Origin of the sequence: Dyella silvae, from assembly GCF_026421305.1 — a bacterium.
GTDB lineage: Bacteria > Pseudomonadota > Gammaproteobacteria > Xanthomonadales > Rhodanobacteraceae > Dyella > Dyella silvae.
This window is the reverse complement of sequence record NZ_JAPJBQ010000002.1, coordinates 113739-224616: the sequence shown is the minus strand read 5'-3', so window position 1 is coordinate 224616 and position 110878 is coordinate 113739. Positions and strand designations below refer to the sequence as shown.

116 protein-coding genes and 1 tRNA gene (2 of these 117 only partly in view) are annotated in these 110878 nt (G+C 61.7%); 41 read left to right on the top strand and 76 right to left on the bottom strand.

The annotated features are described in order from the left end of the window. The 6 genes in view from OQE56_RS05285 to OQE56_RS05260 are tightly spaced (at most 54 nt apart) and all read right to left on the bottom strand, a layout consistent with a single transcriptional unit that may run on beyond the window. Nucleotides 1–757, bottom strand: the 5' portion of a protein-coding gene (locus OQE56_RS05285) for a GDP-mannose 4,6-dehydratase (RefSeq protein WP_267222274.1). The gene continues 191 nt to the left of window position 1, outside the view; 757 of the gene's 948 nt are visible here — the first part of the coding sequence; it begins with the start codon at nt 755–757; its stop codon lies beyond the left edge, outside the window. After that, the gene (locus tag OQE56_RS05280) at nt 754–2379 is read right to left on the bottom strand and encodes a methyltransferase domain-containing protein (RefSeq protein ID WP_267222272.1); all 1626 of its coding nucleotides are present in this window, start codon (nt 2377–2379) and stop codon (nt 754–756) included. The genes OQE56_RS05285 and OQE56_RS05280 overlap by 4 nt, the downstream gene beginning before the upstream one ends. A 43-nt stretch (nt 2380–2422) precedes the next feature. Continuing rightward, nucleotides 2423–3715 (bottom strand): ABC transporter ATP-binding protein, encoded by a 1293-nt coding sequence (locus OQE56_RS05275; RefSeq protein ID WP_267222271.1) that lies wholly within the window; start codon nt 3713–3715, stop codon nt 2423–2425. Further along, nucleotides 3712–4506 carry an ABC transporter permease gene (locus OQE56_RS05270; RefSeq protein WP_267222270.1) on the bottom strand — a complete coding sequence of 265 codons (795 nt, stop codon included), beginning with the start codon at nt 4504–4506 and terminating at the stop codon, nt 3712–3714. The genes OQE56_RS05275 and OQE56_RS05270 overlap by 4 nt, the downstream gene beginning before the upstream one ends. 29 nt (nt 4507–4535) lie before the next feature. Beyond that, nucleotides 4536–5918, bottom strand: a complete 1383-nt coding sequence (locus OQE56_RS05265; protein ID WP_267222269.1) for a glycosyltransferase family 4 protein — start codon at nt 5916–5918, stop codon at nt 4536–4538. Nucleotides 5919–5972: 54 nt separating this feature from the next. Further along, complete coding sequence (locus tag OQE56_RS05260; protein WP_267222268.1) at nt 5973–7139, bottom strand: trans-sulfuration enzyme family protein; 1167 nt, start codon at nt 7137–7139, stop codon at nt 5973–5975. A gap of 250 nt (nt 7140–7389) precedes the next feature. Between OQE56_RS05260 and rfbB the strand changes: the two genes are divergently transcribed. The 6 genes from rfbB (at nt 7390) to OQE56_RS05230 (ending at nt 14220) form a co-directional block, all read left to right on the top strand. Further along, on the top strand, nt 7390–8460 hold the full coding sequence (gene rfbB, locus OQE56_RS05255) for a dTDP-glucose 4,6-dehydratase (protein ID WP_267222267.1): 1071 nt from the start codon (nt 7390–7392) through the stop codon (nt 8458–8460). After that, nucleotides 8457–9344 (top strand): glucose-1-phosphate thymidylyltransferase RfbA, encoded by an 888-nt coding sequence (gene rfbA, locus OQE56_RS05250; RefSeq protein WP_267222265.1) that lies wholly within the window; start codon nt 8457–8459, stop codon nt 9342–9344. The genes rfbB and rfbA overlap by 4 nt, the downstream gene beginning before the upstream one ends. Continuing rightward, entirely contained in the window at nt 9341–9898 is a 558-nt protein-coding gene (gene rfbC, locus OQE56_RS05245; RefSeq protein ID WP_267222263.1) for a dTDP-4-dehydrorhamnose 3,5-epimerase, read from the top strand. The genes rfbA and rfbC overlap by 4 nt, the downstream gene beginning before the upstream one ends. Further along, entirely contained in the window at nt 9895–10830 is a 936-nt protein-coding gene (rfbD, locus tag OQE56_RS05240; RefSeq protein WP_267222261.1) for a dTDP-4-dehydrorhamnose reductase, read from the top strand. The genes rfbC and rfbD overlap by 4 nt, the downstream gene beginning before the upstream one ends. A 5-nt stretch (nt 10831–10835) precedes the next feature. After that, the gene (locus tag OQE56_RS05235) at nt 10836–12248 is read left to right on the top strand and encodes a mannose-1-phosphate guanylyltransferase/mannose-6-phosphate isomerase (protein ID WP_267222259.1); all 1413 of its coding nucleotides are present in this window, start codon (nt 10836–10838) and stop codon (nt 12246–12248) included. Nucleotides 12249–12498: 250 nt separating this feature from the next. Then, the gene (locus OQE56_RS05230) at nt 12499–14220 is read left to right on the top strand and encodes a Wzt carbohydrate-binding domain-containing protein (protein ID WP_267222257.1); all 1722 of its coding nucleotides are present in this window, start codon (nt 12499–12501) and stop codon (nt 14218–14220) included. A gap of 84 nt (nt 14221–14304) precedes the next feature. Here OQE56_RS05230 and glmS read toward each other — a convergent pair whose 3' ends face one another. The 5 genes from glmS to OQE56_RS05205 form a co-directional block, all read right to left on the bottom strand. Next, the gene (gene glmS, locus OQE56_RS05225; RefSeq protein ID WP_267222255.1) at nt 14305–16134 is read right to left on the bottom strand and encodes a glutamine--fructose-6-phosphate transaminase (isomerizing); all 1830 of its coding nucleotides are present in this window, start codon (nt 16132–16134) and stop codon (nt 14305–14307) included. Nucleotides 16135–16271: 137 nt separating this feature from the next. Continuing rightward, a complete protein-coding gene (locus OQE56_RS05220) occupies nt 16272–17642 on the bottom strand; it encodes a pyridoxal-phosphate dependent enzyme (protein WP_267222253.1) in 1371 nt (456 codons plus the stop codon). A gap of 185 nt (nt 17643–17827) precedes the next feature. Next, nucleotides 17828–18055 (bottom strand): HP1242/YdcH family protein, encoded by a 228-nt coding sequence (locus OQE56_RS05215; protein ID WP_074548679.1) that lies wholly within the window; start codon nt 18053–18055, stop codon nt 17828–17830. Nucleotides 18056–18471: 416 nt separating this feature from the next. Beyond that, nucleotides 18472–19098 (bottom strand): DUF4398 domain-containing protein, encoded by a 627-nt coding sequence (locus OQE56_RS05210; protein ID WP_267222249.1) that lies wholly within the window; start codon nt 19096–19098, stop codon nt 18472–18474. Beyond that, complete coding sequence (locus OQE56_RS05205) at nt 19095–19691, bottom strand: DUF4398 domain-containing protein (protein ID WP_267222248.1); 597 nt, start codon at nt 19689–19691, stop codon at nt 19095–19097. The genes OQE56_RS05210 and OQE56_RS05205 overlap by 4 nt, the downstream gene beginning before the upstream one ends. 83 nt (nt 19692–19774) lie before the next feature. Here OQE56_RS05205 and OQE56_RS05200 point away from each other — a divergent pair, with 83 nt between their 5' ends. Beyond that, on the top strand, nt 19775–20890 hold the full coding sequence (locus OQE56_RS05200; RefSeq protein WP_267222247.1) for a PilT/PilU family type 4a pilus ATPase: 1116 nt from the start codon (nt 19775–19777) through the stop codon (nt 20888–20890). A gap of 46 nt (nt 20891–20936) precedes the next feature. On the opposite strand, the gene maiA is transcribed toward OQE56_RS05200, so the two are convergent. Next, on the bottom strand, nt 20937–21602 hold the full coding sequence (gene maiA / locus OQE56_RS05195) for a maleylacetoacetate isomerase (RefSeq protein ID WP_267222245.1): 666 nt from the start codon (nt 21600–21602) through the stop codon (nt 20937–20939). Between the two features lie 138 nt (nt 21603–21740). Between maiA and OQE56_RS05190 the strand changes: the two genes are divergently transcribed. Continuing rightward, on the top strand, nt 21741–22919 hold the full coding sequence (locus OQE56_RS05190) for a phosphoglycerate kinase (protein WP_267222243.1): 1179 nt from the start codon (nt 21741–21743) through the stop codon (nt 22917–22919). After that, nucleotides 22919–23551, top strand: coding sequence for an HAD hydrolase-like protein (locus OQE56_RS05185; RefSeq protein WP_267222242.1), 633 nt, complete (start codon nt 22919–22921; stop codon nt 23549–23551). Before OQE56_RS05190 ends, OQE56_RS05185 begins: the two co-directional genes overlap by 1 nt. Before the next feature lie 45 nt (nt 23552–23596). Here the strand turns inward: OQE56_RS05185 and OQE56_RS05180 are convergent, their stop codons facing one another. Both OQE56_RS05180 and tkt read right to left on the bottom strand, forming a co-directional pair. Continuing rightward, nucleotides 23597–24145, bottom strand: coding sequence for a DinB family protein (locus tag OQE56_RS05180; RefSeq protein ID WP_267222241.1), 549 nt, complete (start codon nt 24143–24145; stop codon nt 23597–23599). A 131-nt stretch (nt 24146–24276) separates the two neighbouring features. After that, the gene (gene tkt / locus OQE56_RS05175; RefSeq protein ID WP_267222240.1) at nt 24277–26280 is read right to left on the bottom strand and encodes a transketolase; all 2004 of its coding nucleotides are present in this window, start codon (nt 26278–26280) and stop codon (nt 24277–24279) included. Nucleotides 26281–26535: 255 nt separating this feature from the next. Here tkt and OQE56_RS05170 point away from each other — a divergent pair, with 255 nt between their 5' ends. Next, the gene (locus OQE56_RS05170) at nt 26536–27153 is read left to right on the top strand and encodes an outer membrane beta-barrel protein (RefSeq protein WP_267222239.1); all 618 of its coding nucleotides are present in this window, start codon (nt 26536–26538) and stop codon (nt 27151–27153) included. Nucleotides 27154–27228: 75 nt separating this feature from the next. On the opposite strand, the gene OQE56_RS05165 is transcribed toward OQE56_RS05170, so the two are convergent. The 6 genes from OQE56_RS05165 to OQE56_RS05140 form a co-directional block, all read right to left on the bottom strand. Beyond that, nucleotides 27229–28236 carry a class I fructose-bisphosphate aldolase gene (locus OQE56_RS05165; protein WP_267222238.1) on the bottom strand — a complete coding sequence of 336 codons (1008 nt, stop codon included), beginning with the start codon at nt 28234–28236 and terminating at the stop codon, nt 27229–27231. A gap of 136 nt (nt 28237–28372) precedes the next feature. After that, nucleotides 28373–28819: an energy transducer TonB gene (locus tag OQE56_RS05160; RefSeq protein WP_267222237.1), complete on the bottom strand. Its 447-nt coding sequence runs from the start codon at nt 28817–28819 to the stop codon at nt 28373–28375. 39 nt (nt 28820–28858) lie between these two features. Then, complete coding sequence (locus tag OQE56_RS05155) at nt 28859–29413, bottom strand: hypothetical protein (protein WP_267222235.1); 555 nt, start codon at nt 29411–29413, stop codon at nt 28859–28861. 26 nt (nt 29414–29439) lie between these two features. Further along, nucleotides 29440–30912: a pyruvate kinase gene (gene pyk, locus OQE56_RS05150; protein WP_267222234.1), complete on the bottom strand. Its 1473-nt coding sequence runs from the start codon at nt 30910–30912 to the stop codon at nt 29440–29442. A 411-nt stretch (nt 30913–31323) separates the two neighbouring features. Then, the gene (locus OQE56_RS05145; protein ID WP_267222233.1) at nt 31324–32133 is read right to left on the bottom strand and encodes a S1/P1 nuclease; all 810 of its coding nucleotides are present in this window, start codon (nt 32131–32133) and stop codon (nt 31324–31326) included. 73 nt (nt 32134–32206) lie between these two features. Further along, complete coding sequence (locus OQE56_RS05140; protein WP_267222232.1) at nt 32207–32677, bottom strand: OsmC family protein; 471 nt, start codon at nt 32675–32677, stop codon at nt 32207–32209. Between the two features lie 192 nt (nt 32678–32869). Here OQE56_RS05140 and gap point away from each other — a divergent pair, with 192 nt between their 5' ends. Together gap and azu are read left to right on the top strand one after the other, a co-directional pair. After that, nucleotides 32870–33883, top strand: a complete 1014-nt coding sequence (gene gap, locus OQE56_RS05135; protein ID WP_267222230.1) for a type I glyceraldehyde-3-phosphate dehydrogenase — start codon at nt 32870–32872, stop codon at nt 33881–33883. Nucleotides 33884–34068: 185 nt separating this feature from the next. After that, entirely contained in the window at nt 34069–34518 is a 450-nt protein-coding gene (gene azu / locus OQE56_RS05130; RefSeq protein WP_267222228.1) for an azurin, read from the top strand. Between the two features lie 73 nt (nt 34519–34591). Here the strand turns inward: azu and tpx are convergent, their stop codons facing one another. After that, entirely contained in the window at nt 34592–35092 is a 501-nt protein-coding gene (tpx, locus tag OQE56_RS05125; RefSeq protein ID WP_267222226.1) for a thiol peroxidase, read from the bottom strand. Between the two features lie 479 nt (nt 35093–35571). On the opposite strand from tpx, the gene OQE56_RS20135 reads away from it, so the two are divergent. Further along, nucleotides 35572–35889: a DUF2946 family protein gene (locus tag OQE56_RS20135; RefSeq protein ID WP_425601595.1), complete on the top strand. Its 318-nt coding sequence runs from the start codon at nt 35572–35574 to the stop codon at nt 35887–35889. A 78-nt stretch (nt 35890–35967) separates the two neighbouring features. Beyond that, complete coding sequence (locus tag OQE56_RS05120) at nt 35968–38076, top strand: TonB-dependent copper receptor (protein WP_267222224.1); 2109 nt, start codon at nt 35968–35970, stop codon at nt 38074–38076. Between the two features lie 39 nt (nt 38077–38115). Here the strand turns inward: OQE56_RS05120 and OQE56_RS05115 are convergent, their stop codons facing one another. Genes OQE56_RS05115 through fabA form a run of 3 tightly spaced genes read right to left on the bottom strand, consistent with a single transcriptional unit; the run spans nt 38116 to nt 40398 of the window. Beyond that, nucleotides 38116–38661: a DnrO protein gene (locus OQE56_RS05115; protein WP_267222223.1), complete on the bottom strand. Its 546-nt coding sequence runs from the start codon at nt 38659–38661 to the stop codon at nt 38116–38118. Between the two features lie 13 nt (nt 38662–38674). Next, entirely contained in the window at nt 38675–39883 is a 1209-nt protein-coding gene (fabB, locus tag OQE56_RS05110; RefSeq protein ID WP_267222221.1) for a beta-ketoacyl-ACP synthase I, read from the bottom strand. Beyond that, on the bottom strand, nt 39883–40398 hold the full coding sequence (gene fabA, locus OQE56_RS05105; protein WP_267222219.1) for a 3-hydroxyacyl-[acyl-carrier-protein] dehydratase FabA: 516 nt from the start codon (nt 40396–40398) through the stop codon (nt 39883–39885). The genes fabB and fabA overlap by 1 nt, the downstream gene beginning before the upstream one ends. 126 nt (nt 40399–40524) lie before the next feature. Here fabA and OQE56_RS05100 point away from each other — a divergent pair, with 126 nt between their 5' ends. After that, nucleotides 40525–40665, top strand: coding sequence for a hypothetical protein (locus OQE56_RS05100; protein WP_267222217.1), 141 nt, complete (start codon nt 40525–40527; stop codon nt 40663–40665). A 15-nt stretch (nt 40666–40680) separates the two neighbouring features. Here OQE56_RS05100 and OQE56_RS05095 read toward each other — a convergent pair whose 3' ends face one another. The 8 genes from OQE56_RS05095 to hmgA form a co-directional block, all read right to left on the bottom strand. After that, nucleotides 40681–41916, bottom strand: a complete 1236-nt coding sequence (locus OQE56_RS05095; protein WP_267222215.1) for an alginate export family protein — start codon at nt 41914–41916, stop codon at nt 40681–40683. A 269-nt stretch (nt 41917–42185) separates the two neighbouring features. After that, the gene (locus tag OQE56_RS05090) at nt 42186–42752 is read right to left on the bottom strand and encodes an SCO family protein (protein WP_267222213.1); all 567 of its coding nucleotides are present in this window, start codon (nt 42750–42752) and stop codon (nt 42186–42188) included. A 10-nt stretch (nt 42753–42762) separates the two neighbouring features. Then, entirely contained in the window at nt 42763–43524 is a 762-nt protein-coding gene (locus OQE56_RS05085; RefSeq protein ID WP_267222211.1) for a formylglycine-generating enzyme family protein, read from the bottom strand. Between the two features lie 10 nt (nt 43525–43534). After that, the gene (gene nirK / locus OQE56_RS05080) at nt 43535–45052 is read right to left on the bottom strand and encodes a copper-containing nitrite reductase (RefSeq protein ID WP_267222209.1); all 1518 of its coding nucleotides are present in this window, start codon (nt 45050–45052) and stop codon (nt 43535–43537) included. A gap of 115 nt (nt 45053–45167) precedes the next feature. Further along, the gene (locus tag OQE56_RS05075) at nt 45168–45929 is read right to left on the bottom strand and encodes a helix-turn-helix domain-containing protein (RefSeq protein ID WP_267223365.1); all 762 of its coding nucleotides are present in this window, start codon (nt 45927–45929) and stop codon (nt 45168–45170) included. A 28-nt stretch (nt 45930–45957) separates the two neighbouring features. Beyond that, nucleotides 45958–47358, bottom strand: a complete 1401-nt coding sequence (gene hemN / locus OQE56_RS05070) for an oxygen-independent coproporphyrinogen III oxidase (RefSeq protein WP_267222207.1) — start codon at nt 47356–47358, stop codon at nt 45958–45960. Nucleotides 47359–47485: 127 nt separating this feature from the next. Further along, nucleotides 47486–48472, bottom strand: coding sequence for a fumarylacetoacetate hydrolase family protein (locus OQE56_RS05065; RefSeq protein WP_267222205.1), 987 nt, complete (start codon nt 48470–48472; stop codon nt 47486–47488). A gap of 67 nt (nt 48473–48539) precedes the next feature. After that, on the bottom strand, nt 48540–49838 hold the full coding sequence (hmgA, locus tag OQE56_RS05060) for a homogentisate 1,2-dioxygenase (RefSeq protein WP_267222203.1): 1299 nt from the start codon (nt 49836–49838) through the stop codon (nt 48540–48542). A 143-nt stretch (nt 49839–49981) separates the two neighbouring features. On the opposite strand from hmgA, the gene OQE56_RS05055 reads away from it, so the two are divergent. Beyond that, nucleotides 49982–50377, top strand: a complete 396-nt coding sequence (locus OQE56_RS05055; RefSeq protein WP_267222201.1) for a DUF5362 domain-containing protein — start codon at nt 49982–49984, stop codon at nt 50375–50377. A 50-nt stretch (nt 50378–50427) separates the two neighbouring features. On the opposite strand, the gene hppD is transcribed toward OQE56_RS05055, so the two are convergent. After that, the gene (gene hppD / locus OQE56_RS05050; protein ID WP_267222199.1) at nt 50428–51525 is read right to left on the bottom strand and encodes a 4-hydroxyphenylpyruvate dioxygenase; all 1098 of its coding nucleotides are present in this window, start codon (nt 51523–51525) and stop codon (nt 50428–50430) included. Nucleotides 51526–51606: 81 nt separating this feature from the next. Between hppD and OQE56_RS05045 the strand changes: the two genes are divergently transcribed. Next, on the top strand, nt 51607–52092 hold the full coding sequence (locus tag OQE56_RS05045) for a MarR family winged helix-turn-helix transcriptional regulator (RefSeq protein ID WP_267222197.1): 486 nt from the start codon (nt 51607–51609) through the stop codon (nt 52090–52092). 50 nt (nt 52093–52142) lie between these two features. Here OQE56_RS05045 and OQE56_RS05040 read toward each other — a convergent pair whose 3' ends face one another. The 3 genes from OQE56_RS05040 to OQE56_RS05030 all read right to left on the bottom strand — a co-directional run bounded on the left by OQE56_RS05040 (nt 52143) and on the right by OQE56_RS05030 (nt 56928). Next, nucleotides 52143–54326 (bottom strand): choice-of-anchor tandem repeat GloVer-containing protein, encoded by a 2184-nt coding sequence (locus tag OQE56_RS05040; RefSeq protein ID WP_267222195.1) that lies wholly within the window; start codon nt 54324–54326, stop codon nt 52143–52145. Between the two features lie 133 nt (nt 54327–54459). After that, the gene (locus OQE56_RS05035) at nt 54460–55956 is read right to left on the bottom strand and encodes a peptide MFS transporter (protein WP_267222193.1); all 1497 of its coding nucleotides are present in this window, start codon (nt 55954–55956) and stop codon (nt 54460–54462) included. Nucleotides 55957–56079: 123 nt separating this feature from the next. Continuing rightward, nucleotides 56080–56928, bottom strand: coding sequence for a tryptophan 2,3-dioxygenase (locus OQE56_RS05030; protein ID WP_267222192.1), 849 nt, complete (start codon nt 56926–56928; stop codon nt 56080–56082). A gap of 480 nt (nt 56929–57408) precedes the next feature. On the opposite strand from OQE56_RS05030, the gene pdhA reads away from it, so the two are divergent. The 4 genes from pdhA to OQE56_RS05010 all read left to right on the top strand — a co-directional run bounded on the left by pdhA (nt 57409) and on the right by OQE56_RS05010 (nt 61600). Then, a complete protein-coding gene (gene pdhA, locus OQE56_RS05025) occupies nt 57409–58494 on the top strand; it encodes a pyruvate dehydrogenase (acetyl-transferring) E1 component subunit alpha (protein WP_109125237.1) in 1086 nt (361 codons plus the stop codon). Between the two features lie 3 nt (nt 58495–58497). Further along, the gene (locus OQE56_RS05020) at nt 58498–59478 is read left to right on the top strand and encodes an alpha-ketoacid dehydrogenase subunit beta (protein ID WP_109125236.1); all 981 of its coding nucleotides are present in this window, start codon (nt 58498–58500) and stop codon (nt 59476–59478) included. Nucleotides 59479–59552: 74 nt separating this feature from the next. Further along, the gene (locus OQE56_RS05015) at nt 59553–60938 is read left to right on the top strand and encodes a dihydrolipoamide acetyltransferase family protein (protein WP_267222188.1); all 1386 of its coding nucleotides are present in this window, start codon (nt 59553–59555) and stop codon (nt 60936–60938) included. Between the two features lie 278 nt (nt 60939–61216). Next, entirely contained in the window at nt 61217–61600 is a 384-nt protein-coding gene (locus OQE56_RS05010; protein WP_267222186.1) for a VOC family protein, read from the top strand. Nucleotides 61601–61729: 129 nt separating this feature from the next. Here OQE56_RS05010 and OQE56_RS05005 read toward each other — a convergent pair whose 3' ends face one another. The 9 genes from OQE56_RS05005 to OQE56_RS04965 form a co-directional block, all read right to left on the bottom strand. Then, entirely contained in the window at nt 61730–62371 is a 642-nt protein-coding gene (locus OQE56_RS05005) for a DUF6348 family protein (RefSeq protein WP_267222184.1), read from the bottom strand. Between the two features lie 18 nt (nt 62372–62389). Further along, nucleotides 62390–62716: a hypothetical protein gene (locus OQE56_RS05000; protein ID WP_267222182.1), complete on the bottom strand. Its 327-nt coding sequence runs from the start codon at nt 62714–62716 to the stop codon at nt 62390–62392. Nucleotides 62717–62724: 8 nt separating this feature from the next. Next, nucleotides 62725–64086: a tryptophan--tRNA ligase gene (locus OQE56_RS04995; protein WP_267222180.1), complete on the bottom strand. Its 1362-nt coding sequence runs from the start codon at nt 64084–64086 to the stop codon at nt 62725–62727. 35 nt (nt 64087–64121) lie between these two features. Further along, the gene (gene rocF / locus OQE56_RS04990; RefSeq protein WP_267222178.1) at nt 64122–65036 is read right to left on the bottom strand and encodes an arginase; all 915 of its coding nucleotides are present in this window, start codon (nt 65034–65036) and stop codon (nt 64122–64124) included. 39 nt (nt 65037–65075) lie between these two features. Continuing rightward, nucleotides 65076–65456 (bottom strand): rhodanese-like domain-containing protein, encoded by a 381-nt coding sequence (locus OQE56_RS04985; RefSeq protein ID WP_267222175.1) that lies wholly within the window; start codon nt 65454–65456, stop codon nt 65076–65078. A gap of 275 nt (nt 65457–65731) precedes the next feature. Continuing rightward, complete coding sequence (locus OQE56_RS04980; protein ID WP_267222174.1) at nt 65732–66199, bottom strand: nuclear transport factor 2 family protein; 468 nt, start codon at nt 66197–66199, stop codon at nt 65732–65734. Nucleotides 66200–66438: 239 nt separating this feature from the next. Continuing rightward, nucleotides 66439–66849: a VOC family protein gene (locus OQE56_RS04975; RefSeq protein WP_267222172.1), complete on the bottom strand. Its 411-nt coding sequence runs from the start codon at nt 66847–66849 to the stop codon at nt 66439–66441. A 251-nt stretch (nt 66850–67100) separates the two neighbouring features. Further along, on the bottom strand, nt 67101–67796 hold the full coding sequence (locus OQE56_RS04970) for an isochorismatase family protein (RefSeq protein ID WP_267222170.1): 696 nt from the start codon (nt 67794–67796) through the stop codon (nt 67101–67103). Next, nucleotides 67796–68725 carry a DMT family transporter gene (locus OQE56_RS04965; protein ID WP_267222168.1) on the bottom strand — a complete coding sequence of 310 codons (930 nt, stop codon included), beginning with the start codon at nt 68723–68725 and terminating at the stop codon, nt 67796–67798. Before OQE56_RS04965 ends, OQE56_RS04970 begins: the two co-directional genes overlap by 1 nt. An 86-nt stretch (nt 68726–68811) precedes the next feature. Here OQE56_RS04965 and OQE56_RS04960 point away from each other — a divergent pair, with 86 nt between their 5' ends. Then, complete coding sequence (locus OQE56_RS04960) at nt 68812–69783, top strand: LysR family transcriptional regulator (protein WP_267222166.1); 972 nt, start codon at nt 68812–68814, stop codon at nt 69781–69783. 21 nt (nt 69784–69804) lie between these two features. On the opposite strand, the gene lldD is transcribed toward OQE56_RS04960, so the two are convergent. The 4 genes from lldD to OQE56_RS04940 all read right to left on the bottom strand — a co-directional run bounded on the left by lldD (nt 69805) and on the right by OQE56_RS04940 (nt 72779). Then, nucleotides 69805–70971, bottom strand: a complete 1167-nt coding sequence (gene lldD / locus OQE56_RS04955) for an FMN-dependent L-lactate dehydrogenase LldD (protein ID WP_267222164.1) — start codon at nt 70969–70971, stop codon at nt 69805–69807. Nucleotides 70972–71021: 50 nt separating this feature from the next. Further along, the gene (locus OQE56_RS04950) at nt 71022–71519 is read right to left on the bottom strand and encodes a nuclear transport factor 2 family protein (protein WP_267222162.1); all 498 of its coding nucleotides are present in this window, start codon (nt 71517–71519) and stop codon (nt 71022–71024) included. A gap of 271 nt (nt 71520–71790) precedes the next feature. Beyond that, the gene (locus tag OQE56_RS04945) at nt 71791–72195 is read right to left on the bottom strand and encodes a VOC family protein (RefSeq protein ID WP_267222160.1); all 405 of its coding nucleotides are present in this window, start codon (nt 72193–72195) and stop codon (nt 71791–71793) included. A 107-nt stretch (nt 72196–72302) separates the two neighbouring features. After that, the gene (locus OQE56_RS04940; protein WP_267222159.1) at nt 72303–72779 is read right to left on the bottom strand and encodes an Lrp/AsnC family transcriptional regulator; all 477 of its coding nucleotides are present in this window, start codon (nt 72777–72779) and stop codon (nt 72303–72305) included. Nucleotides 72780–72846: 67 nt separating this feature from the next. Between OQE56_RS04940 and OQE56_RS04935 the strand changes: the two genes are divergently transcribed. Beyond that, nucleotides 72847–73371 (top strand): nuclear transport factor 2 family protein, encoded by a 525-nt coding sequence (locus OQE56_RS04935; protein ID WP_267222158.1) that lies wholly within the window; start codon nt 72847–72849, stop codon nt 73369–73371. A gap of 269 nt (nt 73372–73640) precedes the next feature. Next, nucleotides 73641–74102 carry a YybH family protein gene (locus OQE56_RS04930; RefSeq protein WP_267222157.1) on the top strand — a complete coding sequence of 154 codons (462 nt, stop codon included), beginning with the start codon at nt 73641–73643 and terminating at the stop codon, nt 74100–74102. Nucleotides 74103–74234: 132 nt separating this feature from the next. Here the strand turns inward: OQE56_RS04930 and OQE56_RS04925 are convergent, their stop codons facing one another. The 4 genes from OQE56_RS04925 to OQE56_RS04910 all read right to left on the bottom strand — a co-directional run bounded on the left by OQE56_RS04925 (nt 74235) and on the right by OQE56_RS04910 (nt 77248). After that, on the bottom strand, nt 74235–75167 hold the full coding sequence (locus tag OQE56_RS04925) for an MBL fold metallo-hydrolase (RefSeq protein WP_267222155.1): 933 nt from the start codon (nt 75165–75167) through the stop codon (nt 74235–74237). Nucleotides 75168–75410: 243 nt separating this feature from the next. Further along, on the bottom strand, nt 75411–75719 hold the full coding sequence (locus OQE56_RS04920) for a HigA family addiction module antitoxin (RefSeq protein WP_267222153.1): 309 nt from the start codon (nt 75717–75719) through the stop codon (nt 75411–75413). Between the two features lie 148 nt (nt 75720–75867). Next, the gene (locus OQE56_RS04915; RefSeq protein ID WP_267222151.1) at nt 75868–76197 is read right to left on the bottom strand and encodes a hypothetical protein; all 330 of its coding nucleotides are present in this window, start codon (nt 76195–76197) and stop codon (nt 75868–75870) included. A gap of 364 nt (nt 76198–76561) precedes the next feature. Continuing rightward, nucleotides 76562–77248 (bottom strand): hypothetical protein, encoded by a 687-nt coding sequence (locus tag OQE56_RS04910; RefSeq protein WP_267222150.1) that lies wholly within the window; start codon nt 77246–77248, stop codon nt 76562–76564. A 734-nt stretch (nt 77249–77982) separates the two neighbouring features. Between OQE56_RS04910 and OQE56_RS04905 the strand changes: the two genes are divergently transcribed. Beyond that, complete coding sequence (locus tag OQE56_RS04905; RefSeq protein WP_267222148.1) at nt 77983–78759, top strand: hypothetical protein; 777 nt, start codon at nt 77983–77985, stop codon at nt 78757–78759. A gap of 125 nt (nt 78760–78884) precedes the next feature. Here the strand turns inward: OQE56_RS04905 and OQE56_RS04900 are convergent. From OQE56_RS04900 to OQE56_RS04885, 4 genes are all read right to left on the bottom strand, one after another. Further along, a tRNA-Thr gene (locus tag OQE56_RS04900) sits at nt 78885–78960 on the bottom strand. 52 nt (nt 78961–79012) lie between these two features. Then, entirely contained in the window at nt 79013–79744 is a 732-nt protein-coding gene (locus OQE56_RS04895; RefSeq protein ID WP_267222146.1) for an SPOR domain-containing protein, read from the bottom strand. 38 nt (nt 79745–79782) lie between these two features. Beyond that, nucleotides 79783–80541, bottom strand: coding sequence for a type III pantothenate kinase (locus tag OQE56_RS04890; RefSeq protein ID WP_267222144.1), 759 nt, complete (start codon nt 80539–80541; stop codon nt 79783–79785). Beyond that, on the bottom strand, nt 80538–81509 hold the full coding sequence (locus tag OQE56_RS04885; RefSeq protein WP_267223363.1) for a biotin--[acetyl-CoA-carboxylase] ligase: 972 nt from the start codon (nt 81507–81509) through the stop codon (nt 80538–80540). Before OQE56_RS04885 ends, OQE56_RS04890 begins: the two co-directional genes overlap by 4 nt. A gap of 247 nt (nt 81510–81756) precedes the next feature. On the opposite strand from OQE56_RS04885, the gene OQE56_RS04880 reads away from it, so the two are divergent. After that, on the top strand, nt 81757–82068 hold the full coding sequence (locus tag OQE56_RS04880) for a hypothetical protein (RefSeq protein ID WP_267222141.1): 312 nt from the start codon (nt 81757–81759) through the stop codon (nt 82066–82068). A 12-nt stretch (nt 82069–82080) separates the two neighbouring features. Then, nucleotides 82081–82848: a M90 family metallopeptidase gene (locus OQE56_RS04875; RefSeq protein WP_267222139.1), complete on the top strand. Its 768-nt coding sequence runs from the start codon at nt 82081–82083 to the stop codon at nt 82846–82848. A 108-nt stretch (nt 82849–82956) separates the two neighbouring features. On the opposite strand, the gene OQE56_RS04870 is transcribed toward OQE56_RS04875, so the two are convergent. From OQE56_RS04870 to dusA, 4 genes are all read right to left on the bottom strand, one after another. After that, the gene (locus OQE56_RS04870) at nt 82957–84375 is read right to left on the bottom strand and encodes an ATP-binding protein (RefSeq protein ID WP_267222137.1); all 1419 of its coding nucleotides are present in this window, start codon (nt 84373–84375) and stop codon (nt 82957–82959) included. Beyond that, the gene (locus OQE56_RS04865) at nt 84341–85033 is read right to left on the bottom strand and encodes a response regulator transcription factor (protein WP_267222135.1); all 693 of its coding nucleotides are present in this window, start codon (nt 85031–85033) and stop codon (nt 84341–84343) included. The genes OQE56_RS04870 and OQE56_RS04865 overlap by 35 nt, the downstream gene beginning before the upstream one ends. Continuing rightward, nucleotides 85033–85353 carry a hypothetical protein gene (locus tag OQE56_RS04860; protein WP_267222134.1) on the bottom strand — a complete coding sequence of 107 codons (321 nt, stop codon included), beginning with the start codon at nt 85351–85353 and terminating at the stop codon, nt 85033–85035. The genes OQE56_RS04865 and OQE56_RS04860 overlap by 1 nt, the downstream gene beginning before the upstream one ends. Before the next feature lie 96 nt (nt 85354–85449). Further along, on the bottom strand, nt 85450–86454 hold the full coding sequence (gene dusA / locus OQE56_RS04855; RefSeq protein WP_267222132.1) for a tRNA dihydrouridine(20/20a) synthase DusA: 1005 nt from the start codon (nt 86452–86454) through the stop codon (nt 85450–85452). A gap of 239 nt (nt 86455–86693) precedes the next feature. Here dusA and OQE56_RS04850 point away from each other — a divergent pair, with 239 nt between their 5' ends. Beyond that, a complete protein-coding gene (locus tag OQE56_RS04850; RefSeq protein ID WP_267222130.1) occupies nt 86694–87470 on the top strand; it encodes a ferredoxin--NADP reductase in 777 nt (258 codons plus the stop codon). A gap of 64 nt (nt 87471–87534) precedes the next feature. Here the strand turns inward: OQE56_RS04850 and OQE56_RS04845 are convergent, their stop codons facing one another. Next, entirely contained in the window at nt 87535–88137 is a 603-nt protein-coding gene (locus tag OQE56_RS04845) for a short chain dehydrogenase (protein WP_267222128.1), read from the bottom strand. A 123-nt stretch (nt 88138–88260) separates the two neighbouring features. Here OQE56_RS04845 and OQE56_RS04840 point away from each other — a divergent pair, with 123 nt between their 5' ends. Beyond that, nucleotides 88261–89160, top strand: a complete 900-nt coding sequence (locus OQE56_RS04840) for a LysR family transcriptional regulator (protein ID WP_267222126.1) — start codon at nt 88261–88263, stop codon at nt 89158–89160. A gap of 71 nt (nt 89161–89231) precedes the next feature. On the opposite strand, the gene OQE56_RS04835 is transcribed toward OQE56_RS04840, so the two are convergent. After that, a complete protein-coding gene (locus tag OQE56_RS04835) occupies nt 89232–89939 on the bottom strand; it encodes a protein kinase family protein (protein WP_267222124.1) in 708 nt (235 codons plus the stop codon). Nucleotides 89940–90004: 65 nt separating this feature from the next. Between OQE56_RS04835 and OQE56_RS04830 the strand changes: the two genes are divergently transcribed. Then, nucleotides 90005–90487: a DUF456 domain-containing protein gene (locus OQE56_RS04830; RefSeq protein WP_267222123.1), complete on the top strand. Its 483-nt coding sequence runs from the start codon at nt 90005–90007 to the stop codon at nt 90485–90487. Between the two features lie 80 nt (nt 90488–90567). Further along, a complete protein-coding gene (locus OQE56_RS04825; RefSeq protein WP_267222122.1) occupies nt 90568–92334 on the top strand; it encodes a DUF885 domain-containing protein in 1767 nt (588 codons plus the stop codon). Nucleotides 92335–92362: 28 nt separating this feature from the next. Here the strand turns inward: OQE56_RS04825 and OQE56_RS04820 are convergent, their stop codons facing one another. The 3 genes from OQE56_RS04820 to OQE56_RS04810 all read right to left on the bottom strand — a co-directional run bounded on the left by OQE56_RS04820 (nt 92363) and on the right by OQE56_RS04810 (nt 93977). Further along, nucleotides 92363–92734 (bottom strand): TfoX/Sxy family protein, encoded by a 372-nt coding sequence (locus OQE56_RS04820; RefSeq protein WP_267222120.1) that lies wholly within the window; start codon nt 92732–92734, stop codon nt 92363–92365. After that, on the bottom strand, nt 92731–93399 hold the full coding sequence (gene trhA / locus OQE56_RS04815; RefSeq protein ID WP_267222118.1) for a PAQR family membrane homeostasis protein TrhA: 669 nt from the start codon (nt 93397–93399) through the stop codon (nt 92731–92733). Before trhA ends, OQE56_RS04820 begins: the two co-directional genes overlap by 4 nt. 143 nt (nt 93400–93542) lie before the next feature. Further along, the gene (locus OQE56_RS04810; RefSeq protein WP_425601594.1) at nt 93543–93977 is read right to left on the bottom strand and encodes a hypothetical protein; all 435 of its coding nucleotides are present in this window, start codon (nt 93975–93977) and stop codon (nt 93543–93545) included. A gap of 311 nt (nt 93978–94288) precedes the next feature. Between OQE56_RS04810 and OQE56_RS04805 the strand changes: the two genes are divergently transcribed. Beyond that, a complete protein-coding gene (locus tag OQE56_RS04805) occupies nt 94289–95116 on the top strand; it encodes a universal stress protein (RefSeq protein ID WP_267222116.1) in 828 nt (275 codons plus the stop codon). Nucleotides 95117–95348: 232 nt separating this feature from the next. Beyond that, nucleotides 95349–96002: an energy transducer TonB gene (locus OQE56_RS04800; protein WP_267222115.1), complete on the top strand. Its 654-nt coding sequence runs from the start codon at nt 95349–95351 to the stop codon at nt 96000–96002. 92 nt (nt 96003–96094) lie between these two features. Here OQE56_RS04800 and OQE56_RS04795 read toward each other — a convergent pair whose 3' ends face one another. Continuing rightward, nucleotides 96095–96385, bottom strand: coding sequence for a hypothetical protein (locus OQE56_RS04795; RefSeq protein ID WP_267222114.1), 291 nt, complete (start codon nt 96383–96385; stop codon nt 96095–96097). A 227-nt stretch (nt 96386–96612) separates the two neighbouring features. Between OQE56_RS04795 and OQE56_RS04790 the strand changes: the two genes are divergently transcribed. Both OQE56_RS04790 and OQE56_RS04785 read left to right on the top strand, forming a co-directional pair. Then, nucleotides 96613–97194, top strand: coding sequence for a cysteine dioxygenase (locus tag OQE56_RS04790; RefSeq protein WP_267222113.1), 582 nt, complete (start codon nt 96613–96615; stop codon nt 97192–97194). A 35-nt stretch (nt 97195–97229) separates the two neighbouring features. Then, nucleotides 97230–98603 carry an FAD/NAD(P)-binding protein gene (locus OQE56_RS04785; protein WP_267222111.1) on the top strand — a complete coding sequence of 458 codons (1374 nt, stop codon included), beginning with the start codon at nt 97230–97232 and terminating at the stop codon, nt 98601–98603. 105 nt (nt 98604–98708) lie between these two features. Here the strand turns inward: OQE56_RS04785 and OQE56_RS04780 are convergent, their stop codons facing one another. Genes OQE56_RS04780 through OQE56_RS04770 form a run of 3 tightly spaced genes read right to left on the bottom strand, consistent with a single transcriptional unit; the run spans nt 98709 to nt 102065 of the window. Then, nucleotides 98709–99722, bottom strand: coding sequence for a zinc-binding alcohol dehydrogenase family protein (locus OQE56_RS04780; RefSeq protein ID WP_267222110.1), 1014 nt, complete (start codon nt 99720–99722; stop codon nt 98709–98711). 26 nt (nt 99723–99748) lie between these two features. Further along, a complete protein-coding gene (locus OQE56_RS04775; RefSeq protein WP_267222108.1) occupies nt 99749–100813 on the bottom strand; it encodes an SDR family oxidoreductase in 1065 nt (354 codons plus the stop codon). Nucleotides 100814–100841: 28 nt separating this feature from the next. Beyond that, the gene (locus tag OQE56_RS04770) at nt 100842–102065 is read right to left on the bottom strand and encodes an MFS transporter (RefSeq protein WP_267222106.1); all 1224 of its coding nucleotides are present in this window, start codon (nt 102063–102065) and stop codon (nt 100842–100844) included. 98 nt (nt 102066–102163) lie between these two features. Between OQE56_RS04770 and OQE56_RS04765 the strand changes: the two genes are divergently transcribed. Then, nucleotides 102164–103093, top strand: a complete 930-nt coding sequence (locus OQE56_RS04765) for a LysR family transcriptional regulator (protein ID WP_267222105.1) — start codon at nt 102164–102166, stop codon at nt 103091–103093. Between the two features lie 63 nt (nt 103094–103156). Beyond that, nucleotides 103157–104560, top strand: a complete 1404-nt coding sequence (gene cls, locus OQE56_RS04760; protein WP_267222103.1) for a cardiolipin synthase — start codon at nt 103157–103159, stop codon at nt 104558–104560. A 77-nt stretch (nt 104561–104637) separates the two neighbouring features. Here the strand turns inward: cls and OQE56_RS04755 are convergent, their stop codons facing one another. Continuing rightward, nucleotides 104638–105834 (bottom strand): MFS transporter, encoded by a 1197-nt coding sequence (locus tag OQE56_RS04755; RefSeq protein ID WP_267222101.1) that lies wholly within the window; start codon nt 105832–105834, stop codon nt 104638–104640. A gap of 74 nt (nt 105835–105908) precedes the next feature. Then, nucleotides 105909–106280 carry a hypothetical protein gene (locus OQE56_RS04750; RefSeq protein WP_267222099.1) on the bottom strand — a complete coding sequence of 124 codons (372 nt, stop codon included), beginning with the start codon at nt 106278–106280 and terminating at the stop codon, nt 105909–105911. 203 nt (nt 106281–106483) lie between these two features. On the opposite strand from OQE56_RS04750, the gene pncA reads away from it, so the two are divergent. Next, nucleotides 106484–107131: a bifunctional nicotinamidase/pyrazinamidase gene (gene pncA, locus OQE56_RS04745; RefSeq protein WP_267222098.1), complete on the top strand. Its 648-nt coding sequence runs from the start codon at nt 106484–106486 to the stop codon at nt 107129–107131. 9 nt (nt 107132–107140) lie between these two features. Here the strand turns inward: pncA and OQE56_RS04740 are convergent, their stop codons facing one another. From OQE56_RS04740 to OQE56_RS04730, 3 genes are all read right to left on the bottom strand, one after another. Further along, nucleotides 107141–107329, bottom strand: coding sequence for a CPXCG motif-containing cysteine-rich protein (locus tag OQE56_RS04740; protein ID WP_267222097.1), 189 nt, complete (start codon nt 107327–107329; stop codon nt 107141–107143). Between the two features lie 54 nt (nt 107330–107383). Continuing rightward, on the bottom strand, nt 107384–107803 hold the full coding sequence (locus OQE56_RS04735; RefSeq protein WP_267222095.1) for a hypothetical protein: 420 nt from the start codon (nt 107801–107803) through the stop codon (nt 107384–107386). A 73-nt stretch (nt 107804–107876) separates the two neighbouring features. Further along, nucleotides 107877–108335 carry a PIN domain-containing protein gene (locus tag OQE56_RS04730; protein ID WP_267222094.1) on the bottom strand — a complete coding sequence of 153 codons (459 nt, stop codon included), beginning with the start codon at nt 108333–108335 and terminating at the stop codon, nt 107877–107879. A gap of 53 nt (nt 108336–108388) precedes the next feature. Here OQE56_RS04730 and OQE56_RS04725 point away from each other — a divergent pair, with 53 nt between their 5' ends. The 3 genes from OQE56_RS04725 to OQE56_RS04715 are packed head-to-tail and all read left to right on the top strand — an operon-like array spanning nt 108389 to nt 110129. Further along, complete coding sequence (locus OQE56_RS04725) at nt 108389–108661, top strand: hypothetical protein (protein WP_267222092.1); 273 nt, start codon at nt 108389–108391, stop codon at nt 108659–108661. Further along, nucleotides 108658–109164, top strand: coding sequence for a YgjP-like metallopeptidase domain-containing protein (locus tag OQE56_RS04720; RefSeq protein WP_267222091.1), 507 nt, complete (start codon nt 108658–108660; stop codon nt 109162–109164). Before OQE56_RS04725 ends, OQE56_RS04720 begins: the two co-directional genes overlap by 4 nt. Nucleotides 109165–109220: 56 nt before the next feature. Then, nucleotides 109221–110129 carry an ion channel gene (locus OQE56_RS04715; RefSeq protein ID WP_267222089.1) on the top strand — a complete coding sequence of 303 codons (909 nt, stop codon included), beginning with the start codon at nt 109221–109223 and terminating at the stop codon, nt 110127–110129. A gap of 17 nt (nt 110130–110146) precedes the next feature. Here the strand turns inward: OQE56_RS04715 and OQE56_RS04710 are convergent, their stop codons facing one another. After that, nucleotides 110147–110878, bottom strand: partial view of a quinone oxidoreductase family protein gene (locus tag OQE56_RS04710; RefSeq protein ID WP_267222088.1) — the 3' portion only. The gene runs 231 nt beyond the window's last position; the window shows 732 of its 963 coding nt (coding positions 232–963); its start codon lies beyond the right edge, outside the window — the gene reads right to left on this strand; it ends in the stop codon at nt 110147–110149.

Genomic DNA, 110878 nt, shown 5'->3' with positions numbered 1-110878 from the left:
TTTCTAAAATGTCGCGAACAGTTGTCTCGTTTCCGGATGCAACGTTGTACAACTCTCCTGCACGGCCCGAACGCAAAAGCATGGCGTACGCGCGAACCACATCCCTCACATCGCAGAAATCCCGGGTAACGTCGATATCGCCAACCTCGATGATGGGAGGCTGCAAGCCTTGGGCAATACGCGCCACCTGCTTGGCGAATCCCGGCACGACAAACTGCTCATGCTGACCCGGACCGATGTGGTTGAAGGGGCGAACGACAATAACGTCCAGGCCTGCGCTCAAATGATACTGTTTGCACAACAGCTCGGCCGAAACTTTGCTTACTGCGTAAGGGCTTCTCGGGGCCGGAGGACGAGACTCATCAACGGGCAAGGCTTCTTCAGGTACGGCGCCATAAACATCACCTGAGCTGATATAGAGCATCCGACCGCTGAACTTGAGCTCTTTCAGGGCCTCAAGAATATTCAGGGTGCCGAACAGGTTCACCTCAAAGGTATCTTGAGGCTCAACGAATGATGCCGGCACAAAACTACGCGCGGCCAAATGAATGACCTGATCGGGCTTTACTTCTGAAAGTTCTTCTTTGACGGCCTTGGCGTCGCGAATATCCAGCCCATGCGAAGCTGCGATTAGCTCACAGGACCCAAATACTCCTTCAGCAACCAACTTGGCAACGTGACCCCCAACGAAGCCCGTCCCGCCCGTTACGTAGAGCCGTGTTGCCTTATCCGAAAGCTGAGAGATGGGCGAATTCATGCTTTTCGCGCCACGATGGCGTAATCCGGCGCAGCGGTGAACCATCCGATCATTTCATTCATCTGCGACGCATTTGGCTGATCTGCCGGCACAGTTTCCAACTGCGATACGCCACGATGCTCCTTGAGGCGGTGAATCGTTGCATCGACGTAACCACGATTGGTAACGGTCCACTGCAATAGCGGGGGCGGAATAGGGTTGCGGTGCGTCGGATCCATATAGAACCAGCAGGCGCCTACCGTGATGTTCTCCGGATTAGGCGTTTCGAGCGCCAAGAGCCCACCGTCCTTAAGAACACGCATAGCCTCGTCAAGCAACTGGATCAATACTGCCTGAGGCAAGTGCTCAACGAGGTGCATGGACGTAATAGCCGCCACCGAGGCATCCGACAGACCACGCAGGTATGTCAGCGCATCTGCCTCTACCACATCGAGACCATGTGCGATCGAGTCATCCAGCATCACCGGATTCATATCAACGCCGCGAGCTTGATATCCCCGCTCACGAAGCAGCTCCAACCATTCGCCGCGACCGCATCCCAAATCAATCACCAAACCAGAAGATGGCGTCACTCCTGCAGCTGCGAGGTGATCGAGATAATGTTCAGCACGCTTCTTGATGTCGTCCCTGGTGCCACGGAACGTGTCCTCAAACGAGGTGTACTCCGCATCAAGAATGGAAGTGGCTGCCTCTGACGTGCCCTGCACTCCAGCAGAACCTGACACCGGGTTCGACGATGCCAAGGTCATCAACTTCCTCTGCAGATCGATTAGGCCGCGGCGGCTCTCATTAACTGCCGAGACCAACGAATTGGGAGAAACGTCGCGCCAGCTCCCCTGATGAGCTTCGTACTTCGCTTTTACGTGGGCGAGCTCAGCGCGCAAAGCGCGAATGTCTTCTCGTATCTCAGACAAATCGCGCGCTAGCGTGGCCTGTCTCGCCTCAATGACGCGTTGCATTGTGGCATTGGCGCGCTCATCGAGATCTTCATGGATAACCTTGAAATGCTGCTCAAGGGTCTCTTCGATTCGCCCAACCAGACCAACCATCGCCTGGGACGTCCGTCCGGAATGCGTGGCCAACGACTGCAGCTGATTCGGCAGACGAACGAGCGTCAGGCCAAATGAAGCCAATCGACCGATGAGAGGAATGCGGCGGAGGTTTTGCAGTCTATAGGGGATGAGCAGACCGTCGATATGGACGCCCAGGCGCTGGCCCTCCTCGGAAAACCGGATGCTGCCGAGCACTTGCACACGACTCCGCTGCCCAGATCGCAGGGCATCAAGATGATGCTTGTAGCCTTGTTGATCCGCTGGGCGACGCAGGACAACCCGGTAAACGGTCGAGACGAATTCTTCGTCCCACAGCTGCAAGAATTCGGCGAGGCGGTAGCTGTCCTTTACCGGCAGTCTGGAGCCAAAACCATTCCAACGAGGCAAGCGCTGCTGGCCATCATTTTCAACAGAACGTCCGGCATCCTCTTCTCTCGAGAGGAGACGGCGGCGCTCAACTTCTGCACGTACGCGCCGCATTAGCTCGTCGATAGATAGTGATGCGCTAACCGGAAATAACGAAGCCGGTTCTGCAACGCGATCTTGTTTCGACTGCTCGTCATCTTTCATGCTTATTACCTCGAATTCCGTTGAAATGCTGCCTTCCAATCCATTATCGGCCAGTGACCAGTCGTGGCCCGCCCTGCGCATCAGAGGCAGACTCCAACGACATATTTTGGCCATTGCAGTCGATAGTCACCTGAGGAGGGACCCAGGTAGATCCAACGAACGGGGCGCGTTGCGTATTGGCCACGGTAAAGATGAGCGCCAGATCGCGCCACTCGAAATTGTCGACCAAATGCGTTTCCGTACTGGACAAGGCCACGGATACCGAATAGCTGCCCACGCCCAGGTTCATGGCGAAACGCGCATGCAATTCAAACTCGTCCCCCGGATTGGCATTTTCGATCACCTGCTCGGCATACGACGTATTCGTGCCAAACATGGCCTGACCAAGCCGATCGCGGATCATGTAACCAATGACCAGCTGCTCGATCGGTGCATTCACGCGCACGCGAATGACCAGGTCAACAGGATCTCCGACGCCCACGTACTCCAGCGAACGCCCTTGGTCATCTTGTAGCCAGATGCGCTCTACGGTGGCCTCTCCGGTGCCCGACGTAGTGGCCGTCTGCCCATCGGCAGCACTGACCTGGCGGATGGAGCCGTTCTCCTTTTCCGCGATCAGTGCGTTGTAGAGGTCCATCACCTCTTGCGGCGACGCATCGGCAATCAGCTGTCCCTTTTCGAGCATCACAGCCCGATCACAAAGTGCCTGTATCGCCCCTTTGTCGTGGGACACGATAAGCAGCGTGGTCCCCTCTTCACGAAACTGCCGGATCCGCTTGAAACATTTATGGACGAAGTAGGCGTCGCCTACCGACAAGGCCTCGTCGACGATAAGCACATCCGGGCGCATGGCTGTGGCCAGACTAAAGGCCACACGCATTTGCATACCACTGGAATAGGTCCGCATGGGCTCGTCGAAGTACGCGCCAATCTCCGCGAACGCCTCAATCTCAGGTAGCAGCATCTGAATCTGACTACGCGAGAAACCCATAAGCCCCGCGCTGTGCTCTACATTTTGGCGACCCGTCAGATCGGGATTGAAGCCCATGCCGAGTTCAAGGATGGCTGCAATCCTGCCGCTCGCTGTAACGCCACCTTCCGTCGCACCCAGCGTACCGGTGACGATCTTCAATAGCGTACTTTTGCCAGCGCCGTTCTGCCCGACAATGCCCACCGCCTCGCCACGGCGAACAACGAAATTGATATTCCGAAGAACCCAGTGCTCCTTAATGCGAGAGGAGCGCAAGCCAAACCACATGCCAAAACGGCGCCATTCGCTACCATATTCGCGATACGACTTGCCGACATTCGTTACGGTGAGCGCTGCATCCGTCATAGCACGTCCACCATGTCCGGAGCTGCTTTGCGGAACAAGAACAGCGAGATGACAAGCAGTACCAGTGATGCAATCACTACCGGAACGAAGTTCATGGCGTCCAGGCCGTGCCCGTAAACCAGTGTTTGCTGGTATCCATCGATAATCCAGTACATCGGGTTGAGCTGCATGAGCGAGTGCAGGCTAGGCGGAACAATCGACGCCATGTACACCACCGGGGTGAGCCAGAACCAAAGCTGCAGCACCACCATCATGAACTGTGCAATGTCACGCACAAACACGTTCAGCACGCCCAGCAAAAGCCCCAACCCGAGCGAGAAAGCAGCGGTAATCACCATGAGCACCGGCATCCACAACAGCGCGATGACAGGGAAATGGCCGAGCATGGCAAAGACGACGATCATGACCAGGAACAACATGACGTTGTTCACAAGAGCCGAACCCACCGTAATGAGGGGAAGGCAGACTCTTGGGAAGACGATCTTCTTCAGCAGGCGGCCATTGTCCACGAACACCGTCAGCGACCGGCTGACGATCTCATTGAATAACGACCAGCCCTGCATGCCAGCCAGCAGATAGATTGAGTATGCGTAGGGATTGCTAATACCTGGCAATTTCGCCGACATGATGCGGGAAAGCACAAGCGAGTAGATCGCCACCTGCGCCAAAGGCTGCAGGATCATCCATAGAGCACCCAGCTTGCTTCGCGCAAAGCGCGAACGCAGATCATTCTTGATCGACGATACGATGAAATGGCGATAGCGCCAGACTGCCTCAAGCATCTCGTTCATAAATGCTCTTCCGCGTAACTAAACGTCATTCACTGCTCCCCAATTTTTTCGGCGACCGCGACCTCCAGACCAAGCTTTCGCTGGATCTGCTGAAGCCGCCGAATAGCCACATCACTGCTTTGCTTGTGCGAATGGTGCAGGCGCATGTATTCAGCGGCCCTATGCCCCAAAGCGCTTCCGAACTCGGGTTCGTCTGCGAGCTTCCGCATGTATCGTGCAGCGTCCTCGATATTGGGATTTGCCCAATACTGACCCTCGCCATAAACGTAATCACCCTGCCTCAGGCGCGTCATGGAGAAATCCACAAGGCAGCTGTTATCGGACTTCATGAATTCAAGGTTGCCGGAGTAACCCGTGCCAATGACGGCTTTACCGAGATACATGGACTCGGCGAGACCCAGGCCAAAACCTTCTGATCGATGGAGAGATACGTAGGCATCCACCCCATTCACCAGCTCGAGCATCTGGTGACGCGATACAAAACCATCACTGACCACAATGCGGCGATCCTCCGCGGCACGTGACAAAAGCTGGTAGTACTGCCTCCGGAACAACTCACCATTGATCGACTTGATGATCAGACGCACATCGCTTCTTTCAGCCGGAAAGGCCAAGCGAAAAGCATCGATCAAAGCGCAAGGGTTTTTCCGCTCGACGTACGAATGAAAGTCGAAGTTGAAAAGAAACGTGAACGGCCCTGCTTCGGACTCCCCCCGTTTCACCCCCGACAACTGACTTGTATCGACTTCGACCGCCATCGGAATCAGCGTGATTGGCTTGTCCGTGACTTTCGCGAAAGCAGCTTTGACGAACTCGGAAGAGACCCAAATCTCGTCGACAAGATCAATGGAAGGCAGCCACTGTTCCGGAATCTCTTCCAGCTCCCAAAACCAATAGCCGATTCGATAGTGCGCATCGCTGCCGCGAACGGCCTGGATGGCATCACGCAACTGATCTGGATTGACGAAGAAGACGTCAATCTCATGCTGTGCGTCGCGCTCGGTATCGGGCGCGAGCGAGTCGTCGGTGTTGCGACTCTCTTCGAGCACGTTGGCGTCGATCAGCGCCATAGGAAAGCGCCTGGCGCGCAAGGCCCTCGCGAAGGAACGAACGTTCTCCGCCAGCCCCAATCCGCCACGCACGTACCCGATCAGATTGACGCCGTGCCCCTGCAGGACTTCCTGAGGGACTGCCACCGCTTGTGGCATGGGCGTCGAAGCGGGTTCGCCCTGGCTATCACGAGCGCCTGCAGGAAAAACCAGCGTTGTTTGTGGACCGGCCGCAGCGCTTAGCAGGGACCGGTGCACGCGTGCCTTGAGTGCCTTGGGTAAACAGGCAGAAATCCTGGAATACAACGACGTCGAACCCATGCGACCTATCGCCCGCAAAAGCGCGAGCGCCATACGACGCATGCCACTTGCCGATGTCATTCCTGCCTTTTCCATACTCACTGCCCCGGCGACGGCTTAGGCAAGAGCTGCTTGCAGTTCTTCACGAAGATCTGCCAAGTCTTCAACGCCCACGGACAGTCGAATCAAGCTGTCGCTGATGCCAAGACGCTTCCGATTGGCTGCCGGAACCGATGCGTGAGTCATGATGGCCGGATGCTCGATCAGACTCTCAACACCGCCCAGCGACTCCGCAAGCGCAAACAGGCGGCAACGCTCAAGCATGCGCTTTGCCTTGCGCAAGCCGCCTTTTACTTCGATGGAAATGATGCCGCCGAAGCCATCCATCTGGCGCTTGGCAAGGGCATGCTGAGGATGGCTCTTGAGCCCGGGATAGATAACCCGGTCCACCTGGGGATGGGCTTCAAGCCAGCGGGCCAGTTCCAGCGCGCTCTCGCAGTGCGCCTTCATTCGAAGATGGAGCGTCTTTAAGCCACGCATGGCGAGGAACGAGTCGAATGGCCCACCCACAGCGCCAACTGAGTTCTGCAGGAACCCCATCTGCTCTGCCAGGTGCTCGCTGCCTGCCACCACAACGCCACCCACCATGTCGGAATGGCCGTTGAGATACTTGGTGGCCGAATGCAGGACCAAGTCCGCGCCAAGCTCCAGCGGGCGCTGCAGCATGGGTGAGCAGAACGTGTTGTCCACCACAAGGATCAGGCCATGCTTCTTGGCGAACTTCGCGACCTTGCTCAGGTCGACCAGTTTCAGCATGGGGTTGGTCGGGGTTTCCGCCCAGATCATCCGCGTATTGGGCTTAAGTGCCGCCTTGAGCGCTGCTTCGTCATTCAGATCGACAAAACTGAAGTCGAGCCCCGCGGAGCGGCGGCGTACCCGCTCGAAAAGCCGATAGGTGCCGCCGTACAGGTCATCCATGGCGATCACATGGCTGCCGCTATCCAGCAAGTCCAGGGTGGTCGCCGCAGCGGCCAGACCGGAGCCGAAAGCGAAGCCGGCCTCCCCGCCTTCCAGGGCTGCCACACAGCGCTCGTACGCCATGCGCGTAGGATTTTGCGTCCTGGAGTATTCGTAGCCCTTATGCTTGCCGGGGCTCTCCTGGACATAGGTCGAGGTGGCGTAGATGGGCGTCATAATCGCGCCGGTGCTCGGATCGGGACTCTGGCCAGCGTGAATCGCCAATGTTCCCAGGCCCATCTTTGGTCGCTTGTCACCGGTTTTCATAACGTCCACGCCCCTATAAGGCTACTCAGGTAGGTAAAGGGACATATCTTACCCTCTGCCCTTCCCCGCCGATACGCCGACCTCAAACGACGGCTTAACGCACGGCACCCGGTGGCTCGGCCATCTCCTGGGAACTTGCTTGGTCGGGCGGGTGATAACAGGCATCATTATGCGATGTTTGCGGCAGCATCTCGTTGTCGGCCCCGCCCATTTGGGATGCCACCAATGTGGCTGCATAGATAGGGACTAAATGAATATTCAACAAAGTGAGCCGAAGACCATACTCGTGACCGGCGGGGCAGGATTTATCGGCGCGAACTTCGTGTTGCAGGCCATTGGCAATGGATTTTGCGTCGTCAATCTGGACAAGCTGACTTACGCCGGCAATTTAGACACCCTGTCTTCCCTGACCGGAAACGATCAGCATGTTTTCACGCAGGGCGATATTGGCGATCGCTCGTTGGTGGCGCAGCTGCTGAAGCGGCATCGCCCCTGCGCCGTTGTGAATTTCGCGGCGGAATCGCATGTCGACCGCTCCATCGATGGGCCCGCTGCGTTTATAGAGACCAACGTTGTAGGCACCCTTGCCCTGCTTGAGTGCGTCCGCGACTACTGGCAACAGCTCGGCGAGCCGTCACGCGACGCCTTCCGCTTTCTGCACGTATCGACCGACGAGGTTTACGGATCACTCGGATCGGAGGGCAAGTTCACAGAAACCACGCCCTTTGCCCCGAATTCACCCTATTCGGCCTCCAAGGCAGCGTCTGACCACCTGGTCCGTGCGTTCCATCACACTTATGGCCTGCCGACACTGACGACGAATTGCTCGAACAATTACGGGCCTTATCAGTTTCCGGAAAAGCTGATCCCACTGATTATCCAGAAGGCGCTGCAAGGCGCGCCGCTGCCTGTCTATGGGGACGGCCTGAATGTGCGCGACTGGTTGTTCGTCAGCGATCACTGCACGGCTATCCAGCGTGTGCTTGAGGCCGGGCGTGTAGGTGAAACGTACAATATCGGTGGCAACGCCGAGCGGGAAAATATTTCCGTGGTGAAGAGCATCTGCGCTCTGCTGGATCAGCGGGAGCCATTGGCTGATGGCGCCCGCCGCGAGTCGCTCATCACTTTCGTGAAAGACCGCCCGGGCCATGATCGCCGCTATGCGATCGATTCGAGCAAGCTTCAGCGCGAGCTAGGTTGGCGCCCCTCCAGGACTTTCGAAACCGGCATTACCGAAACGGTTGACTGGTATCTCGCCAACCAGGCCTGGACCCGGCGTGTACTGGATGGCAGTTATCGCCTGGAGAGGATGGGTGCATGAGTATCAGAAAGGGCATCATCCTCGCTGGTGGCTCCGGCACACGGCTCTACCCGATCACGCAGGCCGTCAGCAAACAGTTGCTGCCGGTTTACGACAAGCCAATGATTTACTACCCATTGGCAACGCTCATGCTGGCCGGCATCCGCGAAATTCTGGTGATCAATACGCCCCATGAGCAAGTGCTTTTTCAGCGTCTGCTGGGCGATGGATCGCAATGGGGTATCAATATTCAGTACGCCGTGCAGCCCTCACCCGACGGGCTTGCGCAGGCTTTTCTGATTGGTCGCGAGTTCATCGCCGGAGCACCGAGCTGCCTGGTGCTGGGCGACAACATTTTCTATGGCGTCGGCCTCACCGATCGCATCAAGCGCGCATCGGCACGTGATAAAGGCGCCACGGTGTTTGGTTACTGGGTAAAGGACCCAGAGCGTTATGGCGTCGCAGAGTTCGACGGCCAGGGTCGGGTCATCGGCCTGGAGGAGAAGCCGGCGAAACCCAAGTCCCATTACGCCGTTACCGGACTGTATTTCTACGACAACATGGTTTGCGATTACGCCGCAGAACTAAAGCCATCGGCACGTGGCGAACTGGAGATCACGGATCTCAATCGTCACTACCTCAAGGATGGTCAGCTGCACCTGGAGCAACTGGGTCGCGGGTATGCATGGCTGGACACCGGCACGTATGAGTCGCTGATGGAAGCGGGCAACTACGTGGAGACCATCGAGAAGCGGCAGGGTCTGAAGGTGTGTTGCCCTGAGGAAGTGGCATTCATCAATGGATGGATCGACCGCGAACAGCTGCAACGTCTGGCGGCACCGCTGATCAAAAACAGCTACGGGCAATACCTGAATGATTTGGCGACGCAGGACTGGGCACCATGAAAGCAAGTCTGACATCCCTGCCTGGCGTACAGGTCATCGAACCCAGGGTCTTTGGTGATCCTCGCGGTTACTTTTACGAGAGTTACCACCAGGCGAAATATCACGAATTGGGCATCGATGCCCGTTTCGTGCAAACCAACGTTTCGAGTTCCGCGCGAGGCGTGTTGCGCGGATTGCATTACCAATGGCCCAACCCGCAGGGCAAACTGGTCAGCGTCTTGCAGGGCGAGGTGTATGACGTCGCAGTAGACATACGCCGGGGATCACCCACGTTTGGTCAGTGGACTGCAGTGATGCTCACGGGTGAAAACCACAAGCATTTCTGGATTCCCGAGGGCTATGCGCACGGATTCTGCGTGCTGTCCGAGATGGCCGTGTTTACCTATCAATGCACGGCGCTCTACGAGCCCTCAGCCGACCGCGCCATTTGCTGGAACGACGCCGCTATCGGCATTGATTGGCCCATCGCCGAGCCCCTGTTGTCGGACAAGGACAGCAAGGCGCCACTGTTGACCGATATCGCGCCCCAGCATCTTCCCGAGTATGTGGCATGAACATTCTGTTGCTCGGCGCGAACGGGCAGCTTGGCCGCAGCTTCATCGAACACGGCGGATTGGCTGCCATGGGCAGCCTGACCGTTGCCAGTCGTGATGGCCAATGCTTCGACGGTAGTGCCATCGAAGCAGTCGACCTGGCGGTGCCGGGCACCCTGACAAAGGCATTGGACAAGCTGCAGCCAACAGTGATCGTCAACGCAGCGGCTTATACCGCCGTAGATCGGGCGGAGGACGAGGAAGGGCTCGCCACCCTCATTAATGGTGAAGCTGTGGGTGTGCTCGGTGACTGGGCGCAACGGCATCATGCGCTGGTTGTGCACTACTCGACTGACTATGTCTTTGACGGGTCGAGCACCAGCCCCTATGCGATCAATGCGCCCACAGCCCCCCTGGGAGCCTATGGGCGAAGCAAGCTCGCCGGGGAGAAAGCTTTGCGAGCCAGCGGCGCGCGACACTTCATATTTCGCACGTCCTGGGTTTACTCAGCACATGGCCATAACTTTCTCCGCACCATGCTTCGCCTCGGCGCCGAGCGAGACCAGTTGGGCGTGGTTGCTGACCAGGTTGGCAGCCCCACACCGACCAGCCTTCTCGTCACCGGAAGTCTTGCTGCACTACAACAATGGCATGCCGCACGCGACGATGAGCGCCGGGAATCGGAAGGCACGCACCATCTGGTCGCCAATGGCGAGACCTCGTGGCATGGTTTTGCCTCGGCGATCTTCGATACCGCGCTTGACGTCGGCCTTATGGAACGCCGCCCCGTAGTTCAGGCCATTGCGACGGCCGATTTCCCCACTCGGGCCAGGCGCCCCGCTTATTCCGTGCTAGATAATTCGGATTTTGAACAGCGTTTCGCCTTTACACTTCCCACCTGGCAGCAGGGCCTATTCATGGCTCTGCACCAACTGGCACTCAACGGATCGTGACTAACATGCTGATTCCACTCATCCTCAGCGGCGGTAGCGGCACTCGCCTGTGGCCCGTGTCACGCAAGAATCTTCCCAAGCAGTTCCTGTCTCTGACTGGGCAAGGCACCTTGTTCCAGCAGACAGTGGAGCGCACACGATTGCTGCCGGACGTGGCCGCCCCCATCGTGGTGGCGAGTGAGGACCATCGCTTTCTGGCAGCCGAGCAGCTACTTGAGACCGGCGTCAAGAACGCCACCATCGTACTTGAGCCAGTGGCGCGCAATACGGCACCTGCCATCGCGTTGGGCGCGCTGCAAGCAGTCAAACGCGACCCCGATGCGATCCTCCTGGTGCTGCCGGCCGACCACCTGATCGGTGATGCTGATAGCTTTTCGGAAGGGGTTCATCTCGCGCTCCCCGCTGCAAACGCTGGCTGGCTGGTTACTTTCGGTATTCGCCCCGATCGTCCTGAAACCGGCTTTGGCTACATCCGTCGAGCCGAGGTGATCGACGATGGTGCATACCAAGTCGCACAGTTCGTCGAGAAGCCAGCACTCGCTACAGCCGAGGCTTACCTTGCCGATGGCGGTTACGACTGGAACTCGGGCATGTTTATGTTCAAAGCCTCTCGTTACCTTGAGGAACTCGAGCAATACGCCCCGGACATGCTCGAGGCCGTGCGAATCGCCTATGAATCGGCAAAGGCGGACCTCGATTTCGTTCGTATCGACGCCGAAGCGTTCGCCAGGGTTCCCGACAACTCCATCGACTATGCAGTCATGGAGAAAACGCTTCGGGCCGCCGTCATTCCTGTCTCCTGCGATTGGAGCGACATTGGTTCATGGTCAGCACTGTGGCTCGCCGGGGCGCGTGACGCGCAAGGTAATCTGCGTGAAGGCGATACCATCACGGTAAATACGAGCAACTCTCTGCTTCGCTCACATGAGCGCCACTTGCTGGCGACGGTCGGTGTGGACAACCTGATTGTCGTCACCACGCCTGATGCCACGCTCGTCGCGCATCGCGATGCCGCGCAGGACGTCAAGCGCGTCGTGGACGAGTTGAAGGCAGCGGGCCGAAGCGAGCACTCGTTCCATCGCATTGTTCGCCGTCCGTGGGGTAGCTACGACTCCATCGAATCCGGGGAGCGCTTCCAGGTTAAACGTATTGTCGTAAAGCCAGGGGCGGCACTCAGCCTGCAAAAACATCACCATCGCGCTGAGCACTGGATCGTCGTTTCAGGCACTGCTGAAGTCACGTGTGACGAACGGGTATTCCTCCTTGGCGAAAACCAGAGCACCTATATTCCGCTCGGCAGCGTGCATCGCCTCCGGAACCCCGGAAAGGTGCCGCTTGAACTGATTGAGGTTCAATCAGGCAGCTACCTTGGTGAGGATGACATCGTTCGCATCGAGGATGTCTACGGTCGATCCTGACCCTTACGTAGCGTGACCAAAAAAAGCCGTGCACGCGCCGCACGGCTTTTTTTTGCCCCTTGTACAGACCGCTCATAGAAATATGCGAAAGCTCTCGCAAAAATTTGATGCTTACGCCATCCTTACGTCAACCATTGATGCATGTCAGGCGTTCGTATCGCGAGGTGAGCAGCGGCTAGCTTTGCCGCGGCTGCCCCGGTACCAACCAAAACGACAAAAACAAGCATTTACAATAACTTGCACTAAATAAATGGCCGACAAAAAGATAAAGCTTCTGCATCTGCACCTGCCTAAGACCGGGGGAACGGCGCTCCGCCGCTTCTTTGTCGATCAATTGGGTGAGGAATCGGTGAGCCCGCCCTTGCAAGGCATGATGCTGGAAGAGGCATTACTGCAATGGCGCGATACTGCGGTCATCAGCGGCCATTTCATTGCGCGGCAAGCCGACATCATTCCCCCTGAGCGATTGGCCGTCACGGTGTTGAGAGATCCCGTTGACCGCTTTCTCTCGGAGTACTTCTACAACAAATTTGATGTAGACAACTTGCTTGTCGACGCATGCCAACGTGCCGGAGATCTGGAGACCTATATCGAGCACCTCTCGCAGGTGCCGGCAAACGCTCCCATGACACAAATGGAGATGCTCTATCCGCTCGGCACAACGGCACAAACACGCCTGAGCACGGATGAGAAATTCTCAGCATCGAAAATAGCCATCGATCAGTTCGCGCTCGTTGGCGTTCAAGAGGAGATGGAAGATTTCTGCAGCATGCTCTGCGCCAAGTTCCGGTGGCCGCTAGCGTGGGCCGAGCAGCTCAATGTCACCTCCCGTCGTTTGCAGCCAAGCGACCTGACGACCGGCCAGCGCCGCGCCATCGAGAATCTGCTTGAGCCGGAGATCGCCCTTTATTCCTATGCGCATTCCCGCTTCAAGCGTGATCGCCGTGGATTCATTTCGTCGGCTGGCCTGGCAGCAGAGGGCCATCCCGATCTATCAAGCGCCGCCAACGAGGACAGCAACGAAACCGAGCACTGCCCAGAGCCAGTCAAACAAGACTTCGGGGACCTTCGCTGCCAGATCAATGCAGTCGAGATCATCGGCAGGGTCTCCGGGCCAGGCCAGGTCATGACTGGCGAAATGATGGATGTACTGTTTCATGTCACCGCGCGAGAGGCACTCGATCAGGTCAGCGCCGGTATCGCCATCAAGGATGAGCACGGATCACTTGCCTTCGGCACCAACTCGCTACTGCTTGGCGACATCTATTCCTTGGCCCCGGGCAGCTACACCATTCGATTCAGCACGCTAAATCGCCTGGGCCCCGGCGCTTATTCTGTCGATGCCGCGCTCACACCCACATCCTCCCACTACGACGGCTGCTTCCATTGGCGGCATGCCGCCGCAAGCTTCAACGCACTGGCTTATGCCACCCAACATTTCGAGGGGAAGGTTCTGCTCGATATAGATCTCGGCATTGAAAGCACGTCAGAAGGTGCTGCCTGGTGCCGCAAGCTCCCCAACGAGGAAACCATTTCTGCACGTGCTTTTAGCGCGACCGGCAAGGCGCTGACGACATTTCGCTCGTCTCTGGACGTGATGTCCTCCGTTGACTTGGCGCCGCTAGGCACAGACCTGCTACTGCAGGTCAAGCTCACCAACCAAAGTACGGAAACCTGGCACTCCCGGGGCCGCTATCCGGTCAAACTTTCCTATCGCTGGCTCACAGAAACGGGGAGAGTCGTGGTGGCGGACGGCGCACGCACGGATCTGCCTGGCGACCTCGCACCGGGCGCCTACGCACTGACCTGCATGCACGTGCGGCTACCAGACGTACCAGGCAGATACTGTCTTGCGGCCTCACTGGTACAGGAACACATTGCGTGGTTCATTGATCAGGACCACACCAACGGCCGTATCTTGCCCATCACCGTGCTTAGCGCGAACGTGCTCACGGCTCTTGGCGAGACCTAAGATAACCGCCAGGGACGCCACATTCGGGCGTCCCTGTTGGGAACACTTGTAGATTGCACCAACCCAGCAGTGCAATGGTGACGGTTACTCCACCGTCACCGACTTGGCCAGATTGCGCGGCTGGTCCACATCGGTGCCACGCAGTACCGCCACGTGATACGCAAGCAACTGCATGGGCACAGTGAATACGGCCGGCGCGATGAATTCCCCGCCACCATCCATGCGCAAGATGGCACCGCGGGATGCATTGCCGTCCATGCTGGCCTCGCCGTCGGCAAATACCAGCAGTTCGCCGCCGCGCGCACGCACTTCCTGCAGGTTCGACTTGAGCTTGTCCAGCAGTGGGCCGTTCGGTGCGACGGCGATGACGGGCATATCTTCGTCCACGAGCGCCAACGGGCCGTGTTTGAGCTCGCCGGCAGCATAGGCCTCGGCGTGGATGTAGGAGATTTCCTTGAGCTTGAGTGCACCTTCCATCGCCACCGGATACTGCACGCCGCGCCCGAGGAAGAGCGCATGCTGGCGATGAATCAGGTGCTCTGCCAGCTCGATGATTTGCGGCTCGAGTTCGAGTGCCTTTTCGATCATCGAAGGCATGCGTTGCAGCTGAGAGGCAAGGTCGGCGTGGCGTTCGCCATCCAGGCCTCGCTGATGAGCCAGTTGCAAGGTCAGCAAACCGAGGGCCGCCAGCTGCGTGGTGAACGCCTTGGTGGAAGCGACTCCGATTTCCGGACCTGCGCGCGTCATCAGCTTGAGATCGGCTTCGCGAACCACCGAGGACTCAGGTACGTTGCAGATCGCCAGCGTGCCGAGATAGCCACGGCGACGCGACTCGCGCATTGCTGCCAAGGTGTCCGCCGTTTCGCCTGACTGGGAGATCGCCACGAACAGCGTGCCCTCGGGCACCACGGCTTCGCGATAGCGATATTCGCTGGCCACCTCCACGTTGACCGGCAGGCGTGCGTACTCCTCAATCCAGTACTTGGCGACAAGGCCGGCGTGATAGCTGGTACCGCAAGCAATGATGTGCAGACCCTTCACCTTGGCCAGCAGTTCATCGCCGCCGACGCCAAAGATATTCGGCAACACGCCATTGGGGCCAATGCGCGCCTCCAGCGTATCGGCCACCGCGCGCGGCTGTTCGAAGATTTCTTTCTGCATGTAGTGGCGGTATTCGCCACGTTCCACGGCATCGGTAGAGAGTTCACTTTCGTGCACGGCGCGTTCGACCGGCTTGCCGTCGCGGCCGTAGATCTGCACGTGGTCGCGCGTGATCTCGACGACGTCATGCTCTTCGAGATAGATGATCTTGTTGGTGACCTGAATAAGCGCCTGCGCATCCGAGCCCAGGAAGTGCTCACCAATGCCCACGCCCACCAATAGCGGTGCGCCGTGGCGTGCACCCACCACATGGCCGGGCTCCTTGCTGCTGACCACAGCGATGGCATAGGCGCCTTCCAGCCCGCGCACGGTCGCCGTCACTGCTTCACGCAAGCTCATGCCCGATTCCACGCGCTCGCTGATCAGCGCGGCCATGACCTCGGTGTCGGTTTCCGACGTAAACACGTGGCCACCTGCTTGCAGTTCCGCCCTCAGGCTTGCGTAGTTCTCGATGATGCCGTTGTGCACCAGCGCCACGTTGCCAGCGGTATGAGGATGCGCATTGGCTTCATTGGGCACGCCGTGTGTAGCCCAACGCGTATGCGCGATGCCGGTACCACCGGGGAACGGGTTGGCGAGATACAGCGACTCCATCTCACGAACCTTGCCCTTGGCACGAACGCGATGAACATCACCATGGTCAAGCACGGCAATGCCCGCTGAATCGTATCCGCGATATTCAAGCGCCTTCAGGCCGGCTATCAGCAGCGGCGCCACATCACGTTGGGCAACGGCGGCAACAATTCCACACATGAGCTATTACTCCTGGAAAACGGGTGCGATCCATCGCATCGCAAACCGCGACTTTGCGGGTACCCGATTTCAACAAACTTTCATGGCAATGGACGGGCGGCCGGATGCTTCATCCTGACCGCGCGTCCAGGCTTGGTTCAATGCACCTTGCGGCGTAGATAGTTCAGCAGATCAATCCGGGTAATCAGGCCCAGGAACTGCTCGCCATCGACCACAATGGCCACGTGGCCGCGCTCGAACACGGGCAGCAGCGACTCGATCGGCGATCGCACGTCCAGCATCTGCAGGTTGGTAATCATGGCCGTAGACACCGGATCGCGGAACCTGGTTTCGTCCGCGTGCACGTGCATCAGCACGTCGGACTCGTCCAGGATGCCCACCAGGCGGCTGCCATCCATCACCGGCAGCTGCGACACGTCATAAAGCTTCATGCGCGTGTACGCCGTCATCAGCAGCTCGCCCGGCCCCACCACCACGGTGTCGCGCTGGGCGAACGGGCGCAGCAGCAGATCGCGCAGATCGCCGTGCTGCTCACGGGCGATAAACCCGTTATCGAGCATCCAGTAGTCGTTGTACATCTTCGACAGGTACTTGTTACCGGTATCGCACACCAGCGTCACGACGCGCTTGGGCGTGGTCTGCTCGCGGCAATAGCGCAACGCGGCTGCCAGAAGTGTGCCGGTGGACGATCCGCCGAGAATGCCTTCCTTCGCCAGCAATTCGCGCGCGGTCAGGAAGCTTTCCTTGTCGGGGATCGCATAGGCCTTCTTCACGCGCGTGAAATCGCTGATGCTGGGCAAGAAATCCTCACCGATGCCTTCGACCATCCAGCTACCGGACTTCGTCGAAAGCGTGCCCTCGTTGATGTACTGGGCCAGGATGGATCCGACCGGATCGGCCAGCACGAAGTCGGTGTTCGGCGAGTGCTGCGCAAAGAACTTCGACAGGCCGCTCAGCGTGCCCGACGAGCCGCAGCCGACCACGATGGCGTCGACCTTGCCGTCCAGTTGCTCGAGGATCTCCGGGCCCGTGGTGGCGATATGCGCCGCCGGGTTGTCCGGGTTGCCGAACTGGTTGATGAAGTAGGCGCCTGGCGTTTCGCGGGCGATACGCTCGGCCATGTCCTGGTAGTACTCAGGATGGCCCTTGGCCACGTCCGACCGGGTGAGCACGACCTCGGCGCCCATCGCCTTGAGATTGAAGATCTTCTCGCGGCTCATCTTGTCGGGCACCACCAGAATCAGGCGATAGCCCTTCTGCTGTGCCACCAGAGCCAGGCCCAGACCGGTGTTGCCGGCAGTGCCTTCCACCAGCGTATCGCCCGGGCGAATCTTTCCGGCCTTCTCCGCGCCTTCGATCATCGACAGGCCAATGCGGTCTTTGACCGAACCGCCGGGGTTGGCGCTTTCCAGCTTGAGGAACAGTTCACACGGTCCGACGTCCAGGCGCTGCGCGCGTACCATCGGGGTACGTCCGATCAGTTCAAGGACACTTTGGTTGACCGTCATGGGGACTCCTGGCTGTAAATCTCAGCCGCCCTCAAGCGACCGAATGAGGCGCTGATAATAACCGAGCCACCCTGTCCCCTTCCCTTCTCCAAATGTACTGCGGCTTCCCCAAATGCACTGCGGCCCCGGAAGCCGTTCCCTTTCGGGAGGGCGCCGGGGCCGCGTTCATGCGAAACCTCGCAGATTCAGTTGATGCGGTGCGCTCGGGTGTCCCACATGCGCTGGAGTCGCTCCTTCGCGTGGAGCTTCTCCTTCTTCATGCCCGATAACGTCATGTCATCGATGGGAAGCACGCCGATTTCGGCATCGTGCACCTTACTGTCGAGCTCCTGGTGATGTTGGTAAAGCCGGCGGAATTCCGCATCGGCCTTCATCAAAGCTTCGACATCATCACGCTGCTGGTTTTCAAACATGATTCAACCTCCTCTGGAGAGAACAGCGGGTGCCTGGGAGTGGCGCCCGCAGACGATGAATCACACGCACACACCCGCGATCCATGCCGGTCAACCGGTCCATGGAGAACGATGGAGGGGAGGGATGAGTGCATGATTCAGGTCAGTGACCCAGGGCGCGAAGGTGCCCCCTGGGAACTTGACCCTACTCCCGGTCCTCGGGTCATGCAAGCGTCACAAACGGACTAGGGACCCGCAGAAGAATTGTTAAAAAAGGCTGCCAGAACAGTCTTTTACGCAACAACAACGAGAGACTTAGGGGGCGGGGCAAAAGAGACGCGACAAGCTGTCCCTTCTCACGCTTCGACCGGGAACACGAAGGCCGGCGGTGCTACCCGGCCGGCCTTCGCAAGTTCCGCTCTGGAAACCGGGCGAATTTACTTGCCCGAGTCCTTGGACGAACTGTCGGATGACCTGCTATCGCCCTGCATCTGCGAGCGCATGGCGCGTGCGGCCTGAGCAGCCAGGTCGGCCTGCTTCTTGGCAGCATTGGCCACCTTGGCCTGTGCAGCCGCCAGTTTCTTGGCCTGCGCGGCTTCAGCCTGGGCCTGGGCGGTCGCCTCGGCACCGGCAGCCGCCTGGCGCGCAGCCTCTTCCTGCGCCGCCTGGTACTGCAGACGCTGGCGTTCGAGCTCGCGACGAGCCATCTCGGTCTCGCGACGGCTGCCATCGAGCTGGATCTGGTCGTGTTCGCGATCCAGCTTGCCCATTTGCAGCTGGGCGTCCTGCAGCTGGGCGGTGGCGCGGGCCAGATCCACGCGGCGCTCGGCGATGTAGAGCGCATGCGCGCGATCACGCGAACGCGCCTGGGCAAGCTGATTGATGGCGTCGCGCGCGCGGGCCTGTTCGGCCTGGGCGTAGCCGCCCAGCGCCGGATCACTGGCAAGCTGATCCAGGCTGCCGGTCAGGCGGGAGACGTCCATGTCGTCCTTCGACGCATGGGCCATGCCTGCGGCCGCGAACGCCAAGAGCAGCGCGGAGAGTCGGAGGGTCAAGGATTTCATAGGTGACCTCCCTGGTCAGTGTTCGACTGGGGCACCGGCTGAGCGGGATTCGGGCTCTGCGGAATGGTCTCGAAGCCCTGCCCCTGGGGAATGGGCTCGCCTAGCGCCGAACTCGGCGGTGCCGGCATGTCCATGGTCTGCTGCTGGGCCGGCAGGCCCGCGGCCTGGCTCTGGCTCTGCTGTTGCTGGTCCGACAGCGTTTGCTCGATCTGCTCGCGCAGCTGCTCGTTGGCAGACGTTTTTTTCTGGATCTGCGCACGCGCAGCGGCCAGGCGGGCCTTGGCACGCGCCAGCTCGGCGTCCGCACGCGCTTCGTCAGCCAGCAGGGCCGCCTGGTCGTAGTCGCGCTTGGCCATAGCACCCTGCGCCTGCTGGAACTTGTTCTGGGCAAAGCCCAGGTCCACCGGGGCGTAATCGGCCGCGTCGGCGTCGCGGGCAGCCTGCAGCTGCACCTGGGCCAGATTCATGGCCCCGTCCGGCGGCGGCGTGGTCGCGCAACCGGCCAGTGCCAGGGTCATAGCCAGCGTCAACGTCGAAACCGCCGTACGAACGCCCTTGGGGCGCCCCGACGGCGGGGAAAAGATGTGCACCATCACTCAGTCCTCTCGGAGTGTCACAGCGTATTGTGGGCGGGCATAATCGACTTTAGCAATGCACGCGGGATTAGGGGATTCGAGTGGACATTGGTTATTTCCTCAAGCTTATGGTTGACAAGGGCGCGTCGGATATGTTCCTGACGACGGGTGCCCCTGTGAACATTAAGGTCGAGGGCAAGCTTTACCCGCTGGGCAATACCGGCCTGCCCAGCGGCATGGTCAAGAAAATCGCCTACTCGTTGATGGACGAGGGCCAGGTACCGCAGTTCGAGCGCGACCTGGAACTGAACATGGCGCTGGCGGTGAAAGAAGCCGGCCGTTTCCGCATCAACGTGTTCAAGCAGCGCGGCGAAGTGGGCATGGTTATCCGTGCCATCAAGAGCGAAATTCCCAGCATCGACCAGCTGCAGCTGCCGAGCATCTTCCGCGAGCTGATCATGGAGCCGCGCGGACTGATCCTGGTGGTGGGTGCCACCGGCTCGGGCAAGTCGACCACGCTGGCCGCCATGCTCGACCACCGCAACCAGAATTCGTCGGGCCACATCCTCACCATTGAGGATCCGATCGAGTATCTGCACCGCCACAAGAAGTCGATCGTCAACCAGCGCGAAGTCGGCCTGGATACGCACAGCTACCACGAAGCCCTGCGTAACGCGATGCGTGAAGCGCCGGACGTGATCATGATCGGTGAGATCCGCGACACCGACACCATGGAGGCAGCCATCGCCTTCTCGGAAACCGGTCACCTGTGTCTGGCCACGCTGCACTCGAACAACGCCGACCAGACGCTGGAACGCATCCTCAACTTCTTCCCGGAATCGGCCCACAAGAACGTGCTGATGAATCTGGCGCTCAACCTGCGCGCCGTGATCAGCCAACGTCTGGTGGTGGGCAAAGACGGTCGCCGCCTGCCCGCTACCGAAGTGCTGCTCAACACGCCGCTGATCCGCGACATGATCCGCCGCGGCCAGGTGCACGACGTCAAGGAAGCGATGGACCGCAGCCTGCAGGAAGGCATGCAGACGTTCGACCAGTCGCTGTACCGCCTCTACAAGGAAGGCCGCATCGAACTCGACGAGGCCCTGAACAAGGCCGACTCGCGTGACGGCCTGGCGCTCAAGATTCGCCTGTCCGACAGCGGCAATTCGGAAAGCACCGAACTGGTCGGCAACGACCCCTACGGGCTCGGTTTCTGACCCTTCAGGCCGCGGGGCGCGTGCCGCCCCGCGCGTCATGCCGCCATCAACCCGGCGCAGGTGCGTCGGACTGCGCTTCAGGGGCCGCTTGTTGGAAGGCCTCCATCGCCTGGCAAGCGTCGTAGATGCGCCGGATCGTCGGATAGTCATCCATCGGCAGCTTCCAGCGCACGGCGTTGTAGACCTGCGGCACCAGGCAGGCGTCGGCGAGCGTCGGCGTATCGCCGTGGCTGAAACGCCCCGTGGCCACATCCCCAGCCAGCATGGTCTCCAGCGCCCGGAAACCTTCGCCGATCCAGTGCCGTGACCACACACCCTTGGCGCTGTCGTCCGCCCCGAACTGGGTGACCAGGTGCTGCAGTACGCGAAGATTGCCCAGCGGGTGGACATCGCAACCCACGACCTGCGCCAAGGCCCTTACGCGGGCACGTCCGGCCGCATCAGCCGGGAGCAACGGCGGCTGGGGCCGGGTTTCGTCGAGGTATTCGATGATCGCCATGGACTGGGTGAACACCTGCCCCTGGTCTACCAGGCACGGCACCAGCTCCTGCGGATTGAGCGCCCGATAGTCCGGGCCATGCTGCTCACCGCCGTTGTTGACCAGATGGATGGGCCGCGACTCGAAAGCCAACCCCTTCAGGTTCAGGGCGATACGCACCCGATAGGCCGCGCTGGAGCGCCAATAGCCATACAACACCAGGTCCTGGCCCATCGCTTTGTCCTCTTGGGGATATAACCGCCGCCTAGGATACCTGCCATGCGGTTTGCATCACCGGAGACCGGGCGGGACAATACGCGATTCGCGCCCACGGGCGTCCGCATCCATGAATCCAAGTAAGGGAGTTCCGCCGTGTCCGTCACCCGCATGAGCGATCTTGATCTGCGCGGTAAGCGCGTGTTGATCCGCGAAGACCTGAACGTGCCGATCGAGAACGGCCACATCTCCTCCACCCAGCGCCTGGACGCTGCCCTGCCGACCATCAAGGCCGCCCGTGATGCCGGTGCCAAGGTGATGGTGCTGTCGCATCTGGGCCGCCCGAAGGAAGGCCAGTTCGACGCCGAGTCCTCGCTTGCCCCGGTCGCCAAATGGCTGAGCGACAAGCTCGGCCAGCCGGTGCGCCTGGTGGCTGACTACCTCGACGGCGTCAACGTCGCCGACGGCGAAGTGGTGGTGCTTGAGAATTGCCGCATGAACGTCGGTGAGGGCAAGGACGACGAAGCCCTGTCGAAGAAGTATGCCGCGCTGTGCGACATCTTTGTCATGGACGCTTTTGGCACCGCACATCGCGCCCAGGCCTCAACGCACGGCGTGATCAAGTTTGCTCCCATCGCCGCTGCCGGTCCGCTGCTGTCGGCCGAGCTGGACGCACTGGGCAAGGCACTGGAACACCCTGCCCGTCCGTTGCTGGCCATCGTGGCCGGCTCCAAGGTGTCCACCAAGCTCACGCTGCTGGAGAACCTGATTGGCAAGGTGGATCAGCTGATCGTCGGTGGCGGCATCGCCAACACGTTCATCGCCGCCATGGGCTACTCCGTCGGCAACTCGCTGTACGAGCCGGATCTCATTCCGGCTGCCAAGAAGGTCATCGCCGAAGCCAAGCGCCGCAATGCGGATGTGCCCGTGCCGGTGGACGTGGTGGTGGCGCCGGAGTTCTCCGCCCACGCACCGGCCACGGTGAAGGCGGTGGATGAGGTCAAGGACGGCGAAATGATCCTGGACATCGGCCCCGAAACCGCTCGCCGTTACGCCGAGATGATCGCCAAGGCCGGCACCGTCGTATGGAACGGCCCGGTCGGCGTGTTTGAGTTCGACGCCTTCGGTCACGGTACCGAGACGCTGGCCCGCGCGGTGGCTGCATCGCCGGCGTTCTCCATTGCCGGCGGCGGCGACACGCTCGCGGCGGTCGACAAGTACGGCATCGAGAAGGATGTGTCGTACATCTCCACCGGCGGCGGCGCCTTCCTCGAATTCCTCGAAGGCAAGGAACTGCCGGCCGTGGCGGCACTGAAGGCTCGCGCAGGCAAGTAATGCTCTGTCTGTTCGATCTTGATGGCACGCTGATCGATTCGGAGATCGGCATCCTGGGCTGCGTCCGCTATGCGCTGACGCAGCTGGGTGTGGCGCACCCTGCTCATTTGCGGCATTGGATCGGCCCGCCGCTGCGTCACAGCTTCGCGCCGCTGCTGGACCATGACCACGATCGCATTGAGCAAGCCGTGGATTACTACCATGAACGCTTCCACGCCATCGGCTGGCGCGAGCACACGGTGTATCCGGGCATTGCGCCGATGATCGAGCGCCTCCAGGCCGCTGGCCACACGTTGGCCGTGGTGACGAGCAAGCCGGAGCGGCATGCTCGTCCGATCATTGAACACCTGCCGTTTGGCAGCGCATTCAGCCGATTGTACGGTCCGGACCCTTCCAGCGCGCACAGCGAGAAGGCGACCATGATCGCCGCCGCGCTGGAGGACTTCGGTGCGGAACCGCAACAGACGGTGATGATCGGCGACCGCCACTTCGACATCGACGGCGCGGTAGCCAATCGTGTGCAGGGCATCGGCGTGTTGTGGGGTTTTGGTTCCCGCGCCGAACTTGAAAAGGCCGGAGCGCATGCGCTGGCGCGTGATCCGGAACATCTCGCCACGCTCCTCGCGGCGTAAGCGGCTGTCATTTGCAGGAGCGCACTTGTGCGCATCGCTGGTGGATCAGACCTCGGCGATAAGCATCGACAGATCCGTCGGCCCCACGTCCACGCCGGCCTGCGTCAGCAGCGTCGTCACCTGCCCGCGATGATGGGTCTGGTGGTTGAAGAAATGCATGACGAGGAAAAAGAACGGCTTTCGGAAGCTGTCCCCTCGGGTATTCACGTAATCCAGCGCGTGGTCCAGATCCGCTTCTGTCACCGTGTCCGCCCACGCTTCAATCACGCCATCGAGAAAGCGCCGATGTTCCGTGAGCGCGGCAAGATCGCCAAACGGCCTGGCGGCGAGGTCACGCGGAATCGGCAGCCCTCGCACGGGGTCAAGCGCCGCATAACCGGCGGGATGACGCGCGAAGCGCTGCAACCAGATCATGTCGGCCACGGCGATGTGGCTGAGCGTCCCGTGGATCGAGCCAAAGAACGCGCCGCGATCGGCCATGACTTCTTCGGACGAAAGGCTTGCGGCCGCGGCGTAGACCTTGTCGTTCATCCAGCGGTTGTAAACAGCCATTTGACGCACGTGGTCGCGTCGCAAAGGGGTATGGGGCGTCATGAGGCCAGCCTGCTCATCGAAAGCACCAAGCCTAACGCCGACCGCCAGCGACGTCGCCTGCCCCATGGTTTGTCATGCAAAGAAAAAGCCGCGGTACGCCGCGGCTTTTTCTCGTCAACATGTGAAACGGCTTAGTCGATCACGCGCTTCACCGCATCGACCACATGGGCCACGGTGAAACCGAAGTGCTCGAACAACTGCGGCGCCGGCGCCGAGGCACCGAAGGTCGTCATGCCGACCACGTCACCATCCAGGCCCACGTACTTGCGCCAGAAGTCGGAAGTCGCGGCTTCCACCGCCACGCGCGCACGACACCAACCCGGCAGGATCGCTTCACGATACTCCAGCGGCTGCGCATCGAACACTTCCGTGCACGGCATCGATACCACGCGCACGGGCACGTTCTGCTGCGCCAGCGTGCGGGCTGCTTCCATCGCCAGTTCCACTTCGGAACCGGTGGCGATCAGAATGGCCTTGAACTTGGTGTCCTGCGGATCAGACAGCACATAAGCACCGCGAGCAATGTCAGCCACCTGCTGCGCCGTACGCTGCTGGGGCTTGAGGTTCTGGCGCGAGAACACCAGACACGACGGGTTGCCCTTGCGCTCGATGGCGAGCTTCCACGACATTGCCGACTCCGTCGCATCGCACGGACGCCACACCTGGTTGTTCGGGATGTAGCGCAGCGAGGCCAGATGCTCGACCGGCTGATGGGTCGGGCCGTCTTCGCCAAGGCCGATGGAGTCGTGCGTGTACACGTGGATCGCATGCGCAGGAATCAGCGCACTCATGCGCACCGCGTTGCGCGCGTAGTCGGAGAACACCAGGAAGGTGGCGTCGTATGGAATGAAGCCGCCATGCAGCGCGAGGCCGTTGGCGATCGCACTCATGCCGAACTCGCGCACGCCGTAGTAGACATAGTTGCCGTTCGCCTGATGACCGTTGCCGGCATCGACGCTGCCCTTCCACTTGGTGAGGTTGGAACCGGCCAGGTCGGCGGAACCGCCGATCAGTTCCGGCAGCATCGGCGCAAAGGCTTCAATGGCCATCTGCGAGGCCTTGCGCGAAGCGACGTCCGGACCGTCGGCCTGCATCTTCTCGACGTATGCCTGCGACTTCGCGGCCCAGTCGGAGGGCAGTTCGCCAGACACGCGACGATTGAATTCAGCCGCCATCTCGGGGAACGCAGCCGAGTACTTGGCGACTGCGTCATGCCATGTCTGCTCACGTTCGGCGCCGGCCTTCTTGTGATCCCAACCGGCGTAGATGTCCGCCGGAATCTCGAACGGCGCATAGCGCCAGTCCAGCGCATCGCGCGTGGCGGCAACTTCATCCTTGCCCAGCGCCGCGCCGTGGCTCTCTTCCTTGCCCTGCTTGTGCGGTGCGCCGAAACCGATGATGGTGCGCGCGCAGATCAGCGTGGGCTTTTCGTTCTGGCTGGTGGCGGCCGTGATGGCCTTCTTGATGGCGTCGGCGTCGTGGCCGTCCACGCCACGAATCACGTTCCAGCCATAGGCTTCGAAACGCTCCGGCGTGTTGTCGGTGAACCAGCCGTGCACTTCGCCGTCAATCGAGATGCCGTTGTCGTCATAGATCGCCACCAGCTTGCCAAGCTTCCAGGTACCGGCCAGCGAAGCGACTTCGTGGGAAATGCCTTCCATCAGGCAGCCGTCGCCAAGGAACACATAGGTGTGGTGATTGACGATTTCGTGGCCCGGACGGTTGAAGTGATCCGCCAGCACCTTCTCGGCAAGCGCAAAACCCACCGCGTTCGCCAGACCCTGGCCCAGCGGACCGGTGGTGGTCTCCACGCCTGGGGTTTCGCTGGCTTCCGGATGGCCGGCCGTCCTGGAATGCAGCTGGCGGAACTTCTTCAGCTGATCCATGGGCAGGTCGTAACCCGTCAGGTGCAGCAGTGCGTACTGCAGCATCGAACCATGACCATTGGAGAGCACAAAGCGATCGCGGTTGAACCACTTAGGATTGGTCGGGTTGTGCTTGAGGAAGTCGTTCCACAGCACCTCGGCGATATCCGCCATGCCCATGGGCATGCCCGGGTGGCCGGATTTGGCCTGCTCCACGGCGTCCATGGCGAGGGCGCGCACGGCATTGGCGAGTTCGCGGCGGGTTGTCATCTAAGAGGTCTCCGGGAAAAGGCGGCAATAAAAGCGCCTATTGTCGCCGATCCCGCGTCCTGCTGTCGCCACTGACCCGCAGCTGACCCATGCGCCGAATTAACTCAGCCTTAATAGTGCACTAACCGGTATTGAAACTCTGAGGCCCTCGCCCCATCTAAGCACCAGCACCGTCGGCATGAGGTGCCCAGTCCACGCAATGACCGAACCCCCGGCCGCGTGTCCTGGCCCAAATAAGACAAAGAGGAGTACCCCATGAAGAACACCATTCTTGCCCTTGCCCTTGCTACCGCCGGTCTGGCGGTCGTCCCTGCCGCGTTTGCCCAGGACGCCACCACCGGAAATGCCCAGCCGGGCTGGTACGTCGGCGCCAACGCCGGTTACGGACATGTGCAGAAGGGCCCTTATGACAATGGCGATTTCGCCGGCGGCATCAAGGGTGGCTACCGTTTCGCCATCAATCCCGACGCCACCATCGGCGCGGAAGTTGGCTATGTCTACCTGGGCCGTGCCGATGCGCGTAGCCCGTACACCCAGAACTACGCCAACTACAACGGCAGCAATGGCCAGTCCAAGCTGCAGGGCGCAACCGCCGGTCTGAACCTGCGCTACAACTTCAGCCCGAGCTGGTACGGCGAAGTGCGCGGCGGTGCCTTCTTCGCCAAGGGTGAAGGCCTCACCGACGACAAGTACAACCCGCAGTCGGTCAAGTTCAACAGCACTCGCTACTACGCTGGCGTTGGCGCGGGCTACAACATCAACAAGAACATCAGCGTGGGTCTGAACTGGGACTACTACGACGGTAGCCAGAGCGACAAGAACATCCACCTGCCGACCAACCTGTACAGCGTCAGCGCGGAATACCGCTTCTGATTCTTCAGGTGAGTTAAAACAAAAACGGGCGCCGAAAGGCGCCCGTTTTCTTTTGCAGTGATGAAAAGCGATCGCTTACTTGGCGCTCCACTGACCCAGCGCAGCCAGGCCGTTGTCCTTGGCGCGGGCCAGAACGGTCTTCTGGGCATCCACGTAGTTGGCCTTCATGTCCTTGGACCACAGCTTCAGCGCGGCCTGCTGCATGGCGCGGCCGTACGAGAAGCTCAGCGGCCACGGGTGCGGGCCCATGCGGTTCATGGCGTTGAGGTGAGCGGTGGACTGCTCGTCGGTCTGGCCGCCCGAGAGGAACACGATGCCCGGCAGGGTCGCCGGCACGGTGGTCTTGAGCACGCGCACGGTGGCGTCGGCGACTTCATCGACCTCGGCCTGCTCGTCCGCTTCCTTGCCCGGAATGACCATGCTGACCTTCAGGATGGTGCCTTCCAGCATCACGTTCTGCTCGTACAGCGCATTGAACAGGCTGCGCAGCACGGCTTCGTGCACTTCGTAGCTGACTTCGATGCTGTGGTCGCCGTCCATGATCACTTCCGGCTCGACCATCGGCACCAGGCCAGCTTCCTGGCACAGGGCGGCGTAGCGGGCCAGCGCGTGGCAGTTGGCTTCGATGGCGGTCGACGACGGGTTGTCTTCGCTGATGTTGATCACGGCGCGCCACTTGGCGAACTGGGCACCCAGCTTCACGTATTCGGCGAGGCGCTCACGCAGGCCGTCGAGACCTTCGGTCACCACGTCGCCCGGGAAGCCGGCCAGCGGCACCGGGCCCTTGTCGACCTTGATGCCCGGGATGATGCCGTTCTTCTTCATGATCTGGGTGAACGGCACGCCGTCCTTCGTCGACTGACGAATGGTTTCGTCGTACAAGATCGCACCGGAGATGTGCTCGTTGAGGCCCGGCGCGGTGAGCAGCAGCTCACGGTAGGCACGGCGGTTCTCTTCCGTGTTCTCGATGCCAACGGCCTCGAAACGCTTCTTGATGGTGTTGGTCGATTCGTCGATGGCGATGATGCCCTTGCCGGGCGCAACCATAGCCAGGGCGACGCTTTCGAGATCTTCGATGCTCATGACAACTCCGGTACTTAGGCGGTGTGGGCCGCACAAGGTGATGCCGCCCCGTAGGGGCGGCGAGGCTCAAAGGCCGCAAGTATATGGCATCTGGCCGCCCGGGGCCCGGAGCGCCCCTGAACGGCCGGCGGAGGCCTCAGGCCTGGTCGTAGCCCGGCAGCTTGCAGGCGTCGATGATGGCCTGCCGCTGGGCCTGATCGGCCGGCAGGTTGAACGGCACGATGTAATAGGTATTGACCGGCTCATGCGTGTTGTTCTTCAGCGCAGGGCCGTAACGGAGGTTGGTGACCACGCTCTTGGCCACCGAGTCCAGATCACTCACCGGCACCACCTTGCGCACCGTGACGTTCTGCGGCACGCCGTCCGTGCCGATCATAAAGGTCACCGCCACACAGCCCGGCTTGTCCATGTTGCGGCCGCTGTTGGGAATGTCCGCATCGACCTTCGTGTTGAGCATGATCCAGTACGACTGGATGTGATCCGGCCCCACCAGGCGCGCCTGCGACTGAGCCATCGCCGGAGAACCCAGGATGCCTACCGCCAGCGCGGCGGCCGAAAAGATCGGTAGAAGCTTCGTATCCATGACCATCTCCCAAACCGCGGTAAGCGGCGTATCGCCAGTTTAGCCGTTGCTGACGTCGTCAACCTGTTCGCTGGCCACCATAGGGGAGTTGCCGCCACGGATGCGTTGAAGGTAACCGGTCAGACCACGTGCACCGAGCGTCAGGGCCAGCCCCGCGATGGTCGCCACGATGTACTCGACAAACAGCGTCTTCTCGTAGGGTGGGAGCGACACCGGCACCCCGCTAGCATCCAGCGCATGTTGATATTCAAGGAGATTCAAGCCATGCGCCAGAACGCCAGAAAGACCAGAAATAAGCTTGTAGACGCCGGCCACGGATAGGGCGATGTATTGCAACTGCATAGCGCTGATCTGGACATCAAGCGTTTCGCGATGCGCATTGCCTGCCGCCCACCAAGCCAGCAACCCTGGCCGTATCCATAAAACAAACGCCAACAGAAGACCCAGAAGATCAAAGGCAATTGCGGCAACGGAAACACGCCCATCTGCTTGGGTCAGCAACAAGCGTGGCCATTGTTCAATCAGACCGACCGCCATGAGTACGGCGCCCAACCTGATCGCAATACAAAGCACCGTGTGCAAGCTTGTCTTCATTCGCCCCTCCCTTGGAGCGAATCAGCTTACAGATCGCGCAGGCACTCCACCACGCCCTCGGCGCCGACCGAAAGCAGCTTGAGGGTGTTCGTGCCGCCACCCCGGCCAATGTGATCGCCGTGGGTCAGCACGACACGATCGCCCTCGGCCAGCTTGCCCTGCACGAACAACTGATGCACGGCGTCGCGCGCTGATCCCGCCGGGGTTTGCGACACGTGCGTGAACTTCACCGCCTGTACGTCGCGGAGTATCGACATGCGGCGTCGCGCATCATCGAACGGCGACAGTGCATAAATCGGCACGGCACTGCGATAACGCGACAGCCATTGCGCAGTGGCGCCCGATTCGGTCAACGCCACAATGGCGCGCACGCCAAGCTGGCTGGCCAGCAACATCGCGGCCAGGGCGATGGCCTGATCGGTGCGGTCCAGGCGATGACCTGCCGTGGCAAGGTCTTCCTTCGGCTCGAACTGACGCTCGGCGCCGAGACAGATGCGGCGCAGCGCCGCCACCGCCTTGTCCGGATGAGCACCGGCCGCCGACTCTTCGGACAGCATCACCGCGTCGGTACCATCGATGACGGCGTTGGCCACGTCCATCACTTCGGCACGCGTCGGAATCGGCGAGCGCACCATCGACTGCAGCATCTGCGTGGCGGTGATCACGGCGCGATTGCGCTGCACCGACTCGCGGATGATTTTTTTCTGCAGGCCCGGCAGCTCGGCGTCGCCAATTTCCACACCCAGGTCGCCGCGCGCCACCATCACCACGTCAGACGCGTCGATGATTTCGCCCAGCACCGGAATCGCATCGGCGCGCTCGATCTTGGCGACCAGCGATGCCTTGCCGCCCGCCTCTTCCAGCAGACGGCGCGCCAGATTCATGTCGGCAGCCGAGCGCACAAAGGACACCGCGAGGAAGTCGCAGCCGATCTCGGCGGCGAGCTTGATATCCGCCTTGTCCTTTTCCGACAACGCATCGACGGAAAGACCGCCACCCTGCCTGTTGAGCCCCTTGCGATCGGAAAGCCGTCCACCAATCAGCACACGGCACCGAATCTCCGCGCCGACCACCGACTCCACCGTGAGCGCCACCAGGCCATCGTCCAGCAACAGCACGTCGCCAGCCGATACGTCCCTGGGCAAGTCGTAGTAGCTCACGCCTACACGCGTCGCATCGCCCAGCGGCGCATTCGGGCTGCAGTCCAGTACGAAGCTATCGCCCACACGAAGCTCGACCGGACCATTTGCAAACCGCTCGACGCGGATCTTGGGACCCTGCAGATCCGCCAACACGCCCACTTCGCGCCCCAACTTGGCGGCGACATCGCGCACCGCCGTGGCACGCGCACGGTGATCGTCCGGCTGACCGTGCGAGAGGTTCAGGCGAACCACATCCACGCCTTCGGCGATGATTTTTTCGAGCATGCCAGGCGCGTCGGTAGCAGGACCGAGGGTGGCAACAATCTTTGTGCGGCGCAGCGGATTTTCAGTAGTCATACATCGAGACTAGCAAAACCAACGGCGTGCGCCAGAGGGTTTTTGACGACATTTGACGCGTGGTTTTTGTCATCCAAGTGGACTGCTTGTGGCATGCGAACCACCACCGACCACTGGTATCACCAAAGTACAACGAAGGTGGAGCGAGCGACACGCACTGGTCTGCTCTGCGGACGTCGAAACGCCCAAACACTGGTGTCATCGGGCACCCACTGCGAATCCACTCGAAAACCAGACGCCGGTCATCGCGCGACGGTCTGGCGAAGTCCGCCTAAGCGCGCCTCGCGGGGGCAGTTACCGCCACCGCGGTGCAGCAAAACTGTTCAATAAGTACGCAGAAGCGTGACACTTCCGCTCAAGCAATCAGGTATCGCCAGGGCGGCTGCGGGCCATCCGGGATAGCCCACCAACTCAGCGCGACAGCGCCAGATTGAGTACCTCGGCAAGCCGCCGGCCAGCCTCCCGCAGCCGCAGTTCGGCCACCGGCAACTCCTTGTCGACGTAGGCCTGATCGATATTGTGGCCATTCGGGTAGATGTCGCGCGAGACGACGCACGACTCTTCGGCCCACTGCGCGTAAGCGTTATCGAACGGCGGGATGGGCGCGGGCAGCGTCACCGGACCACGGGCCTCCAGTTCGTCTGCATAGGGCTTCCATTCCAGGCCGTGCGTTTTGAGCATGCCCGAGTCCCACACGCTGTGCAGGTTGGTGCCCTTGTCGTTGAACTGCACCTGGTAGGCGTTGCCTCCCTTGTCGTCGCGGGAACCGCCGTGCAGCGGCTGATGCTCATCGCCGATGAAATGCACCACGAACTTCAGCGCCTCAAGCCGCTTGGCATCCGGCTGGGTCTTGTCGCCAAGCACCTGCACGTAGTGATCGATACCGGCGACCACGCATTGCCCGTCTTTGCAGTCGCGCGGCGGCGTGTAGCTGCAGTCGCCGGCGGTGAAGTCGACATAGTGCAAGGCGCGCGTTTGCTTCCACAGCGCGTTCTGCGCGGGATCGTTGCGGATCTCGTCTGCCCAGCTGGCAATATCGGCCAGCGACTTGGTGTGTTCCGGCGCAAGCAGCCGCTCCACTTCGGCCTCTGCCGTCGGGCTGAGGTGCCGCTGTGCCAGATCGGCCACGATGCTATGCCCCAATGCCCCCCAGGCCTGCACGGCAGGCGTAAGGGCAAGGCCAAGAAGGGCCACGGTCATCGAGCGGCGCAGTGACGGCATAAGGGCATCGGCGTTTGAAAGGGGAACCTGGGAGTCTGCCACAGCCGCGTGACAGTCCGGCGCAAGTTTCGCCTTATCCCGCGTTCGGTACTGGCAGCGTGTTGCCGTCTCCATCGCGCACGCTCACGTCCACGCTAATGCCCTGGCGCACGCTCTGGGTCACGATGCAGAAGTCTTCGAACTGGGCGAGTACGCGATCGAGGTGATCGAGCAGCTCCGCCTTGTCTGCCAGCTGCAGATCCACGCTGATATGGGTGATGCGCCAGCGGCCGTGTTCGTTCCGCGCCAGGGTGGCCTTTGCCTTCGCGCCGATGGTGCCCGGGGCGTTCTTGTACTTGCGCAGGGCGAACAGCAGGCTGGCGCTCAGGCAGTTGGCGACTGCGGCCGCCAGCAGACGCGACGGGTTGGGGCCGCCGTCGTGGCCCAGCGGCGATGTCTCGTCGGTGATCAGGTCGGGGATAGCGGTGTCATCGAAGCGAACCTTGAACTCGTAGTCGGCGATCTGTTCCAGGGTGATTTCGACGGTCTGCTCAGCGTCACTCATGTGGTTCTCCTTGATCGGCCCAGGCTTGGCCGGAAAGCCGTGATTCAAACGCGTTAGGGCTTCCCTGAACAGCCCCGGCGCGGCAAATGGGCCCTACGGATGAGCCCACACCCCGGTTCAGGCTAAAATGACGGTTTTACGGCGGTCCCACAGCCGCCATTTTCGTCACCTCACTCCGGAGGACGCTGTCCCATGGCCATTAAGGTCGCCATCAACGGTTACGGTCGCATTGGCCGCAACATTCTGCGCGCGCTGTACGAAGCCGGTCGCACCAACGAAATCCAGATCGTTGCGATCAATGACCTCGGCAATGCCGAGACCAATGCGCACCTGACTCAGTACGACACCGCGCACGGCAAGTTCCCGGGCACCGTGTCCGTGGACGGCGGCGACCTGATCGTCAACGGCGACCGCATCAAGGTCTGCGCCGAGCGTGATCCGTCGAAGCTGCCGTGGGGCGCCCTGGGCGTCGACGTCGTGCTCGAGTGCACCGGCCTGTTCACCTCCAAGGCCAAGGCCAGCGCGCACATCGCCGCCGGCGCCAAGAAGGTGATCATCTCCGCTCCTGGCGACAAGGACGTGGACGGCACCTTCGTCATGGGCGTCAATGACGACAAGCTCACCTCCAAGCTGGAAGTGATCTCCAACGCCTCCTGCACCACCAACTGTCTCGCTCCGCTGGCCAAGGTGCTGCACGAGAAGATCGGCATCCAGCGCGGCCTGATGACGACCATCCACGCCTACACCAACGACCAGGTGCTGACGGACGTCTACCACTCTGACCTGCGCCGCGCCCGTTCGGCCACGATGAGCCAGATCCCGACCAAGACCGGCGCCGCCGCCGCGGTGGGCCTGGTGCTGCCGGAACTCAACGGCAAGCTGGACGGCTTCGCCATGCGCGTGCCGACCATCAACGTGTCGGTGGTGGACCTGGTGTTCGACGCTGCGCGCCCGACCACCAAGGAAGAGATCGATCAGGTCATCAGCGACGCCGCCAATGGCCCGCTGAAGGGCATCCTGGCCGTCAACACCCAGCCGCTGGTGTCGATCGACTTCAACCACAACCCGGCCTCGTCCACCTATGACGCCACGCAGACGCGCGTCATGGAAGGCACGCTGGTGAAAGTACTGTCGTGGTACGACAACGAGTGGGGCTTCTCCAACCGCATGCTCGACATGACTGTCGCGCTGATGGCCGCCAAGTAAACCACTCTCTCGAAGCTGTAAGTACAAAAGCCGGGCTATGCCCGGCTTTTGTTTTCTCGGGGTATGTACGCGGCAAGTGGTCGCACAGATCGAGTTTGTCTCGTTCAACTGATCCAGGTCAGCGCTATAGGCATGAGCTGGCGCAATTGTTCGGCTGTCCCTACACACATCCCCGGAGTTACCCGATGATCCGCCAAGTCCTTGCCCTCACCCTGCTCGGCCTGTCCTCTTCGCCCCTGTGGGCCGCCGATTGCTCCGCCACCATCGAGGGCAACGATGCCATGCAGTACAACCAGAAGAGCATCACGGTTGCCAAGACTTGCAAGCAGTTCACCGTGACGCTGAAGCACACCGGCAAGCTGGCCAAGGCCTCCATGGGACACAACTGGGTGCTTGGCACGGAAGCCGACGAGCCCGGCATCATCGCCGATGGTATGAAGGCCGGCGCCGACCAGAACTACGTCAAAGCCGGCGACACGCGTGTGATGGCCCACACCAAGCTGATCGGTGGCGGCGAATCCGACAGCGTCACCTTCCCGGTGTCCAAGCTCAAGGCTGGCGAAACCTATACCTACTTCTGCACGTTCCCGGGTCACGCCACGCTGATGAAGGGCACGCTCACGCTGGCACCGTAAACGCACCTTATTTAAGCAACCGCACAAAAAAAGGCCGGGAACCCCCGGCCTTTTTCATGCATGTGCGTCGGGATCAACTCAGTGCGGCCAGCGCCGCGTCGTAGTTCGGCTCGTGGGCAATCTCGCTCACCATCTCGCTGTGCACGACCTTGTTCTGGCCATCCAGCACCACCACGGCACGTGCCGCCAGACCTGAGAGCGGGCCGGATGCAATCGCCACGCCGTAGTTCTTCAGGAAATCATGGCCACGCAGCGTGGAGAGCGTAACGACGTTGTTCAAGCCTTCGGCGCCACAGAAACGCGCCTGCGCAAACGGCAGGTCGGCGGAAATGCACAGCACCACCGCGTCATCGAGCTGGCTCGCCTTCTCGTTGAAGCGGCGCACCGAGGTAGCACAGGTGGGCGTATCGATGCTGGGGAAAATATTCAGCACCTTGCGCTTGCCGTCGAAGTTGGCGAGCGTCACGTCGGCCAGGTCCTTGCCGACCAGCGAGAATGCGGGTGCCGCCTCGCCCTTGGCGGGGAAATGGCCATCGACCTGGACCGGATTGCCTTTCAGCGTAACTTGGGACATGGGACACCTCGTTGGATGGGGCATATAAGTAGAACATGCCCCACCACGGAAAGTCGCCCTTTCCCGGAGCCTTCACGTCATGCCTGTATGGAAAGCACGTGATCCGCAACCCAGGCGTCCACTTTGGCTCGGACGGCCAAACGGTGAGTAACACTTCGTCAGCGTCACCCACACCTCGTTTTGACTTGCGCCAGCGATGCTGCTGCCATGTGGCAGCACTGACGGTGTAACTCGCCAGCATCGGCATCGCCTGATGCCCACCATCCCCTCGGTTGGTTCTATCGATGGTTTGCATAAAGACATGCCAATCACGCCTGTGCGATTGACCATCCTTTATCGCTCATTACGCCGCGACGGCGTGCCGCACACTGGCACTTGGCGTCACATGGGATGATGAAGACGCTACAAGAAGGGCGTAAAGCCCTACAGGAAACCAAGTGACACGCCTTCGGACCCCTCGCTGGATAGCTTGGGTGGCCATGATGGCCCTCTGGCTCACCATCGTGGCGCCAGTGATATCCCAGACCATCACCATGGATGCCGAGTCATCGATGGTGATGGGTTGTGGTCCGCATCGCGATCATTCCCTGCCGTCGTCCCCGCATTCGGGATCGATGGAAAAATGTGGCTATTGCGGTTTGCTCAGCCACAGCCCCGTCATGCCGGGCTCTGGCTTGTCGTTGCCGATGTGCTCCCCGTCGGCAGACTGCCCTCACCTGCTCCACGTGCATTCCGGCACGGAGCCTTTCGTACTGGCCGCCGCACCGCGCGGCCCACCCGTTACTTCACAGCGCTGAATCTCACTTTTTTGCCTTTCGCCTATCGCGGCAAACCGCCGCGTGGGCGCCCCATGGCCTGTGATAACGGAAACCATCATGTCTGTTCGTTCCACGCAGGGACGCGCGTGTTTTGCTGCGCGACCACTCCCTTACCTGATCTCTGCCGCCCTGTATGCCGTCGTGCCTTCCGTACTGGCCGACAACAACGTGCAAACCTTTCCCACCATCGTCGTCACTGCACCGATGCAGGAAAGCCCACTTACCGTCATCACTGACCCCAAGGCCCCACGACAGCCCGTACCGGCAAGCGATGGCGCCGACTTGCTCAAGACGATCCCGGGCTTCTCCACCATTCGCAAGGGCGGCAGCAACGGTGATCCGGTGCTGCGCGGCATGGTCGGTTCCCGCATCAATATCCTGATCGACGGTGGGCAGATCGGCGGCGGCTGTCCGGGGCGCATGGACCCACCCACGGCCTACATCTCGCCCCAGCTCTACGATCGTGTCACCGTGATCAAAGGGCCTCAGACAGTGCTGTACGGGCCAGGCAATTCCGCCGGCACCGTGTTGTTCGAGCGCGACTTCAAGCGTTACACGACCACCACCGCATCATTCGAGGGCAGCCTCCTGGGTGGCTCATTCGGTCGCAACGACCAGATGATCGATGCACGCGCCGGGACCCCGGACGTCTACATGGATGTCAGCGCCAATCACACGCACTCGCAAGATTATGAAGACGGTGATGGGAACCGCGTGCACTCACGCTGGGATCGCTGGAACGTCGACGCCGCACTCGGCTGGACACCCGACGACAACACCCGAGTGGAACTATCTGCCGGCAAAGGCAACGGCCAGGCCGCCTACGCGTTCAGCAGCATGGATGGCGCGCAATTCCTGCGCGAGAGTGTCGGCCTCAAGTTCGAGCATGATCGCCCCGATGCGGTATTCAATCGCATCGAGGCGCAGCTCTATTACAACTATGCCGATCATGTGATGGACAACTACACGCTGCGCCAACCCGATCCCGCCAGCATGATGCCAATGCCAATGGCCAGCGACGTCGACCGGCGCACGGTGGGCGGACGCGTAGTAGCCAGCTTCGACTGGAGCGAAACCTGGAAGCTGCAGGCGGGCATCGACGGCTCCAGCAATGTGCACACGGGCCGCATGGGCGGGCCTGCCGGCGGCATGCTGCCCTACTATCGCGACCAACCGCGCCACCGCGACGCCCGAATGGGATCGCTCGGAGCATTCGGCGAACTCACCTGGCAACTGGCCGAACGCAACCGGCTGATCGGCGGCGCTCGCGTCGATCATGCGCAGGCACGCGGCTACGACCTGACGACGACGACCAGCTCGACCGGCATGGGTGGCATGTCGATGGGTGGCGGCATGCACATGCCGGTCAGCCTTGTCGATGCCAGCCGCAACGACACCATGCCGTCGGGGTTTATCCGCTATGAGCATGACCTGGCCGCATCACCCACTACGGTCTATGCCGGCATCGGTCACGTGGAACGTTTCCCCGACTATTGGGAATTGTTCGGCCGGCACGTAGACAAGAGCCTCAACAGCTTTCTCAAGCTACAGCCGGAAAAAACCACCCAGCTCGATGTCGGCCTGCAGTATCGCGATACCAACCTGAAGGCCTGGGTCTCAGGTTATGTCGGCGAGGTTCACGACTTCATCCTCATCGACTATCCCAGCGGCATGAACGCAGGCCAGGCGCGCAACATCAACGCCCGTACCGCAGGTGCCGAAGCCGGTCTGGCATACGCCTTCAACGACCGCTGGAAAGCTGACACTACGCTGGCCTGGGCATGGGGCGAGAACCGCACCGATCATCAGCCATTGCCACAGATGCCACCACTAGAGGCACGCTTTGGCCTCACTTATGACACCGGCGTGTGGTCGGTGGGCGGTCTTTGGCGCATCGTTGCCGCCCAGCATCGCGTTGCCGTAGGTGAGGGCAATATCGTTGGGCAGGACCTGGGGCCTAGCGCAGGGTTCGGCGTGTTCTCACTCAATGGCGGTTATCGGATCAACCGTCAGGCCACGTTGAGTGCCGGTATCGACAACCTCTTCAACAAGACGTACGCCGAACATGTCAACGCAGCGAACGTGGGTCTGGTGGGTTACGTCAACACCCTGCGGGTCAACGAACCGGGCAGGACCATCTGGCTGAAGCTCGACGTCAAGTACTAAAGCCCGACACGATGGAGGCGCCCTTGGGCGCCTCCCTATTCAGTGTTCATCGTGGGCCGCGTGTGACGATGCAGCATTCGCATCCCATCCAGGATCATCGAAGTAGCGCGGATAATTCACCACGGCCTTCCGCATGGCGGCGACCTCGCTCATATCCTGCGGATGCTCCTTCAGCTTCTGTGCGGCGGCGAGTAAAGGCACCAACATGTCATGGAGTACAGCGTCCTGCTGGGGCTCCAGTTTGCAGTGGGCAAAGATGTACGCCCCCGCTTCCAGAATCAGGCCAGCACGGTCCTGCGCCATGGCCTCACTCATATGCCCCATCTCGTAATGGCGCAATTCTTCCAAAGCCTGGTGAATGCGCCCCATGCCATCCTGAAGCGGCGCATCGACCTTCCAACGCACCGACGGCACCTGCACTTGCGTGCCATCAAGAGAGGCGTGCGCCGCGTGATCGTGTAGCGGCGAGGCCAACAGCGGGCCTGACAGGGTCAGCGCACCCAACAACATGACGGCGGTCCGCAAGGTTTTCATGGATGGACTCCCAAAACCGAAGTGATCAATGGATGGTTCGGCGCCGCGCACGCAACGCCCTCATTTACACACGGGCAAACACAAGACTAGCGTTGGTGCCGCCGAAACCAAAGCTGTTGGACATCACCGTGCGGAGCGCTGCCTCGCGGGTCTCGCGCAGGATGGGGAAGCCTTCTGCCTTGGGATCAAGCTGATCGATATGAGCGGACCCGGCCATAAAGCCGTCCCTCAGCATCAGGAGACTGTAGATCGCCTCATGCACGCTCGCCGCTCCCAGCGAATGCCCCGTCAATGCCTTGGTAGAAGAAAGCGGTGGCACCTCATTGCCAAATGCTTCACGGACCGCCGTCAATTCAACGATGTCGCCGAGCGGCGTCGCCGTACCATGCGTGTTGAGATAATCGATCGGGCTGCACACATGAGCCAATGCCATACGCATGCAGCGCACGGCACCCTCGCCGGAAGGAGCCACCATGTCCGCACCGTCAGAGGTCACGCCATAGCCCACGAGTTCTGCATGGATGCGCGCACCGCGCGACTTGGCGTGTTCGTAATCCTCCAACACCAGCATGCCGCCGCCACCGCCGATCACAAAACCATCGCGCCCGGCATCGTACGGCCGGGAGGCTACACCGGGCGTGCTGTTATAGCCGGTGGACAACGCCCCCATGGCATCAAATTGAGCGGTCATCCCCCAATGCAATTCTTCGCCGCCGCCAGCGAACACCACGTCTTGCGCGCCGTGACGGATGAGATCAGCTGCCGCACCAATGCAATGCGCGGATGTCGCGCATGCGGCGGCGATGGAATAGCTCAAGCCAAGGATACCGAATGCCGTAGCGAGCGACGCCGACACCGTGGAGCACATGGTCCGCGGCACCATGCACGGCCCAATGCGGCGCACGCCTTTCTCCTTCAGAAGGTCCGCCGTCTCGAGCTGCCATTGCGCCGATCCACCACCCGAACCCGCGATAACTCCGGTACGCGGATGACGGATCTGCTCCAATGCCAACCCCGCGTCTGCAATCGCCGATTGCATGGAGAGATAGGCATAGGCAGCCGCGTCGCCCATAAAGCGTTTGAGCTTCCGATCGACCAGCGCTTCAAGGTCGATATGCGGCAAGCCGGCCACCTGGCTCCGCAAACCGCGTGCGGCATAGTCGGGGATCGCGCTGATGCCACTACGCAGATCACACAGCGCCTGACTGACCGAATCAAGCGCGTGCCCAAGGCACGACACGATGCCCATGCCCGTCACCACCACGCGGCGCATCAGAAGCCCTCCGTCGACTGGAACAGGCCCACGCGCATGTCGGTGGCTACGTAAATCTCGCGGCCATCGACGTAAACCCGTCCGTCCGCAACCACCAGCGCCATGCGGCCGCGCATCACCCGGCGAATATCCACTTCGTAGCTCACCAGCTGGGCGCTGGGCAGAATCTGGCCGGAAAACTTGACCTGCCCTACTCCCAACGCGCGGCCTCGGCCAGGCAACCCGAGCCACGGGAGAAAGAAGCCGCTCAGCTGCCACAAGGCATCCAGGCCAAGGCAACCGGGCATCACCGGATCACCGTCGAAATGGCAATCGAAGAACCACAGGTTAGGGCTGATATCCAGCTCGGCGCGGAGCGAACCTTTGCCGAAGGTGCCGTCGTGTTCACCCACATGGGTAATGCGGTCAAACATCAACATAGGCGGTGACGGCAAGCGGGCGTTGCCCGGGCCGAACATCTCGCCACGGGCACAGGCGAGCAATTGCTCACGATCGAACGAAGTAGGCCGGGTCATAACAGCTTTTTTGAAGGAAGAAGCTCCGAGTCTGAGTGAGCTTTTTCTTCGCAACCCTGATGAGGATCAACGAAGTGCGCTTTTGGTACCGATGCGGCAAACAGTCAAAGGCCTGGATGTGGCTGGGTGGGTTTGGTAGCCGCCTCGGCAGCACAGGCACACTGGCAGGACGATATCGGTGTCTTCATGGCGCACCACCATCGCAAGCACGATGCCGGTGCGTTGACTCACGTCAACGCACCGAAGCACGTCGTTTTCGACGACTGATGTCACACATCGACATCAAAGCGCTTGTTTCCCGACCCATTCGAGCTGCAACCACAGCTTAGTATCGTTGCGGCTGTAGGTATCTGCCCGATAGTCAGCCGCTTTCAGCAGTGCGTTCAGACCAGGGATGATGGGATACGCCAGAGAGGCGTTCCACTCGCTGCCGTAGCGCGCGCCTCCCTTATCGGCGCGGTAATCGTGGTAGCTGACGATCCAGGCAAGCTTGCGGGCGATACCCTCACTGCCGAAATTACCGTTGAGTGTCACGTAGTAATCCTGGAGACCCGTCGGCGGTGTCACCAAGAACTGGTCATCCCATCCGTTGAACGCATGCAACGTCGCCAGTGGCGTCTGCAGGGCCGTCTTGCCATCGCCACCAAGGTGTTCCCAACCCAGTTTGCCGGTGATGCCCCATTGGGTCCACGACGGCTCTACCAACCAATAGCTGTGCGCAAAGTGCAGGGGATTATTGGCATAGTCGTACTGCCGTGCGCCTTCAAGACTCCAGCCGAAACCGCTGCCCCCGGCGGGCTTGCCTGTCCAACGCACGCCGTAGCTCTCGGAGGATGAGGCCGCAACGTCTTTGTCCTTGTGCAGATAGGCGTAACCCGTCACCTGCTGCGTCCCGTGAGTCCAGGCCGCATTGAACAAATGGGTGTTGAGATCACGCTTGCGTGCCAGCGGATTGATCGCATCGGGGCCAGCGATACGATTGACCCGATCGAGCCAGTCATAGCGTAACGTCCAGTTGGCGGCTGGCTTCCATTGCAGCGCCACAGCGTCGAAGGTCTGCTCGAACTGACGCCAGGAGACCGTACCAACCCAGCGCTGATTGTCCAGGGCCACTTCCTGGCGGCCTACTTTCAAACCCAACGCATCGCCCTGATAGCCGATCCACGCCTGATTGAGCTCGGCACCTGTCGGGTCGGTAATGGAGGGATATTTGACCTGCCCGTTCGCGCCGCTGTTGTAGTGATCATTGGCGGCCGCCGTGCCCGCCCCTTCAATGAAATAACTCCAGCCGTAACCGATATTGGCCCGCAAACCCAGCCGCAGCCGTAGCGTGTCGGCATACGCATGGCGAGTGTAAGCGTCATTATCGACTTGCTCGTGGCGCAAACGAGCGTTCCACTCCAGTTGTAGCGGAGCGGTGGTATCCGTACTGGACTGCGCCGATGCCATCGCTGGCAATGCCATGGCGACAAACAAGCTGATGCCTTTGAGGCGATGACCACAACCTAGGTGCTTCATGAAACGACTCCTGTCCAGTGATTTCTTCCGGGTTGGATCAAGTCTCGGTAGGCATGTCCCTTCACAGACTGATCGCGATCAAATCTTCGCCATGTCGAGGCCAACTGTGACAACTCGCCACGCGCAAAAAAAAAGAAGCCGCCCCAGCGGGCGGCCTTCTAATCAACCCAAATAGTCGGAACCAGATGGGAATCCCTTCCCTCGCTTCCTGATGATTCACTGCAAAGTCGACGTCCCTCAAGGCGCGATGCGACTGACGACAGCACCCCTCAGCCCGCACCTAGCGCCTTGCGCACTGCCTGGACAAACTCCGGATCGACACGCCCGATGATGGCCGTTCGCGCGAGAATGCGACCTTGAGCATCAAGCAGAATCAGTTCGCTGGAATGGTTGAAATCACCATCCGGAAGCTTCCGGTATTGCAGACCCAAAAGGGCCGCGACCTGCCGTGCTTCGCTGGGCTCAGTACGTGCCAGGGTCCATTGGGGTGATGCCAACTTTCGCTTGTCTGCATACTCGTGCAGCGCGGAAACACCGTCACGCTCAGGATCGAAGCTGATCAAAAGCAGATCAAGGCGGCTGCGAGCCGGCTCGTCGATTGCCTTTTGCGTCAGTTTCATGGTGTCCACGATCATCGGGCACACCATGGTGCAGGACGTATAGAACATCGTTACCAGCTGAACTCGCCCCTGTCTGGACGACCACGGCGAAGTCCGGCCGCTCTGATCCGTAAGCTTGGCGTTGAACTGATAGACCGAGTCACCCGGCAATGGCGTGGTGGCGAAGACCTGCCCGACAAACAAAAGAAGGGACACCAGCATCATCAGATGTTTCATGGAATCGTCCTCATGGCGACCGCACGCAGCGAAAGCCCATCGTCGTCGCCGTATCCGATGCATTGAGCGACGACAACATGGCGACGCGCATCAACGTCGCGTAATTTTCTTTCTGTTGCATATTGAGCGCGCCGGCGCCGCAGAACTTCGTCTTGTCGGCCCCATCCTGATCGCGGCTATCCACGCCGACCAACAGCGCGTTGAAGTCGCTCACCCATTCCCATACCAGACCGTTGAGGTCACGTATGCCATGAACATCCGGCGCCCCGCCGATGCGTGGTAGCGGCGTATTGGATGGTCGGCCGTACCAGGCCAGTACGCTTTCGCGCCATTGCGGATCACTACGCGCATCGGTGCGATGACCATCCGCGGCAGCGGCATACTCCCACTCATACCACGTCGGTAGACGAGCTTGTTCGCTTTCGCAGTAAGCCTGCGCCGCAAACCAGCTGACTCGGGTGACAGGTTGGTCAGGCAGCGCCTCCTCACCCAAGGTCACAGCACCCGACCAATGGCTAAGGTAACGCTTATCCGCAAAAATGGCCGGCACCCGATCGCGACGCCATTGGGGATGGCTGTTCACGAATGCCAGATACTCAGCGTTGGTGACAGGTTCCGTGCGCATCTGAAACGCCGCGATCTGCGCAGGTGCTGCCTTGCCATCGGCAGGCAGCACACTCTTGAACGTATCGCCCGGCAGTGGGGCGTAATCCGCCGCCACTGCCGGACCTGCGAGCAGCATGCCGAGCAACAGTATCGACAGTCTGCTCATGGCTGCCACCTTAGTGACCGGCGGCCGGTGCAGCGGGCTGCGCACGCACCTTGCTGACTTCTTCCTTGCTCACCTGACCGCCCGGGTTACCCCAGCTGTTGAGCACGTAGGTGAGGATGTTCGCCACTTCGTCGTCCGTCAGCTGCGACATGGGCGGCATCACCGAGTTGTAGTCCTTACCGTTGACGGTGACGCTTCCATTCAAGCCATGCAGGGGAATGGAAATCAGGTGCTCTCTGGTTTGCTTGGCCAGGTAATCGGACTTGGCCAGCGGCGGAAATACCCCGGACATACCTTCACCGTTCGCCTGATGACAGACCGAACACGTACCAGTGAACAGCTGTTGGCCAGCCTTGATCTGATCTTCCTTGCTCAGCGTGCCGGCGGCATTGGCCTTGGCTGCTTCGGTAACCGCGTGCATATTCGGGTTGGCGCGATCGCCCAGATAGACGGAATCGACTTCCTTACCCGAGTAAATGGCCTTGTTCTCCGGGCCGTCCACCTTGAGGATGCCCAGCGCACCTTTGTTGAACGCACGGAAGATCGAGTGATCCACCAGCACATAGCTGCCTGGTACGTCGACGCGGAAGTCCGCCATCATCGCGCCGCCAGCGGGGATCAACGTGGTCTGCACGTTCTCCTGCGCGTGCGTGCCGCCCTCGTAGTAGACCTTGTCAAAGATCTCGCCGATGACGTGGAAGCTCGACACCAGGTTCGGACCACCATTACCCACGAACAAGCGCACAGTGTCGCCCACCTTGGCCGTCAGCGCGTGATCGCCGGTGAGTGAGCCTTCGCGTCCATTAAACACGACATAAGTTGGACGTTCGGCGATGCCCGCGTCCATATCGAACGACTGATGACCCTTCTCGCGGTATTTGCCGGTGGTGTAGAAATCACCTTGCATCACGTAGTACTCGTGATCGACCTTCGGCAGACCTTCGGGTGGCTCGACCAGAATCAGGCCGTACATACCGTTGGCGACATGCATACCCACGGGTGCAGTCGCGCAGTGGTAGACGTACAAACCGGCGTTGAGCGCCTTGAAGCTGAACTGCGACTCATGGCCCGGCGCCGTAAAGCTGGAGGCCGCACCACCGCCGGGGCCTGTCACACCGTGCAGATCGATGTTGTGGGGCATCTTGTTGTCAGGCGCATTCTTCAGGTGGAACTCCACCGTGTCGCCCTGACGCACGCGGATGAAGCTGCCGGGCACGGTGCCGCCGAAGGTCCAGTAGGTGTACGTGACACCTTCGGAAATCGACATTTCCTTTTCAATCACTTCCAGATCAACGATGACCTTGGCGGGGTAATTGCGATGGATCGGCGGCGGTACGTTCGGCGGTATGCCAAGCACGGCGTGAATAGGTGCGCCTTGCGGCGGCCCGAAGTCGACAGGCGCCTGAACGGGCGCCATGGCAGCTGCGGCAGTCACAACGACTGGCGAAGGATTGCTGGCCTTGGCAGCCAGAACAGCCCCGGGCAACATGCTGGCTGCCATGAGGACGGTGGACAATAAACGTGACATGGGCGTCTCCCTGTGATCCCGTAGTCAGACTAGGCAGCGCTGTTTTTCTCTTCTTGACCGAAGTCAGCACAGGCGATGCATTTATCAAAATGCGTCAACCTGCCACAACGCCTGCTCAGCCCACGCATTCACCCTGCGCAACGCTGCGCAGACGTTCGCGATCGCGCAGCGTCACCGCACGACCTTCAATCTCGATCAACCCCTGATTGCGGAATCGGCCAAGCACACGGCTCACCGTTTCGGCAGCAAGACGCAGGTAGTTGGCAATGTCACCGCGGGCCATGCTCAACCGGAATTGCGTGCCGGAAAAGCCACGCGCTTCGTAGCGATCACCCAGGTCAAGCAGGAACGCAGCCATGCGCTCGTCTGCAGTGTGATCGGCCGCCAGATGGGTGGCCGCGCCGAGCTCTTTGCTCAGCAGACGAAACAGATGTTGCTGCAACGCAGGCATGCGTGTCGCAAGCGCCGTCATCGCCGGGAAGGAGAAACGGCAGAATTGCGTTGCTTCAAGCGCAATGGCATCGCAGGGAAACTGATCCGGATAAATAGCATTGAGGCCAATGACCTCACCGGGCAGGTAAAAGCCAAGCACCTGTTCCTTGCCGTCCTTGTCGACCACACAGGTCTTTACGGTGCCGGCGCGCACGGCGTAAATAGCGCGAAACGGATCACCGGCGCGAAACACATGCGCACCTGTTCGAAAGGGCCCTACATGCTCCACCAGACAATGGAGCGCTGAAAGGTCGTGCTTTCCATAGCCGACCGACAGGCAGGCATCGGAGAACGCGCAGGTACTGCAGAAGTGAAGTTCATCGCCGTCATCGGCAATGGGGTTATGCAAACTCAGCCGGCACTCTGTCAATTTACCGGAAAGCATTTTCATGGCGCTGCCTGGATCACGTGGGTCAGATCGTGCGCGAGTAGCGAGGCGACTCTGCGGGGGTGTTGAGATAGGCGTCGAAGCACATGGCAATGTTGCGTAGCAGTAGTCGACCGCGAGCCGTGACGAAAATCTTTGTCGCATCCATGACGATCAGGCCATCGGCTGCCAGCGCCTTCAGCCGTTCAAGTTCATCGGCAAAAGCGTCGGCAAACATCAGTCGGTGACGCTCGCCAAAGCGAACCATATCGAGTTCGCCGTGACACATGAGCTCCCCGATCAAGGCGCGGCGGATCACATCGTCCTCATCCAGCTCGATTCCGCGTGCCACCGGAATGCGCCCGTTTTCCAGTGCCGCCTCGTATCCGATGAGGTCGCGCGCGTTCTGGCTGTAGCTGTCGCCAATGCGGCTGATGGCACTGACGCCGAGCCCGATAATGTCGCAGTCGCCATGGGTGGAATAACCCTGGAAGTTGCGCTGTAACGTGCCGGCGCGTTGCGCCTGTACGAGCTCATCGCCGGCGCGGGCGAAGTGATCCATGCCGACGTAGATGTAGCCCGCCTCGCACAGCTTTTTGAAGGCCAGGCCAAACAATGCCAGCCGCGTGGAAGCATCTGGCAGCTCGTCAGCATTGATCTGCCGCTGCGCCTTGAACAGACTGGGCAAGTGAGCGTAGCCGTACACCGCTACCCGATCCGGCGCCAGCGCAATCACTTCGTCCAGCGTGCGCGCAAAACCATCCATAGTTTGCTTGGGCAGGCCATAGATAAGGTCGACGCTGGCCGAGCCGTAGCCCGAGTCACGCGCAGCCACCAGTACGTCACGCGTCTGCTCGACGCTCTGGATGCGGTTGACCGCCACTTGCACGGCCGGATCGAAATCCTGGATGCCGACGGAAATACGATTGAAGCCAAGTGCTGCCAGACCACGCACATAGTCGCCGTCGGCAAAGCGCGGATCGATTTCGATGCCGTACTCGCGCTCACCGTGCTCTCGATAGCTGAAATGTTGCTTCAGGGTCTCGATAAGCGCCGTCATGCGCGGCAAGTCGAGGAAGTTCGGCGTGCCGCCGCCGAAATGCAGCTGTTGCAACGGCCGGTCACGGTCGAACAAGGGGCCGGTGAGTGCTATCTCGCGATAGAGCCGCTCCAGATAGTGATCGGCCTTGGACATCTCGCGCGTGATGACACGCGTGCATCCGCAGTAGAAGCAGGGACTGAAGCAGAAAGGCACATGCACGTAGAGCGACAACGGTCGCGGCACGGGCTCTTCATTCGAAGCTTTGGCCACTGCGCGCAGCGCTGCTTCGTTGAAGCCGGCATGGAATTGCGGCGCGGTCGGATAGCTCGTGTAGCGCGGACCCGCCACGTCATAACGCGCGATCAGGTCGGGGTCGAATTCGGGGATGGTCGTCGTCGTGCGCATGCGCGCCAGTATCCTGGCGACCGCACACAACGCGCCCTGACTTCAGTCAGGACGCTGCGACAATTTGTGTAGGCCTGTGGCGTATTTACGTGTGGTGGAACGCCGCAGACGGGTCCAGCTGACTGGGTCAGCGCTTGAGCGGTTCGATGACCTGCTCGATAGCGCCGAAGATCGACGCACCTGCCTTGTCGGTGACATCGATACGCAGGCTGTCGCCGAACTTCAGGAACGGCGTGGTCGGCTTCCCATCGCGCAACGTTTCCACCGTGCGCTGCTCGGCCAGGCACGAGGCGCCCTTGCTGGTGTCTTCGTTGGCAATGGTGCCTGAGCCGACGATGGTGCCGGCCGTGAGCGGACGGGTTTTGGCCGCGTGCGCCACCAGCTGGGCGAAGTTGAACTGCATATCCACGCCGCACTCGGCCTCACCGAACCACTTGCCGTTGAGCCAGGTGCGCATGGGCAGATGCAGCTTGTCGTCCTGCCAGGCATCGCCCAGCTCATCCGGCGTCACCAGCACAGGCGACAGTGCCGAACGCGGCTTGGACTGCAGGAAGCCAAAACCCTTGGCGAGCTCGGCAGGGATCAGGCCGCGCAGAGACACATCGTTGACCAGGCCGACCAGCTGAATATGACCAGTCGCCTGGGCAGGCGTCGGCGCCATCGGCACATCGTCGGTCACCACCACCACTTCGGCCTCGAGGTCGATGCCGTAGTCCTCGCTGGGCACCACCACCGGATCGCGTGGGCCGAGGAAACCGGCACTGACGGCCTGATACATCAGCGGATCAACGTAGAACGACTCCGGCACCTCGGCGCCACGGGCGCGGCGGACGCGCTCAACGTGCGGCAGGTAGGCGCTGCCATCGACAAACTCGTAGGCGCGTGGCAGCGGCGAGGCGAGCGCCGTCATATCCAGCGCAAAGGCACCACTGGCCTTGCCGGCATTCAGCTCATCGGACAGCGCATTGAGGCGTGGGGCCACATTCGACCAGTCGTCCAGCGCGGCCTGCATGGTGGCGGCAATGCCCGTCGCCTTGACGGCCTTGGTCAGGTCACGGCTGACCACGATGAGCGTGCCGTCGCGACCGCCTTCCTTCAGTGAACCCAGTTTCATGCTTTGCTCCGGTGGCCGTGCCGTAGCGCAGGCCGTCTCGTTCTTGGTTGATGCGGTGGTACGGCGCTTATTTGCCGGTGAAATGCTTGCGGATACCCTGCCAGCACTCGTAGTAATTGCCCTGCAGCTGCGGCGCTTCGAGTGCCTGACGGGTCGGATGGATCACGCGGCGCGTTTCGAACATGAAGGCCATGGTGCCAGTGATCACGTCCGGCTTGGACAGATCCGCGGCGGAGGCCTTCTCGAACGTGGCCGCATCCGGCCCGTGCCCGCTCATGCAATTGTGCAGCGAAGCACCGCCCGGCACGAAGCCCTCGGCCTTGGCGTCGTAGGCGCCCGTGATCAGGCCCATGAACTCGCTGGCGATATTGCGGTGGAACCACGGCGGGCGGAAGGTGTTCTGCGCCACCAGCCAGCGCGGCGGGAAGATCACGAAATCCATGTTGCTGACGCCAGCCGTGTCGCTCGGCGAATGCAGCACCAGGAAGATGCTCGGATCCGGATGGTCGTAGCTGATCGAGCCGATGGTATTGAAGCGGCGCAGGTCGTACTTATACGGCGCGTAGTTACCGTGCCAGCCCACCACGTCCAGCGGCGAATGGTTGATGGCGGCGCGCCACAGACCACCCTGGAACTTGGCGATGAGCTCGAACTGGCCTTCGACGTCTTCATAGGCGGCGACCGGCGTCAGGAAGTCACGCGGGTTGGCCAGGCCGTTGCTGCCGAGAGGACCCAGGTCCGGCAGGCGCAACAGGGCGCCGAAGTTCTCGGCGATATAGCCACGCGCGGTGTCGTCCAGCAGTTCCACGCGGAAACGCACGCCACGCGGAATCACGGCGATTTCGAGCGGCTCCAGCTCGATCACACCGAACTCGGTCGCCAGCTTGAGGCGCCCCAGCTGCGGCACGATCAGCAGCTCGCCATCCGCGTTGTAGAAATAGCGGCCCTGCATGGAGCGGTTCGCGGCATACATGTGGATGCCCACGCCCGACTGCTCGCCAGCGCCACCGTTGCCCGCCATGGTGACCAGGCCATCGATGAAATCGGTCGGCTCGGTGGGCAGGGGCAGCGGATCCCAACGCAGCTGGTTCGGGTTGGCCGGCACTTCGTTGAAGCGGTTATGGAATCGGCCTTCCGGCATTGCCTCGAACGGGTGATGCATCGCGGCAGGACGGATGCGGTAAAGCCAGCTGCGGCGATTGCTGTGGCGCGGCGCGGTGAACGCCGTACCCGAAAGCTGCTCGGCATAGAGCCCATGGGCCACGCGCTGGGGCGAGTTCTGCCCCTCGGGCAGCACGCCCGGCATGGCCTCGGTGGCGAATTCGTTGGCGAAACCAGACTGGTACTGCTGCTTGCTGGCTGACATGGAAGCTCCGCGATCTACCCGAAATAGGCGGCGTCCTACACGACACCGCACAACCCGACTACTCTTGTCTCAAGACTGTTGGCCCGCCTCGCTCATGGAAAGAGGCGTTGTTCTCTTACTGCAACGATACCTAAGGAAACCGCATGTCCGACTCGTACTCTTCGCTTGGCCAGGCTACCGCCATACCCTCGATCAAAGACCTCAGCCAGCCGCTCGGTTCGGGCAAAGGTTGGATGAAGTTCGTCGGCATCATGTTCATCATCCAGGGTGCCATCACCGCCCTCACCATCGTTGGCATCGTCATCGCCTGGCTGCCGATCTGGACCGGCGTACTGCTGATGCAATCGGCCAGCGCTCTCGAACGCGCCCAGCTCAGCGGAGATTCCGATGCCTTGAAAGAATCGCTCGGCCGGCTGCGCACCTACTTTGTGATTCAGGGCGTGCTTTACCTGGTGGGTATTGCCTTTGCGATCCTGTACGTCATCTTCTTCGGCGCGATGTTCGCGTCCATGATGAAGAACGGCACCTTCCCGCACTGATCGTTCTTACGCCGTGGCCGCCTTACGGCGGCCACGGTGCACACACCTGCTTACAGCACGCCGCGCTTCATCTGGTCGCGTTCGATCGACTCGAACAACGCCTGGAAGTTGCCTTCGCCGAATCCCTCGTTGCCCTTGCGCTGGATGATCTCGAAGAAGATCGGTCCGATGTTGTTCTGCGTGAAGATCTGCAGCAGCTTGCGCTGTTTGGTCTCCTGATCGGCATCGATCAGGATCTTGTTCTTGGCCAGGCGCGGTACGTCCTCGCCGTGGTTCGGAATGCGCAGGTCGATCACGTCGAAATAGGTATCCGGCGTATCGAGGAACTCCACGCCCGTCGCGCGCATCGCTTCCACCGTGTCGTAAATGTTGTCGGTGAACAACGCGATGTGCTGGATACCTTCGCCATGATAGGCATCGAGGTATTCGTTGATCTGCGACTTCGGATCGCTCGACTCATTGAGCGGAATACGCACGATGCCGTCCGGTGCGGTCATGGCCTTGGACACCAGGCCGGTCTTGGCGCCCTTGATGTCGAAGTAGCGAATCTCGCGGAAGTTGAACAAGCGCTCGTAGTAGTCCGACCACTTCTGCATGTTGCCGAAGTAGAGGTTGTGCGTCAGGTGGTCGATGAAGGTGAGACCAAAGCCCTTCGGGTTCTGCTCGGCGCCCGGAATCGGCTCATAGTCGCCGTCATAGATGCTGCCCTTGTCACCGTAACGGTCGACCAGATACAGCATGCAATCGCCGATGCCCTTCACCACCGGCGCGTTCACTGCCTTGGTGCGCTCGGCCTTCTCGTCCATCGCTTCGCCGCCGTTGCCCAGCACGGTGGTACGCACGTCGCCTGACGGCTTCTGGAAGCGGATGGCGAAACCTGCCGCACACGGGCCGTGCGCCTTGGCGAATTCCGCAGCGAAAGAATCGGGGTCCTCATTCACCAGCAGATTCACGCCACCCTGGCGATAAACCGTGATGGGGCGCGACTTGTGCTTGAGCACCGCACTGAAGCCCATGCTCTTGAACAGGGCGTGCAACTCGCCCGCGCGACCGGCCGGAGCGGCAAACTCAACGAACTCGAAGCCGTTGATGCCCATCGGGTTTTCGAAGGTGGTGACCTGCATGCCAAGATTGGGCTGCGCGCTCATGGGAATCTCCTGACGGATCGATGCTCAATGGCCTACACGAAGCGTGCGACCATCCTCATAATCCTGACGTTATAGTTACATATGAAACCATTTGCAAGGAGCGTCGCAGCAGTGCCCGAAGAACATCATCCCGACCACGCACCGCTGGAGCTGGAGCACTTTCTGCCCTACCGGCTCTCGATCCTGTCCAACGCCGTGAGCCAGGCCATTGCCGACGATTATCAGCGTCGTTTTGACCTGAGCATGACGGAATGGCGGGTGATGGCCGTCCTTGCCCGTTTCGAGGGCCTGTCGGCCCGCGAAGTGGCCGAGCGCACCCTGATGGATAAGGTGGCCGTGAGCCGCGCCCTGGCCAAGCTGGTGGAATCGGGCTGGGTGACCCGCGCCACGCACGACGGCGACAAACGCCGCTCTGTGCTGGGCCTAAGCGAGGCGGGCTGGTCGGTGCATGAGGTGGTGGCCCCCATGGCGCGTACCCACGAGCGCGAATTACTCGCCAAGCTGGATGAGGAAGAACGCGCATGGCTGGCGCGCATTCTCGACAAACTGCTTTCCGGAAGTTTCTGAGCGCCAGCAAGCGAGCAGGCATGACTGCCTGCCCGCCTGATGTATCGGCGTCAGGGCGTGATAACGGGCACGCCGCTGTTGAACACCTGCTGGCCAGCGGGAGCGGCCACGGGTGGCGCCGAGGTGTTGAAGGTGCACGTCAGTGAGGGCGAACACGACCCCATGCTCGACCAAAGCACCAGGTTCTGGCCGTTCGACCACAGGATGTCCGCCGCACCATCGGCGTTGTAATCGGCAGTGGCAACGATGCGGTAGCCGGACAGCGATGCGGGGACCGAAGCAGGAACAATAGCTTCGATGGCGGGACCATTCATGAGCCAGTATCCCCAACTCTGTCCGTCGTTGCTCATCCAGATCAGATCATCCCGACCATCACCATCGAGATCACCCCGGCCGACGATCTTCCAGTTCGCCGGGTACGTCGTTATGTAGCTGGATTTGAAGCCGCCGCCGGTGCTCGTCCAGAGATAGAGATCATGGTTGGCACTGGTCCAGAGAACATCGGCCCTGCCGTCACCGTCAAAATCACCGATCGCCGCTGGGTAGTAGCCCGCAGCGATATTGATGATTGAAAAACTGGTCCGCGTGGCGCCATTCATCAGCCAATACGCGAACTGATGCGTGCTCTGATTGAGCCAGAGCAAATCATCCATGCCGTCGCCATTGACGTCTCCGGCACCCACCACGCTCCAACCCGCCGGATACGTCCCCGCGTACTGCGCCGTGTAGCCGCCAGCCTTGCCAAACCAGATATACAAATCGTTATTAGCACTGGTCCAGAGGATGTCTGCTACACCGTCGCCATTGAAGTCGCCAACGGCTGCAGGGTAATAGCCAGCCGCAATCGTGGTCGACACAACCTGGCTTACGCCCGTGGCATCGATGAAGCTGCTTGAATACGCTCCCGGGCCAAAGGCGAGCACGCTCGATCTGCCCAACGCGGTCACGTCGTCGCGGAACGAAACGACCATCTTGTAGACACCGGCAGGCCCCAACGTAGCCATCGAGCCGCCAGCCGTCCCATAGAAGGTGCGCGGCCCGTGCTGAACAATGCTCAGTGGCGCCGAACCTGTAGCAGCGCTTCCGTTAAAGGTGTGCAGCAGTGTGAACGTACCGGTGGTCGAAAGCCGGAAGATGGAACCCATACCACCATTGCTGCCCCTTTCCGTCGCACCGTAAATATCGCCATCTGTCGCCATCACCAGCGCGCCGGGAGAAATTCCTTCGAGCGCACCGCCATTGCCAAAGCTGTGCAGCAGGGTGAACTGTCCAATGGGGGTCAGTTTGAACACCGTGCCGTTGCTGTAACTCCCCCCACCAGCGGCGGTTCCATAAAAATTCCCGTCACTACCCTGAACCAGGTTATGCACCCCGGATCCATCCACTGACGGATTGAACTGGTAGAGGATGGTGAAAGTGCCATCTGTGCTCAGCTTGAAAAACGCTTCAAATTGGCTTGGCGTCAACTGCGTGCCCGCTTGCCAACCAGCGGGCAACGTCCCGTAAATGTTTCCGTCAGCGCCCAAGACGAAGCTACTGGGGGGATTGTCCATGAACGTGTAGATGACTCGTTCGGTGCCATTCGGCGTTAACTGGAAAGCGACACCGCGAGGCGCCAGGACTGCGTTGCTGCCGCCGTCGCTCGTCACGCCGTAGTAGTTCCCGTCCGCCCCCAATGTCACCCCTAATGGCTTAGCGCCGTCACCGACCGAGGATCCGTAAAATGTATGCAGCGTGGTCCATTGGCCATTGGCGTAACGAAACACGGTCCCCATCGGCGCCGGCGCCGATGGGGAGCTCGATTGGGCAGGCCCGCCTCTAAACGTGATGCCGTACATGCTGCCGTCGGGCGCCAGGCCTAACCCCGGGTAATAATTGATAATTGGCGCCGCCACCGAGCCCTCAGTCGGCTGAAGGGTATGGAGAGCCGAGAATGTTCCTGCGGGTGTCACGGAGTACAGACCACCTCCCGCAACGTTCGCCTCGTAACCCGTGCCCGCCATGCCGTAAATCGTGCCGTCAGGCGAAACGAACATGCCACCGCTGGGCCAGCCCAAGCGAAAATCGCCGTACGCCGTCGTCGCAGGAAACTGAGCCAACACCTGATAGCGAACCGCCGCCGGGCTCGTGCTGGCAAAAAGGCTTAACGTCAGCGCCAAAATCCATCGGCGCAGTGCGCCCGCAGGCACACCCCTTACGGACGGCCGACTGGCCGCCTTCTGACACGATTCCATATGCTTCCCCTGTGAAGACGCCCCTCCGGCGTCAGCACAGGATCTTGGGCATTTCAAAGATAGGCAGCAACGGCAATTTCTTGCGACAAATCCGGAGTCTCTTCCGATGCCACCTATCCAACCCCAATACCTTTTATTTGACGCCGTGCATCAGGCGGTTGATCAGCGGCGCAATGATGAAGAGCAGCGCGCCTGCGCCCAGCAACGACCAGAAGCCGAAGGTATAGCCGCTCAGTGCGGACTGCACCGTCATGCCTTTCTCGCCGCTCACGTGGCCAGCAAAGATGCCGGACAGGTTGTTGCCGATGCCGGTGGAGAGGAACCAGCCACCCATGCCGAAGCCGACCAGGCGCAGCGGCGCCAGCTTGGTCACCATGGACAGGCCGATCGGCGACAGGCACAGCTCGCCTACCGACTGGATCACGTAGACCATGAAGAGCGTCCAGAACGGGATCTTGCCCTGGCCGTCGACCAGGCTGGACAGCGCAAACATCAGCAGCAGGAAGGCCAGGCCGTTGAAGATCAGGCCCAGGCCAAACTTGCGCGGGATCGACGGACTGCGACCCTTCATGGCTACCCAGATCCAGGCAATCACGGGGGCCAGCGCGATGATGGCGATCGAGTTGACCGACTGGAACCATGCCGTCGGGAATTCAAAAGTGCCCAACTGACGGTTGACGATCTTGTCGGCCAGGAAGGTAAACGAGCTGCCAGCCTGCTCGAAGAACATCCAGAACAGCACGTTGAACGCGAAGATGATCAGCATGGCGATCACACGATCGCGCTGCACCTTGCCCTCGCGGATACCTTCCACCAGCAGCAGTGCCGCCAGCGCCAGGAACAGGATGCTCAGCACCCACTGCAGGAAACCTGCACCGGCGGCGAGCAGGGAGTAGACCAGCGGGATACCGACCAGCATGCCGATCAGCACATAAACCACGCGCATGCGGTTTTCGCCGCCGACCGGCGGACGGCCAATCTCATTGAGGCCGCGGCGGCCAACCCAGAACCAGAACAGGCTGATCAGCATGCCCACGCCCGAGGCGATGAACACGTACTTGTAGCTGGGCATGGAGTTGCTGCCGAACACCGCTTTGGCCAGCCACTCGGTCAACACGGGCGAGATCATCGCGCCGAGGTTGATGCCCATGTAGAAGATGGTGAAGCCGCTGTCCCGGCGGGTGTCGCTCACGCCATAGAGCTTGCCCACCATGGTGGAGATGTTCGGCTTGAACAGGCCGTTGCCCACGATGATGGTCGCCAGGCCTAGTTCGAAGATGTGTTTCTCAGGCAGCGCAATCGCAAACAGGCCCGCGGACATGACGACCGCACCCACCAGGATCGAACGCTGGTAGCCGAGCACGCGGTCCGCGATGTAACCGCCAAAAATGGCCGACGCATACACCAGGGCAAGGTAGGCACCATAGGTGCGATTGGCAGGCGCTTCGCCCGCGGCGTCGCCACCGAAGAACTGCGAGACGATGTAGAGCACCAGCGCCCAGCGGATACCGTAGAACGCAAAGCGTTCCCAGAACTCCGTCATGAACAGCATCCACAGCGGCCGCGGATGGCCCAGGGTCGTCGGGAATTCGGGCACCTTCGGTGCCGCGGTCGTAGTGGCGTCGCTCATGCGCTCCCCTGTACTGAAGGTTGGGCACTGACGTGCCGATCGAAATTTATTACGAAACGAAGCCCATCATGTAATGGGCTGACCGCCCCCGCGTCAAATGCGCCGCAACATAAAAGCCTTGCGTCAGGTGCCAAGCTCGGTACGCACATCCAGCAGTTCCGGGAAGAATTCCAGGTCCAGCGCTTTCTTGAGGAAGGCCACGCCCGAGGAACCGCCCGTGCCCCGCCGGTGTCCGATGATCCGCTCCACGGTTTTCATGTGACGGAAACGCCACAGCTGGAAACTACCCTCTATGTCCACCAACTGCTCGCACATGTGGTATTCCGGCCAATACGTCGCACGGTCTTCGTAGATGCGTTTGAACACAGGCAACAGCGACGCATGCCGTTGATACGCTTGCGACCAGTCGCGCTGAGTCAGCTCGCTGGGCACGTCGTGTCCGCGGCGGGCCAGATAGCACAGGAACTCGTCGTACAGGCTCGGCGCGTTAAGCACCTCACTCAGCGCGGCCTGCGCTGCGGGGTCGTACGCAAACACCTGCAGCATCTGGGCGTTCTTGTTGCCCAGCAGGAATTCGATCTGGCGGTACTGCAGCGACTGGAACCCGGACGAGGCCCCCAGCACGCCGCGAAATTCCAGGTATTCGGAAGGCGTCAGCGTTTCCAGCACCGCCCACTGCTCGAACAGCTGACGCTGAACTTGCTTCACGCGCGCCAGAATCTTCAGGCAAGGGTCGAGGTCGTCGCTGCGCAAATGCGCCAGGGCCGACTTCAGCTCATGGATGATCAGCTTCATCCACAGCTCCGCCACCTGATGCTGCACGATGAACAGCATCTCATCGTGATGCGGCGGATCGCTGAGCGGCCGCTGCGAAGAAAGCAGCGAGTCCAGCTTCAGGTAGCCGCCATAAGTAAGGCGCCCGTTAAGGTCGAGCTGGATGCCGGCCTCGAGATCGCGCTGATTCTCGGTCATGACCTTCCTGATCGCGGGAAAAGCACATGGTAACCGGTGTGGCAACGCCGTCCGTACGAGGGCGCATGCTGCACCGTGCCTTGCGGCGCAACATGCCCGCCTGTAACAATTTTGCTCTTGCTCAGGGCTTTGGAGCCTGTTCAAGGTCTCGGCGTGGCCCGCGCCGAAAGCTGTTTGCGCGCAGGACAAGGAAGAACGAAGGAGTGTACGTCCGTACACGACTGAGTGATGACGCAGGACTGCGGGCAAACAGACTCGGCCCGAAGGGTTGTTCTTGAGAGGCCGCCAGCCAATAGCGCGCGGCTTGACCTGCCCACCAGGCAGGCGCTGCGCCACGCACTACCGGCTGGCGGCCTCTCAAGAACAACGCGGGCTACGCCGAGACCTTGAACAGGCTCTTGTCCGCTGCTGGCCCCACTGGATGGGCCGCCGACGCCCCAGCACCCCAATCCCTACCATTACTCACTCCGGGAGCGAGTCGTGTCCATCGCCGCCAAGTTCGAAATCGAATACCTCCAGTATCTCGATGCTGAGGGCAAGCAGGTTCGTGATGACCTGCCTGAATTTGCCAAGGACCTCAACCACATGGTTGAGCTCTACAAGCTGATGCTGTCGACCCGCGTGTTCGACGCCAAGTCGGTCGCGCTGCAGCGCACCGGCAAGCTGGGCACCTACGCCAGCTGCCTGGGCCACGAAGCGGCACACGTGGGCATCGGCAGCGCCATGAAGCCCGAAGACGTGCTCGCCCCCAGCTACCGCGAATACGGCGCGCAGCTGTACCGCGGCGTGCAGCCGCGCGAGGTGTACATGTACTGGGGCGGCGACGAACGCGGCAACGATTACCAGAAGGAACCGGCGCGCCACGATTTCGCGTGGTCCGTGCCGATCGCCACGCAGTGCCTGCATGCCGCCGGTTCCGCGCTGGCGTTCAAGATTCGCAACGAGAAGCGCGTGGCCGTGTGCACCATCGGTGACGGTGGTTCGTCCAAGGGCGACTTCTACGGCGCCATCAACATCACCGGCGCGCAGAACCTGCCGATGGTGGCAGTGATCGTGAACAACCAGTGGGCCATCTCGGTGCCGCGCAAGATCCAGTCCGGCGCACCCACGCTCGCACAGAAGGGCATTGCCGCCGGCCTGTTCTCCATCCAGGTGGACGGCAACGACATCATCGCCGTGCGCAAGGCGATGGAAGACGCGCTGGAACGTGCACGCAACGGCCAGGGTGGTTCGGTGATCGAAGCGGTGACCTACCGCCTCTCCGACCACACCACCGCCGACGACGCGCGCCGCTACCGCGGCGAGCAGGAAGTGAAGGACGCCTGGGCGAAGGAGCCGATGAAGCGCCTGCGCAACTGGCTGGTGGCCAAGGGCGTGTGGGACGACGCCAAGGAAGAAGCCTGGAAGGCCGAGTGCGACGACTGGATGGACAACGAGGTGAACGCTTACCTCGAGACCAAGACGCAGCCCGTCACGGCGATGTTCGACTACACCTTCGCCGAAGTCCCCGCCGATCTCGCCAAGCAGCGCGATCTCGCCATCCAGCTCGACAAGAAGGCCCATTAAGTCATGGCACAGATCACCCTTATCGAAGCCGTCACCCAGGCACTCGCCTATGAAATGGCGCATGACGACAGCGTCGTGGTGCTGGGCGAAGACGTCGGCGTCAACGGCGGCGTGTTCCGCGCCACCCAGGGCCTGCAGGAAAAGTTCGGCGAGCTGCGCGTGCTGGACACGCCACTGGACGAAACCACCATTGCCGGCGTCACCGTGGGCCTCGCCGCCCAGGGCATGAAGCCCGTGGCCGAAGCCCAGTTCGAAGGCTTCATCTACCCGATGATGGAGCAGATCGCCTGCCACGCCGCCCGCATGCGCAACCGCACGCGCGGCCGCATCACCGTGCCGGCCGTGTGGCGTGCACCGTGGGGCGGCGGCATTCGCGCGCCGGAGCATCACTCGGAAGCGAACGAACACCTGTTCACCAACATCCCGGGCCTGCGCGTGGTGATGCCGTCATCGCCGGCACGTGCCTACGGCCTGCTGCTCGCCGCCATCCGCGATCCGGATCCGGTGATGTTCTTCGAGCCCAAGCGCATCTACCGGCAGTACAAGGAAGAAGTGCCCGATGACGGCGAAGCACTGCCGCTGGACGTGTGCTTCGTGCTGCGCGACGGCACCGACGTCACCCTCGTCTCGTGGGGCGCGCAGGTGAAGGAAGCGCTGGAAGCGGCCGACGCGCTCGCCGAAGAAGGCATCAGCGCCGAAGTCATCGACGTCGCCACGCTGACCCCGCTGGACTTCGACACCATCGCCGAATCGGTGCAGAAGACCGGCCGCTGCGTGATCGTGCACGAAGCCCCGAAGACCGCGGGCTTCGGCGCCGAAATCGCCGCGCGCCTCGCCGAGGAATGCATGTACGACCTGCTCGCGCCGGTCGAACGCGTCAGCGGCTACGACACGCACATCCCGCTGTTCCGCCTGGAAATGAAGTACATGCCGAGCGCCGAACGCGTGGTGGAAGCCGCCAAGCGCGCGTTGGCTGCCAGCTAAGAACATGCACGTGACGTCCCGGCCATCCGGGACGTCGCACAACGAACACTCCGCCTGACCACGGAATCAAACTCATGGCCGACATCAAGACTTTCTACCTGCCCGACCTCGGCGAAGGCCTGCCCGACGCCACCATCGTCGAGTGGCACGTGAAGGAAGGCGACACCATCAAGCTCGACGCACCGCTGTGCTCGATGGAAACCGCGAAGGCCGTCGTCGACGTGCCCTCCCCGTACACCGGCAAGGTGACCAAGCTGCACGGCGCCGCGGGCGACATCATCGAAACCGGCGCCGCACTGGCCGAGTTCGAGCCGGACCCGAACGCCAAGCAGCGTGCGGAAGCCGAATCCACCGGCCACCACCACGGCCCGAAGAAAGGCACCGGCAGCGCCGCCGCCGAGCCGAAGAAGGTCGTCGCCTCCGATGAAGGCGGCGAGATCGACAGCGGCAACGGCAGCGGCGATCGCGAAGACGAAGGCACCGTGGTCGGCGCCATGGTCTCCGGCAGCCACGTGCATGTGGAGCAGGCCTCCAGCGTCGGCGGCGTGAAGGCTGTGCCGGCCGTTCGTGCGCTCGCCAAGAAGCTCAAGGTCGACATCACCCGCGTGAAGCCCTCGGGCGCCGACGGTGTGGTCACCATGGCCGACGTGAAGAACGCCGCCGCCAACGGCAGCGCCCAGCTGGGTGCTGCACCCGCCCGCGCCGTGCACGAGGATGCTGGCCGTCACCTCGCCCCGCGCCTGCCCGAACCCGAGCCGTCCCGCACCGCCACCTCGCTCGCCGGCAAGCCGGTGCGCACCGCGCCGCCGAGCGTGCAGGCCAGCGGCCAGCCGGAACAGCTCAAGGGCGTTCGCCGCAACATGGCGCGCGTGATGGCCGATGCCCATGCGCAAGTGGTTCCGACCACGCTGGTGGACGACGCCGACCTCCACGCATGGATCGGCAAGCAGGACATCACCGCTCGCCTGATCCGCGCCATCGTCACCGCCTGCAAGGCCGTGCCGGCGCTCAACGCCTGGTTCGACGGCAAGAACCTCACGCGCACGCTGCATCCGCATGTGGACATCGGCATCGCCGTAGACACCGAGGAAGGCCTGTTCGTGCCGGCCCTGCGCAACGCCGACGTGCTCGATGGTGCCGGCATCCGCGCCGCCATCAAGCGCCTGCGTTCGTCGGTGGAAGACCGCACGATCCCGGCGTCGGAGCTCTCGGGCTACACCATCAGCCTGTCGAACTTCGGTATGTTCGCCGGTCGCTACGCCACGCCGGTCGTGGTGCCGCCGTGCGTCGCCATCATCGGCGCGGGCAAGCTGAGCCACGACGTGGTGGCCGTGATGGGTGGCATCGAAGTGCATCGCCGCATGCCGATCTCGCTGACGTTCGACCATCGCGCCGCCACTGGCGGTGAAGCCGCGCGCTTCCTCAAGGCGCTGCTGGACGATCTGTCGGCGCCGAACTAAGCCACGCGCTTTGCCCAACAAAAAGCCCCGGCCATGCCGGGGCTTTTTTTGTCCGCTCAAGAATTGCCGAGTAACATCGACTTACCTTGCCGTCATTCCGGCGAAGGCCGGAGGCGCTCTATAACAGCCAAAGGCTGGTCATCCAGCGACTTTACGTGGCTGCGAAATGGTTGAAAGACACTGGATTCCGGCCTTCGCCGGAATGACGGTGAGGGGAATATACGTGAGCGTTCCTCAGTACCTCACAGAATCCACGAAGGTCTCATGGAGCTCCCGCCATGCACCACAGCCGTCTGTGCACCATCGTGATCGACTGCAAGACCGACGACCTCACCGGGTCGGCAACGTTCTGGAGCCACGCACTGGGCAAATCCATCGTGACGCTCGACCAGGACGGTGATGGCAAGTACGCCGAACTCGCCACCGAAGACGATGAGCCCATCATCCTGCTGCAGCGAGTGGAGCACGAAAGCCGTGTGCATCTGGATATCGAGACCGACAATCTCGAGGCGGAAGTGGCGCGCCTGGAGAAGCTCGGCGCCACCCGCGTGGCCTGCGTGCGCGAACGCTGGTGGGTGATGCAGGCGCCGAGCGGTCATCGCTTCTGCGTCGTACGTCCTCAGCGCGAGCGTTTCGGTCCGCATGTGAATCGCTGGGAGTAGCAGCGCCCCGCGCCTCGGCGAGCCATCACCCCCCGTGCGCGACACACCTACGGAGAGGAAACGACGTAGCGCTGCGGTCGCGCACAAGGTGCGCTCCCACAGAGGCCGAGATCCGAAACGCCGGCTTCTTCAGTAGTCGCGAATATCCAGCGCAACAAACCCGCGCACGCTGTAGCCGGCCCCGCTTGCCGGCCATGCCAGTGAGCTAAGCAGGCGATCACCGGCGGGCCACGGCGCATTGTCGAGCAAGGCCTCGGCACTGATCTGGCCATCGTCGCCACGGCGGTAGAACAGCCGTACCCAGTGCAACTCCGGGCTCAGCACCTCGTTCTGCAGCGCGGCGCGCAGCGCAGGCACCAGATCGTCCGGCGCGTTCACGTCGTCGCGCGTCGACAGCGGCGGCCCGACGAACACGTCCCAGGTGCGCACGCCCATGTCCCAGGCGTGCAATTGCATGCGGCGCTCGTCGGTAACGTACCAGCACGCGGCCAGCAGCACATGGAACACGCTTTGCTCAAAGGCATCCAGCGCATCGCGGCAGCCCGCCTCGCCACCACCGTTGCCGGCGAAGCTTTCCTCGATATGGCGCTCTTCGCCGAGCACCACGTCGACATCCAGACGCCCCGGCTCGCCCGCCGCACCGTCGTACCAGATGGCGCGCACGGCGGGGAAATCGCCGTCCGTCATCAACCAGTCTTCATCGGGCTCCAGCTCCACATCGTGGCGCTCGAACAAGCGGAGAAGATATTTCTGAAGCGCAGCGTCTTGCATCGAAAGTCGTTCCGTTAATTAGCGGGCGTGTGGACGCCACACGAGTTGGCGCACGATCAGCGCCAGCACCAGTACCACCACGCAAGCGCCATAGCCATACAACGCCGGCAATACCTGTTGCCAGATCGCGCCGCTGGCAGGGCCAAACTCACCCGCCGCGGGGACCGTCGCCGTATCAAAGGCCGAGTTGGCGCATTGCACCGTAGCGAACGCCGCCAGCAGCAACGCCGCCACGTCAAACGTGCGGCGCGCGCGCGTGCGCGGCAAGCTCTTCGGGTAAGCCCAGTAGGCCCAGCCCAGCACGAGCAGCCACGGCACCAGCAAGAAAAGGGCGAGATAGCGCATCGGTCAGGTCACTCTTGCGCGGCAAGTTGGTCCAGCGCGCCGCGCAGACGCACCAGGGCCTCGTCACGCGCGTGCTCGCCGTCGTAGGTAGGTGTGGCGGCCACGTGCTCGCCATCGAGCTCCAGCACCAGCGTCAGCGGTTGTACGTGAACCACCGCGGCAGCCCCCAGCTCCTTGATGCGCTTTTGCAGCGTGCCGGCGGCCTTCGGATCGGCGAACGACTTGGACAGCAACAGTTCTTCACCGTCGCCGGAGAACAAGCGGAAGCGGAAGCTGCCGTCGCCATCGCGGAAGCTGGCAAAGCGCGGTGTCTTGCCTGCCTTGGGAGCTGCCTTTGCGGCATTGGCCTGCGGTGCGATCGACACACCCGAGCGCAAGCCAATGGCATCGCGCAGTTCGGCCACCTTCGGCGCAGCAATCGCGCGTGCCTTTTTGGCGCCTTCCTGCAGAATCTCTTCGATCACCGCCGGTCGCGCCATCAGCGCGTCGTAGCTTTCGCGCATCGGCGCCACATCCGTCTCGATCCGCTCGAACAGCACCTGCTTGGCTTCGCCCCAACCGATGCCGTCCACCAGCGCCTGACGGAAGGCGGCCGATTCGGCATCGCTCGCGAATGCACGGAAGATGGTGAACAGCGATGAGCTATCCGGATCCTTCGCCTCGCCCGGCAGACGCGAGTCGGTGACGATGCGCATGATCGTTTCGCGCAGATGCTTCTGCCCGCCGGCAAACAGCGGGATCGTGTTGTCGTAGCTCTTGGACATCTTGCGGCCGTCCAGGCCCGGCAAGGTAGCTACCTGTTCTTCAATCACCACTTCAGGCAGCGCGAAGAATTCGCGGCCGTAGATATGATTGAAACGCTGCGCGATATCACGCGCCATTTCGATGTGCTGAATCTGGTCACGCCCCACCGGCACCTTGTTCGCGTTGAACGCGAGAATGTCGGCGGCCATCAGCACGGGATACATGTACAGGCCCGCGGTGACGCCGGCATCCGGGTCTTCGCCCGTTTCCGTGTTTTTGTCCACCGCCGCCTTGTAGGCATGCGCGCGATTGAGCAGGCCCTTGGCGGTGACGCAGGTGAGAAACCACGTCAGCTCCGGAATCTCCGGAATATCCGACTGGCGATAGAACGTGACCTTCTGCGGATCGAGGCCCGCCGCCAGCCACGTGGCGGCAATCTCAAGACGCGAGCGCTCGATTCGCGCCGGGTCGTCGCTCTTGATCAGCGCGTGGTAGTCGGCCATGAAGTAGAACGCATCCACGTCATCGCGTTTGCTGGCGGCCACGGCGGGGCGGATCGCGCCGACGTAGTTGCCGAGGTGCGGCGTGCCAGTGGTGGTGATGCCGGTAAGTACGCGGGTCTTCATGAGCTCTCGTTCTTAGTTTCGTGTCGTGAGTGCGTTCAGCGGATAAGCGTGGATTTGCCGAACAGCGATTCGACCAGATCCACCGCCAGGCGTGCGGTCTGATTCTTTTTGTCAAACGCCGGGTTGAGTTCGACGATATCGAGCGAGCCCATGCGTCCGGTGTCGGCGATCATCTCCATGCACAGCTGCGCTTCGCGATAGTTCGGGCCGCCGCGCACCGTGGTGCCCACGCCCGGCGCAATGGTCGGGTCGAGAAAATCGACGTCGAAGCTGATGTGCAGGTGCGTGTTGTCATCCACATCGGAAAGCGCTTCTTCCATCGTGCGCTTCATGCCCACTTCGTCGATGTGGCGCATGTCGAAGATGCTGACGCGCGACTCGCGCACCAGACGCTTCTCGCCTTCGTCCACCGAGCGGATGCCGATCTGGCGGAACACGTCAGGCGTCGTGGCCGGCAGGTGGCCGCCCAGCTCGATCAGTTCCTTCGGGCCGTTGCCGCACAAACACGCCACCGGCATACCGTGGATATTGCCCGACGGCGTGGCTTCGGCCGTGTTGAAATCGGCGTGCGCATCCAGCCACAGCACGCGCAGCTTTTTGCCCTGCTCGCGGCAATGACGCGCCACCGCGCTGATCGAGCCGATGGCCAGGCAGTGGTCGCCACCCAGCATCACCGGCAACCGCCCATCCGCCAGCTCGGCGTAGATGGCCGTATGCACGGCCTCGTTCCAGGCCACCACTTCGGGCAGATGGCGGTAACCGTTGTGCGGCGGCTGCCAGGGGTTGAGCGGACCCTGCAGGTTGCCGCGATCGACCACGTCCAGCCCGCGCCGCTCCAGCCTCGCAACGAGGTTGGCCACACGCAATGCCTCGGGGCCCATCGATGCGCCACGATGACCCGCACCGATGTCGGTGGGAACGCCGATCAGGGAAAGTGTCTTGTTGACCATGAAAACCTGTGGATGTGGAGAACGGAAAGCGCAGCGGCGTCAGTGCGACAGGGGAAGATGTTGCTCACGCCACGCATTGAGGCTGCCTTCGAGCACGCGTACATGGCTGTAGCCAAGCGATTCCAGCGTCTCCTGCGCCCGCGCCGCACGACGGCCCGCCACGCAGTACACCACGATCTCGCTATCGCGCGGCACGCCCAGTACGCCGGCGCGGCTGGCCAGCTGCTCGACGGGGATATTCAGGGCTCCCGCGATATGGCCATCGCTGTACTCATCGGCATGGCGCACATCGAGCAGAAGCGGGGCCTGCCCGGCTTGCTGGCGTTCCACCAGCTGCCCGACACTGAGCGGCGCTTCCGTTGCCATGGCCGAGCACATACCCGCCAGCACCAGAATCAGGGCCAAGGGGCCTTTGCGCATGCGGGAAACCCTCATCCAGTGGGCGGCAATCCAAATCACCGCCAACACATTGAATAATATGAATAAATGACCAGCCAGCGTTCTGGCTGCCGCCCATAGTACCGTCAAAGCAAGGCAACATTCCCTGTCGGTCAGCTCTGTAGCCCTGCCATTCTACCCGGCAGTGGCCGCTCAACGACGGGGCGCTGACGTCAGAAGCCCTCGGGATGCGGTCACCGTGGCAGGCGTGGCGAGGTCGCCACATGGGTTAAGCAACCCCCGGATCGTGCCTTGCGCTAGAAGCCGAACGAGCTGAGTTCCGGATGGTCGTCCGGCCGGCGTCCGTGCGGCCAATGATATTTCCGCTCCGCCTCGGCAATAGGCTGATCGTTGATGCTGGCGTGGCGATGGGTCATCAACCCCGCCTCGTTGAACTCCCAGTTCTCGTTGCCATAACTGCGATACCACTGCCCCGAGTCGTCATGCCACTCGTAGGCAAAGCGTACGGCGATACGATTTCCGGCGAACGTCCAGAGTTCCTTGATCAGGCGGTAATCGAGCTCGCGGTTCCATTTGCGTGTCAGGAAGGCCTTTGCTGCGGCGCGGCCGTCGATGAATTCGGCGCGATTGCGCCAGTGGGTGTCTTCCGAATACGCCATCGAGACGCGTTCGGGATCGCGGCTATTCCAGGCGTCTTCCGCCAACCGTACTTTCTGTCTGGCCGTTTCGAGGGTGAACGGGGGAACCGGCTGACGGATTTCCATAAACACCTCGACGCATAGACGACCAGAGACCCCACAGGGGGCTGAGCGAATGACATAACCGCAGTGACGCCATAACCATCATGGTCATCCTGCGCGCCTATTCGCCTCGCACCACAGACAGATGGTAGGTCATACACGATCGAGCGTGAACATCTCGCGGGTGTTGCCCTAAAAGGTCAGAGACCTTCTCCACGTTGAAGAACGTGTCTCTGACCTCGTGTTGCCTACAGAGCAAATACTCAGCCGTGCGGGACAGCGTTGGGATCCATCCACATCACTTCCCAGATATGGCCATCCGGATCCTCGAAGCTGCGGCCAAACATGACGCCATAGTCCTGCACGGGCGTGGGGTCAGCCTTGCCGCCGGCAGCACTGGCCTTGTCGACCTGGCTGGACACCTCGTCGCGGCTCTCCGCCGACAGGCACAACAGCACCTGCGCATTCTTGTGTGCATCAACGATGGGCTTGCTCGTGAACTGCCGCCACTTGTCGTGCGTAAGCAGCATCGCGTAGATCGTCTCGGAGATCACCATGCACGCCGCGGTGTCGTCACTGAATGCAGGATTGTTGGCCGCACCAATGGCCTCGTAGAACGCCTTTGAGCGCTTGAGGTCGGTTACCGGCAGGTTAACGAAGATCATCTTGCTCATTATCTGGACCCTATCCTAGGTAAGCCGCGACAGGACCGCCGCGGTTTCTTATTGACGATTGAGCTTGGGGAAAATCGACACGCACTATAGCTTGCCAATCCGCCGGGGTGCCGGCCACCGATGTCACGCCCTGACGGCCAGACAGGCCACTGCGCGCCCCCTCTTCCGTGAGAGATGGCAACGCAACCTGGGCTATCCATACGCATAGCGCGTGACACCGGTGACTCGACGTGAGCCTGCTTCCGTAACCCTCAGTGCTTCGGCGCAACCATGCTGTGGAAGTAGTCGATGCCCTGCCCCCAGGCGCCGCCGTGCGTCTGGGCAATCTTCTGGACCTGACCTGCAGTGTCGCTGCGCTTCCAGTCGCCCTGCCATTCAAGCATCACGGCCATCCAGGTCACCGGCACGGCTCCTGCCTTCACCATGCGCTCAACGGCTGCATCGTGCGATTCCTTCGAGACGTCGCCGCTTGCATCCACCACCACATAAACCTCGTAACCCTCCCTGAGCGCGGAGAGCACCGGCAGCGTCACGCACGAGTCGGTCCACAGCCCGCTGACCAGGAGCTTTTTGCGGCCGCTCTTGGCAATGGCATCGTGCAACGGTGCAAACTGCATCGGGTCGATGACGGTGCGATCGAAGGGCTTCACATCCGGCCGGGCATCCGTCAGCTGATGAAAGAAGGGGCCACCGAACTGACTGGCGCTGATGGTGGCGTAGAACGTCGGCACGTTGAACGTCTTCGCCGCGAGACTCAGACCCTCGGCGTTATTGATCAGCTTGTTCACGTCAATCGACTGTACCGAGAAGACAAACTGCGGCTGGTAGTCAACCATCAGCACAACGCTGTTTTCGGGGGTGAGCGGATCGAGCTGACTGGCGTGCGCGGTCATCTGCGCAGCAAAAGCCAATGCCACAGCGAGGATCGCCTTGAAACGGTTACGCATTACGTATTGCTCCTGCTAAGGATGGGGGAGACCGCGGAAACGGGCCGCGCTGATTTCTGCGCGCTGTTGTTGAGCACGATGCCGGCAAAGACCAGCACAAGCGCTGGCCAGAACATGGCATCCAGGCGCTCGTCAAAAATCACGGCACCGGCCACCACACCGGTGAGCGCGATGACATAGCCGATCTGGCTGTACGCCGTTGCGCCAGCGACGCGCTGCAAGGTGGAGCCCGCGACGTTGGCCGCCACCGTAACCAGCACCAGCGCGGCGAGCAGCGACGCGGAACCAAACAAGGCGACCATGCCCACGCGCGGCGTGGTGGCGAGCAATGGAATCAACAACAGACTTTGCATGGCCAATCCGCCCGCCGAAGCGGCAGGCGCGCCTAACTGTGGTGGCCAGTAACGTGAGCGATAAACATTACCGATCGCGAGCAACAGAGGTACGCCGAGTGCAAACCACAGCGCAAGCGCCTCTTCATCCGGCGCGACACGGATGCGCGGCAGCAACACCAGCAACACACCCGTAAGACCTAACAGAACGCCCGCCATCGCCTTGGCGGAAGGCAAACGCCGCTCGATAAGCGCGGTAAGCAACGTGGTGAACATGGGAGAGAATGTCACCACGACCGTAAAGACAGCCGCGGGGATTCGCCCCAGCACCCATGCGCCAAGCAGAGGGCCCGCTGCAAGTGCTATGAGCGACGCAGCGAAGAAGTAACGCAGCAGAGCACCATTCCATCGCGGCATCGCGTTGCGAAACCAAAGAACAGTCAGCAGTAACGCACTCGCGCCCGCAAGCTGCACGAAAGCGAGACCGATCTGGCCAATGCCTTCACCGAGCAGAAGCTTGGTCAAGACAAAGCTTGTCCCAATCAAACTTCCTGTGATGAACGTCAACACGATGTGCAGAATGGTCGTGCGGCTCACGCCGAATTCCTTTCGAACAATCGCCGGCATGCTAGCCTCGCGGCCGCTCGCCATCATCCGCCTCCCTGCGAATTCATTGTTTCCCTATGTCAATAATCAGCGACACCTCGCTCGATCTGGTTGGACTGTTGGCGTTTGTCCGCGTGGCCGAACTGGGAAGCTTTGTACGGGCAAGCGAGTGTCTGGAGTTATCAACGGCGGCGGTCAGCAAACAAGTGTCGGCGCTGGAACAACGATTGGGCGCGCGACTGCTTCAACGCACCACGCGACGGCTCAGCCTTACCGAAGCAGGCCAGGCTTATCTACGTCACGCGCAAGAAGCACTGGCGGCTGTACGTGCCGCACAGGATGCCGTTGCCGATACCCAGACCGTTGCCCGAGGCCGGTTGCGCGTTACCGCGCCGATGAGTTTCGGTTTGCTGCATATCGCCCCCTGGATGGGCGGTTTTCTCAAGGCTTACCCACAGGTCGATCTCGACCTTCAATTTGACGATCGGCCGAGGGATATCGTTCTTGAAGGATTCGACGTTGCCTTACGTATTTCGGCGCAACTCGATGCATCGAGTCTCGTTGCCAGAAAAATTGGTGACACCCGGGTACTGCTTTGTGCGACGCCCGATTACCTTGATCGTCATGGCAGGCCGTCACACCCAGGTGAGTTGCATGCACACACGTGCCTCCACTACTCGCTAACGCCGCTGGCGCGTTCCTGGGAGCTTACGCAAGGAAGCGAGCAAGTGCGTGTCGCACTAAGGTCACGCCTGGAAGCCAACTCGTCACTCGCACTGCGCGCGGCAGTACTTGCAGGCACCGGATTGGCACGCGTGCCGGCATTCGCAGTGGCGGATGACATTGCATCCGGCCGACTCGAGGTGGCGCTTCCAGATTGGAAATTCGCTGACCTCGGCATACACGCGGTGATGGCAAAGCGTGTCTACGTGCCAGCCAAAGTAAGGGTGTTTCTCGATTTTCTTGTCGACACCTGGAAACAGACACCCGGCTGGCGAACCACAGAAACACGTTCAACAAAGTCACCTCGAACCGCGTCACGCCCATAAAAACGTCGCGACCACTGGCCCCTACGTCACGAGCCGCTTCAGCTCGGGCGAATTCGACCGCACGAGGATGTCGCGCGTGATCTCAGCGATGGAGCGCACGCCGCAAAGCGTCATCGCCACACGCATTTCGTTGGCGAAAAGCGCCAGGAGATTGGATACGCCTGCATCGCCAGCGGCTGCAAGCGCGTAGATGTAGGCCCTGCCGAGCAGCACGCCACGGGCGCCGAGCGCGAGCATACGCACGACATCCAGGCCAGACCGAATGCCTGAATCCACCAGGATGCTCAGTTGGTCACCCACCGCATCAACGATGGCGGGTAGTGCATGCGCGGTGGACGGTACGCCGTCGAGCTGCCGTCCACCATGGTTGGACACCACGAGTCCATCCGCACCAAAGTGAAGGGCGTCTCGCGCGTCTTCAGGGTCGAGAATGCCTTTGATGAGCAAGCTTCCCTTCCAGAAGTCACGAATCCACTCGAGATCTGACCAACCGATGGAGGGATCGAAATTTGACGCAATCCAGCCTATGTAGTCAGCGAGGCCAACAGGACGCCCCAGGTACGCCGACACGTTGCCAAGATCGAGCGGCCGACCGAGCAAGCCCACATCGACGGCCCAATGTGGCTTAAAGAAAGCTTGCCCGATACGACGAAGCGGTGCCGCCGGGCCCGACATCCCCGAATGTCTGTCGCGGTACCTCGAGCCGGGCAAAGGCAGGTCCACAGTGAACACGAGCGTCGTGATCCCTGCCGCCTGCGCCCGTTCCAACGCATGCCGCAGAAAGCCACGATCCTTGAGCACGTAGAGTTGAAACCAGATGGGGCGATCGGAATGTCTCTGCACTTCTTCGATGGGACAGACGGATACGGTGGACAACGCGTAGGGAATGCCAAACCGGGCGGCCGCCATCGCGGCCTGGACTTCGCCGCGCCGCGCGTACATGCCAGTCAGCCCCACCGGCCCAAGCGCAACGGGCATGCTCCACGACTGGCCAAACACTTCGGTGCCAAGGCTAAGGTCGGCAACGTTCCTCAATACGCGCTGACGCAACGCGATGCCTGAAAGATCGCTGACATTGTGGCGAAGCGTCTGTTCGGTGTTGGCGCCGCCATCGATGTAGTCGAAGAGAAAACGGGGAAGCCTACGACGCGCAGCCTCACGATAGTCGGTCGGCGCCGAAATGATCATGCGATCCCTCCTTCAGTCCAATGACTGTGTCGTCCTGACACCGCCAGCGGTCAGAGCTTGTCGACCTTGCCAACGCTGATCGTCTTCACCAGCCACCGTCCATTGACGCGGGCCAATGTCATATCGGAAAACGAATGCGCTCCGATGGCGTTTTTGTCGGCGTCCATCCAAAGGCACTGGAAGTACAGCGTGGCCTTATCGCCATCGACCTGGCTGCGGATGCGCATCGCCGGGGTGTAGCCGATCCAATGATTTTGTGGCCGGAAAGGCCCCGCCACATCCTGGAAGTAATGTCGAACCTGGTCCTTGCCTTTGTATTGCTTGTTCCCGTTGGCCGTATCGGTGAGCACGGCATCATCCGTGTAGAGGCTCATCATCAGCTCGAGATCTTTGCTGGGGAGCACGCTACCCGCTTGATGGAAAGTGATCTCCACATTGCGTACTTGAAGGATGTCGGCCGGGCTGCCCTTGTCCATATCGCCGGCGGGCGGAGCTGCTAGCGCCTGAAAAGCGAGGCCTAGCGCCACAAGGAGCATGAAACGTTTCATCGAATGTCCTCCCTTTACGGAGGTGAGAGAGAAGCTCACGCCCTGTACCGAGGCGTGATCGTGTCAATGCGCCCTGCCTTCAGGCTCCTGCAGCCCCCAATCAACACGGCCTTGCAAAACGCCCACCCTTGCCGGGCTGACCACTGTGCGCCTTGATCACATGCGCTTTAGCAAGCAAACGGTGAAGAGTGCGTATAGCAACCGGAAACGTCTTCGGCCGCTCGTGGCCATGCATGGGTTAGCGGCCCGTGCGTCACATGATTCCGACAGCTCACTGCGGTGGCGGCGCAGCACTCATGTGGAGAAGTCCCCATCCGTGGCCGTCCAGATCGACAAAGCTGTGCGTATACATAAAACCGAAATCTTCCGGCTTGTCGTAGGTCGAGCCACCCGCGGCGATCGCTTTGGCGACGAGACCATCGACCTCCTCGCGGCTCTCGCAACTGAGGGAGAACAGAACCTCCACGGCCTTACTCGTGTCGCAGATGGCTTTGGGTGTGAAGTCCCGGAACCTGGCGTGTGTAAGCAACATGACGGAGATCGTATCGCTGACGGCGAAGCACGCGCCGGCATCATCGGTGAACTGCGCATTCTGTGAAAAGCCGAGTGCCTTGAAGAAGGCTATCGACTTCGGGAGGTTGGCAACCGGGAGATTGATGAACACGTGTTTGCTCACGGATTTCTCCTTTGCAGAAAAGTGCAGAAACAGAGAGGTGGAGTAATTTTTAGCCGCCCCGGCATGTGCCATCGAGCGGAAAACGCTGACCCATTACCAGAGAAGCGTCAGGCAAATGCATCGCTATCGGAAAGCGGCATGGCGTGCTGTGTTTCGTGGTTGAACACGACGGACGTTTCAACACGCGTCACTACAGCGTGCCGATTGAAGTGCTTTGAAATGATCTCCTTCAAGTGCTCCATGTCGCGAACGGCCACGTGGACAATCAAATCAAACCGGCCTGATACGAGAGACACGCCGCGAACTTCGGGAACGGCGGCCGTTGAACGAAGGAACTCGTCGACGACGTGGTCTTCCAGTTTTCCAAGTTGTACGAACAGAACCGCGGCCAGCGCGAAACCGATGGCTTCGAGGTTCACCTCAGCGTGCGCGCTCTTAAGGATGCCGCGCGCCCTGAGCGATTTGATTCGCTCGTGACAACTTGATGGGGCAAGACCGACTGCCGCCGCGATCTCTTTGTTGGATAACCACGCGTTCTTCATCAGAAGCCGAAGAATGGCGAAGTCTGTTCGGTCGATATCCATTTTTAGGCTCATACGAACGAAATCTATTCGTTTGACAGTGGCTGAACTCTAATTTCATCCTATCTGCATGACAAATAAACGAATTGTACTCACAAAACATAGCCGCCTGAATGGCGCCTCCCTGCCCTCCATAGCGCTTGCACTGGCGCTCAACGTCCTGGTTTCGGCCGCCTGTTATGCCACGCCACAGGGCCCAACCCCGTCACAAGCCACATCGAGTGACGTGATTGGCCAGAGCCTGATTGCCAAAGAGCGATTGAGCTGGGATCTGGCCATCAAGGGAGATGCCGCTTCCTATAAAGCCTTTCACGCGCCGGACTTCTTTACGGCTTCAGGGAAAGGATTCACCGACAGAGCGCTCAGTGAGTCTTCCGCCATGGACGCGAATGTCCAGTTCAAGACATGCGACCTTTCAGGGTTCGACATCCATGTCGTTTCCGACAACGCAGTACTTATCACCTACCTCGTGAAGGCATCGGGGCTCGATCACGGCAAGGGATTCCAGATCAACAGTTACGCTTCGTCCTTATGGATGAAGCGAGACGGTCAATGGCTGAATGTGTTCTATCAGTCAACTCCCGCGACACAGTGAGTGACCCCCGGGAGATCCATTCTCCCGGTGTCACGATGAGGCGCGGTAGGGGTGCGTGGCGTACTAGAAGAAGATGTCAGTTTTCTTGGTCGCCATGGCCAGAGCAATCCAGCAAAAAAACCTGATTCTTCTATTCCCCCGCATTTGAGCTGCGGGGCATAGAACCAATGCGTTATGGACAAGCCATCGCGTCCGGCCATCTATGTGCGATATCGCCCATGGATAGACCCCAGGCACAGGGGAAAGCATCCGACGCGGAGGATTCAACCATGCACCGCTACCTGTCTATCGCAGCAACGTTGCTGTGTGTCTTTGCGCTCCCCGGCTACGCCGCCGAAGCCGGCTCCCAGCAGGCGGATGCCTGTTGGCACAAGGCATTTCTCGCGAGCAACGCGGACGCGACCGCCGCCTGCTACGCGGCCGACGCCGTGATGTGGGCGCCGGGCGGCACGATGACGACGGGCAACAAAGCCATCCGCGACAGTTACGCGAAGTTCTTCGCCGACAACAAGGTGACCAACGTAGAGCTCAAGCCAATGGGCGACAAAACCGTTGGCGAAGACTCGGTAGGCTGGGGCACCTACTCGATCACCTATACACCCAGGGCCGGCGGCGCAGCGAAAACGGAAAACGGACGCTACACCGACATCGCCCGGAAAGTCGGTGGCCACTGGGTTTACACCGTCGATCACGCCTCCGACGATCCAGCACCTACCAGCGCGAAGCCTTAAGAACACATTCTGCAGACTCGGAGATCGCGCCCGGCATCCCATTCGATGCTCACCCCACTCCAACAAAAAAGCTTGCGCAGAGACCCATCGCGCAAGCTTTTTTGTTTGCCCCCTTTGGTGGGTCGGAGGGCTTCATAAAGGCTGCAGCCGCATACCGTCCTGGGCAAACACGATCTTCCCCTTGTAGTGCTCGCGAATGGACGCCTCCACGTCGGCCCGATGTTCATCAATCGATGGCGACAAATGGCTGAGTAGCAGTGTGGTGGCTTCGCTATCGCCCGCTACGACACCGATCGTTTTGGGCGGCGTGTGCAACGTATAGAGCACGGGGCGGGAACCGGGCGGATCAAGCACAACGCAATTGAACACCAACAGGCTGGTGTGTTGCGCGATGCGACGCAGATGATCGATGCCCTTGGCGTCGATATCGCCACTGAAGGTGATGCTTTGATGGCGATAGTCGATGCGATAGATCACCGCGGGTGCATCGCCATGGTGACCCGCTATCGCGCTGATCGTCAGTCCATGCTCCGAATAAATCATTTTCGGCTCCGCGGGGGCGTTCGCGGATGCATCGATATCCGTCGCGTGAATCGTCATCGGGGCAGCGAAGTCGTGCAGGTAGCTGTAGGCGCCATCGGGACCGAACAACAGATCGATAAAGCGGCTGGTTGACGGGAAGGTGGCCTCATCGCCTTCGCCGCGGTGTCCCGTTGGGCCGAAGACCTGGAAATTCACGGGGCCGCCGCCTGAGATCGCACGCGACTTGAACAGGCCGGGCAGCTCGCCGGTGTGATCAATATGCAAATGCGTCAGCAAGACGATATCCGTCTTGGCCAACGACAGCTTGGCCTCACCAAGCCGCACAAACGTCCCCGGCCCTGCATCCACCAGAATCCGAGGTTCGCCATCAACCAGCACCACATACCCCGCCCCGGCTCGCCCCGTCGCTCCGGGGCCACCAGACCCAAGCACCACCAGATCCAGCGGCGGCACAACCGGCGCAGCGATGCTGCTGGCAACGGCGAATATCCATAGCGCGAGGCAAAGCGAGAGCTTGAACATGAGTGTCCCCACGGGCGTATACGCATAGGCCCGATGCTGGAGCGAAAACGGGAAGTGCCGCGGACGTTCAACACCGGCCGCACTCAAAAGGAAGCGCTTCGTCATTGATCAACACGGGCGATGAGTCATGAGAAGCGCATTTTTCATCGGACTGGTTCCACGACGAGTGAAGACTGCCGTTGCCACCGGTCTAGGACCAAGATCGGAGGCGGGACCAGTTAAACCACCGCTCTGAGATGCAACTTAACTACCTCCGCCCCTTTCGCGCCCGCGCCTTTCCCGCTCCAGGTCGCACTGCACTTGCAGCAGCATCCAGTAGAGCGCACTGGTGTTGAGTACCACGGCGAGACGAATGGCGTAATTGGCGCGCATGGGTATGTCGCCCGTGATGAGTCGCCGGAGGCTGGTCACGGTAATGCCCGTGCGGCGGGCGAGAGCGGAGAGGCTCATGGCTCGGGGTATCAGGTAGTCGTGCTTCAGCACCTCGCCGGGGGTGCGCAGGCGCAAGGAAGGGTCCACCCGCAGATGCGGGTCGGGGCGAATCAGGTTCATCGGATTTTCCGGTCAGGCACGGCAAGGCGACGCATCAGGGATGACATCGATGCGTGTCGGGGAATGTCCTGCGACGCTGTGCGTGATCGCCCAGGTGTGGCGCATCGATGGGTATCGATGCGCCACGGGGAACGATCACAGGACGGGGCTAAGCGTTCACTCTCAACGCCTCACCGGACCCATCCACCAGACGTTCAAGGCACTGGATCGCGGTGGCCACTGCAATGGCCACGGAGGCCGAGAGCGGCCATTCCAGCGACTTGTGGGGAAACCCTTGGGTGCGGGCGTGCAGGCACTGCTCGTGATCGATGCGTAGCCGCGTCAGGGCATACGCAGCCAGGGCGAGGTCTTCGCGGGTGAACACGAGCTCAGGAGGGAGTGCCGACGCCGATCCCGTGAGGGTGTCGGGTGGAAGAGTGTGGGTGCTGCCGGCGGGAACGGGCAGGCGTGCGCGTGCCGTATGATCGTGGGTAGCCAAGATCAACTCCTATCGTTGCTTTTGGTCAGCGGGTCGTGAGTGGTGCAAACACTCGCGGCCCGCGCTTCATGACATCACTGCCATGGTCACTCGCGGCAACCGGTACACAGACACCGCGAGCGACCCTTCGAGAGTACTCAGGGCCGCCACGGGCCGCTGTAGGGAATTGCCTCGACGCGCTACCCTCATGATGGCCGACATGCCGACTGATTGGCCTGACGCGGACAACGGGCGGTGTGAGCTGGCCCGAGTGTGTGGACCATCCTCGCTTTGCGGTGTCCTGGACTTCAGGGGGAGCCCAGAGCCAATTAAGTCGCCACTCTTCTATGCAACTTAATTACCTCCGGCCCCTTTTGGCAATTGGTTATAGGCCCGCTATGCGACGCATTCTCTCGATAACCATCGGCAGCCGCCGACCATGGTCTTCTGAAGGGTGGAAGTGTTGCGGGATTGCTTCGATGAATCGATTGTCGCCTAGCAAGCCTTCAAATTGCTCTTCGAGGTAGTCCCTGAGGTCCGCATTTCCAGAACGAACCTCTTCAGTCAGCTCAGGACGTCCGTCGATCAAGTTAACGAGGTCTTCAATGTCATGGTGCATGTAGTCGCCGTTACCTCGCCCGTGAAACGCTTCCAATTTGGTGGCGAGGCAAAAGGGCCCGGATACATGACGGATTTTACGACCGCTCGGTAGGTTAAGTTGAAGGGCTTGCTCGAAAGCCGCTGGATACCAGGCATTCCCAAAGCCAAGTACGTCGTTATGAGTCGGCATCACGTCAACAATGAGCCCACCCTTTCTAAATCTGCAGACGATGTCTCCACTCAGGACGAACCCCAAGTTCGTGAGTTCGTTACTGAGCGCGTAATAGTCAACAAGGCTCGTCACCTCGGTGAGCAAATCCACATCGATGGTGGCTCGAACTGCTGGTCTGGTGGGGTCCGTTATTAGAAGCCCCACTGCGCAACCGCCGACCAACGTCAGTTGGTCCAGGAGCGGCTCCAACTCCTTTGCAGCAAGTTCGATAACGGCCAAATTGATGTCGTTGGGATTCATACAATGCGTCGCCGAAATTCAACGATGGCTAGTTCACGTTCTCTCGCGGTGCCTGCTCGAATCGCATCTACAAGTGTCAGGAGCTCGTAGAGCCGATGATCGTAAAGCGACGCGGCAACTGCTGAAGGATATAGGGGATATAGCGCTGTACCGCGTACAGTCCCCCTAGGATCGGGCCATACATACAACATCGATGGATCTTCCACGGCGAAGTGTTCCTTGAGCACAGGCCCATGACCACCTGTAGGTAGACCTAGCGATACAGGTCCGTAGGTAGCTGGAAAACTGTAGCGGACGCCATGCACGACAAATTCTTCTAGTGCCGAACGGACAGCCTGTGGGGAACCAGAGTTCACGGTCACTAGGCCTGACCGGGTCCCGCGTTTGACACATGCATGGACTTCTGACGCGGAAATGTCGACTTCAGCGCCGAGCGCGGCGTATTTCACTTCTCGCTCCGGATTGGAAGCAAGTTTGAGTGCAACTAAGAGGTCCTGTGGCTTCAGTACGCCTTGCTTGGACATGGCAATGCCCTCGATTCGCGAATCACGAGCAATTTGCAGCAGAACGAGCGAAAAGTGCAAGTATTCTCTATTCGCAAATAGCGAATACTGAGCTTTAATCTTAAAAGCTCAACAAATATTCTTTTAAAACAGAGATCTGTATTGATTAGAGAAAGCTTTTAATCTTATGCTTTAAGCTCACTGCTAAGCCCAGCTTAAGAGGTAGCCTTCATGAGCGCCACGATCCGAAAGAAGAGTCCTAGGGCTCCTTCCTCCTCGCTGCCAGAGGCGCTTGATCGCGCGCTGAAGGTCTACGAAAAGGACAGGCTGCACCCAGCGCCCACGGAGGTGTTTGCAAATAATTTGGGCTACAAGAGTGCAAACAGCGGCTCAGCCCTAACGATGATCGCTTCGCTGCGATATTTCGGCTTGGTTGAGAGAGTCGAGGACGGCGTCTTGGCAATCACCAAGGCAGTCGAATCTTATAAGTTCGCTCCGGACGCAGCTTTGAGACAGAAACTTCTGAGGCAATTTGTCCGCTCGCCCTCGTTGTACAGCGATCTCTTAGACAAGTACTCAACTGGGTTACCGTCAGATGCAAACCTGCGCTATGAACTAATTCAAAGAGGGTTTGTACCCTCCGCGGCTGAGTCCGTTCTTTCGGCCTTCCGGGAATCGGTAGCATTTGCGAACTACTTCTCTGCCGAATATGAGCCTTCGACCGAATCAGTCGGAGGTCAGGTCGGGGAGTTGCAGCCTGCACCCTTAGAACAGCAGCCTGTAACAGCACCATTCTCCCAAACGATATCGTCGCCGGGCACATCTTCAATGGCTCCAACGGTAGTGTTGCCCGAAGCGGGCAGTGCCGAGGACCGAATCCCAGTCAGGCTCTCGGGAGGAAGGAGAGCATGGCTCGTCATACCAACGCCGTTCTTTGAGGCCGATAAATCGCGCCTCAAAGCTCAAATTGACCTGCTTCTCACGCAAGACGAAGAAGACGTCCTCTAAGGAAGAACGGGGTCAGGTTCACTTTCCGTAACCGCAAAGACCGATTCCAGCACCACTGTCGGCGCTCATTCTTACCCAACAAAAAAGGCTTGCGCGGAGCCGTCCACGCAAGCCTTTTATTTGTCTGGTGCCGGCAGCAGGAGTCGAACCCGCGACCTACTGATTACAAATCAGTTGCTCTACCAACTGAGCTATACCGGCGAAGGACGGCAAGTCTAGCAGGCCGGGGTGGCTGAACGCCAAAGCGCGGGGCTCAGAAGCAGCCCGTGCTGTGCGAGCCCACGCCCTTTACGCGGTTGCGCCAGTCGGCACGGCCGGTGTCGGGGATGACCACATCCAGCCAATATTCCGCCACGCTTTCGGTGCGCTCGGTCATCTGGGCGGGGAACCCGGCGGCGGCGACCTGGTCGCGGCGGCGGCGGGCATTGGCCGGATCTTTGAACAGGCCCAGCGAGATGGTGTTGGGCTGATCGCCAGAGCCGACGATGAAGTATTCGCCGACGTTGGCGGCGGTCAGGCGGCGCCCGAGTTCCAGCGCCTTATCGCGGCTGCCACCACCGGGCAGGAAGACCCACCAGCCGGTGGTCTGGGTGGTCTGCTCCTGACGCTGACGCATGCGTGCGGCCTGATTGCTCAGCGCGCTGCGGGCGTTGCGCATATCGACCTGGGTGGCGAACGGGCCCAGCGCGATGCAGGTGTAGCTGGTCGGCCTGGGTGGCGCGGGAGCCGGTGCCGGAGCCACCACGGGTGCCGCCGGCGGTGGTGGCGTGGAAGCGGCCGCTGCAGCGGTAGCCACGGTGGCGGCCGGCACGGGCGCCGGCGCACTGGTGGCAGGTGCCGCCGGGCGTTCGCTCAGCAGGTGCAGTTCCGGCACGCCGGCGTCGGTGGCGCTGCGGCCGTGCACGTCGTCCTGACCAAGCAGCAGCCACGCGCCTACGGCGATGTTGAGTGCAATCAGCAGTACGAAGAGCAGGCGCAGAAACATCAGCGATCCATCAGGCAAGCGTCTGGGGCAGCAGCATTCTAGAGAGCTGATGCCAGGGGAGAGTGTGCATCCGACCACACGGAGAGCCCGAGCAGCACGCTGTCTGAGCTGAGCCGGGACGGAACGGCGACCAGCGATTGCAGCGCTTCGGCATCGCCACCGCCGAGGATCAGCAGCGGCGCACCACCCAGCGCGGGCGACATGTGTGCCACGAAACGTTCGATCAGCGCGGCCGCAGCCTGCCAACAGCCGGAGGCGACCGCATCGGGTGTGTTGTCGGCCGCTTCCAGCACGGTGCCGGGGCGCTCGACATGGACGCGTGCGGTGGCGCCAAGCAAGGACTGCTGCATGAGCTGCGGCCCGGGGGCGATCAACCCACCGAGGTGCTGGCCATCGGCAGTGAGCGCATCGAGCGTCAGCGCGGTGCCGACGCCTGCCAGCACGCACGGCGCCAGCCCTTCGGCGTGGGCGGCGACCATGGCGAGGAAGCGATCCACACCGAGTCGTGCCGGTTCGGGATAGGCATTGCGCACGCCACAGGCTTCGGCCGGGGTGCGCAGCCACTCGGTGTCGCGCGTAAAGCAGGCGGACACGACCGCCGCCACCTGCGCCTCGCGTGCGCCATCGACGACGGAAGCACCGAAGGCGTCGTGGGGTGCAGGCAGGTTGCGCCACGCTTCGTGCAACGCCAGCACCACGTCTTCGTTCCAGCCCACTGCGCCTTGCGCATGCCAGCAAGCGCCGTCGCGCAGGGCCCATTTCAGGCGGGTATTGCCCAGATCAAGCAGCAACCTCATGCGCGGCGCACCGTGACGTCGGCGCTGTCGATAGCGCGCAAACCTTCATCGGTCTGCAGCAGCAATGCGCCGCGTGTATCGACACCAGCGCCGGTGCCCTGGAGCGGACCGAGAGCGCCCTGCACGCTCAGTGCTTTGCCACGCAGCAGGTCGTGTTGCGCGTATTCCTCGACAAAGGCCGCGAAGCCTTCGCGTTCAAACTGTGCAAGGCCATCGGCCAACGCGGTGATGAGCGCGGCCGCCACGCGATTGCGATCAGGCACGATGCCCGCCGCCAGGGTCGCCAGATCATTCACCGGCTGGCCTGCTTGTTCGTGCAGCGCAGACGTCAGACGCACATTGAGGCCGACGCCGATGACGGCTGCGCAGGGCCCCTGATATTCACCGCCGAGCTCGACCAGGATGCCGGCCAGCTTGCCGCCGTCGCTCAACACGTCGTTGGGCCATTTCAAACCGGCGCCATCGATACCCAGCGCGGTAAGCGCACGCATCACGATCACACCCACGGCCAGCGAAAGCCCGGAAAGCGCGGCAAAACCCGCATCAAAGCGCTTGAGACAGGAGAGATAGATATTGAGCCCCGGCGGGGACAGCCAACGGCGTCCACGCCGCCCGCGGCCAGCACTCTGTGTTTCGGCGAGCACCATGCTGAAATCGGGGAGTTCGGCGAGCCGGCGCTGAATCTCACTGGAGGTCGAGTCGATTTCCCAGTGCAGCTCGAGCTTGCCCAGTTGCTTGCGAGTGCCCGGCGACAGCGCTGCCTCGATCGCCGGCAGGCCTAGCAATTGCACCGGCCACGGCAAGCAGTAACCAGCGGTGCCGCGCGATTCCACCGGTACGCCGCGCGCACGCAACGCCTCGATTTGTTTCCAGATGGCCGCCCGGGTCACGCCGGCACGTTCAGCCAGCGAGGCACCCGACACCATGCCGCCATCCGCCAGCGCTACGAGCAGCTCCTGGGCCTGCATCAGAAAGCGCTCGCTCGGGAGCCGCCGCGTGGGCAGCAACAGGTCGTCATGGGGAGCGCTGATAGGGGCGAAAGCATCGGGCAATTCTAGCCTGCCGGGCCGCCGCAACGCAGTCGCACGGCCATCGAGAGTCGCATGACTTCTGGGACTCGCACGCCTTTCCAGACGGCTGCCGCGGCACTGGTATCGCCCTTATTTTTCTGCCAGCATCCGGTTCTTGGATTGCGGATCAAGGGGTTGAGCCGCCATGGGTCTCGGGAAGTTCTTGATTGGATGTGTACTGTGTGTCGGCAGCATTGGCGCTGCATCGGCCATGGACGCGGACGGCCAGGATCTGAGCACCATGCAGCGTGGAGTGGATAGCAGCTCCAGCAGCCACGACGGCGCCGGCAGTGGTGGTGATGCCCTCGGCCTGTCGCGCGAAGGCAGCAATCAGGCGAATCCCGCATCCTCATCTTCTTCCAGCGACAATTGCCCGAACGCGAACCAGGCACCGGCATCGCGTGGTCGTCATGCCCATCTCGGCTGGCAGTCGCTGCTACCCGGCTCCATCCAGTAAAGAACGTGGCCTGTGCCGGATACCTGGTGGCGGCGCTTTCGCGCCTATCTAAGCCCTCCCCCGCTTGCTGAGAAACCTTGGCGCGATGCGCTTGATGCTTGCGTGCTTGCGCAGCGGCTGGATGGCACGCGGCAGGATGAATTGCGTCGTCTCGTGGGCGTCTTTCTTGCGCGCAAGCGCTTCCATGCGCTGGCAGGTGCAGAGCTCACCGAATCGCTGCGCACACTGATTGCCATGCAAGCGTGCTTGCCTGTGCTGACGCAGGGGCCACGCGCCTTGCGTGGCTGGCGCGAGATTCTGGTGTATCCCGGCGAGTTCAAAGTGCGCCGCAGTCATCACGATGACCGCAGCGGCGTCATCACGGAAAGCGATGACATTCTGATTGGCGAAGCGTGGGAACACGGGCCGCTGGTGTTGTCGCTGGCCGATGTGGAGCTCGACCTCGCCCAGCCGTGGGACGGCTATAACGTCGTGGTGCACGAGATCGCGCATAAGCTGGACATGCTCGATGGCCCGCCCGATGGCGTGCCGCCATTACCGCCGCATATCCCGCGCAGGCAGTGGATCGTGTCGTTTCAGCGTGCGTTTGATTTGCTCTCGAACGATGTGGCGCGCGGGCGGAACACGTTGATTGACCCGTACGCGGCGGAAAGCCCGGACGAGTTCTTTGCGGTGGTGAGTGAGCTGCATTGGTCGCAGCCTGGGGTGTTGCGCCGTGCGGATGCGGCGGTGGCGGATCTTTTGCAGGCGTACTACGGGCCGTCGTCGGCGCAGGGGTGATGGGCGGTCGCGATGCTGTTGAGGGTGGTGATCGCAGTAGCCGGTGGTGAGGCTAGATTGGCCCCTCACCCCAACCCTCTCCCCAGAGGGGAGAGGGAGCGAAACGCGTCAGCCCGGCGGCAACTTCACGCTGAAGCGTGCGCCATTGAACTCCGGTGAGCGATCGACCAGCAGCTCGCCGCCATAGGCGCGAATAATGTCCTGCACGATGGACAAGCCGATGCCGTGGCCCTGTACGCGCTCATCGCCACGCACGCCACGCTGCAACACGCTCTCGATGTTGTCTTCGTCGATGCCGGGACCGTCGTCTTCGACACTCAGCCACAAACCGGGGCGCTGACGCCCGGCGACAGGACGCATTTTCACGACAAGCAGCACCTGATGGCGCGCCCACTTGAAGGCGTTCTCCAGCAGGTTGCCCATCAATTCGAGCAAGTCGCCCTGTTCGCCATAGAACGCGGCGTTGTCGTCGATATCGAATTCGCACAGCACGTTCTTGGCGGCGTAGACCTTCTCCAGGCTTTGCACCAGATCTTCGGCGTGGCCGGCAATGGGAATGGCGGTGGTGGCGAAAGTCTGGCGGCCAGACGTGGCCGCGCGGGCGAGCTGGTAGGCGACCAGTTCGTCCATCTTGCGCACCTGATCGAGCACCGGTTCGCGCAAACCCGACTCGCCGCTCACCGACTCCAGCGCGGAGCGGATCACCGCCAGCGGCGTCTTCAGACTGTGCGCAAGATCCGCGAGAGTGTTGCGCGTGCGGATACGTTGTTCGCGTTCGCTGTCGATGAAGGCGTCGATACGCTCGGTAAGGCCAGTGAGCTCAGCGGGATACTGATCGCCCAGATGCTCGCGCTCGCCACGCTCTACGCGTGACATTTCGTTGGCCACGTGGCGCAGCGGCTGCAGACTCCAGCGCAGCAGCACCAGCTGCAGCAGAATCAGCATCACACCCAACGACGCAAGCCAGAACACGAGACTGCGACGAAACACGGCGTTGCGGCCTTCAAGCTGATCCTCGGTCTGCGCCACCATGAAGGTGAGGTGCACCGATTTCTTCTCAGCCGTGTCCAGCGCTACGCCATAGGTGTAGTAGTAAAGGCGCCCCATGCGCGTATCGACGGGACCCACGAATTGTTCGTGCCCCGGCGGCAGCGGATGCAGGAAACCGAAGTCGCGCCCGATGGCGGAGGCCGATTCCCACTTGAAACCGTTGTCGCCGATGGCGACGGCATAGAGCCCCGAACCCGGCCGGGAGAAACTTGGATCGGGCGGTGTGTCAGGCAACAGCACTTTGCCGGAACGCCCCACTTCGGTGCCGGCAAGATAAGCCACAACGAAATTCTGCAGTCGATCCTGCAGGCCCTTCAGTGCGCTGTCGGCATTCGTGCGGGTGAGCGTAAGCCCGACCACCCCGAGAAAGGCGGCCAACACAAAACCGGTAGCCAGCGCCGCGCGCGCCGCCAGTGAAAACGGGCGGCGCGGCGGAGTCGGATCACTCGTCTTCGGCTTCGCTGCGAGGGATGGCAAAGCGGTATCCGCGTCCACGTACTGTCTCGATGGGCTTGAGGTTGCCTTCGGGGTCCAGCTTCCTGCGCAGACGGCCGATGAACACTTCCAGCACGTTGGAGTCGCGATCGAAATCCTGCTGATAGATGTGCTCGGTGAGGTCGGCCTTGGAGACCAGCTCACCCGCATGCAGCATCAGGTATTCGAGCACCTTGTATTCGTAGCTGGTCAGATCGACCGGCTTGCCTTCCACCATCACGGTCTGCGCCGTGGTGTCGAGCTTGATCGGGCCACAGGCGAGCACCGGCTTGGACCAGCCGCTGGCACGGCGCACCAGCGCGTTGATGCGCGCCAGCAGTTCTTCGACGTGGAACGGCTTGACCAGATAGTCGTCGGCGCCGTGCTTGAGGCCTTCCACCTTGTCCTGCCAGCCGCCACGCGCGGTAAGGATCAGGATGGGGTAACGCTGGCCGGCTTCGCGTAGCGACTTGATCAGATCCATGCCCGACATCTTGGGCAGGCCTAAGTCGATGATGGCCAGATCGAAGGGCACTTCCCGCCCCATGTACAAGCCTTCTTCGCCGTCCTGGGCGGCATCGACGGCAAAACCGTCGCGCTTCAGACGGGCGGCGAGGGTCTCGCGCAGCGGAGCTTCGTCCTCAACCAAAAGGATGCGCATCAGTGTTTCTCCTTGTTGCTTCCGCCGTCACTGGACGGGTTCTTGGTTGAATCATTGGAAGCCGGCCCCTTGCTAGCTTCCGTCGTCACGGTTACCACACGCACGTGCCCGGTTGGCGTCAACACCTTTACGCGGTGCTCGAACGAGCTGCGGCCCCGCCGCACGGTACTGGCCGACAACACCTTGCCGCCAGTCTCCTGCTGCACCTGGGCCACCGCCTGCTCCAACGACATGGCCGGCTCGGCCGACTGCGCCGCATGCGCCGCCACACCCACCGACAGGGTCAGCAGACAGGCGAGCGAGCGCAGAATTGTTCTCATTTCGTTAAACAAACCCGGGGCACCTGCGGGGAGGGTATCCATCGTCGTTCAGACTATGGAATCGGGGCTGAATATTGACCGGATAAGGTGACGCCGTCACGCGGCAACCCGCGGTTGAGCCATGGCTTGCTCGATCAAGCCCCAGCCGGCACCGGGCAAATGGGCGCCTTCGCTCAGCTGGCGTCGGAATCCGCGCGCGCCCGGCTCGCCTTGGTAGAGGCCCAGCAGGTGGCGGCTGATGTGCTTGAGCGCCGTGCCACGCGCCAGCTCGGCCTCGATATAGGGACGCATGTGCAGCAACACGTCTTCCCGCGCGGGCATCGGCTCCCCGTAAAGGGCCGCTTCGGTCTGGGCCAGGATGTAGGGGTCGTGATACGCGGCACGGCCCAGCATCACGCCATCGACATGGCGCAGGTGCGTCTGCACGTCGGCCACGGTGGTGATGCCGCCGTTGATGACCACCACCAGCTCGGGAAACTCGCGCTTGAGGCGATACACGCGCTCGTAGTCGAGCGGCGGAATTTCGCGGTTTTCCTTGGGGCTCAGGCCCTGCAGCCAGGCCTTGCGGGCGTGCACCACCAGCACTTCGATACCGGCGCCGATCATCGTTTCGGTGAAGTGCTGCAGGCCGGCGTAGTCGTCCTGATCGTCCACGCCGATGCGGCATTTCACGGTCACCGGCACGTCCACAGCATCGCGCATGGCCTTCACGCAATCGCCCACCAGCGCCGGCTCGCGCATCAGGCACGCGCCGAAGCGGCCGGACTGCACGCGATCGGAGGGACATCCAACGTTGAGGTTGATCTCGTCGTAACCAGCATCCGCACCGTAACGCGCGGCGATGGCCAGCTCCTGCGGCTCACTGCCGCCGAGCTGCAGCGCCACCGGGTGCTCTTGCTGGCTGTGCTCGAGCAAGCGCAACTGCTTGCCGCGCACGAGCGCAGCGCTGGTCACCATCTCGGTATACAGGCGGGCATGCGGCGACAGCAGCCGGTGAAAATACCGGCAGTGGCGATCCGTCCAGTCCATCATGGGCGCGACGGTGAGGCGCCAGTCGTCCTTCTGGAGCGGCTGACGCAAAGGCAGGGTGGGGGCAGACATGCCGCCTATTGTACCGGCTGACCCGCTTCAGTCGCGGCGTGATGCCGCAGCGCTTTGTGAATGCCCGATTTCAGCGGCTTTTCTGCATGAACCGCCCCGCGGCCGATGGCATAATGCGCACCCAGCTGCACTACGGCAGCACTCGTCAGGCGCAGCGGGCGGCGCCATTCCCCTTCGAGTCCGGTATTGGCTTGCCAATGCCTGCCCGCAGCACCCCACATTCAGGACGGTAACCGGCAATGGTGGCATTGGCGACGGAGCACGTGATCGACGTGCACCACTGGAACGACAGTCTTTTCAGCTTCCGCACGACACGTGATCCCGGCTTCCGCTTCGACAGCGGGCAGTTCGTGATGATCGGTCTGGAAGTGGATGGCCGCCCGCTGATGCGCGCGTATTCGATCGCCAGTGCGAATTACGAAGAACATCTGGAGTTCTTCAGCATCAAGGTGGCTAACGGCCCACTGACCTCACGTCTGCAGCACCTCAAGCCGGGCGACCCGCTCATTGTCAGCCGCAAGCCCACCGGCACGCTGGTGCTCAATGACCTCAAGCCCGGCAAGCATCTGTATCTGCTCGGCACGGGCACGGGCCTGGCGCCATTCATGAGCCTGGTGCGCGATCCGGAAACCTACGATCGCTACGAGAAGATCGTGCTCGCGCACGGCGTGCGCAACGTCAACGATCTGGCTTACAAGGACTACATCGAGAACGAGCTGCCGCAGCACGAATACCTCGGTGAGCTGGTGCGCGAGAAGCTGATCTACTACCCCACGGTGACGCGCGAGCCGTTCCGCCATCAGGGGCGCATTACCGACAACATCATCAACGGTTCGATGAGCGAGGCCATCGGCTTGCCGCCGCTCGACCCCGCCATGGATCGCGTGATGTTGTGCGGTAGCCCGTCGATGCTGGACGACACCTGCGCACTGCTGGATGCGCGCGGTTTCGAGGTATCGCCGCGCACGCGTGAGCCGGGCGACTACGTGATCGAGCGGGCGTTCGTCGAGAAGTAAACGACGGAAGTATGTTTGTGTGGGAGCGCACAGGGTGCGCTCCCACAGTCGTTTCTCGGTGGGGCTACTGCCAGATCGTATACACGCGGCCGGTGCCCACACCTTCCACACTGCGCCGGTACACCTGCCCCACGCGTTCGCCGGGCACGGCCTCAAAACCCGGGAAATACGGCCCGAAACTATCGAGCGATTCGGTGAGCAAGGTCGCGCTGACGGCGTTGATCCGCAGCCCGCGCGGCAGCTCCGTGGCGGCAGCGCGCACGAAACCCTCGATGGCGGCATTCACCGTGGTGGCATTGGTGCCGAGCCGGATCGGCTCGGCGGCGGTGATGCCGCTGGTGAGGGTGAACGAGCCACCATCACGCAGGTGTTTGATGCCCGCCATCACCACGTTGACCTGCCCCATCAATTTGTCCTGCAGGCCGGACATGAACTGTTCGGGCGTGGTTTCTTCCAGCATGCCGAAATGCACGTGGCCTGCGGTGGTGACGACCGCGTCCAGCGCACCCGCCTCCTGATACATGCGCTCCACGCTGGCGATGTCGGTGAGGTCAACGCGTACATCACCGGAATGGCGCCCGGCGCGGATCAGTTCATGGTGCGGTGCCAGTGCCCCGGCCACGGCGGTTCCCACGGTGCCACTGGCACCCACAAGCAGAATTCGCATCGAAATAAGACCTCGTCTGAGGCGACCCGACGTGGGCCAGCCAGATGCGCAGTGTCTGCCCCGGCCTGTCCGGCGATAAACATGCAATGATTCCCTGCATTCGAAACCTATGGGTTTTCAATCATGGATACGCTGGCGAGCATGGCGATGTTTGTGCGAGTGGTCGAAAGCGGCAGCTTCGCGGCGGCGGCCGAGGCCAGCGGGGTATCGCCGACCATGGCGGGCAAGCACGTACGCGCCATCGAAGAGCGGCTCGGCGCACGGCTACTCCATCGCACCACCCGCCGCCAGCAGCTGACCGAAGTGGGCAGGCTCTACTACGAACGCTGCAAGCTGGTGCTGGCCGATGTGGAGCTGGCCGAACGCAGCGCTCTGGAGCTGCAGGCAACGCCACGCGGCAACCTGCGCATCACCGCCCCCATGAGTTTCGGCAGCCGGCGACTGACGCCTGCGCTCACCGAGTACTTGCAACGTTACCCCGATGTCCGCGTAGAGCTGACGCTGGACAACCGGGTGTTCGATCTCGTCGGCGAAGGCTATGAACTGGCCATCCGCATCGGCGCCATCGACGACCCACAACTCGTCGCGCGGCAGTTGCAACCGTATCGCATGCTATTGGCGGCCTCGCCGGCTTACCTGGCACGCCACGGTACACCGCAGCGTCCGGAGGAGCTGGCCACGCACACCTGCCTGGGTCTCACCAACTGGCGCCGCCGCGATCAATGGCATCTGCTCGGCCCCAACGAGGAGCGCTGCGACGTGCCGGTACAAGGACGCCTGGCGGTCGATCATGGCGACGCGCTGCGTATTGCCGCTTTGCATGACGCCGGCATCGTATTGCAGCCCGAGGTGTTGCTGGCGGATGACCTGGCGGCGGGACGGCTGCTGCAGGTATTGCCGGGCTGGGCGCCGCCGTCCACGCCGATGCATCTGCTTTATGCGCAGGACCGCCGCCCCACTGCCAAGTTGCGCAGCATGATCGAGTTTCTGCTCAAGCGGTTCGGGGCCGATGCTTCGTTGTAGGAGCGCACTTGTGCGCTCCTTCAGAAAAGCATGACCGGCGCGCTCCCACAGGTGGAGACGAAGGCGAGACCTTAATCGCGAACGCGCCCCTGCCCTTCGTTATCCCAATAGCCGAACACGCGCCGCGCAATAAGCTTGTACAGACGCTTGCCGGTCGCGCGCCACCATCGCGAGTGCGGCGCTGGCGTGTTGAGGATGGCAGTCTGCCGCGCGCTCAGTGCTTCGGGGCAATACGTACGCTTGTGCTTGAGCAGGTGACGCAGATCTTCACGTGCAAGCAGGCGGAACAAGGCACCACGCTTGCCGCGCGTCCAGGCGATCTGGAAATCCACCAGCGCTGGACGGCCATCGGTGCGCACGAGCCAGTTCGGCTCCTTGGCAAGGTCGTTGTGCACAATGCCACGGCGATGCAGCGCCGCCAGCAAACGCAAGGCCTCGCGATAGTAGGCACGATCGCGCGGCTGCGCCTGTTGCATCGGCGCACCGGCGATATAGCTGCGCAGCAACTCGCGGCCGTTCCAGCCCAGCAGGGCGGGTACGCCGTCGATACCGTCCAGCTTGGCCAGCGCCCGCGCTTCGCGTGCGGCTGCTCGCCGTGCAAACGTGCGTGCCCACCAGCGCGCTGCACCAATGTCGCGCCGGATCACGCGCACGCCGTCGCGTTCCGCAATTTCGATGCGGCCAAGTTCGTCGGCTTTGAGCAGGGTGTTACGCGAGGTATCCACTGGGTTTCCGCGATCCAACGCTGCGTGCGTCGTGAGCAGGGTATTGTCGCCCATCCAACTCCGGCGCGCGTACGGCCGTTGCCGATATGCTGCGGCAGGTATGTCTTGGAGAACATCCTGTGGAGATTGCGCTTTACGTGCTCGCGGCCCTGCTGATCGTCGGTGGGCTGGCTGGCAACATCCTGCCGGCGCTGCCCGGCATCCCGATGATCTTCGGGGGCATCTGGCTGGTGGCGGCCCTGGACCAGTATCGCCACCTGGGCGTGTGGTGGTTGCTGATCATCGGCGCGCTCGGTGTGATAGGGGTGGCGATGGACTTCGTCTCCGCCTCGCTGGGGGCCAAGCGCGTGGGAGCCAGCAAGCTGGCCGTCTCCGGCACGGCGCTGGGCACCCTGATCGGCATGTTTTTTGGCATCCCGGGGCTGCTGATCGGCCCCTTTGCCGGCGCTCTGATCGGGGAACTGCTGTCCGGCACGAGCGTGCTGCGGTCGGCGCACGTGGGCGTGGCGACCTGGCTGGGGCTGCTGTTCGGCACGCTGGTGAAGCTGGTGCTGTCGTTCCTGATGATCGGCCTGTTCGGCTTGGCCCTGCTGGTGGGTTGAGCGCGGGACGACCTTCGGCACATGGCGCGGGCCAACCCGGCCCTTATAGGCTCGTGAAACCACATCCTAGGGAAGCCCCCATGTCCAAACGCCTCGCTCTCGCCCTGGCGGTTTCGCTGATAGCAACCGGAACGGCTCAAGCGGAAACCAAGACGCCTACCTGGATCGAGCGCAGCAACACCGACGCCAAGGTGCTGCTGGACGTGCTCGCCAAGTTCAATCCGGAATTTGCTTCGCAGATCGGCGTACCCGGATTCGACGACAAAGTCATCGACCTGAAGCCGGATGTCGACGCCCGTTCGCGCACCGCTTTTGTGGATGCCAAGGGCAAGCTGCAGACCCTGCTGGCCAGCGAAAAGGACGAGAACGTCCGCCAGGATCTGCAGATCATGATCAAGGCGGTGGATCAGCAGATCGAAGGGATCGATCTCAATCACAAGTACATGCTGCCGTATGTGGACGTTGGCCAGACCATCTTCCAGGGCGAGTTCGCGCTGCTGAAGGATGATGTCGACGCCAAGCGCCGTCCTTCGGCGCTCAAGCGCCTGCAGTGCTATGTCGGCAAGGCACCGGGTTGCACGCCGATTGTGGACTTGGCCAAAGCCCAGACCACCGAACGTCTGAATGAGAAGGATCTGCTCGGCCCGTACAAGGGCGAGGTGGAGCAGAAGCTCTCCAACACGCAGCGTTATACGCAGGGCATCCGCCAGCTGTTCGCCAAGTACAAGCTGGATAACGCTGACGGCAAGGCGGCCCTCGATGCGCTGGACAGCCAGCTGAAGGACTATGACGGCTGGGTGCGCACCACGGTGGTGCCACGCGCCCGCGAGGATTTCCGCCTGCCCGAGCCGCTCTATGCCTACAACCTCAAGCAGGTCGGCATCGACATTCCACCGGAGCAGCTCATCAAGGAAGCGCAGTTCGAATTCGCGGAACTGCGTTCGACGATGCAGATGATGGCACCGGTCGTGGCCAAGGCCGAAGGCATCCAGGCCACCGATTACCGCGACGTGCTCAAGGCGCTGAAGAAAGAACAGCTGGGCAAGGATGACGTGGTGCCGTGGTACCACGAGATCATCGGCAAGATCGAAGACATCATTCGCCGCGAACACATCATCACCCTGCCCCAGCGCAAGATGCAGATGCGCCTGGCCTCGGAAGCCGAGACGGCAGCGGTGCCTGCGCCGCACATGGACCCGCCGCCGTTCATCAACAACCACGGCGAACAGGGCACCTTTGTGCTGACCATGGGCAACCCGAGTGGCGGCAAGTCGGATTCGTATGACGACTTCACCTATAAGGCTGCCGCCTGGACGCTGACCTCACACGAAGGCCGCCCGGGTCACGAGCTGCAGTTTGCGGCGATGGTGGAGCGCGGCGTCTCGCTGGCACGCAGTCTGTTCGCCTTCAACAGCGTCAACGTGGAAGGCTGGGCACTGTACGCCGAATCGGAAATGCTGCCGTACGAGCCGCCGGCCGGCCAGTTCGTGGCACTGCAGGCACGCTTGCAGCGCTCTGCCCGCGCCTTCCTCGACCCGATGCTCAATCTTGGCCTGATCACCAAAGAGCGTGCGCACGATGTGCTGCATAACGACGTGGGTCTGTCCGAGGCCATGACGCAGCAGGAGCTGGATCGCTACACCTTCAACAGCCCGGGCCAGGCCACGGCGTACTTCTACGGTTACATGCGCCTGCAGCAGACGCGCATGAATACCGAGCTGGCGCTGGGCAAGGACTTCAATCGCCAGGCTTTCAACGACTTCGTGATCGGCCAGGGCCTGCTGCCGCCGGAACAGCTCGCCGAAGCGGTGCGTACGCACTTCATTCCGTCGCAGAAAAAGAAGTAATCAACACACGCGGCGCGTAAGCGCCGCGTTATCGGGGCCGCGCCTTCGGGCGCGGCCTTTTTTGTGCGGCCGGCACGGCGCGTGCGCAACGCTCCAGCCATTCGGCCAGCCGTGGCGTGTCGCGGCACAACGATGGCGGCACGATCAAATAACTCCGGCTGGGTGGCGCATCCGCGCGATGACGAAAGCGCGCGGCGCCTTCATGAGCCAGCAGCGCAGCCTGATCCTGTTCCGGCACCTTGAGTGCCATGCCTTGCGTGGACAACCAGGCGAGAGGCTTCTCGTCGAAGTACGCCATCAGCCCGCCGAACATCGGCTTGAAGCGCAGATCGTGCGGCCGCCCCAGGTGCGTAGCGGCATCTTCCAGATCGCGGCGCAGCACTTCGATATCGGCGTTCACACCGGCGCGTCGGGGATCACATAGAACAGCACGGCGAGGTAATGCAGCACGCTGCCGGCAAGCACAAAGAAGTGCCACACCGAGTGGTGATACGGCAGCTTGCGCCACAGGTAGAACGGCACGCCCAGCGTGTAGGCCACGCCACCGGCGAGCAGCAACACCATACCGCCGGTCTGCAGATGGGCGGCCAGCGGCTTGAACGCGATCACGCCCACCCAGCCCATGCCCACGTACATCAGCACCGCCAGCTTGCGGTACTTCTTCAGCAGGCCCAGTTCCAGCGCGCTGCCCATCAGCGCCAACGCCCAGACCGTACAGAACAGGCTCCAGCCCCACGCGCCCGGTAAGGCAATCAGGGTAAACGGGGTATAGGTGCCTGCGATCAACAGGAAAATGGCGATGTGATCGAGGGTGCGCAGCACCTGCTTGGCCAGCACGCCCGGAATGGAGTGATACAGCGTCGATGCGGTGTAGCAAAGAATCAGCGTGGCGCCGAACACCGCACTGGCAACCACCGCCCGGGCATCACCGTAAAGCGCCGAGAACGCCACCAGCGTGGCGAGCCCGGCAATGCTGAGCACAATGCCGATGCCGTGAATGACGCTGCTGGCGAGTTCGTCGCCGAAGGCATAGCGAGGGAGTGCCGCGCCGGTGGTGGCAGACATGGGAATCCTTGGGGTACGAAACGTACCGATGCGTACAGATTCCGCCACCTTAGCCTGCTGGCGAGCGATTGCAAGGCCGCGCGGCGTATGAAACGCGGTGCGATCGCCGCCACTTACTTAGGTTCCGCTCGCGCTGATTCAGGTTATTCGATGATGAAGGCGCCAAAGGCCACGCCCAGGTCCCAGCCCTTGCCGGTACCACTGAGCGCCAGCGAGACATTGCCCTTGGTCATCACCCGCGCGCCGGCGGATTTCGAAGCACCCGCATGCACGCCAGCATCGGCGTAGTGACCCTTGATCTCGCTGATGCTGGTGATGCCGGAGAACTTGCCCACGCCATCGTCGATCTGGTTCTTGCCGAAGGTGATGCCGCCACCCTTCACCCGGATATGCACACCCATGCTCTGGCCATTGCTGCAATGAACGGTGCCGCTGCCTTCGGCGGTCTGATAGAACACCGACCAGCCAGAGAGGCGGAAATTCATCTTGCACTCGATGTCGCCCGCATGCGCCGGGACGGCAGCCATCCAGCCGGCCAGAGCCAGCGCCGATACGCCGAAAATCTTCCAGGCTGTCATGACGTTTGTCCTCCGATCTGCGCAAGCCCCAACCCAGGGGCTGGCATATCCGGGATTCTGGCAAGCCGCCGCCATCTCCGGCGTGAACACCCCTTTCACCCAGGTTGTACGCCAAAACAAGCAGGCGGCGCAGAAAATGGGATAACCGGGCGTCCCCTCTCTCTCCCCCGACGTCCGGCCTTGCTGCCCCGCCACCCTGTGCGGGGCTTTTTTTTCCAGCGCAATCGGCGGCCATGCGGCAACGCGAGCTACTCCCGCCATGCCACCTCGTTCTATGCTGAAGGCGGACCAGGAATAGGGAGAGCCGTGCGATGTCATCGATCGACTTGTTGCTGCATCTGGACCATCTGGATCTTGCCGTCGCCGCCCCTCGCGCCGCGATGGCCCTGGCGCATCGCCTCGGCGCACGACTGGATGCACTCTACGTGGCCGACCTTCCGGCGGCCGCCTTCAGCCTGCCCGAAGCCGTACCGGTGCAACTGGAAGAAACCCAGCGCCGCGTGGCGGAAGCGCAGGCGTACGAGCCCATCTGGCGACAGACCCTCGCCTCCCACTCGCTCAACGGTATGTGGCGGGTGACCCAGGGCGACACCGTGCAGACCGTCAGCCAGGCAACGTCGGGCTACGACTTTCTAATCATGGAACGCAGCCAGCAGCGTAGCGACGCGCCGGTCGGCTTTGGTTCGGTATCCCGCTGTGTGTTCGCCTGCGGACGGCCAGTACTGGTAGTGCCCGATGTGGCGCCCGTCGCCAGCGTAGGCGCCAATGTGCTGGTGGCATGGAACGGTAGCCGCGAATCCGCGCTGGCACTGGCAGCGGCACTACCCGTGCTGCAGAAGGCCGACGAAATACGCGTGCTCGATGGCAGCGAAATGAATGCCGAGCTGCTGCCGGTATTGCCCCCGCCGGGGCTCGCTGACTGGCTGCAGCGGCATGGCATCCGTGCCCGCATCGACATCTTCAATACGGGCCCCAGTCATGCGGCAGGTGCTGCCTTGCTGGAGGCTGCGCACAACCAGGGCGCGGACCTTATCGTGATGGGCGCCTGGAGCCGTTCCCGCCTTGCGCAGATGGTACTTGGCGGCACCACGCGCCACTTGTTCATGCACGGAGACGTGCCCATGCTGGTTGCGCATTGAAAGGCGAGAAGTGAGTTAAGAGGAGTGAGAAGTGAGAGTCGCTCTGGCGGGCCACTCCCCTTAGCGGGCCGTTTTGGCAACATGCGGGTTCTCCGCACAGCATAGCCTTCCAGACGGCTACTTGTGCAAGCGTTTTCGACGGGCATAGGCTGAAGTCGCCTGGCACGATCCCTCTGCATCCCCAGCAGCGTGTCGGGCGTCAATCCAACATCGATACGTCAGGAGGTCGCCTATGTCGTCCGCAAGCCTGGCTGTACCCCGTCACACCCATCCGGATAGCGTTCGCATCGCGGCGCTGAGTGTCGCCATCGCGTTGAACGTGGCGGTGCTCATGATCGTCATGCGCCCGATGGCCCCTCAGTTAATGCAACAAGCGCAGCGTGTTCCCGGGGTCATCATCACCAGGATAACGCCACCCAAAGAGCTGCCCCCGCCGCCACCTATCGACCTGAAAACACCGGTGCAACCGAAACCCGTTCCGCATACCCAGGCCGTGCCTCAGCCACAACCGGTGTCGCCACCCGTGGCAACGACATCGGATGAAGGCTCCATACCGGCACCGGTGGTTGCGCCAAGCAACCCAAACCCCATCGTGGATACGGCTCCCGTCGAAGCCACACTGGCTTACCGCGCCGTGCCTTTGAAATATCCGCCCCAGGCGCTACGCACCCACATGCAGGGCACCGTGGTGTTGAAGGTGCTGGTGGATGAGAAGGGCGTACCGCAAGACGTCTCTATCGAACAATCCAGCGGGTTCATGCTGCTCGATCGCAGTGCACGCGAACAGGTCTTGCAGGGGTGGAAATTCGAGCCGGCCGTGGTGAACGGCCACGCCGTACGCGCATGGGCGCGCGTGCCGGTGACATTCAATTTAAACGAGCTGTAACGCTGCGACGTAACAACGTGGCCGTCATGGCCAAAGGGACGGCCCGGTCGGCATCCAGCGTCCGACCGGGCCATTCCACGGCAACCGCAAGATCAGTGTGCTGACGCTGGCGACTGCGTCGCCGGAGGATGCGACGAGCGCACGATCGCCCATACCACCGCGATCAGAAGGATCACCGGCAAACAGAACGGCAGCAGCGCAAGCGCCACGATAGGCGCGATGATCAACAGCGCGAGGCCGCCAAACAAAAAACCAAGCATCGCGCCAACGATGCTGAACAAGCCGCCGATCAGCGCGAAGGTCAGCTTGAACACCACGCCGATGAGTGAGGCCGTGAGCCATACACCCAAAATCAGCATCAAGAGCACAGTCAATGCAATCATGACGTTTCTCCTGCTGGCAGTTGCGCCAGCGACCATATCGCACCGTCGTCATGCAGCCGGCGGGTGCGTATTTCAAGGCCTTTGTTGATGGCATCGTGCGCTTTTGCCATGCGGTGCGCATGTCGCGAAAGTCATGCCGGGTGAAACTCGGCTGGTCATATTCGGGTTACGGGACTTTAACGATACCCGTGCTCCACTGCGGCCCGGTTTCTGTCGAGTAACATCGCATGGCCAAACACATGCACCACCTCAAGGCGCTGCGTGATATCGCGTTTGACTATGGCACGGGTTCGCACCCGGACCTTGCGTCGATGGCAAGGGAACTGAGCCGGATGGTGCACCAGAACCGGCAGCCGCTTAACGATGGCCTGGCCGGTTTGCGCACGCGCAACCAGGGTTTCGAGCGCTGGCTGGTGTCCCGTCGCGGCAAGCCAGAAATCAGCGTGTTGGTCATGACCTGGCCGGCCAATCACGCCACCCCGATTCACGACCACGGTGGCCTGTGGGGGCTGGAAATGGCCCTGCATGGCGCACTCGAAGTGCAGTCTTGGGAACACGACGCTCAAGGTGAAGCACTGCGTCAGGCCGGCAGCGACTGGCTGGGCCCTGGCGACGCCAGCTGGTTCGATGCCGACGACCGCTACGCGCACCGCTGCCGCAACCTTTCCCGGCACGAAACCGCGCTCACGCTTCACGTGTACGGTGGTGATCTGGCACAGTACCTCATCTACCAAGAAGCCGGGAAAGCCGGCCAGTGGCTCAAAAAGCAACAGCACAGCGCTATTGCCGGGCGTCTGTTGTACGCCTGAGCTACACCGAATCAGCGTTTTTTTAAGGGAGTGGCATGTATCGACGGGTCGCCATCATCGGCGGCGGCGCTGCAGCGGCAGCGCTGCTAAGCGAGCTGCTGGAACGCCGGCCGCCGCAGCCGTTGCATCTGGACTGGTATACGGGCGGCAACGCTTCGCCGCGCGGCGTGGCCTATGGCACGCGCTCGGACAAGCACCTTTTGAATGTGCGCGCGGCGTCGATGAGCATGTTTGCCGCCAAGCCGCACGGTTTCCTCGATTTTGCGCAGCGCGGTGACAGCACCATCGCCGGCACTGATTTTCTGCCGCGCCGGCTTTACGGTGATTATCTTGAGGCCGAAGTCACCCGCGCGCTCGCACGCGCCCGCGAAGACGGACACGATGTGCGCGTGCTGCCGTTCCCTGTCGATGCGGTGGTACCCGAGAACGATGGGGTCACGCTGGTACACGGCGAGGAAAACACCCGCGTCGATGCGGCCGTGCTTGCCATTGGGGCCCTGCCTCCGCAACCGCTCGGCGGCGTCAACGAGTCTGCGCTCGCGAGTGGCCAGTACGTCACCGATCCGTGGCGTTTCCTTGCCTCGGTGAAGCCTGATTCGCGCCCGCGCAAAGTGGTGCTGATCGGCCTCGGCCTCACGGCCGTTGATGTGCTGCTGGAACTTTCGGCGTTGTGGCCGAACGCCACGTTTGAGGCGATATCACGTCACGGCCTGTTGCCGGAACCGCATCTGGAGAGCGCTTCTGCGCCTGCCGATGACAGCAGCGATCTGATCGAAGCGATGCGCGAGTCGCCCGTCATTCGGCTTTGGATGCGCCTGGTGCGCGAAGCCATCGCGCAGAGCAGCGACTGGCGCACGGTAACCGACAGTCTGCGTCCACATACGCCATCGCTATGGGCGTTGCTTCCTGAAGTGGAACGTTCTCGCTTCCTGCGTCACGCGCGCTGGGCATGGGAACGCGTGCGCCATCGCATGCCACCCCAGGTGATGACCGCCATACGGGCTCTGGAGCGTGATGGCCGCCTGCATCGCCGCCGCGGCCGCTTGCAGGCCGTGCATGTGGTCGGCGACAAACTGCAGGTGGATGTTCGCGCGCATTACGGCGAAGCCGATGCCACACTGGATGCCGACCTGGTGATCCAGACGGTTGGCCTCAATACCGATGTGCGCCGCACGCAGCACCCCCTGATCCGGCAGTTGGCCACCAACGGCCATGTGACGCCCGATGCATTGGGACTGGGCTGCCATGCCACCCCGGAAGGACGTCTGCAGCATGACGGCCATACCTGGCCACACTTCTACGCCATTGGCACGCTGCTGCGTGGCGTCCTGTGGGAATCGACGGCGATGCCGGAGATCCGACAGCAGGCGCGGCATTTGGCGGATCGCCTGCTTGAAAGCGAGAAGTGAGTGAAGAAGAACGAGGAGTGAGTGAAGAGAAGTGAGGAGTGAGAGAGAGCTGTCACGGCTTTTCTCTAACTTCTCACTGCTCTTCACCCACTCCTCGCTTTTCCCTCAGAAGCCGCTCAACACCAGTTTGCCAATAGTGCTGGCGCTTTCCAGTTGAACGTGTGCGCGGCGAACATTCGCTGCGCTGATCGTGCCCAGGTTCTCTCGCAGCGTGCTGCGCAGCACGCCCGCATCGACGAGATCCGCAGCTTCATTGAGCAGCTGGTGCTGTGCCTGCATGTCGTCGGTGTGGAACAACGAGCGGGTGAACATCGACTCCCAGTGCAACGACTGACTCTTCGCCTTGAGCAGACGGATATCAGGTGGTGTGGCGGGATCGTCGATCAGTCCGAGTTTGCCTTGCGGTTTGAGAAGCTCAGCCAACGCGGCGAAATGCTGATCGGTGTGAGTAAGGCTGAGTGCTACGTCGACGCCCTGCGGTGCCACCGCCTTTACCGCAGCGACCAGATCACCATGATGGTCGACCACGTGATGGGCCCCCATCTCTTTCACCCATGCGCGCGTGTCCTCGCGTGACGCCGTACCGATCACGGTGTAGTTAGTCAGCCGACGCGCGAGCTGAATCGCCATCGAGCCCACCCCACCGGCACCGCCAACCACCAGCACCACACCGCTGCGCGCGCTGCTGCCACGCGGCACGCCGAGCCGGTCGAACAACAATTCCCACGCGGTGATGGTGGTCAACGGCATGGCTGCGGCATGGGCGAAATCCAGGGTGGACGGCTTGCGCCCCACGATGCGCTCGTCCACCAGCTGAAACTCGGCGTTACTGCCGGGGCGATCGATAGCACCGGCATAAAACACCTCATCCCCGGGTTTGAACAGCGTGACGTCCGCGCCCACCGCCACCACGGTGCCGGCGGCATCCCAGCCGAGCACCTTGTCGGCGCCCTGCGGGTCGACCCGCTTACGTACTTTGGTGTCCACCGGATTGACCGAAACGGCCTCGACTTTCACCAGCAGATCACGTCCCTGCACTACCGGCACCGGCAACTCGACATCGAGCAGACTCTGCGGATCAGTGATGGGAAGGATGTGTCGGTAGGCAACGGCTTTCATGCGGCTCTCCTTGGGCATGCCGAATATCAGGGGATGATTTTGCGCTGACGAAAGTCGTCAAACAGTCGCGTGAACATCGCTTTCGTTTCCACATGCTCGTGGAAGCCGAAGCGGCGCGCCTTGGAGCCATCGCCAAACATGTCGTAATCCCAGGAGAATACGAAGTCCGCGAAGCGCCAGGATGACACTTCAGCCCAGCTATGCGGCGCCAGGCCACAGCGCTCGCCCATGGTGCGCCACAGCGGCGCCTTATCGGCCATCACCGTGTCGAGCGACAGCGGCAGCGGTGGCGCGACCTCCAGCCCGAAATAGTCGGCGATGAAAGGCCACATCTCGTTCCAGCGAAACAGGTCGCCATTGGTGATGTTGAAGGCCTGATTGGCGCAACGTGGCTCGGTAGCGGCCCACACGGTGGCGCGTGCGAGCAGGCCTGCGTCGGTCATTTCAAGCAAGTGGTCGTAGGCCCCGGGTTTGCCCGGAAACCGCAACGGCAGGCCCAGCTCCTTGCTGATGGACGCATACACGGCGATGGCGAGCGCAAGATTCATGGGATTGCCGAGGGCAACTCCACCCACCACCGCAGGGCGAATCGCCGACCAGTTCCACGCCTTGCCGTGTTGACGTTCTTCCAGAAAACGTTGCTGGTCGTGCATGAATTCCGGCGGCATGAAGGCCGCATCCGTTTCCCTGGCCGGCGTTTTGAACGGGCCAAGGTGACCACCGTAGACCTTGTAGCCCTGCATCAGGCTGATGTGCTCGAGCCCCTTGGCTACCGGTTCGATGACGTCGACCACATTCACCAGCATGGCGAGATTCGGCGGCACCAGTTCCGCCCAGGTCGGGCGATCCTGATAGGCCGTGTAGAACACATGCGTTACGCCGGCAAGTTCGCCGAGCTTCTTGCGCGTGTCGTCGATGTCCAGAAGATCAACGGCGATGTGGCGAACGCGCCCCTGATCCGTACCACCGCGGCGCGAGAGCCCGACCACCTGCCAGTCTTCCAGCATCGACAAGTGATCGATCAGATGACGGCCGATCACGCCCTGCGCGCCGACCACCAGCGCGACCTTGGTTTGCTTGCTCACTGACATTCCTTTGTTCGAGGGGAAAGACAACGCATCAGGCACAGGCAGCGCACGCCGCCGTGCGAGTGCGGTGGCGGCGCTCAAGCGATGCGCTGACCAAGGTCACCAGCAGGCCAAGCAGCGCCACCACCGCCCCGGCGACGCTCACGGAGGGCAGACCGAGGTTCATGTCGATCATCGCGCCGCCGATGAAGGCGCCGATGGCATTGCCGAGATTGAACGCGGCGATATTGAGCGTCGAGGCGAGATGCGGGCCTTCGCTCGCCTGTTGCACCACACGCATCTGCAGCGGCGGCACCGTGGCGAAAGCAGCGATACCCCAGACGAATACGGTGACGACGGCCGCGATCGTGTTGTGCATGGTCCAGGCGAAGGCGAACATGATCAGCGCCAGCATCACCAGCACAGCGGTCAGCGACGGCATCAGGCGCCAGTCCGCCAGCCGGCCGCCCAACATGTTGCCGATGGTCGTGCCGAGGCCAAACAGGATCAGCACCCAGCCAGTGGCGCCCACGCTGACATGCGACACCTGCTGCAGAATCGGAGCGATGTACGTAAACACGGTGAACACGCCGCCGAAACCCAGCACCGTCATCAGCAGCGCCAGCAGCACCTGCGGCTGGCGCAGCACGCCCAGCTCGCGCTTCATATGCGGCGACGGCAGGTCCGGCAAGGCCGGCACCAGACGCCACACGGCGATGGCCGCCACAACGCCCAGCCCGGTCACGGCCGCGAAGGTGGCGCGCCAGCCGGCCCACTGGCCCAGGAAGGTACCGAACGGCACGCCCAGCACGTTGGCCAGGGTCAGGCCGGTAAACATCAGGGCGATGGCGCGCGCGGCCTGTCCACGAGGCACGACATGCGAAGCCACCACGGCGCCGATGCCGAAGAACGAACCATGACAGAACGCCGCCACCACGCGTGCCACCATGAGCACGCCGTAATTCGGCGCCACGGCGCAGAGAGCGTTGCCCAGAATGAACAGGCTCAGCAGCAGCAGAAGTGCGTTGCGGCGCTCCAGGCGGGCGGTCAGCGCCGCCAGCAACGGCGCGCCGGCAGCCACGCCCAACGCATAACCGGACACCAGCAGGCCGGCAGAAGGAATGCTCACCCGCAGGTCGCTCGCCACTTCGGGCAGCAGGCCCATGATCACGAATTCGGTGGTCCCGATGGCGAAGGCCGCCACGGACAACGCGAGCAGGGCCAGGCGCGACGAACCCGCCTGGGCGGAGACGTCGATGGAAGGATGGGGCTTCATGGCGGGACAATCCGGGGGAGACGGCCGTCACTGTGCGCCTTGTCGAACCTATCGGGAATTGAGCAAACTAGAGAGGCATCTTTTCCAAAAAGTTGAAGATGGTCGATTTCGAAGACATGCGGCTGTTCGTCCGCGCCGTCACCGATGGCAGCCTGTCGGCCGCCGGGCGGGAGCTTGGGCTGTCGCCCGCGGCAGCCAGCAAGCGCCTGAACCGGCTGGAGCAGGCGCTGGGGGTCCGCTTGCTTCAGCGCAGCTCGCGCCGGCTCCTGCTCACCGAAGAGGGGACGATTTATTTCGAACGCTGCCAGGCCATCATCGCGGATGTGGACGATGCCAATTCAGCGGTCGGGATGGGGCAGCTTGAGGTACGCGGTCAGCTCCATATCTCCGCGTCAGTGGACATGGGGCGCCAGTACATCGGCCCGATAGCTGCCGATTTCGCCGCCCAGCACCCACAACTGAAGCTGCGCATCACCAACTCCGACGCCATGCTGGATCTGTTCGAGCACGGTGTGGATGTGGCCGTGCGCGGCGGCAGCATGTCCGACTCGCGCCTGGTGTCGCGGCTGCTCGCCAACAACTTTCGCGTGCTGTGCGCCTCGCCGGCGTATCTGGCGCGGCGCGGCCACCCGACCAGCGTGGACGATCTCCAGCGCCACGACTGCCTGATGCTGCACCGCCCCGGCCTCGGCATCCTGCCGTGGATCCTGCAAACACCCGATGGCCCGCGCACGTTGCGGGTGGATGCCGCGATCACCTGCGATAACGGCGACCTCATGCGCGCCCTGGCCGTCGCCGGGCACGGGCTGGCCTTCAAGTCCGCCTGGGATATCGCCGAAGACGTCCGCGCCGGCCGCCTGGTGCCGCTGCTGGGCGACGTGATCATGCCGGAGGCGCATTTCTACGCGATTTATCCCAGCCGTTGCTATCTGCCTGCACGCATCCGCCGCTTCGTGGATTATCTGCAACAGGAACTGCAGGCACGCGAACGCGAGGTACTCGATACCGTACGCAACGCCATGCGCTGACGGCGCCGGGCACCTCGCACGTACTAACGTCCAACCTATTCACTTCAGAACAAGGCGTTTGGCATGGTGACCACCTTGATCGGCGGCCTTCTCCTGTTGCTGCACATCGCTGGCGTGCTGGCAGCCATGCATGCGGTGATGAATACACGCACGCCGCAGGGCGCCTTCGCCTGGGCGCTGGGTCTGGTCTTGCTGCCGTACATCACCCTGATTCCCTACCTCTACCTGGGGCGTAGCCGCTTCCATGGTTACATCGACCTGCATCGCTTGCGCCGCGGCCAGATGCAGGCATTGGCCGAAACCCAGCTCGTGACCAGCCCGGCCCATCAGGCGGCGTGTGCGCGCTATGGCGAGATCGCCGACATGCTGGGCACGCAGTTCCATGCGGGGCAGCGCCTGCAATTGCTGGTGAATGGCGAAGCCACGTTCACCGCGATTCTCAACGCCATCAGCGAAGCCAGGCATTGCGTGCTGGTGCAGTTTTTCATCATCCACGACGACATGCTGGGCAAGCGCATGCAGCAGGTGTTGTTGGAGCGCGTGCGCGCCGGCGTGGAAGTGTGTGTGTTGTACGACGGTATCGGCAGCCATGCCCTGCCCGGCCACTATGTGGACACGCTGCGCGCAGCCGGCGTCAGCATCCACCCGTTTGCCACGCAGCGACGCAGCAACCGTTTTCAGCTCAATTTTCGCAATCACCGGAAAATCGTGGTGATCGATGGCGTGCGCGGCTTTGTCGGCGGACTCAACGTAGGCGACGAGTACCTCGGCCTCAAGCCACCGCTAGCGCCGTGGCGCGACACCCATCTGCAAATCGATGGCTACGCCGTCGCCGAACTGCAACGCAGCTTCGCCGAGGACTGGCACTGGGTCACGGGCGCGCTGCCGCCGCTGCGCCAACCGGCCTCAGGCCAGGGCAGCGCGCATACCTTGATCGCTGCCACCGGCCCGGCCGACCGGCAGGAGTCGTGCTCGCTGTTCTTCGTGACACTGATTCACGCCGCACGCCGGCGACTATGGATCACCACGCCCTACTTCGTGCCCGATCTGGCGGTGATGGCAGCGTTGCGGCTGGCGGTATTCCGTGGCGTGGACGTGCGTGTGCTTATTCCCTCACGCCCTGATCACCACACCGTGTTTCTCGCCTCGAGCCTGTACGCGCACGATGCCGTGCGCGCGGGCATTCGCGTGTTCCGCTATCAACCTGGTTTTTTGCATGAGAAGGTGCTGCTGGTCGACGATGACACGGCGTCGGTAGGCAGCATGAATCTCGACAACCGCTCGTTCCGCCTCAACTTCGAGATCAGCGCGCTGAATGTGGATCGCGCCTTCGCCAGTCAGGTAGAAGCCATGCTGGTGGAAGATTTTTCACACTCGCACCAAGTGACCGAGGCGGAGTACCTGAGGGCGCCGTACTTGCGGCGCTTGGCCATGCATGTGGCGCGACTGTTCGATCCCGTGCTTTGAGAAGAGTGAGGGGGGAGAAGTGAGAGAAGAGCTTCAGGCTTTGCTTTCTCTCACTTCTCACTTCTCACTCTTCGCTCTCAGCCAGCCTTGTTCCCGTAGCTCACATACAACGCGCCGGTAAGCGCCGCTGCTGCAAGTGCCATCACCGCGGCCACCGCGAACATCGGCCCATAACGTCCGCCTGAGGCGATCCATCCTCCCAAGGGCCCCGTGACACCCAGCGCCACATCGGTGAACACCGAATACGCCGCCAACGCAGCACCCCGGTTACTCACGCTTACCCTTGTCACTGCCACCACGCCCAGTGACGGAAATACCAGAGAAAAACCGATGCCGCACAACGCGGCGCCCAACATGGCCACCGCGACATGGCCTGCCGTCGCCAGCACGATCAGGCCCACGCCTTCGATGAGCAACGACGTCAGCGCCACCCGATAACCGCCGAAGTGCGCAATGGTCCAGCCAAGCACCAACCGCACACCGACGAAACACACGCCGAACAGGCTGAGCGTGGGCGCCGCACCTGCCCATCCCTGGCTGGCGTAGTAGAGCGTGATGAAGGTGGCGATCACGCCGAAACCTACCGCGCCCAGCGCGAGCCCCATGCCATAAGGCGCTACGCGTCCGAACACATGATGCATGGGCATCCGCTCGCCGCCTTCCACACGTACGGCGGGGCGACGCCAGGCCAGCACCAGCGCGGCCACCGTCACCACCAAACCACCCAGGCCGATGGTGATGAAGCCGCCGGCGGCCACCAGCAGTACGCCCAGCGGCGCGCCCACCGCGAGTGCGCTGTAGGTGGCGACGCCATTCCACGAAATCACTTTGGCCGTGTGCTCGGCGCCTACCCGGCCGATGCCCCACATGATGCAACCGGTCGCCACGCAGCTCTCGCCCACGCCCAACGCCAACCGCGCCAGCAACATCACACCGAACGAGGCCATCGGCCATGGGCGCAGCAGCGCAGCGACCATCATCAGCGCCGCACTGCCACCACACGCCAGCAAGCCAATGAGTGCGGCGCGCTTGGGACCCGCTGTATCGGAGGTTCGCCCCGCAAAGCCCCGGCTGAACAAGGTGGCGAGGTATTGCGAGCTAATCGCCAGCCCGGCCAGCACCGCACCGAAACCCAGGTCGTTGTGCACGAACGGCGGCAGCACGGCCAGCTGCATGCCGATCACCAGATAGGCCAGAAACGTGAAGCTCACGATCTGGACAATCCGCAGGGTCAGCGAAGGACCACTAGCCCCACTTTCAACGTGAGCTTGCATGAGCACGACGCGTGAGGAGTGAGCGCCAGCCGGCGATGCCCATCACGTTCTGTGTGTATGACGTCACTGTTGCATCAGTCAGCGTGACGGCGGCGGCCAAAGACCAGCCAGCCGAGATAGACACCCACAGCCACACCGATAAAGGCGAACAGCGCGCGTGCCCCGAGCCCATCCGGATCATGCACTTCGGCCAGCCGCACGCTCAGTAGCTGCAGCGACTGCACCCGACCGTAGTTGAAATAGAAAAGGTTCCAGAGATCATGGCCGCCGGCCAGGATGACACCCAACAGATAGGCCCAGCCCACTTCCAGCGCCACGCTCCAGCCTTGCGTCCGGCCGAACCAGTGCAGCACTGCAAACAACGCGAACCCCACCGCCGCGGCAATCAGCCCCGCCTCGAATGCGCCCGTCAGGCCGTATCCCATCCACGACTGGTCGTAAGGCATGCCCCTGTCCCATCAATTGCCGAGTGTTGGCATTATGCCTGCAGCTAAGCGAAGGCGGGCTTCGATGCGGTGCCAAGTAAGGTATCCCTTACTCTGAATCACGTACATCGCGTACAGGTGGCTCGTCGAACTCGTCACAACCGTGCACCGGCTCCACAGACTAGACTTTCCGGCCGTAGCCTCTTGCGATCCTGGACGCGTCTATGAGTCACCCCATCAGCAGCCGGGCTGCCCTGATCCTGGTCGATGTGCAGCCGGACTTCATGCCCGGTGGCGCCCTCGCCTGCCATGAGGGCGAGGCCATCATTCCTGGCATCGACCAGCTGTTGAAGAAGCGCGCCTTCCAGCACGTAGTGGCCACGCAGGACTGGCACCCGGCCGGTCATATTTCCTTTGCCACCTCTCACCCCGGGCGCGAACCGTTTGACCGTATTCCTTTGTACGGCCATGCGCAGACCTTGTGGCCACCCCATTGCGTGCAGGACACGCCGGGGGCGGAGCTGCATCCGGCCATCGACTGGAGCGTGGTGGACACCGTGATCCGCAAGGGCGACGACCCGCTCGTGGATTCCTATAGCGGCTTCCGCGAAAACCATGGGCCCAATGGCAAACGTCCCGCGACCCGGCTGCATGCCTGGCTGCGCGAACGTGGCGTGGACGAGGTTTATGTGTGCGGGCTCGCGCGCGATGTGTGCGTGCTCTGGACCGCGCAGGACGCGGTAGATCTCGGCTATCGCACCCACGTGCTGTGGGATCTCACGCGCCCGGTATCACCCACCACCGATATCGCGACGCGCTTGCGCTATGACCAGTTGGGCGTCGACGTGATGACGTTCACCGCGATCGTCTAGCCACCCTTTTTAACCGTCATTTTCGGAAGCGGCACTCACGTGTAGCTCACCGTCTTCATCGACATCCACAGCGATGTCGATCGGCCGGCAACAGACCTGGCAGTCCTCGATATAGCGCTGGCTGTCCACCGAAGCATCCACCAGGATCTCGATGGGTTCACCGCAATACGGGCAGTGGATCAGCACGGATTCAAGCACGGCACCCCACCTCATGACGGCGGTGGCGCGAGGCGCCACCGCACGCGGAGTCGCTCAGCGCTTGGCCAGCGACAGAGACGAACCCCACTTATTCACTTCCACTACGGCGCTCTCGCCCGCCGCCAGCGTGGTATTCACGCTCGCCTTGCTGCCTGGCTTATGGCACGCGCCGGAATTCTGCAGCGACACCACATGCTCGCCACTGGGCAGATACAGCGACACTTGCTCGCCGGTTTCCAGCTGCGCGGCGAACTTGTCGTCGACCATGATTTGTGCCGAGCAACCGCCGCCGAAATAACCGTTGCTGCGTACGATCTGCAGCGTGGCATCGCCACCGCCCGGCGTCTGGTACAGGAACACGCGATTGGATACGGCGTCCTTGATCACTTTGTCGTGGTTGTTGGTCACGCCGCAGCCGGCAAGGGCCAGTGCTGCCAACGTCATCGCACCCGCGATGTATTGCATGGTTTTCATCACCAGACTCCATCTTGATGGTCAATGGATTGAGCATCGCGAACGCGCGATCAACCTCCCGTGAATCGTACGCTCACGTGGCCGGAGGTTCCCATGCCGAAGGACACAGGATGACAAACCAGCCCTCCCGAGCCGTACGGCGCGCAAGCTGCAGCACCGCCTTGTCCTTGCTTAGCAACCACCGCGCACCGGATGCGAGCGCCAGTTCCAGGAACTTCTGGTCGTCAGGGTCGGCGCATCGGGGGAGTTTCACGTCCCGGCCGTGTGTCAGTTGCCCCGCGGGCAACAGCGACACCCAGCGGTCGAAAGCGGTGCCGGCATCGCGGCGCACCTCCTCGGCCAGGCCCAGCTCGGGATAATCCAGGACGGCCAGCCACTCGGCACGGCAAGGCTCGTCCACTACCGCCTGCGCCAGCCCTGCCTGCAGTGCGGCCATGAGACGTTCGCAGGCGGGGTCGCGAAACACGAACAGATCGAGCGCGACATTGGTATCAAGAACGAGGCGTGGCGTAGCTACTGACATGGCGCGCATGGTGGCACAGCAAGCCGGGTAAAATGAGCACCCTCGCCTTACGGACCACCGACATGACTGAACGCCTTTTTGACGACTACGCAGCACACGCCACGGCAGTCGCTGAGGGCTCGCGTTTCGCCGCCTGCATCGTGGTCACCCCGCGTGGCCGCAGCGGCTATCCCGTGTACTACGCGGTGTGCGAGAACCGTAGCTTCCGTGACAAGACGCAGGCCGAAGAGGCCGCCGCCAAGGCCCTGGCCGCCATCATGACGCTGGAAGGCGACGGTACGCCGGTGTTCCCCGAAGGCTATACCGGCTTCGACGACGAACCGCCCGCCGCATGACGCCACTGAAGTACCTCGGCGGCTATCCGCCGCCGCTGCTGGACAAGGTGCGTCGGCTGATCGAGCGCGACGAGCTGGGCGACTATCTGCAGCGGCGCCACCCGGGACGCCACGAGATCCAGAGCGACAAGGCCCTGTACGCCTATACCAATGCGCTCAGGCAGGAACATCTGCGCAATGCGCCTGGCATCGACCGCGTTTGGTACGACAGCAAGCTCGATGTGATCGGACGCGCGCTGGGTCTCCACACGGCGATCTCGCACGTGCATGGCAGCCGCCTGAAGGCACGCAAAGAAATACGCATTGCCTCGCTGTTCCGCGACACGGCGCCCGAGTTTCTCCAGATGATCGTGGTGCACGAGCTGGCCCACCTGAAGGAAACCGAGCACAACAAGGCGTTCTACCAGCTGTGCGAATACATGCAGCCGGACTATCACCAGCAGGAACTAGACCTGCGCCTTTATCTGACCTGGCGCGATATCCTCGCGGCCCGCACTGCATAGCCGGACAGGCGCCGCGATAGAATGCGGGAACCCCAACCTGCCCATGGTTCCACGCGATGCCTCACTGGCTGCATCGGCTGTTCAACCGCCCCCGCACCGTCCAGGTCGGCGGCCGCCCTTTCATCAGCCAGGGTCTGACACGGCGCTTTTGGGACGACATCTACCACGTCGCTTTGACGATACGCTGGCCGACCTTTTTCGGCCTGGCCGCCACCGTCTTCCTGCTCGTCAACATGCTGTTCGCGGTGCTCTACCAGTTGGGCGACCGTGCTATCGCCAACCAGTTTCCCGCGGACTTCAGCGGCGCGTTTTTCTTCAGCGTCGAGACGTTGGCCACGGTGGGTTACGGCGATATGCATCCGCAGACGCTGTATGGGCACATCGTAGCGACGGTGGAAATCTTCATGGGCATGCTGAGCATTGCCTTGGTCACCGGCCTGGTGTTTGCCCGTTTCTCGCGCCCGCGCGCCAAGATCATCTTTGCGAATCATCCCGTGATCCGCCGCATTCACGGCCAACCCACACTGATGGTGCGCGCGGCCAACGCGCGGCAGAACGTGATCGCCGAAGCGTCGGCCAAGCTGCACCTGCTGATGCGTGAGACATCCCCCGAAGGATTCCACATTCGGCGCATTCATGATCTGAAGCTGATGCGTGACCGGCACCCGGTCTTTACGCTCAGCTGGAGCGTGATGCACATCGTCGACGAAAGCAGTCCGCTGTTCGGGCTGGATATGGCCGCCTTGCAGGAAGCAGAAGCCACGCTGATGCTTTCCATCGAAGGTATCGACGAAACCACGTCGCAACCCATGCTGGCCAGGAATCAGTGGAGTCACCGCGAATGGCGCTGGAACCATCGCTACGTCGATCTGGTGTTTGACGACGAGTTCGGCGTCAGCCACATCGACTATGGCGTGTTCCATCACGTGTTGCCCGTCGACGAGACCGACGACAGCGAGTCCTGACGCACCATGAAACGCTGTTACAAGGTCAACAACACCTTGCCGATGGCAGCACGGCTTTCCAGATAGGCGTGTGCTTGTGCGCCATCGCGTAGCGGGAAGCGCTTCGCGATGTGAGGCTTTACGTCGCCCTGGCGAATCTGTTCAAACAAGGCCGCCGCGCGCTCACGCCGCACGTCTGGGCCAGTAAGCACGTTCCACAGATCGCCACCGGTAAGGGTGAGCGAACGATCCATCAGCAGACGCGGATCGACAAAATCCGGATCGCCCGCCGCCATGCCATAGAACACCACCGTACCGCCAATACGCGCAGCAGCCAGACTGTCAGGCAGCGTGCGCCCCACCGAGTCGTACACCACATGGGCACCGTGGCCACCGGTCAGGGCACGGGTCGCCTGCACCCAGTCGTCGTAACCCACCGCGACATCCGCCCCGGCGGTGATCACTGCGTCGCGCTTGGCCTCGCTCGATGCGATCCCCAATACCACGGCGCCGAGCGCCTTGAGCATCTGCACCAACAGCAAGCCAACGCCACCGGCTGCCGCATGTACGACGGCAACATCACCGGCTCGCGCCACGAAACTGTCGGTCACCAGATACTGAGCCGTGAGACCCTGCAGCAACACGGCGGCAGCCGTGTCGACATTGATGTCATCGGGCAGCGGAATCAGTCGATCCCGATCCACTGCCACCAGTTCGGCGTTTGCGTGCGGCATATCCGCAAAGCCCACCCGCGTGCCGGCCGGGAACAC

What these genes read in the sequence shown, in the direction of transcription:
- OQE56_RS05280 (WP_267222272.1), bottom strand. Translation starts at nt 2,379, where the DNA reads ATGAAAGATGACGAGCAGTCGAAACAAGATCGCGTTGCAGAACCGGCT.
- OQE56_RS05275 (WP_267222271.1), bottom strand. Translation starts at nt 3,715, where the DNA reads ATGACGGATGCAGCGCTCACCGTAACGAATGTCGGCAAGTCGTATCGC.
- OQE56_RS05270 (WP_267222270.1), bottom strand. Translation starts at nt 4,506, where the DNA reads ATGAACGAGATGCTTGAGGCAGTCTGGCGCTATCGCCATTTCATCGTA.
- OQE56_RS05265 (WP_267222269.1), bottom strand. Translation starts at nt 5,918, where the DNA reads ATGCGTCGTATGGCGCTCGCGCTTTTGCGGGCGATAGGTCGCATGGGT.
- OQE56_RS05260 (WP_267222268.1), bottom strand. Translation starts at nt 7,139, where the DNA reads ATGAAAACCGGTGACAAGCGACCAAAGATGGGCCTGGGAACATTGGCG.
- rfbB (WP_267222267.1), top strand. Translation starts at nt 7,390, where the DNA reads ATGAATATTCAACAAAGTGAGCCGAAGACCATACTCGTGACCGGCGGG.
- rfbA (WP_267222265.1), top strand. Translation starts at nt 8,457, where the DNA reads ATGAGTATCAGAAAGGGCATCATCCTCGCTGGTGGCTCCGGCACACGG.
- rfbC (WP_267222263.1), top strand. Translation starts at nt 9,341, where the DNA reads ATGAAAGCAAGTCTGACATCCCTGCCTGGCGTACAGGTCATCGAACCC.
- rfbD (WP_267222261.1), top strand. Translation starts at nt 9,895, where the DNA reads ATGAACATTCTGTTGCTCGGCGCGAACGGGCAGCTTGGCCGCAGCTTC.
- OQE56_RS05235 (WP_267222259.1), top strand. Translation starts at nt 10,836, where the DNA reads ATGCTGATTCCACTCATCCTCAGCGGCGGTAGCGGCACTCGCCTGTGG.
- OQE56_RS05230 (WP_267222257.1), top strand. Translation starts at nt 12,499, where the DNA reads ATGGCCGACAAAAAGATAAAGCTTCTGCATCTGCACCTGCCTAAGACC.
- glmS (WP_267222255.1), bottom strand. Translation starts at nt 16,134, where the DNA reads ATGTGTGGAATTGTTGCCGCCGTTGCCCAACGTGATGTGGCGCCGCTG.
- OQE56_RS05220 (WP_267222253.1), bottom strand. Translation starts at nt 17,642, where the DNA reads ATGACGGTCAACCAAAGTGTCCTTGAACTGATCGGACGTACCCCGATG.
- OQE56_RS05215 (WP_074548679.1), bottom strand. Translation starts at nt 18,055, where the DNA reads ATGTTTGAAAACCAGCAGCGTGATGATGTCGAAGCTTTGATGAAGGCC.
- OQE56_RS05210 (WP_267222249.1), bottom strand. Translation starts at nt 19,098, where the DNA reads ATGAAATCCTTGACCCTCCGACTCTCCGCGCTGCTCTTGGCGTTCGCG.
- OQE56_RS05205 (WP_267222248.1), bottom strand. Translation starts at nt 19,691, where the DNA reads ATGGTGCACATCTTTTCCCCGCCGTCGGGGCGCCCCAAGGGCGTTCGT.
- maiA (WP_267222245.1), bottom strand. Translation starts at nt 21,602, where the DNA reads ATGGGCCAGGACCTGGTGTTGTATGGCTATTGGCGCTCCAGCGCGGCC.
- OQE56_RS05185 (WP_267222242.1), top strand. Translation starts at nt 22,919, where the DNA reads ATGCTCTGTCTGTTCGATCTTGATGGCACGCTGATCGATTCGGAGATC.
- OQE56_RS05180 (WP_267222241.1), bottom strand. Translation starts at nt 24,145, where the DNA reads ATGACGCCCCATACCCCTTTGCGACGCGACCACGTGCGTCAAATGGCT.
- tkt (WP_267222240.1), bottom strand. Translation starts at nt 26,280, where the DNA reads ATGACAACCCGCCGCGAACTCGCCAATGCCGTGCGCGCCCTCGCCATG.
- OQE56_RS05170 (WP_267222239.1), top strand. Translation starts at nt 26,536, where the DNA reads ATGAAGAACACCATTCTTGCCCTTGCCCTTGCTACCGCCGGTCTGGCG.
- OQE56_RS05165 (WP_267222238.1), bottom strand. Translation starts at nt 28,236, where the DNA reads ATGAGCATCGAAGATCTCGAAAGCGTCGCCCTGGCTATGGTTGCGCCC.
- OQE56_RS05160 (WP_267222237.1), bottom strand. Translation starts at nt 28,819, where the DNA reads ATGGATACGAAGCTTCTACCGATCTTTTCGGCCGCCGCGCTGGCGGTA.
- OQE56_RS05155 (WP_267222235.1), bottom strand. Translation starts at nt 29,413, where the DNA reads ATGAAGACAAGCTTGCACACGGTGCTTTGTATTGCGATCAGGTTGGGC.
- pyk (WP_267222234.1), bottom strand. Translation starts at nt 30,912, where the DNA reads ATGACTACTGAAAATCCGCTGCGCCGCACAAAGATTGTTGCCACCCTC.
- OQE56_RS05145 (WP_267222233.1), bottom strand. Translation starts at nt 32,133, where the DNA reads ATGCCGTCACTGCGCCGCTCGATGACCGTGGCCCTTCTTGGCCTTGCC.
- OQE56_RS05140 (WP_267222232.1), bottom strand. Translation starts at nt 32,677, where the DNA reads ATGAGTGACGCTGAGCAGACCGTCGAAATCACCCTGGAACAGATCGCC.
- gap (WP_267222230.1), top strand. Translation starts at nt 32,870, where the DNA reads ATGGCCATTAAGGTCGCCATCAACGGTTACGGTCGCATTGGCCGCAAC.
- azu (WP_267222228.1), top strand. Translation starts at nt 34,069, where the DNA reads ATGATCCGCCAAGTCCTTGCCCTCACCCTGCTCGGCCTGTCCTCTTCG.
- tpx (WP_267222226.1), bottom strand. Translation starts at nt 35,092, where the DNA reads ATGTCCCAAGTTACGCTGAAAGGCAATCCGGTCCAGGTCGATGGCCAT.
- OQE56_RS20135 (WP_425601595.1), top strand. Translation starts at nt 35,572, where the DNA reads ATGATGGCCCTCTGGCTCACCATCGTGGCGCCAGTGATATCCCAGACC.
- OQE56_RS05120 (WP_267222224.1), top strand. Translation starts at nt 35,968, where the DNA reads ATGTCTGTTCGTTCCACGCAGGGACGCGCGTGTTTTGCTGCGCGACCA.
- fabB (WP_267222221.1), bottom strand. Translation starts at nt 39,883, where the DNA reads ATGCGCCGCGTGGTGGTGACGGGCATGGGCATCGTGTCGTGCCTTGGG.
- fabA (WP_267222219.1), bottom strand. Translation starts at nt 40,398, where the DNA reads ATGACCCGGCCTACTTCGTTCGATCGTGAGCAATTGCTCGCCTGTGCC.
- OQE56_RS05095 (WP_267222215.1), bottom strand. Translation starts at nt 41,916, where the DNA reads ATGAAGCACCTAGGTTGTGGTCATCGCCTCAAAGGCATCAGCTTGTTT.
- OQE56_RS05090 (WP_267222213.1), bottom strand. Translation starts at nt 42,752, where the DNA reads ATGAAACATCTGATGATGCTGGTGTCCCTTCTTTTGTTTGTCGGGCAG.
- OQE56_RS05085 (WP_267222211.1), bottom strand. Translation starts at nt 43,524, where the DNA reads ATGAGCAGACTGTCGATACTGTTGCTCGGCATGCTGCTCGCAGGTCCG.
- nirK (WP_267222209.1), bottom strand. Translation starts at nt 45,052, where the DNA reads ATGTCACGTTTATTGTCCACCGTCCTCATGGCAGCCAGCATGTTGCCC.
- OQE56_RS05075 (WP_267223365.1), bottom strand. Translation starts at nt 45,929, where the DNA reads ATGCTTTCCGGTAAATTGACAGAGTGCCGGCTGAGTTTGCATAACCCC.
- hemN (WP_267222207.1), bottom strand. Translation starts at nt 47,358, where the DNA reads ATGCGCACGACGACGACCATCCCCGAATTCGACCCCGACCTGATCGCG.
- OQE56_RS05065 (WP_267222205.1), bottom strand. Translation starts at nt 48,472, where the DNA reads ATGAAACTGGGTTCACTGAAGGAAGGCGGTCGCGACGGCACGCTCATC.
- hmgA (WP_267222203.1), bottom strand. Translation starts at nt 49,838, where the DNA reads ATGTCAGCCAGCAAGCAGCAGTACCAGTCTGGTTTCGCCAACGAATTC.
- OQE56_RS05055 (WP_267222201.1), top strand. Translation starts at nt 49,982, where the DNA reads ATGTCCGACTCGTACTCTTCGCTTGGCCAGGCTACCGCCATACCCTCG.
- hppD (WP_267222199.1), bottom strand. Translation starts at nt 51,525, where the DNA reads ATGAGCGCGCAGCCCAATCTTGGCATGCAGGTCACCACCTTCGAAAAC.
- OQE56_RS05045 (WP_267222197.1), top strand. Translation starts at nt 51,607, where the DNA reads ATGAAACCATTTGCAAGGAGCGTCGCAGCAGTGCCCGAAGAACATCAT.
- OQE56_RS05040 (WP_267222195.1), bottom strand. Translation starts at nt 54,326, where the DNA reads ATGGAATCGTGTCAGAAGGCGGCCAGTCGGCCGTCCGTAAGGGGTGTG.
- OQE56_RS05035 (WP_267222193.1), bottom strand. Translation starts at nt 55,956, where the DNA reads ATGAGCGACGCCACTACGACCGCGGCACCGAAGGTGCCCGAATTCCCG.
- OQE56_RS05030 (WP_267222192.1), bottom strand. Translation starts at nt 56,928, where the DNA reads ATGACCGAGAATCAGCGCGATCTCGAGGCCGGCATCCAGCTCGACCTT.
- OQE56_RS05020 (WP_109125236.1), top strand. Translation starts at nt 58,498, where the DNA reads ATGGCACAGATCACCCTTATCGAAGCCGTCACCCAGGCACTCGCCTAT.
- OQE56_RS05015 (WP_267222188.1), top strand. Translation starts at nt 59,553, where the DNA reads ATGGCCGACATCAAGACTTTCTACCTGCCCGACCTCGGCGAAGGCCTG.
- OQE56_RS05010 (WP_267222186.1), top strand. Translation starts at nt 61,217, where the DNA reads ATGCACCACAGCCGTCTGTGCACCATCGTGATCGACTGCAAGACCGAC.
- OQE56_RS05005 (WP_267222184.1), bottom strand. Translation starts at nt 62,371, where the DNA reads ATGCAAGACGCTGCGCTTCAGAAATATCTTCTCCGCTTGTTCGAGCGC.
- OQE56_RS05000 (WP_267222182.1), bottom strand. Translation starts at nt 62,716, where the DNA reads ATGCGCTATCTCGCCCTTTTCTTGCTGGTGCCGTGGCTGCTCGTGCTG.
- OQE56_RS04995 (WP_267222180.1), bottom strand. Translation starts at nt 64,086, where the DNA reads ATGAAGACCCGCGTACTTACCGGCATCACCACCACTGGCACGCCGCAC.
- rocF (WP_267222178.1), bottom strand. Translation starts at nt 65,036, where the DNA reads ATGGTCAACAAGACACTTTCCCTGATCGGCGTTCCCACCGACATCGGT.
- OQE56_RS04985 (WP_267222175.1), bottom strand. Translation starts at nt 65,456, where the DNA reads ATGCGCAAAGGCCCCTTGGCCCTGATTCTGGTGCTGGCGGGTATGTGC.
- OQE56_RS04980 (WP_267222174.1), bottom strand. Translation starts at nt 66,199, where the DNA reads ATGGAAATCCGTCAGCCGGTTCCCCCGTTCACCCTCGAAACGGCCAGA.
- OQE56_RS04975 (WP_267222172.1), bottom strand. Translation starts at nt 66,849, where the DNA reads ATGAGCAAGATGATCTTCGTTAACCTGCCGGTAACCGACCTCAAGCGC.
- OQE56_RS04970 (WP_267222170.1), bottom strand. Translation starts at nt 67,796, where the DNA reads ATGCGTAACCGTTTCAAGGCGATCCTCGCTGTGGCATTGGCTTTTGCT.
- OQE56_RS04960 (WP_267222166.1), top strand. Translation starts at nt 68,812, where the DNA reads ATGTCAATAATCAGCGACACCTCGCTCGATCTGGTTGGACTGTTGGCG.
- lldD (WP_267222164.1), bottom strand. Translation starts at nt 70,971, where the DNA reads ATGATCATTTCGGCGCCGACCGACTATCGTGAGGCTGCGCGTCGTAGG.
- OQE56_RS04950 (WP_267222162.1), bottom strand. Translation starts at nt 71,519, where the DNA reads ATGAAACGTTTCATGCTCCTTGTGGCGCTAGGCCTCGCTTTTCAGGCG.
- OQE56_RS04940 (WP_267222159.1), bottom strand. Translation starts at nt 72,779, where the DNA reads ATGGATATCGACCGAACAGACTTCGCCATTCTTCGGCTTCTGATGAAG.
- OQE56_RS04935 (WP_267222158.1), top strand. Translation starts at nt 72,847, where the DNA reads ATGACAAATAAACGAATTGTACTCACAAAACATAGCCGCCTGAATGGC.
- OQE56_RS04930 (WP_267222157.1), top strand. Translation starts at nt 73,641, where the DNA reads ATGCACCGCTACCTGTCTATCGCAGCAACGTTGCTGTGTGTCTTTGCG.
- OQE56_RS04925 (WP_267222155.1), bottom strand. Translation starts at nt 75,167, where the DNA reads ATGTTCAAGCTCTCGCTTTGCCTCGCGCTATGGATATTCGCCGTTGCC.
- OQE56_RS04920 (WP_267222153.1), bottom strand. Translation starts at nt 75,719, where the DNA reads ATGAACCTGATTCGCCCCGACCCGCATCTGCGGGTGGACCCTTCCTTG.
- OQE56_RS04910 (WP_267222150.1), bottom strand. Translation starts at nt 77,248, where the DNA reads ATGAATCCCAACGACATCAATTTGGCCGTTATCGAACTTGCTGCAAAG.
- OQE56_RS04905 (WP_267222148.1), top strand. Translation starts at nt 77,983, where the DNA reads ATGAGCGCCACGATCCGAAAGAAGAGTCCTAGGGCTCCTTCCTCCTCG.
- OQE56_RS04895 (WP_267222146.1), bottom strand. Translation starts at nt 79,744, where the DNA reads ATGTTTCTGCGCCTGCTCTTCGTACTGCTGATTGCACTCAACATCGCC.
- OQE56_RS04890 (WP_267222144.1), bottom strand. Translation starts at nt 80,541, where the DNA reads ATGAGGTTGCTGCTTGATCTGGGCAATACCCGCCTGAAATGGGCCCTG.
- OQE56_RS04885 (WP_267223363.1), bottom strand. Translation starts at nt 81,509, where the DNA reads ATGCAGGCCCAGGAGCTGCTCGTAGCGCTGGCGGATGGCGGCATGGTG.
- OQE56_RS04880 (WP_267222141.1), top strand. Translation starts at nt 81,757, where the DNA reads ATGGGTCTCGGGAAGTTCTTGATTGGATGTGTACTGTGTGTCGGCAGC.
- OQE56_RS04865 (WP_267222135.1), bottom strand. Translation starts at nt 85,033, where the DNA reads ATGCGCATCCTTTTGGTTGAGGACGAAGCTCCGCTGCGCGAGACCCTC.
- OQE56_RS04860 (WP_267222134.1), bottom strand. Translation starts at nt 85,353, where the DNA reads ATGAGAACAATTCTGCGCTCGCTCGCCTGTCTGCTGACCCTGTCGGTG.
- dusA (WP_267222132.1), bottom strand. Translation starts at nt 86,454, where the DNA reads ATGTCTGCCCCCACCCTGCCTTTGCGTCAGCCGCTCCAGAAGGACGAC.
- OQE56_RS04850 (WP_267222130.1), top strand. Translation starts at nt 86,694, where the DNA reads ATGGTGGCATTGGCGACGGAGCACGTGATCGACGTGCACCACTGGAAC.
- OQE56_RS04845 (WP_267222128.1), bottom strand. Translation starts at nt 88,137, where the DNA reads ATGCGAATTCTGCTTGTGGGTGCCAGTGGCACCGTGGGAACCGCCGTG.
- OQE56_RS04840 (WP_267222126.1), top strand. Translation starts at nt 88,261, where the DNA reads ATGGATACGCTGGCGAGCATGGCGATGTTTGTGCGAGTGGTCGAAAGC.
- OQE56_RS04835 (WP_267222124.1), bottom strand. Translation starts at nt 89,939, where the DNA reads ATGGGCGACAATACCCTGCTCACGACGCACGCAGCGTTGGATCGCGGA.
- OQE56_RS04825 (WP_267222122.1), top strand. Translation starts at nt 90,568, where the DNA reads ATGTCCAAACGCCTCGCTCTCGCCCTGGCGGTTTCGCTGATAGCAACC.
- trhA (WP_267222118.1), bottom strand. Translation starts at nt 93,399, where the DNA reads ATGTCTGCCACCACCGGCGCGGCACTCCCTCGCTATGCCTTCGGCGAC.
- OQE56_RS04810 (WP_425601594.1), bottom strand. Translation starts at nt 93,977, where the DNA reads ATGACAGCCTGGAAGATTTTCGGCGTATCGGCGCTGGCTCTGGCCGGC.
- OQE56_RS04805 (WP_267222116.1), top strand. Translation starts at nt 94,289, where the DNA reads ATGTCATCGATCGACTTGTTGCTGCATCTGGACCATCTGGATCTTGCC.
- OQE56_RS04800 (WP_267222115.1), top strand. Translation starts at nt 95,349, where the DNA reads ATGTCGTCCGCAAGCCTGGCTGTACCCCGTCACACCCATCCGGATAGC.
- OQE56_RS04795 (WP_267222114.1), bottom strand. Translation starts at nt 96,385, where the DNA reads ATGATTGCATTGACTGTGCTCTTGATGCTGATTTTGGGTGTATGGCTC.
- OQE56_RS04790 (WP_267222113.1), top strand. Translation starts at nt 96,613, where the DNA reads ATGGCCAAACACATGCACCACCTCAAGGCGCTGCGTGATATCGCGTTT.
- OQE56_RS04785 (WP_267222111.1), top strand. Translation starts at nt 97,230, where the DNA reads ATGTATCGACGGGTCGCCATCATCGGCGGCGGCGCTGCAGCGGCAGCG.
- OQE56_RS04780 (WP_267222110.1), bottom strand. Translation starts at nt 99,722, where the DNA reads ATGAAAGCCGTTGCCTACCGACACATCCTTCCCATCACTGATCCGCAG.
- OQE56_RS04775 (WP_267222108.1), bottom strand. Translation starts at nt 100,813, where the DNA reads ATGTCAGTGAGCAAGCAAACCAAGGTCGCGCTGGTGGTCGGCGCGCAG.
- OQE56_RS04770 (WP_267222106.1), bottom strand. Translation starts at nt 102,065, where the DNA reads ATGAAGCCCCATCCTTCCATCGACGTCTCCGCCCAGGCGGGTTCGTCG.
- OQE56_RS04765 (WP_267222105.1), top strand. Translation starts at nt 102,164, where the DNA reads ATGGTCGATTTCGAAGACATGCGGCTGTTCGTCCGCGCCGTCACCGAT.
- cls (WP_267222103.1), top strand. Translation starts at nt 103,157, where the DNA reads ATGGTGACCACCTTGATCGGCGGCCTTCTCCTGTTGCTGCACATCGCT.
- OQE56_RS04755 (WP_267222101.1), bottom strand. Translation starts at nt 105,834, where the DNA reads ATGCAAGCTCACGTTGAAAGTGGGGCTAGTGGTCCTTCGCTGACCCTG.
- OQE56_RS04750 (WP_267222099.1), bottom strand. Translation starts at nt 106,280, where the DNA reads ATGCCTTACGACCAGTCGTGGATGGGATACGGCCTGACGGGCGCATTC.
- pncA (WP_267222098.1), top strand. Translation starts at nt 106,484, where the DNA reads ATGAGTCACCCCATCAGCAGCCGGGCTGCCCTGATCCTGGTCGATGTG.
- OQE56_RS04735 (WP_267222095.1), bottom strand. Translation starts at nt 107,803, where the DNA reads ATGAAAACCATGCAATACATCGCGGGTGCGATGACGTTGGCAGCACTG.
- OQE56_RS04730 (WP_267222094.1), bottom strand. Translation starts at nt 108,335, where the DNA reads ATGCGCGCCATGTCAGTAGCTACGCCACGCCTCGTTCTTGATACCAAT.
- OQE56_RS04725 (WP_267222092.1), top strand. Translation starts at nt 108,389, where the DNA reads ATGACTGAACGCCTTTTTGACGACTACGCAGCACACGCCACGGCAGTC.
- OQE56_RS04720 (WP_267222091.1), top strand. Translation starts at nt 108,658, where the DNA reads ATGACGCCACTGAAGTACCTCGGCGGCTATCCGCCGCCGCTGCTGGAC.
- OQE56_RS04715 (WP_267222089.1), top strand. Translation starts at nt 109,221, where the DNA reads ATGCCTCACTGGCTGCATCGGCTGTTCAACCGCCCCCGCACCGTCCAG.